This is a genomic window from Thermocrinis albus DSM 14484, assembly GCF_000025605.1.
Taxonomy (GTDB): Bacteria; Aquificota; Aquificia; order Aquificales; family Aquificaceae; genus Thermocrinis; species Thermocrinis albus.
In genome coordinates this window covers 726,992-838,759 of the sequence record NC_013894.1, presented here as the reverse complement: position 1 = coordinate 838,759, position 111,768 = coordinate 726,992, and the positions used below count along the sequence as shown (strand labels likewise).

The 111,768-nt window shown below is 47.9% G+C and carries 121 protein-coding genes and 7 tRNA genes (2 of these 128 only partly in view); 80 read left to right on the top strand and 48 right to left on the bottom strand.

Features of this window, described 5'->3' with window-relative positions; all coding sequences use genetic code 11:
- The 4 genes in view from thrB to THAL_RS04510 are tightly spaced (at most 13 nt apart) and all read right to left on the bottom strand, a layout consistent with a single transcriptional unit that may run on beyond the window.
- A protein-coding gene (gene thrB / locus THAL_RS04525; protein WP_012991929.1) for a homoserine kinase crosses the window boundary here: on the bottom strand, positions 1–9 show its 5' portion. 903 nt of this gene lie to the left of the window's left edge; the window shows 9 of its 912 coding nt (coding positions 1–9); its start codon is at positions 7–9; its stop codon lies off the left edge, out of view.
- Complete coding sequence (gene thyX, locus THAL_RS04520; RefSeq protein ID WP_012991928.1) at positions 6–932, bottom strand: FAD-dependent thymidylate synthase; 927 nt, start codon at positions 930–932, stop codon at positions 6–8. The genes thrB and thyX overlap by 4 nt, the downstream gene beginning before the upstream one ends.
- The gene (gatC, locus tag THAL_RS04515) at positions 929–1,207 is read right to left on the bottom strand and encodes an Asp-tRNA(Asn)/Glu-tRNA(Gln) amidotransferase subunit GatC (protein ID WP_012991927.1); all 279 of its coding nucleotides are present in this window, start codon (positions 1,205–1,207) and stop codon (positions 929–931) included. The genes thyX and gatC overlap by 4 nt, the downstream gene beginning before the upstream one ends.
- A gap of 13 nt (positions 1,208–1,220) precedes the next feature.
- Positions 1,221–1,793 carry a hypothetical protein gene (locus THAL_RS04510; RefSeq protein ID WP_012991926.1) on the bottom strand — a complete coding sequence of 191 codons (573 nt, stop codon included), beginning with the start codon at positions 1,791–1,793 and terminating at the stop codon, positions 1,221–1,223.
- 17 nt (positions 1,794–1,810) lie between these two features.
- Here THAL_RS04510 and cutA point away from each other — a divergent pair, with 17 nt between their 5' ends.
- On the top strand, positions 1,811–2,125 hold the full coding sequence (cutA, locus tag THAL_RS04505) for a divalent-cation tolerance protein CutA (protein ID WP_012991925.1): 315 nt from the start codon (positions 1,811–1,813) through the stop codon (positions 2,123–2,125).
- Here cutA and THAL_RS04500 read toward each other — a convergent pair.
- Positions 2,097–2,687: an anthranilate synthase component II gene (locus THAL_RS04500; protein WP_012991924.1), complete on the bottom strand. Its 591-nt coding sequence runs from the start codon at positions 2,685–2,687 to the stop codon at positions 2,097–2,099. The genes cutA and THAL_RS04500 overlap by 29 nt on opposite strands.
- A gap of 56 nt (positions 2,688–2,743) precedes the next feature.
- On the opposite strand from THAL_RS04500, the gene THAL_RS04495 reads away from it, so the two are divergent.
- Positions 2,744–3,307: a TetR/AcrR family transcriptional regulator gene (locus THAL_RS04495; protein ID WP_012991923.1), complete on the top strand. Its 564-nt coding sequence runs from the start codon at positions 2,744–2,746 to the stop codon at positions 3,305–3,307.
- Here the strand turns inward: THAL_RS04495 and THAL_RS04490 are convergent.
- Positions 3,294–4,139 carry a family 1 encapsulin nanocompartment shell protein gene (locus THAL_RS04490; RefSeq protein ID WP_012991922.1) on the bottom strand — a complete coding sequence of 282 codons (846 nt, stop codon included), beginning with the start codon at positions 4,137–4,139 and terminating at the stop codon, positions 3,294–3,296. The genes THAL_RS04495 and THAL_RS04490 overlap by 14 nt on opposite strands.
- A gap of 89 nt (positions 4,140–4,228) precedes the next feature.
- Between THAL_RS04490 and THAL_RS04485 the strand changes: the two genes are divergently transcribed.
- Both THAL_RS04485 and THAL_RS04480 read left to right on the top strand, forming a co-directional pair.
- Positions 4,229–4,747 (top strand): hypothetical protein, encoded by a 519-nt coding sequence (locus tag THAL_RS04485; RefSeq protein WP_245522229.1) that lies wholly within the window; start codon positions 4,229–4,231, stop codon positions 4,745–4,747.
- 6 nt (positions 4,748–4,753) lie between these two features.
- Positions 4,754–5,296, top strand: coding sequence for a gamma carbonic anhydrase family protein (locus tag THAL_RS04480; protein ID WP_012991920.1), 543 nt, complete (start codon positions 4,754–4,756; stop codon positions 5,294–5,296).
- Here the strand turns inward: THAL_RS04480 and THAL_RS04475 are convergent.
- A complete protein-coding gene (locus THAL_RS04475; RefSeq protein ID WP_041434090.1) occupies positions 5,258–6,097 on the bottom strand; it encodes a DMT family transporter in 840 nt (279 codons plus the stop codon). The genes THAL_RS04480 and THAL_RS04475 overlap by 39 nt on opposite strands.
- 19 nt (positions 6,098–6,116) lie before the next feature.
- Between THAL_RS04475 and THAL_RS04470 the strand changes: the two genes are divergently transcribed.
- From THAL_RS04470 to THAL_RS04440, 7 genes are all read left to right on the top strand, one after another.
- The gene (locus THAL_RS04470; RefSeq protein ID WP_012991918.1) at positions 6,117–7,238 is read left to right on the top strand and encodes a pyridoxal-phosphate-dependent aminotransferase family protein; all 1,122 of its coding nucleotides are present in this window, start codon (positions 6,117–6,119) and stop codon (positions 7,236–7,238) included.
- Positions 7,232–7,867, top strand: coding sequence for a phosphoserine phosphatase PspA (gene pspA, locus THAL_RS04465; protein ID WP_012991917.1), 636 nt, complete (start codon positions 7,232–7,234; stop codon positions 7,865–7,867). The genes THAL_RS04470 and pspA overlap by 7 nt, the downstream gene beginning before the upstream one ends.
- Positions 7,842–10,394, top strand: coding sequence for a tetratricopeptide repeat protein (locus tag THAL_RS04460; protein ID WP_012991916.1), 2,553 nt, complete (start codon positions 7,842–7,844; stop codon positions 10,392–10,394). The genes pspA and THAL_RS04460 overlap by 26 nt, the downstream gene beginning before the upstream one ends.
- Positions 10,366–10,992, top strand: coding sequence for a MotA/TolQ/ExbB proton channel family protein (locus THAL_RS04455; RefSeq protein ID WP_245522228.1), 627 nt, complete (start codon positions 10,366–10,368; stop codon positions 10,990–10,992). Before THAL_RS04460 ends, THAL_RS04455 begins: the two co-directional genes overlap by 29 nt.
- Positions 10,989–11,378: an ExbD/TolR family protein gene (locus tag THAL_RS04450; protein WP_012991914.1), complete on the top strand. Its 390-nt coding sequence runs from the start codon at positions 10,989–10,991 to the stop codon at positions 11,376–11,378. The genes THAL_RS04455 and THAL_RS04450 overlap by 4 nt, the downstream gene beginning before the upstream one ends.
- A 133-nt stretch (positions 11,379–11,511) precedes the next feature.
- Positions 11,512–12,093: a YdcF family protein gene (locus THAL_RS04445; protein WP_245522227.1), complete on the top strand. Its 582-nt coding sequence runs from the start codon at positions 11,512–11,514 to the stop codon at positions 12,091–12,093.
- Between the two features lie 6 nt (positions 12,094–12,099).
- Positions 12,100–12,966, top strand: coding sequence for a KaiC domain-containing protein (locus THAL_RS04440; protein ID WP_012991913.1), 867 nt, complete (start codon positions 12,100–12,102; stop codon positions 12,964–12,966).
- Here the strand turns inward: THAL_RS04440 and THAL_RS04435 are convergent.
- From THAL_RS04435 to THAL_RS04375, 13 genes are read right to left on the bottom strand one after another with little or no spacing between them, the layout of a single operon-like run.
- Positions 12,953–13,543: a 7-cyano-7-deazaguanine synthase gene (locus THAL_RS04435; protein ID WP_012991912.1), complete on the bottom strand. Its 591-nt coding sequence runs from the start codon at positions 13,541–13,543 to the stop codon at positions 12,953–12,955. The genes THAL_RS04440 and THAL_RS04435 overlap by 14 nt on opposite strands.
- Positions 13,540–13,752 (bottom strand): AtpZ/AtpI family protein, encoded by a 213-nt coding sequence (locus tag THAL_RS04430; protein ID WP_012991911.1) that lies wholly within the window; start codon positions 13,750–13,752, stop codon positions 13,540–13,542. Before THAL_RS04430 ends, THAL_RS04435 begins: the two co-directional genes overlap by 4 nt.
- Positions 13,753–13,771: 19 nt before the next feature.
- The gene (gene fmt, locus THAL_RS04425; protein ID WP_012991910.1) at positions 13,772–14,665 is read right to left on the bottom strand and encodes a methionyl-tRNA formyltransferase; all 894 of its coding nucleotides are present in this window, start codon (positions 14,663–14,665) and stop codon (positions 13,772–13,774) included.
- The gene (gene mraY, locus THAL_RS04420) at positions 14,662–15,741 is read right to left on the bottom strand and encodes a phospho-N-acetylmuramoyl-pentapeptide-transferase (protein WP_012991909.1); all 1,080 of its coding nucleotides are present in this window, start codon (positions 15,739–15,741) and stop codon (positions 14,662–14,664) included. Before mraY ends, fmt begins: the two co-directional genes overlap by 4 nt.
- A gap of 1 nt (position 15,742) precedes the next feature.
- On the bottom strand, positions 15,743–16,315 hold the full coding sequence (locus THAL_RS04415) for an RNA methyltransferase (protein ID WP_012991908.1): 573 nt from the start codon (positions 16,313–16,315) through the stop codon (positions 15,743–15,745).
- A gap of 7 nt (positions 16,316–16,322) precedes the next feature.
- The gene (locus THAL_RS04410) at positions 16,323–17,636 is read right to left on the bottom strand and encodes a sigma-54-dependent transcriptional regulator (RefSeq protein ID WP_012991907.1); all 1,314 of its coding nucleotides are present in this window, start codon (positions 17,634–17,636) and stop codon (positions 16,323–16,325) included.
- Positions 17,633–18,559, bottom strand: a complete 927-nt coding sequence (gene thiL / locus THAL_RS04405; RefSeq protein WP_012991906.1) for a thiamine-phosphate kinase — start codon at positions 18,557–18,559, stop codon at positions 17,633–17,635. Before thiL ends, THAL_RS04410 begins: the two co-directional genes overlap by 4 nt.
- Positions 18,556–18,798 (bottom strand): NIL domain-containing protein, encoded by a 243-nt coding sequence (locus tag THAL_RS04400; RefSeq protein ID WP_012991905.1) that lies wholly within the window; start codon positions 18,796–18,798, stop codon positions 18,556–18,558. The genes thiL and THAL_RS04400 overlap by 4 nt, the downstream gene beginning before the upstream one ends.
- A 7-nt stretch (positions 18,799–18,805) precedes the next feature.
- A complete protein-coding gene (locus THAL_RS04395) occupies positions 18,806–19,852 on the bottom strand; it encodes a geranylgeranyl reductase family protein (protein ID WP_012991904.1) in 1,047 nt (348 codons plus the stop codon).
- Positions 19,833–20,120: an HU family DNA-binding protein gene (locus THAL_RS04390; protein WP_012991903.1), complete on the bottom strand. Its 288-nt coding sequence runs from the start codon at positions 20,118–20,120 to the stop codon at positions 19,833–19,835. The genes THAL_RS04395 and THAL_RS04390 overlap by 20 nt, the downstream gene beginning before the upstream one ends.
- Positions 20,086–20,550 carry a lipopolysaccharide transport periplasmic protein LptA gene (gene lptA, locus THAL_RS04385; protein ID WP_245522226.1) on the bottom strand — a complete coding sequence of 155 codons (465 nt, stop codon included), beginning with the start codon at positions 20,548–20,550 and terminating at the stop codon, positions 20,086–20,088. Before lptA ends, THAL_RS04390 begins: the two co-directional genes overlap by 35 nt.
- On the bottom strand, positions 20,547–21,041 hold the full coding sequence (locus THAL_RS04380; RefSeq protein WP_041434089.1) for a hypothetical protein: 495 nt from the start codon (positions 21,039–21,041) through the stop codon (positions 20,547–20,549). Before THAL_RS04380 ends, lptA begins: the two co-directional genes overlap by 4 nt.
- Positions 21,029–21,544 carry a KdsC family phosphatase gene (locus THAL_RS04375; protein ID WP_012991900.1) on the bottom strand — a complete coding sequence of 172 codons (516 nt, stop codon included), beginning with the start codon at positions 21,542–21,544 and terminating at the stop codon, positions 21,029–21,031. Before THAL_RS04375 ends, THAL_RS04380 begins: the two co-directional genes overlap by 13 nt.
- A gap of 19 nt (positions 21,545–21,563) precedes the next feature.
- Here THAL_RS04375 and THAL_RS04370 point away from each other — a divergent pair, with 19 nt between their 5' ends.
- Complete coding sequence (locus tag THAL_RS04370) at positions 21,564–22,682, top strand: MFS transporter (protein ID WP_012991899.1); 1,119 nt, start codon at positions 21,564–21,566, stop codon at positions 22,680–22,682.
- Here the strand turns inward: THAL_RS04370 and THAL_RS04365 are convergent.
- Positions 22,655–22,987: a hypothetical protein gene (locus THAL_RS04365; protein ID WP_012991898.1), complete on the bottom strand. Its 333-nt coding sequence runs from the start codon at positions 22,985–22,987 to the stop codon at positions 22,655–22,657. The genes THAL_RS04370 and THAL_RS04365 overlap by 28 nt on opposite strands.
- Positions 22,988–23,020: 33 nt before the next feature.
- Here THAL_RS04365 and THAL_RS04360 point away from each other — a divergent pair.
- From THAL_RS04360 to THAL_RS04345, 4 genes are all read left to right on the top strand, one after another.
- Positions 23,021–23,093 (top strand) — tRNA-Val (locus THAL_RS04360).
- A gap of 121 nt (positions 23,094–23,214) precedes the next feature.
- Positions 23,215–23,631, top strand: coding sequence for a hypothetical protein (locus tag THAL_RS04355; RefSeq protein WP_012991897.1), 417 nt, complete (start codon positions 23,215–23,217; stop codon positions 23,629–23,631).
- A 107-nt stretch (positions 23,632–23,738) separates the two neighbouring features.
- The gene (locus THAL_RS04350; protein WP_012991896.1) at positions 23,739–23,951 is read left to right on the top strand and encodes a hypothetical protein; all 213 of its coding nucleotides are present in this window, start codon (positions 23,739–23,741) and stop codon (positions 23,949–23,951) included.
- The gene (locus THAL_RS04345) at positions 23,948–24,229 is read left to right on the top strand and encodes a hypothetical protein (RefSeq protein ID WP_012991895.1); all 282 of its coding nucleotides are present in this window, start codon (positions 23,948–23,950) and stop codon (positions 24,227–24,229) included. Before THAL_RS04350 ends, THAL_RS04345 begins: the two co-directional genes overlap by 4 nt.
- On the opposite strand, the gene THAL_RS04340 is transcribed toward THAL_RS04345, so the two are convergent.
- From THAL_RS04340 to THAL_RS04330, 3 genes are all read right to left on the bottom strand, one after another.
- Complete coding sequence (locus tag THAL_RS04340; RefSeq protein WP_012991894.1) at positions 24,226–24,822, bottom strand: hypothetical protein; 597 nt, start codon at positions 24,820–24,822, stop codon at positions 24,226–24,228. The two genes, THAL_RS04345 and THAL_RS04340, sit on opposite strands and share 4 nt — an antisense overlap.
- Complete coding sequence (locus tag THAL_RS04335) at positions 24,819–25,460, bottom strand: hypothetical protein (RefSeq protein WP_012991893.1); 642 nt, start codon at positions 25,458–25,460, stop codon at positions 24,819–24,821. Before THAL_RS04335 ends, THAL_RS04340 begins: the two co-directional genes overlap by 4 nt.
- Positions 25,461–25,869: 409 nt before the next feature.
- A complete protein-coding gene (locus THAL_RS04330; protein ID WP_012991892.1) occupies positions 25,870–27,246 on the bottom strand; it encodes a mannose-1-phosphate guanylyltransferase/mannose-6-phosphate isomerase in 1,377 nt (458 codons plus the stop codon).
- A gap of 33 nt (positions 27,247–27,279) precedes the next feature.
- On the opposite strand from THAL_RS04330, the gene dxs reads away from it, so the two are divergent.
- From dxs to THAL_RS04305, 5 genes are all read left to right on the top strand, one after another.
- Complete coding sequence (dxs, locus tag THAL_RS04325; protein WP_012991891.1) at positions 27,280–29,157, top strand: 1-deoxy-D-xylulose-5-phosphate synthase; 1,878 nt, start codon at positions 27,280–27,282, stop codon at positions 29,155–29,157.
- 12 nt (positions 29,158–29,169) lie between these two features.
- The gene (gene rnr, locus THAL_RS04320) at positions 29,170–31,272 is read left to right on the top strand and encodes a ribonuclease R (protein ID WP_012991890.1); all 2,103 of its coding nucleotides are present in this window, start codon (positions 29,170–29,172) and stop codon (positions 31,270–31,272) included.
- 15 nt (positions 31,273–31,287) lie between these two features.
- Positions 31,288–31,380, top strand: a tRNA-Ser gene (locus tag THAL_RS04315).
- Positions 31,381–31,387: 7 nt separating this feature from the next.
- Complete coding sequence (gene carA / locus THAL_RS04310; protein ID WP_012991889.1) at positions 31,388–32,509, top strand: glutamine-hydrolyzing carbamoyl-phosphate synthase small subunit; 1,122 nt, start codon at positions 31,388–31,390, stop codon at positions 32,507–32,509.
- 10 nt (positions 32,510–32,519) lie between these two features.
- Complete coding sequence (locus THAL_RS04305) at positions 32,520–34,163, top strand: peptidoglycan D,D-transpeptidase FtsI family protein (RefSeq protein ID WP_245522225.1); 1,644 nt, start codon at positions 32,520–32,522, stop codon at positions 34,161–34,163.
- Here THAL_RS04305 and bioD read toward each other — a convergent pair.
- Positions 34,137–34,790 carry a dethiobiotin synthase gene (gene bioD, locus THAL_RS04300; RefSeq protein ID WP_012991887.1) on the bottom strand — a complete coding sequence of 218 codons (654 nt, stop codon included), beginning with the start codon at positions 34,788–34,790 and terminating at the stop codon, positions 34,137–34,139. The genes THAL_RS04305 and bioD overlap by 27 nt on opposite strands.
- A 66-nt stretch (positions 34,791–34,856) precedes the next feature.
- On the opposite strand from bioD, the gene THAL_RS04295 reads away from it, so the two are divergent.
- A complete protein-coding gene (locus THAL_RS04295; RefSeq protein ID WP_012991886.1) occupies positions 34,857–35,261 on the top strand; it encodes a hypothetical protein in 405 nt (134 codons plus the stop codon).
- A gap of 124 nt (positions 35,262–35,385) precedes the next feature.
- The gene (locus THAL_RS04290; RefSeq protein ID WP_012991885.1) at positions 35,386–35,673 is read left to right on the top strand and encodes a 2Fe-2S iron-sulfur cluster-binding protein; all 288 of its coding nucleotides are present in this window, start codon (positions 35,386–35,388) and stop codon (positions 35,671–35,673) included.
- Between the two features lie 3 nt (positions 35,674–35,676).
- On the opposite strand, the gene THAL_RS04285 is transcribed toward THAL_RS04290, so the two are convergent.
- Positions 35,677–35,766 (bottom strand) — tRNA-Ser (locus tag THAL_RS04285).
- Positions 35,767–35,790: 24 nt separating this feature from the next.
- On the opposite strand from THAL_RS04285, the gene tilS reads away from it, so the two are divergent.
- The 4 genes from tilS to THAL_RS04265 all read left to right on the top strand — a co-directional run bounded on the left by tilS (position 35,791) and on the right by THAL_RS04265 (position 41,169).
- Positions 35,791–36,687: a tRNA lysidine(34) synthetase TilS gene (gene tilS / locus THAL_RS04280; protein WP_012991884.1), complete on the top strand. Its 897-nt coding sequence runs from the start codon at positions 35,791–35,793 to the stop codon at positions 36,685–36,687.
- Between the two features lie 122 nt (positions 36,688–36,809).
- Positions 36,810–38,672 (top strand): ATP-dependent zinc metalloprotease FtsH, encoded by a 1,863-nt coding sequence (ftsH, locus tag THAL_RS04275; protein ID WP_012991883.1) that lies wholly within the window; start codon positions 36,810–36,812, stop codon positions 38,670–38,672.
- A gap of 2 nt (positions 38,673–38,674) precedes the next feature.
- Positions 38,675–39,964 carry a 3-isopropylmalate dehydratase large subunit gene (gene leuC, locus THAL_RS04270; RefSeq protein ID WP_012991882.1) on the top strand — a complete coding sequence of 430 codons (1,290 nt, stop codon included), beginning with the start codon at positions 38,675–38,677 and terminating at the stop codon, positions 39,962–39,964.
- A complete protein-coding gene (locus tag THAL_RS04265; RefSeq protein ID WP_012991881.1) occupies positions 39,961–41,169 on the top strand; it encodes a molybdopterin molybdotransferase MoeA in 1,209 nt (402 codons plus the stop codon). Before leuC ends, THAL_RS04265 begins: the two co-directional genes overlap by 4 nt.
- A gap of 11 nt (positions 41,170–41,180) precedes the next feature.
- On the opposite strand, the gene THAL_RS04260 is transcribed toward THAL_RS04265, so the two are convergent.
- The gene (locus tag THAL_RS04260) at positions 41,181–42,530 is read right to left on the bottom strand and encodes an RNA-guided endonuclease InsQ/TnpB family protein (protein WP_012991880.1); all 1,350 of its coding nucleotides are present in this window, start codon (positions 42,528–42,530) and stop codon (positions 41,181–41,183) included.
- Positions 42,531–42,706: 176 nt separating this feature from the next.
- Here THAL_RS04260 and sreA point away from each other — a divergent pair, with 176 nt between their 5' ends.
- From sreA to sreC, 3 genes are all read left to right on the top strand, one after another.
- Positions 42,707–45,550, top strand: a complete 2,844-nt coding sequence (gene sreA / locus THAL_RS04255) for a sulfur reductase subunit SreA (protein WP_012991879.1) — start codon at positions 42,707–42,709, stop codon at positions 45,548–45,550.
- Positions 45,551–45,563: 13 nt separating this feature from the next.
- Positions 45,564–46,262 carry a sulfur reductase subunit SreB gene (sreB, locus tag THAL_RS04250; RefSeq protein ID WP_012991878.1) on the top strand — a complete coding sequence of 233 codons (699 nt, stop codon included), beginning with the start codon at positions 45,564–45,566 and terminating at the stop codon, positions 46,260–46,262.
- A 113-nt stretch (positions 46,263–46,375) separates the two neighbouring features.
- Positions 46,376–47,389, top strand: coding sequence for a DmsC/YnfH family molybdoenzyme membrane anchor subunit (gene sreC / locus THAL_RS04245; protein ID WP_012991877.1), 1,014 nt, complete (start codon positions 46,376–46,378; stop codon positions 47,387–47,389).
- On the opposite strand, the gene THAL_RS04240 is transcribed toward sreC, so the two are convergent.
- The gene (locus tag THAL_RS04240) at positions 47,380–47,634 is read right to left on the bottom strand and encodes a c-type cytochrome (RefSeq protein ID WP_012991876.1); all 255 of its coding nucleotides are present in this window, start codon (positions 47,632–47,634) and stop codon (positions 47,380–47,382) included. The two genes, sreC and THAL_RS04240, sit on opposite strands and share 10 nt — an antisense overlap.
- A gap of 18 nt (positions 47,635–47,652) precedes the next feature.
- On the opposite strand from THAL_RS04240, the gene THAL_RS04235 reads away from it, so the two are divergent.
- Positions 47,653–48,291 carry a septal ring lytic transglycosylase RlpA family protein gene (locus THAL_RS04235; RefSeq protein WP_012991875.1) on the top strand — a complete coding sequence of 213 codons (639 nt, stop codon included), beginning with the start codon at positions 47,653–47,655 and terminating at the stop codon, positions 48,289–48,291.
- A 15-nt stretch (positions 48,292–48,306) separates the two neighbouring features.
- Complete coding sequence (locus THAL_RS04230; RefSeq protein WP_012991874.1) at positions 48,307–48,603, top strand: hypothetical protein; 297 nt, start codon at positions 48,307–48,309, stop codon at positions 48,601–48,603.
- On the opposite strand, the gene THAL_RS04225 is transcribed toward THAL_RS04230, so the two are convergent.
- A complete protein-coding gene (locus THAL_RS04225; RefSeq protein ID WP_041434206.1) occupies positions 48,594–49,175 on the bottom strand; it encodes a UbiX family flavin prenyltransferase in 582 nt (193 codons plus the stop codon). The two genes, THAL_RS04230 and THAL_RS04225, sit on opposite strands and share 10 nt — an antisense overlap.
- Before the next feature lie 28 nt (positions 49,176–49,203).
- Here THAL_RS04225 and THAL_RS04220 point away from each other — a divergent pair, with 28 nt between their 5' ends.
- The gene (locus THAL_RS04220; protein ID WP_012991872.1) at positions 49,204–49,479 is read left to right on the top strand and encodes a twin-arginine translocase TatA/TatE family subunit; all 276 of its coding nucleotides are present in this window, start codon (positions 49,204–49,206) and stop codon (positions 49,477–49,479) included.
- Positions 49,412–50,158: a twin-arginine translocase subunit TatC gene (gene tatC, locus THAL_RS04215; RefSeq protein WP_486679326.1), complete on the top strand. Its 747-nt coding sequence runs from the start codon at positions 49,412–49,414 to the stop codon at positions 50,156–50,158. The genes THAL_RS04220 and tatC overlap by 68 nt, the downstream gene beginning before the upstream one ends.
- Here tatC and cysM read toward each other — a convergent pair.
- Positions 50,145–51,092: a cysteine synthase B gene (gene cysM, locus THAL_RS04210; RefSeq protein WP_012991870.1), complete on the bottom strand. Its 948-nt coding sequence runs from the start codon at positions 51,090–51,092 to the stop codon at positions 50,145–50,147. The genes tatC and cysM overlap by 14 nt on opposite strands.
- A gap of 47 nt (positions 51,093–51,139) precedes the next feature.
- Here cysM and THAL_RS04205 point away from each other — a divergent pair.
- A tRNA-Leu gene (locus tag THAL_RS04205) sits at positions 51,140–51,223 on the top strand.
- Positions 51,224–51,227: 4 nt separating this feature from the next.
- Here THAL_RS04205 and argJ read toward each other — a convergent pair.
- On the bottom strand, positions 51,228–52,364 hold the full coding sequence (argJ, locus tag THAL_RS04200; RefSeq protein ID WP_012991869.1) for a bifunctional glutamate N-acetyltransferase/amino-acid acetyltransferase ArgJ: 1,137 nt from the start codon (positions 52,362–52,364) through the stop codon (positions 51,228–51,230).
- 43 nt (positions 52,365–52,407) lie between these two features.
- Between argJ and lysA the strand changes: the two genes are divergently transcribed.
- From lysA to THAL_RS04175, 5 genes are read left to right on the top strand one after another with little or no spacing between them, the layout of a single operon-like run.
- Positions 52,408–53,658, top strand: a complete 1,251-nt coding sequence (gene lysA / locus THAL_RS04195; protein ID WP_012991868.1) for a diaminopimelate decarboxylase — start codon at positions 52,408–52,410, stop codon at positions 53,656–53,658.
- A gap of 11 nt (positions 53,659–53,669) precedes the next feature.
- Positions 53,670–54,212, top strand: a complete 543-nt coding sequence (locus tag THAL_RS04190) for a nucleotide exchange factor GrpE (RefSeq protein ID WP_012991867.1) — start codon at positions 53,670–53,672, stop codon at positions 54,210–54,212.
- Complete coding sequence (locus tag THAL_RS04185) at positions 54,209–54,826, top strand: type 1 periplasmic-binding domain-containing protein (protein ID WP_012991866.1); 618 nt, start codon at positions 54,209–54,211, stop codon at positions 54,824–54,826. The genes THAL_RS04190 and THAL_RS04185 overlap by 4 nt, the downstream gene beginning before the upstream one ends.
- Positions 54,823–55,023 (top strand): hypothetical protein, encoded by a 201-nt coding sequence (locus THAL_RS04180; RefSeq protein WP_012991865.1) that lies wholly within the window; start codon positions 54,823–54,825, stop codon positions 55,021–55,023. Before THAL_RS04185 ends, THAL_RS04180 begins: the two co-directional genes overlap by 4 nt.
- Entirely contained in the window at positions 55,024–56,079 is a 1,056-nt protein-coding gene (locus tag THAL_RS04175; RefSeq protein WP_012991864.1) for an LptF/LptG family permease, read from the top strand. It abuts the gene before it with no gap.
- Here THAL_RS04175 and tpiA read toward each other — a convergent pair.
- The 3 genes from tpiA to THAL_RS04160 are packed head-to-tail and all read right to left on the bottom strand — an operon-like array spanning position 56,008 to position 58,327.
- Positions 56,008–56,754, bottom strand: a complete 747-nt coding sequence (tpiA, locus tag THAL_RS04170; RefSeq protein WP_012991863.1) for a triose-phosphate isomerase — start codon at positions 56,752–56,754, stop codon at positions 56,008–56,010. The genes THAL_RS04175 and tpiA overlap by 72 nt on opposite strands.
- Positions 56,755–56,779: 25 nt before the next feature.
- Complete coding sequence (locus THAL_RS04165) at positions 56,780–57,049, bottom strand: hypothetical protein (protein ID WP_012991862.1); 270 nt, start codon at positions 57,047–57,049, stop codon at positions 56,780–56,782.
- Between the two features lie 12 nt (positions 57,050–57,061).
- Complete coding sequence (locus tag THAL_RS04160) at positions 57,062–58,327, bottom strand: molybdopterin-dependent oxidoreductase (RefSeq protein ID WP_012991861.1); 1,266 nt, start codon at positions 58,325–58,327, stop codon at positions 57,062–57,064.
- 140 nt (positions 58,328–58,467) lie between these two features.
- Between THAL_RS04160 and THAL_RS04155 the strand changes: the two genes are divergently transcribed.
- The 6 genes from THAL_RS04155 to THAL_RS04130 are packed head-to-tail and all read left to right on the top strand — an operon-like array spanning position 58,468 to position 62,121.
- Positions 58,468–58,929, top strand: a complete 462-nt coding sequence (locus THAL_RS04155; protein WP_012991860.1) for a hypothetical protein — start codon at positions 58,468–58,470, stop codon at positions 58,927–58,929.
- Positions 58,926–59,162 carry a tetratricopeptide repeat protein gene (locus tag THAL_RS04150; RefSeq protein ID WP_012991859.1) on the top strand — a complete coding sequence of 79 codons (237 nt, stop codon included), beginning with the start codon at positions 58,926–58,928 and terminating at the stop codon, positions 59,160–59,162. The genes THAL_RS04155 and THAL_RS04150 overlap by 4 nt, the downstream gene beginning before the upstream one ends.
- A 15-nt stretch (positions 59,163–59,177) precedes the next feature.
- The gene (glgA, locus tag THAL_RS04145; RefSeq protein ID WP_012991858.1) at positions 59,178–60,632 is read left to right on the top strand and encodes a glycogen synthase GlgA; all 1,455 of its coding nucleotides are present in this window, start codon (positions 59,178–59,180) and stop codon (positions 60,630–60,632) included.
- Entirely contained in the window at positions 60,622–61,098 is a 477-nt protein-coding gene (gene rfaE2 / locus THAL_RS04140) for a D-glycero-beta-D-manno-heptose 1-phosphate adenylyltransferase (protein ID WP_012991857.1), read from the top strand. The genes glgA and rfaE2 overlap by 11 nt, the downstream gene beginning before the upstream one ends.
- A complete protein-coding gene (locus THAL_RS04135; RefSeq protein ID WP_012991856.1) occupies positions 61,088–61,711 on the top strand; it encodes an EAL domain-containing protein in 624 nt (207 codons plus the stop codon). The genes rfaE2 and THAL_RS04135 overlap by 11 nt, the downstream gene beginning before the upstream one ends.
- Positions 61,708–62,121 (top strand): tetratricopeptide repeat protein, encoded by a 414-nt coding sequence (locus tag THAL_RS04130; RefSeq protein ID WP_041434086.1) that lies wholly within the window; start codon positions 61,708–61,710, stop codon positions 62,119–62,121. Before THAL_RS04135 ends, THAL_RS04130 begins: the two co-directional genes overlap by 4 nt.
- On the opposite strand, the gene ffh is transcribed toward THAL_RS04130, so the two are convergent.
- Positions 62,118–63,431 carry a signal recognition particle protein gene (ffh, locus tag THAL_RS04125; protein ID WP_012991854.1) on the bottom strand — a complete coding sequence of 438 codons (1,314 nt, stop codon included), beginning with the start codon at positions 63,429–63,431 and terminating at the stop codon, positions 62,118–62,120. The genes THAL_RS04130 and ffh overlap by 4 nt on opposite strands.
- 18 nt (positions 63,432–63,449) lie before the next feature.
- Between ffh and THAL_RS04120 the strand changes: the two genes are divergently transcribed.
- A complete protein-coding gene (locus THAL_RS04120; protein ID WP_012991853.1) occupies positions 63,450–64,547 on the top strand; it encodes an RNA ligase in 1,098 nt (365 codons plus the stop codon).
- On the opposite strand, the gene THAL_RS04115 is transcribed toward THAL_RS04120, so the two are convergent.
- The 4 genes from THAL_RS04115 to hisF are packed head-to-tail and all read right to left on the bottom strand — an operon-like array spanning position 64,544 to position 67,010.
- Complete coding sequence (locus THAL_RS04115) at positions 64,544–65,128, bottom strand: RNA ligase partner protein (RefSeq protein WP_012991852.1); 585 nt, start codon at positions 65,126–65,128, stop codon at positions 64,544–64,546. The two genes, THAL_RS04120 and THAL_RS04115, sit on opposite strands and share 4 nt — an antisense overlap.
- A 10-nt stretch (positions 65,129–65,138) precedes the next feature.
- Complete coding sequence (gene kdsB / locus THAL_RS04110) at positions 65,139–65,846, bottom strand: 3-deoxy-manno-octulosonate cytidylyltransferase (RefSeq protein WP_012991851.1); 708 nt, start codon at positions 65,844–65,846, stop codon at positions 65,139–65,141.
- Positions 65,843–66,253, bottom strand: a complete 411-nt coding sequence (locus tag THAL_RS04105; RefSeq protein ID WP_012991850.1) for an NUDIX domain-containing protein — start codon at positions 66,251–66,253, stop codon at positions 65,843–65,845. Before THAL_RS04105 ends, kdsB begins: the two co-directional genes overlap by 4 nt.
- On the bottom strand, positions 66,240–67,010 hold the full coding sequence (gene hisF, locus THAL_RS04100; protein ID WP_012991849.1) for an imidazole glycerol phosphate synthase subunit HisF: 771 nt from the start codon (positions 67,008–67,010) through the stop codon (positions 66,240–66,242). The genes THAL_RS04105 and hisF overlap by 14 nt, the downstream gene beginning before the upstream one ends.
- A gap of 21 nt (positions 67,011–67,031) precedes the next feature.
- Between hisF and THAL_RS04095 the strand changes: the two genes are divergently transcribed.
- A complete protein-coding gene (locus tag THAL_RS04095; RefSeq protein ID WP_148209095.1) occupies positions 67,032–68,234 on the top strand; it encodes a hypothetical protein in 1,203 nt (400 codons plus the stop codon).
- Here THAL_RS04095 and secD read toward each other — a convergent pair.
- From secD to THAL_RS04075, 4 genes are read right to left on the bottom strand one after another with little or no spacing between them, the layout of a single operon-like run.
- Positions 68,207–69,700, bottom strand: coding sequence for a protein translocase subunit SecD (gene secD, locus THAL_RS04090; RefSeq protein WP_012991847.1), 1,494 nt, complete (start codon positions 69,698–69,700; stop codon positions 68,207–68,209). The two genes, THAL_RS04095 and secD, sit on opposite strands and share 28 nt — an antisense overlap.
- Before the next feature lie 19 nt (positions 69,701–69,719).
- Entirely contained in the window at positions 69,720–71,114 is a 1,395-nt protein-coding gene (gene dnaB, locus THAL_RS04085) for a replicative DNA helicase (protein WP_012991846.1), read from the bottom strand.
- A 2-nt stretch (positions 71,115–71,116) separates the two neighbouring features.
- Entirely contained in the window at positions 71,117–71,500 is a 384-nt protein-coding gene (locus tag THAL_RS04080; RefSeq protein ID WP_012991845.1) for a RidA family protein, read from the bottom strand.
- Complete coding sequence (locus tag THAL_RS04075; RefSeq protein ID WP_012991844.1) at positions 71,497–72,246, bottom strand: YebC/PmpR family DNA-binding transcriptional regulator; 750 nt, start codon at positions 72,244–72,246, stop codon at positions 71,497–71,499. Before THAL_RS04075 ends, THAL_RS04080 begins: the two co-directional genes overlap by 4 nt.
- An 82-nt stretch (positions 72,247–72,328) precedes the next feature.
- Between THAL_RS04075 and THAL_RS04070 the strand changes: the two genes are divergently transcribed.
- Positions 72,329–73,618 carry an NAD(P)/FAD-dependent oxidoreductase gene (locus THAL_RS04070; protein ID WP_012991843.1) on the top strand — a complete coding sequence of 430 codons (1,290 nt, stop codon included), beginning with the start codon at positions 72,329–72,331 and terminating at the stop codon, positions 73,616–73,618.
- Here THAL_RS04070 and THAL_RS04065 read toward each other — a convergent pair.
- Together THAL_RS04065 and queC are read right to left on the bottom strand one after the other, a co-directional pair.
- The gene (locus tag THAL_RS04065) at positions 73,615–75,870 is read right to left on the bottom strand and encodes an endonuclease MutS2 (RefSeq protein WP_012991842.1); all 2,256 of its coding nucleotides are present in this window, start codon (positions 75,868–75,870) and stop codon (positions 73,615–73,617) included. The genes THAL_RS04070 and THAL_RS04065 overlap by 4 nt on opposite strands.
- The gene (gene queC, locus THAL_RS04060) at positions 75,867–76,511 is read right to left on the bottom strand and encodes a 7-cyano-7-deazaguanine synthase QueC (protein ID WP_012991841.1); all 645 of its coding nucleotides are present in this window, start codon (positions 76,509–76,511) and stop codon (positions 75,867–75,869) included. Before queC ends, THAL_RS04065 begins: the two co-directional genes overlap by 4 nt.
- A gap of 73 nt (positions 76,512–76,584) precedes the next feature.
- Here queC and THAL_RS04055 point away from each other — a divergent pair, with 73 nt between their 5' ends.
- The 17 genes from THAL_RS04055 to THAL_RS03975 all read left to right on the top strand — a co-directional run bounded on the left by THAL_RS04055 (position 76,585) and on the right by THAL_RS03975 (position 92,665).
- Positions 76,585–77,892, top strand: coding sequence for a TolC family protein (locus tag THAL_RS04055; RefSeq protein WP_012991840.1), 1,308 nt, complete (start codon positions 76,585–76,587; stop codon positions 77,890–77,892).
- The gene (locus THAL_RS04050; RefSeq protein WP_012991839.1) at positions 77,889–79,004 is read left to right on the top strand and encodes an efflux RND transporter periplasmic adaptor subunit; all 1,116 of its coding nucleotides are present in this window, start codon (positions 77,889–77,891) and stop codon (positions 79,002–79,004) included. Before THAL_RS04055 ends, THAL_RS04050 begins: the two co-directional genes overlap by 4 nt.
- Before the next feature lie 2 nt (positions 79,005–79,006).
- Positions 79,007–82,246 (top strand): efflux RND transporter permease subunit, encoded by a 3,240-nt coding sequence (locus THAL_RS04045; protein ID WP_012991838.1) that lies wholly within the window; start codon positions 79,007–79,009, stop codon positions 82,244–82,246.
- 1 nt (position 82,247) lies between these two features.
- Positions 82,248–82,727, top strand: a complete 480-nt coding sequence (locus THAL_RS04040; protein ID WP_012991837.1) for a thioredoxin family protein — start codon at positions 82,248–82,250, stop codon at positions 82,725–82,727.
- Positions 82,728–82,744: 17 nt separating this feature from the next.
- Positions 82,745–82,817 (top strand) — tRNA-Pro (locus THAL_RS04035).
- Between the two features lie 2 nt (positions 82,818–82,819).
- Positions 82,820–82,893: transfer RNA gene (locus tag THAL_RS04030), tRNA-Arg, on the top strand.
- Positions 82,894–82,907: 14 nt separating this feature from the next.
- Positions 82,908–83,651: a patatin-like phospholipase family protein gene (locus THAL_RS04025; RefSeq protein ID WP_012991836.1), complete on the top strand. Its 744-nt coding sequence runs from the start codon at positions 82,908–82,910 to the stop codon at positions 83,649–83,651.
- Positions 83,641–84,978 (top strand): MATE family efflux transporter, encoded by a 1,338-nt coding sequence (locus THAL_RS04020; protein ID WP_012991835.1) that lies wholly within the window; start codon positions 83,641–83,643, stop codon positions 84,976–84,978. The genes THAL_RS04025 and THAL_RS04020 overlap by 11 nt, the downstream gene beginning before the upstream one ends.
- A 65-nt stretch (positions 84,979–85,043) precedes the next feature.
- Positions 85,044–85,274 carry a 4Fe-4S dicluster-binding protein gene (locus THAL_RS04015; protein WP_012991834.1) on the top strand — a complete coding sequence of 77 codons (231 nt, stop codon included), beginning with the start codon at positions 85,044–85,046 and terminating at the stop codon, positions 85,272–85,274.
- Between the two features lie 13 nt (positions 85,275–85,287).
- Entirely contained in the window at positions 85,288–85,857 is a 570-nt protein-coding gene (locus THAL_RS04010) for a carbon monoxide dehydrogenase beta subunit family protein (protein WP_012991833.1), read from the top strand.
- Positions 85,858–85,896: 39 nt separating this feature from the next.
- The gene (locus THAL_RS04005) at positions 85,897–87,099 is read left to right on the top strand and encodes a transketolase C-terminal domain-containing protein (protein ID WP_012991832.1); all 1,203 of its coding nucleotides are present in this window, start codon (positions 85,897–85,899) and stop codon (positions 87,097–87,099) included.
- Between the two features lie 12 nt (positions 87,100–87,111).
- Positions 87,112–87,972 carry a thiamine pyrophosphate-dependent enzyme gene (locus tag THAL_RS04000; protein WP_012991831.1) on the top strand — a complete coding sequence of 287 codons (861 nt, stop codon included), beginning with the start codon at positions 87,112–87,114 and terminating at the stop codon, positions 87,970–87,972.
- Positions 87,969–88,682, top strand: a complete 714-nt coding sequence (locus THAL_RS03995; protein WP_012991830.1) for a 2-oxoacid:ferredoxin oxidoreductase subunit gamma family protein — start codon at positions 87,969–87,971, stop codon at positions 88,680–88,682. Before THAL_RS04000 ends, THAL_RS03995 begins: the two co-directional genes overlap by 4 nt.
- A gap of 49 nt (positions 88,683–88,731) precedes the next feature.
- Positions 88,732–90,069 (top strand): acetyl-CoA carboxylase biotin carboxylase subunit, encoded by a 1,338-nt coding sequence (gene accC / locus THAL_RS03990; RefSeq protein ID WP_012991829.1) that lies wholly within the window; start codon positions 88,732–88,734, stop codon positions 90,067–90,069.
- A complete protein-coding gene (locus tag THAL_RS03985) occupies positions 90,066–91,028 on the top strand; it encodes a DNA polymerase III subunit (protein WP_012991828.1) in 963 nt (320 codons plus the stop codon). The genes accC and THAL_RS03985 overlap by 4 nt, the downstream gene beginning before the upstream one ends.
- A complete protein-coding gene (locus THAL_RS03980) occupies positions 91,015–91,881 on the top strand; it encodes a PSP1 domain-containing protein (protein WP_012991827.1) in 867 nt (288 codons plus the stop codon). Before THAL_RS03985 ends, THAL_RS03980 begins: the two co-directional genes overlap by 14 nt.
- Positions 91,853–92,665, top strand: a complete 813-nt coding sequence (locus THAL_RS03975; RefSeq protein ID WP_012991826.1) for a radical SAM protein — start codon at positions 91,853–91,855, stop codon at positions 92,663–92,665. Before THAL_RS03980 ends, THAL_RS03975 begins: the two co-directional genes overlap by 29 nt.
- Here THAL_RS03975 and THAL_RS03970 read toward each other — a convergent pair.
- On the bottom strand, positions 92,648–93,049 hold the full coding sequence (locus THAL_RS03970) for a septal ring lytic transglycosylase RlpA family protein (RefSeq protein WP_012991825.1): 402 nt from the start codon (positions 93,047–93,049) through the stop codon (positions 92,648–92,650). The genes THAL_RS03975 and THAL_RS03970 overlap by 18 nt on opposite strands.
- 39 nt (positions 93,050–93,088) lie before the next feature.
- Between THAL_RS03970 and THAL_RS03965 the strand changes: the two genes are divergently transcribed.
- On the top strand, positions 93,089–94,549 hold the full coding sequence (locus THAL_RS03965) for a leucyl aminopeptidase (RefSeq protein WP_012991824.1): 1,461 nt from the start codon (positions 93,089–93,091) through the stop codon (positions 94,547–94,549).
- Entirely contained in the window at positions 94,546–95,832 is a 1,287-nt protein-coding gene (locus THAL_RS03960; protein ID WP_012991823.1) for an epoxyqueuosine reductase QueH, read from the top strand. The genes THAL_RS03965 and THAL_RS03960 overlap by 4 nt, the downstream gene beginning before the upstream one ends.
- Here THAL_RS03960 and mazG read toward each other — a convergent pair.
- Both mazG and acs read right to left on the bottom strand, forming a co-directional pair.
- Positions 95,756–96,514 (bottom strand): nucleoside triphosphate pyrophosphohydrolase, encoded by a 759-nt coding sequence (mazG, locus tag THAL_RS03955; RefSeq protein ID WP_012991822.1) that lies wholly within the window; start codon positions 96,512–96,514, stop codon positions 95,756–95,758. The two genes, THAL_RS03960 and mazG, sit on opposite strands and share 77 nt — an antisense overlap.
- Before the next feature lie 81 nt (positions 96,515–96,595).
- Positions 96,596–98,488: an acetate--CoA ligase gene (acs, locus tag THAL_RS03950; protein WP_012991821.1), complete on the bottom strand. Its 1,893-nt coding sequence runs from the start codon at positions 98,486–98,488 to the stop codon at positions 96,596–96,598.
- Positions 98,489–98,712: 224 nt separating this feature from the next.
- On the opposite strand from acs, the gene THAL_RS03945 reads away from it, so the two are divergent.
- From THAL_RS03945 to THAL_RS03885, 12 genes are all read left to right on the top strand, one after another.
- Entirely contained in the window at positions 98,713–99,018 is a 306-nt protein-coding gene (locus THAL_RS03945; protein ID WP_012991820.1) for a DUF485 domain-containing protein, read from the top strand.
- Positions 99,019–99,021: 3 nt separating this feature from the next.
- Complete coding sequence (gene actP, locus THAL_RS03940) at positions 99,022–100,548, top strand: cation/acetate symporter ActP (protein WP_012991819.1); 1,527 nt, start codon at positions 99,022–99,024, stop codon at positions 100,546–100,548.
- 15 nt (positions 100,549–100,563) lie between these two features.
- On the top strand, positions 100,564–102,411 hold the full coding sequence (locus THAL_RS03935; RefSeq protein WP_148209094.1) for a putative nucleotidyltransferase substrate binding domain-containing protein: 1,848 nt from the start codon (positions 100,564–100,566) through the stop codon (positions 102,409–102,411).
- A gap of 15 nt (positions 102,412–102,426) precedes the next feature.
- The gene (locus THAL_RS03930; RefSeq protein ID WP_012991817.1) at positions 102,427–102,819 is read left to right on the top strand and encodes an acyl-CoA thioesterase; all 393 of its coding nucleotides are present in this window, start codon (positions 102,427–102,429) and stop codon (positions 102,817–102,819) included.
- 11 nt (positions 102,820–102,830) lie between these two features.
- On the top strand, positions 102,831–104,009 hold the full coding sequence (locus THAL_RS03925) for a TolC family protein (protein ID WP_012991816.1): 1,179 nt from the start codon (positions 102,831–102,833) through the stop codon (positions 104,007–104,009).
- A gap of 1 nt (position 104,010) precedes the next feature.
- Positions 104,011–105,030, top strand: coding sequence for an efflux RND transporter periplasmic adaptor subunit (locus THAL_RS03920; RefSeq protein ID WP_012991815.1), 1,020 nt, complete (start codon positions 104,011–104,013; stop codon positions 105,028–105,030).
- Positions 105,027–108,050 carry an efflux RND transporter permease subunit gene (locus THAL_RS03915; protein WP_012991814.1) on the top strand — a complete coding sequence of 1,008 codons (3,024 nt, stop codon included), beginning with the start codon at positions 105,027–105,029 and terminating at the stop codon, positions 108,048–108,050. The genes THAL_RS03920 and THAL_RS03915 overlap by 4 nt, the downstream gene beginning before the upstream one ends.
- A gap of 37 nt (positions 108,051–108,087) precedes the next feature.
- Complete coding sequence (gene rpsO / locus THAL_RS03910; RefSeq protein ID WP_012991813.1) at positions 108,088–108,363, top strand: 30S ribosomal protein S15; 276 nt, start codon at positions 108,088–108,090, stop codon at positions 108,361–108,363.
- Positions 108,360–110,474 (top strand): polyribonucleotide nucleotidyltransferase, encoded by a 2,115-nt coding sequence (locus tag THAL_RS08305; protein WP_012991812.1) that lies wholly within the window; start codon positions 108,360–108,362, stop codon positions 110,472–110,474. The genes rpsO and THAL_RS08305 overlap by 4 nt, the downstream gene beginning before the upstream one ends.
- Positions 110,430–110,502: transfer RNA gene (locus tag THAL_RS03895), tRNA-Thr, on the top strand. The genes THAL_RS08305 and THAL_RS03895 overlap by 45 nt, the downstream gene beginning before the upstream one ends.
- 8 nt (positions 110,503–110,510) lie before the next feature.
- Positions 110,511–110,957 carry a dUTP diphosphatase gene (gene dut / locus THAL_RS03890; RefSeq protein WP_012991811.1) on the top strand — a complete coding sequence of 149 codons (447 nt, stop codon included), beginning with the start codon at positions 110,511–110,513 and terminating at the stop codon, positions 110,955–110,957.
- Positions 110,954–111,768 carry the 5' portion of a cation:proton antiporter gene (locus THAL_RS03885; protein ID WP_012991810.1) on the top strand. 376 nt of this gene lie beyond the right edge of the window, so only the first 815 of its 1,191 coding nucleotides appear in the window; the start codon lies at positions 110,954–110,956; its stop codon lies beyond the right edge, outside the window. The genes dut and THAL_RS03885 overlap by 4 nt, the downstream gene beginning before the upstream one ends.

Here is a 111,768-nt window from a genome sequence, read left to right as displayed (position 1 = left end):
CTTTATCACAGTCTCATCCTCCTGTCGGTTCCTCTGTAGCCTACCCTTTCTTTGATAATGGCAGCAAACTCCCTTATTTCCTTTTGGGCATGGGGACTATCCCTGAGACTGATGAAGTTGTCCAGCGATATACGGGGAACCGTCCAGTAGAAACGGGTTTTCATGGTTTGAGGTAAAACACCCCTCGCCAGCTCCTTGGCTACACCCTTCTCTATCATCTTGTTGTAAAGCTCAACGGTACCCTTCACTATCCTATCCCACTCCTTTAAGAAATGTGCCCACTCAGGCATAGGTATGTCCTCACTGGCCTGTTTGTTATCCTTGGCCTGAGGTCTCAGATACTTAGGTATGTAAAAGGAAGGCTCATAACTTACGTACCTTCTGGATACTTCGTTAAAACTCCCAAAACGGTGCCTCATCCACTGGCGCGCCACAAAGAGGGGACATTCTACCACAAAGGTGTAGTGATCCATACATGTTCCCAGTTCCAGTTTATCCACAAGCCCTATCCATCCCGATGATGTATCCTCCCTCCACATCACTTTTTGCTCATCCACCGTGTAACCTCTTACCTCTGTTCCCTCCACTATGCTGATGGTGGCAGGAAGTGAGGCTCTAAGACCCTCTTTTACTTCCTCCGGTATGAGTTCCCAGATGTTGATGGTGGTCCTGAGGTTCAGCCAAGTGTAACCCTCTGCGTAGTAAACGAGGCAGGTAGGAAGAGTAATCTTCTCCACCCACTGAAAGTATTCTTCTCTGCTGGATGGTAAAGCTATTATGACGTGTTCAAAGGGGCTTGCGTGTTTGTTCTGGTAAAGATACCTAAGTAGTTTTATGTCCCTCTCACGGTCCACCAGATCATCTTTGGCAAAGGATACTCTGGCTGCTCTCACTATACGGTGGTCTGATCCCATCAGGTGAAAGGGTGTCATTCCAGAATCTGAGGTACCACGAAAAAGCCGTTTTCCCTTTGAGGAGCGTTCATGAGAGCTTTCTCTTGGGAAAAACTCCTCCTCGGTTCGTCTTCCCTAAGGGGTGTACTGTTTTCGGTGAGGAGATATTGGTCCACATGAGATGTGTCTACCTCTTCCAACTGACGCACGAAGTTGATGATATCCAAAAGCTGTTTTCCGAGAAGTTCCCTTTCTTCTTCCTTCAGGCTCAGTTTGGCAAGGCTGGCCACCCTGTCCACAATATCCCGGTCCATACTTATCATTCTATCAGAAAAAGTGTTCTGTAAGTAACTGGTTTATTCTGTCGGAAAGTTCTTGTCTTATCTGTTTGCTTAACGCTATACGATGAAGGGTGTGGGTGTCGGCAGTAGCTAAACGCCTCACCACAGATGACAGTTCTTCTCCAAAGGCTTCTTCCTTAAAAAGGCCCATTATCTTCAGCACATCTAATTGAAATCTTATGTAGAAGGTGGAGGGGTTTTTGGGAAAGATGGTGAGGTATCTTTTGGCCAACTCAAAGAGGTTAGGATCATAGAATCTTATCCATCTGTATAGGAAGAACAGTATCTGATACATCCACATACACCTTTCGTAGCTCTGAAGTGACAGGTAAGAGTATGGCTCTACCTTTAGGATATCCACCAGCACCAGAAGGTTGCCTGATTGTCTGAAGTAAAGTCTTATCACATTAAAGGGTTCAAAGATGGGCATATAGCCCGTTTGAGGGAGGGTACCGTCCCTCACCAAGAGGGTAGAGATACCTGTAGTACCGTAAACCCTCACCAGAAGATCTTCCTCCACCGGTATTTTGTAAAGCACCAAAAAATCTCCCACACCCATGTGGTAAGATATTAAACATGTTGGGTTACTGTGTGGTACTCATAACGGTACCACCCGATAGAGCGGATCAGCTGGCCCATCTCATAGTGGAGAAAAAGCTGGGTGCGTGTGTTAACGTGGTTCCCGAGGTGAGATCTCTCTACTGGTGGAAGGGGAATATGGAGAAAGATAGGGAATCTCTCCTTGTGGTGAAAACGTCTTTCTCCCTTTTCCCTCAACTCCTCAAAGAAGTGAAGGAGAATCATCCCTACACCGTTCCGGAGATAATAGCTCTGCCCATAGTGGCTGGTAACCCGGACTATCTCAACTGGATAGACGAGTCTCTTCGGTGATCTTAAGGAAGTTCTTCAGAAGATCGAGGCCCGCCTCTGACATAACTGACTCAGGGTGGAACTGGACACCGAACACAGGATAATCTGTGTGCTGGATGGCCATAACCTCACCATCATCGGATCGTGCTGTTACCTTAAGAAAGGACGGAAGGCTATCCTCCGCTATCACCAATGAGTGGTAACGCACAGCCACAAAAGGATTGGGGAGGCCTTCCAGTATTCCCACACCCTCGTGGTATATGAGGGATGTTTTACCATGCATGAGTCTTTTTGCTCTCACTATGTTGGCACCGAAAGCGTAACCTATAGCCTGGTGTCCTAAACACACACCCAGTATGGGATACTTGGTATAGTAACTCTTTATTACCTCCACCGATATGCCGGCCTCTCTGGGTGTACAGGGACCAGGTGATATAACTATCGCGTCAGGTTCAAAAGAAGGGACATCTTCCACCTTTATCTGGTCGTTTCTCACCACGGTTACCTGTGCGCCCAGTATCTGAAGGTAGTTAACTAAGTTGTAGGTGAAAGAATCGTAGTTGTCTATCATGAGCACCTTCATGATACTAAAAGTCTAAATAGAGGATAGTTAGCTGTCAACAAGTATAATAATGGGTTATGCCTAGAAGATCCAGCACGCGCACCAGAATACTTGATGCATCTCTCAAGCTCTTTTCGGAGAAGGGAATAAAGGAAACTACCATGAGGGATATAGCCAGTGAGGTGGGTATTACTGAAGGGGCCATCTACAGGCATTTCACCAGCAAAGATCAGATAGTGAGGACCCTCTTTGCCTATTGTTCGGAACAGTTTTACCAGGTACTTTCGGAGGCTTATGAAAAAGGTGAAAACGTAAGACAACGTTTTCTTCTGGTGGCTCAGGCTTTTCTAAGATTCTCCTTTAACAACCCTGAAGCCTTTAGGTACATCAATCTCTTCCACTACTTTAGAGGAGAGGAGGTTACCGAATACACCCATCTTCCCAAAGACATCGTTCTAAAGGTTTTGGACGAAGCCATAGGAGAAGGTTTAATAAAAGTCCGGAGAGAGTACGCTTTGGCCGTCTTTGTAGGTACCTTAGAGAGAATCTTTCTACTGGTGGTATCTGGTATTATAGAGAAGGAGGAGGGGATGGAGGAGGAGATATCCCAGCTACTGTGGAGAGCCCTCACTTCCCTATAACTAGTATGGCGCCCGGTCTCTTTATTCTGGGTGCCAGTATTTCCATAACTCGGAAGTGGTGTATCATGTTGGTAGTCTCCACATAAGCTAGGCTTATGTCCATAGCTAGAGCTATGTCCATGTTCTGCGGCCCTGCGGACACCAAAATAGCCTTACCCTCAGGCACAATGGGTGTGTAAAAGACATCCGCTACCAGTTTCTTTATCTGTTCCAGCTCCAGTAGGCCCGTGTTGTGATAAACCCTGTTGAGTTTGAAATACTCCTTAGGATTTAGGAGAAGGTAGTAAGGTCCGAAGAAGCCGCTCTCCGACAGTTTGGATATACCCAACGACACATCGTTGAAGGCGTTACCCATAACATCCCAGTCACTCATGGACATACTCTGTCTGCCCTCCACCGTGAGGAGACCTTCTATACCTAATCTTTCGTTGCCGTGTATGATGAGGGTGTCTTCTGCTACTGCTGTGGCGAAGGCTGCGGCAGAAGCCGCCGATGTGTCTATAGGTAGTTGTAGCTGCCTGAAGTACTCCAGATCTCTCCAACTTATGGCGAAAGGTTTGTATATGGTGGGCAGTGGGATGTTTTTTCTCTTACCTACCCTCACAGGTTCACAGATCTGTGCCTCCTCACCTGGACTCACCTCACAGCTACCTGGTTCCACCCCTAAGAAGACATCGTAGGACACCATCTGGAGCCCTGCTCCCAGAGGACCTACCACCGGCATGAAGCGTCTGCATATGAGGGTCCTTTTGGCCACATCCCAGATAGCTTTTTCTAAGATCTCCCACTCCTCCTGAGTGAGGGGAGAGTTGTCTTTACCCAAAAATTCCATCCTTTTACCCCCTTTATCTAATTATAAGAAGTTGCACACTTCCTAACCACGGGATAATGTATGAAGGGAGAATGGATGTACCTGATGGATTGCGTATAAGAAGAGTACTGGAGGAAGTGTACACGCAGGTGAAAGACACCAATCTAGAGGATTGTGCTAAACTCAACTGCTTTCTGTGCGCTAAGGGCGGTGCAAAAAACTGTCAGAAACTCCACGAAGCTGTTGTACTTCTTCCCTATGAACTGGATGTGCTGTCCAGTTTGGGGGTGAGAGGTTTCCCTGAGATAGAGGTTTGTGGTATGAAAATAGGTTACGTACCTCCTCACACCGACTGTCCCTTCAACGTAGGAGGTTGGTGCGGTATACACGGCAGACATCCCATAGACTGTCGGAGCTTTCCTCTTGTACCTTCCATAAACGAAGCTGGAGATCTAGTCATATCTATAGCAGTGGGGTGTCCGGCGGTACCTACGTGGGAGTTTGTTAAGCTCTGGGTGGAGGTGTGGAAGAAACTGTGGGAGGTTGTACCTGAAAGTTGGTTCAGGTTCTACTCAGGGGTTCCCGGCAGCCCCACAAAGCCCGTCATTCTCATCAAAAGCTTAAAATAATGATCCATGCCCATAGTGAGACCTTACGGAGACAGAACACCCAAGATACACCCTACCGTCTTTCTGGCGGAGAACGCGGTGGTGATAGGTGATGTGGAGATAGGTGAGGACTCCAGTGTGTGGTACGGCGCTGTCATAAGGGGTGATGTGAACTGGATAAGGATAGGTAAGAGAACCAACATACAGGACAACACGGTGGTACACGTGACCCATCAGAGATACCCCACCTGGATAGGGGACTACGTGACGGTAGGACACTCGGTGATCCTTCACGGTTGTAAGATAGGTAACTATGTGCTGGTGGGTATGGGCGCTGTGGTAATGGACGGTGTAGAGGTAGAAGACTACGTGCTGATAGGAGCGGGTGCTCTCCTTACACCCCACAAAAAATTTCCCTCCGGTGTGCTGGTGGCCGGTGTGCCCGCGCGTGTGGTGAGAGACCTCCGTGAGGAAGAAGTGGAGATGATAAAGAACTCTGCAGAAAACTATGTGAGGTACAAAGAAGCCTACCTATCCTCCTACGCTCAGGGCCAGCAAGAGAGATCCTGATAGTATGAGAAGGGAGGAGGGAAGGACCCTCTCTATGGGTTCCCCGAAGAATATCCTCCCGTAGAGGACCGCTATGAGAAGAGAGGTTCTTTCTAAGGCCGCCACGTAAGAGGCAGGTATGTAAAGGTAGGCGTAAAGGTACAGCAGATCACCAGAGGCGAAGAGGAAACCCAGAAGGAAGATCACCGGGTTTCTCCAGACAGTCCTTGCAGAGAGGATGTTTCTCCTTACGAAGAACAGAGTAGCCAGGCTCATACAGAGAGAGTAGTACCATGCAAAGAAGAAAGGGTTGCTCTCGAGAACCACCATTTTCCCTAAGGTTACGTTAAAGCCGAAAAGGGCCGTGGAGATAAGCATATAGAGGCTTCCTATATTTTTTCTGAAAAAATCACCCACAGAAAAACCTGTGAGTATCAAACTCCCAGCCACCAAAAGACATACACCTACAAAACCGACGAAGGTTATGGTTTCTCCCAACACCAGGAAAGAAGATACGGCGGTGAAGAAAGGCATGAAGGAATAAAAAGTCATGGCTACGGAAAGAGGAGCATGTTTTAGACCCTTCATAAAGAAGATGCCTCCCAGGACCTCTATGGGAAGCCAGAGGAAAGTGTAAAGAAAGACGTTCTCCTTAAGATCCCAATAGAGGATTCCTAAGGGTGTCAGGATCAGAGTGGCCACCGGGAACCTTACCCAGAGGACCAGATACTCATCCCAACCTTTCTGTAGGAGCTTCTTGCTGATAAGGTCGTTGGTGGCCCAAAAGAGGGCAGACGCCAGTGCCATCAGGACTCCTATCATGGGTTAAAATAGTTTACCCATGAAAGAACGTCTCTTTACTCCTGGTCCTGTAGAGCTTCCTGACAGGGTGAGAACCGTCCTTCAGCAGCAGATAATACATCACAGAACAGAGGAGTTTCAACAAGCCTTCAGAGAAGTGAGAGATCTCTTTAAAAGACTTCTTGAGTCTCCTTCGGACAACTTTGTCTTCTTTGCCTCTTCAGGAACCGGTGCTATGGAGGCCTCTGTCCTCAACTTTTTCTCAGAAGGCGACAAGGTGTTGGTGGTGAACGGTGGTAAGTTCGGTGAAAGGTGGCTCCTTTTGGCACAACACTGGGGCCTTTCACCTATAGAGTACAAGGTGTCTTGGGGAGAGGCTGCTGATCCGGAGTATGTGAAGGACCTTCTGGAGCGGCATCCCGACTGCAGGGGTGTGCTCATCCAGATTTCGGAAACGTCTACGGGAGTTTACCATCCTGTAAAGGAAATAGGACAGTTATGTAAAGAAAGGGATGTGCTTCTGGTGGCGGACGGCATAACGGCCCTTGGTGTTTACCGTATAAATCCCGATGAGTGGAACATAGATGTTTTGGTAGGAGGATCCCAAAAGGCTCTCATGCTACCCCCGGGTCTCTCTATGCTGTGGTTCTCCGAGAGAGCTGCCGAAAGGCTGCGTAACAGAGCCTTTTACTTTGACATAAAGAGGGAGCTGTCCCAACAACAGAAGGGTCAAACCGCGTGGACACCGGCCATATCCCTCATACTGGCCCTCAGAGAAAGTCTCAGCATCCTGTTGGAAGAGGGTATGGAAAGGGTAGAGAGGCGCCACGCAGCCGTTGCAGAAGGGACACGCAGAGCTGCTCAAGTGATGGGTCTGGAACTTTTCGCTAAGAGGCCTGCCATATCGGTGACGGCCCTATACCACGAAAAGGCTGAGGAGATAAGGAAGAGTCTTCTGAGGTACGGTGTGAGGACAGCAGGTGGTCAGGATCATTGGAAGGGGAAACTGATACGGATATCCCACATGGGAGTAGATCCTAAAGATGGTCTTATGCTGGTGGGTCTTCTGGAGGTGGTCCTTTACAAGATGGGTTACTCTGTCCGTTTAGGAGAAGCTACTAAGGTCTACTCAGAGACCCTCATGGAGTACAGGGTATGGTGAAGCTCTTTGTGGTGCGTCACGCCGAAAGTACTTGGAATCCCGAAGGGCGTTATCAGGGCCTTCTGGATCCTGAGCTCTCACAGAGGGGTTTACAGCAGGCGCGTCTTCTGGCAGAGGCTTTGAGGAATGTACCCTTTGATGTCATATACTCCTCTCCCCTCAGAAGAACGTATCTGACCGCTTTGGAGATAGCAAAGGGAAGAGACGTGCATGTGGTGAAGGACGAAAGGATAAGGGAGATAGATCACGGCGTCTGGTCCGGTCTCACAGTAGAGGAGGTCAAAAGGAGGTTTCCGGAAACTTTCAGAATGTGGATGGAGGAACCCCACAGAACCAGCTTTGAAGGAGGTGAAAGTCTCACCGATGTCTACAGACGTGTGGCGGATTTCGTGGAGGAGATAAAGAGAAAGCACCAGCACCAAACGGTGGCCGTTGTTTCCCACACTGTCCCCATAAGGGCCATGTACTGTTACCTTCTGGGTGTAGATCTTTCTCGTTTTTGGAGCTTTGGGTGTGATAACGCCAGCTATTCGGTTATTCACTTGGAAGAAAACAGAAACGTGATCCAGAAACTCAACATAACTTGTCACTTAGGAGAGTATTATGTGGAGGCTCATAGCGCTCTTTAGTTTTCTGACGGGTATCTTCCTATGGGCCCAGATAAAGAAGGAGTTTGAGCTAAGTGTAGAGTTACGAGCTCAGCAGATAAGGGAAAAACCAAAGCTGGAACCCCCTCCTCTATTACCCATGGGGGAGGGAAAGGTACTGGATCTTAGCTCTCATCTCCTGGAGCCACCAAAAGAGCTGGAGCTGGCGGAGGTATCGCCTCTTAGGGATGACAGTGTGGGTTGTGGTAAACCTGCCGACATGGTAGCTTACAAAAGAGGTGTGGACTACTACCTTATGGGAAGGTGGGAGGATGCTAAGAGGGAACTGAGTAAGGTCATTTCCATGCCTTCTTCTTACAGGCCAATGGCCCTGTATCTTCTCGGTGTTATGAAGGTGAAAGAGGGAGATGATAACTCCGCCCTTGATTACTTCAAAGAGTCATGCACCTTTGGTCACATGTACAGGAAGCCTGCCTGTGAATCTTACTATGCCCTATCCTTCAGGAAGGAGGGAAAACCACCCGCCAACGACGATCCCTTCTGGAAGGTGGTTTACTCCATATCTGTCAAGGGTATAATCTCAACGCCTTCCTGTGAGAATGTTGTCTTCAAAAAATACTGCCACTACGTACAGCTTTTTGTAGCTGGACAGATGAGTAACCACTACCATGACAGTACAGCTCTCAGAAGGGGGGTTGTGCTCTTTTTCTCAGGAAAGTGGGATGAAGCCAAAAAGATCTTTCAGGCCTACTCCAAGCCCCTCAGACCTTACAGGGACATAGCTCTCTACTATCTGGGAGTGATAGCTTACAAAGAAAGGGATGTGTCCAAAGCTTTGGAATACGCAAGTGTTCTTGAAAGTATAAACACCAATCTTTCCAACGCTCTTTATGACCTTGTATCTTCCGAAGACTACTTTCTGGCTCGGATGGTTTACACATTGACCCACAACAGGAAGTACCTGGAAAAGGCAGGCATCATAGCCTACAACACGGGAAGATATCAGCTTGCCTACAGCAGCTTTATGGAGGCTGGAGACCTTGAGAAGGCTTCTTACAGTCTTATGAAGATGGGAGATTACGAAAAGGTTTACGACACTCTTCTAGAGCATCAAAGAGAGCTCGACGCTGACCAATACAAGTTGCTTTTGGAGGCTGCCTACTGGGCCGGTAAGCCCATGGAGCCTCTCCTAGAATACGCTGATAAAAAGTTCCCTCAGCTGGCCAGAGAGTACAGAGGTTGGGATCTTTTCCGCCAGAGAAGATGGAAAGAGTCCCTTCAGTATCTGGATGATCCCTACTACAGAGCCCTCGCCTACTTTAACATGAAGAACTACAAAGAGGTTATAACTACGCTGGAGAAAGATGATAGACTTCAAGCACGCCTCTTGAAGGCAGAAGCCTATCTGTTACTGGGAAACCCCGCTAAAGCCAGATCTTACCTTACACCTCAGACAGATAGGGAGCTTTACCTTTTAGGCCTCTCCTACTTTATGGAGGAAGACTACAACAAGGCGGTGGAGTTTTTCTCCCGTGTGCCAGAGAGCAGCCCGCTGAGGCCTCAGGCTCTTCTTAAGATGGGAGATGCCTTTTATAACATGGGTGATCTCTCTAAGGCTCAGGAGACCTACAGGAAGGTTATAGAAGAGTATCCCGATACTCCTTACGCAAGGCAGGCTACCCTGGCCCTTTTGGAAGCTAAGCCCACCAATATGAACATAGAGCAAGAAACGAAGCTGATAGAAGACTATCTCAAGAAAGATCCTGATTCTCCTACCGCTCAGCACCTTAAGTTACAACTGGCCAAGCTTTACATACAGCAGAACAGATTATCAGATGCGCAGAGGCTCCTCTTGGACTTGGTGGGAACCCCTGTAGAGAGCAGAGCGCTCCTCCTGCTGGCAGACATAGAACCCGACGTTAAAAAGAGGTTGGTTCTACTGTACAAAGTTTACAAGGAGGGGCCACCAACGGATGCTCAGCTAGCACGCCAAAAACTGATAGATACTTACCAAAAGCTGGGGGACAAGGACAGTGTGGCTGCCCTCTTGTCGGAAGGCTCCACCGAAGACAAAGCTAAGGCGGTTGGTATCTACGTAAGTATGAAAAACTGGGAAAAGGCTTTACCGTTAGCCAAGGAAGTTATAAGCTCAGGGTATCATAGTAAGGACTTTGACAGATCTCTGATGAATCTTTACCGTGCCAAAAAGGACCCTCAGATATTGGAGTTTCTCCTTCTGAGTCCGGATAAGGAAACAAGTGCCTGGGCTAAGTACACTAAAGCCAAAGAGTACGAGGAAGCAGGAGATTACAGGAAAGCCTTAGAACTCCTTGTAGACATATCCCTCCACTACAGAGGCACACAGGTTTATAATAAAGCGGTGATGGATGGTGTGGACATACTGATGAGGCTCGGCGCTCGTAAGGATGCTTCCTGTTTTCTCAACAGGGTAGATGAGTCTTCCCTCGGAAGGGATGAAAGGATCAAGGTGGAAAGGTGGAGGAGGGCTCTACCTCCTTGTGAGGAAAGTAAAGATGCCTCTCCTTGATCTACTCCAGAAAGGCGGGCTTGCCGTCTACGTGCTTCTCTTCCTATCGGTGATATCGTGGGCCATCGTTATAGAAAGGTTACTGAATCTTAGACCATCTATCTTCTTGTCGCGTTCCTTTAAAGATCTTAAGACATTGCTGGCGGGAGGGGATACCGAGGGTGCTATAAAACTCCTCTCTCTGGACTCTTCGGTAGCTTCTCGTATCCTACTCAGGATACTGGAAGACTATAGGACGGGAAGGATATCTAAGGAAGATCTCATGAGAGCCTTGCAGGAAGAGCTGGATCTTGTGATGCCAAAATTGGAGAAGAACATCCCTCTTCTTTCCGCCATAGCGAGTCTTGCTCCCCTCGTAGGGCTCTTCGGTACCATCACGGGACTCATAAAAGTCTTCTCCGCTTTTTCTATAGAGCAGGGGGAGCAGGCTCTAAGACTTCTCTCCTCAGGCATCGGAGAGGCTCTTGTTTCTGCAGCGGTGGGTCTTGCTGTGGCCATACCTGCCCTTTTCTTTTACTGGGTTTTCAGAATATTGGCCGGTAATATACTGGACAGGCTGGAAGAGGAACTGAGTCAGGTGCTGAGGGTCATCCCTTGAGGCGAAGATTCCGAGAGGAGGAGAGAGCCTACATAGATGTGGTGCCTCTGGTGGATACTCTTTTAGCGGTGTTTCTTTTTCTGGCTGTTTTGGCTTTTCAATCTCCCTTAAGCTTTCTGGCCGTTAAGCTTCCCTTTGCCAAAGAAGGTGAGAGCCAAAAGCAGAGAGCTGTTGTGGTTCAGGTGTATAAGGACGGAAGCTACCTTATGGATGGTAAGAGAGTGAGTCTGGAGGAGATAGACAAGCATCTGGCAGGTGGTGTGCAAACACTGGTTATAGAAGCTGATCAGGATACTCTCCATAAGTACGTGGTGGCTCTGATGGACATAGCCAAGAAGAACAAGGTGGAGAACGTTCTGATAGCTACCAGGAAACAGATGTTCTGATGTTTTTCCTGAAGAAGTTGGTGTCCTTTTGGGTACTGCCTCCGGGAATCTTCATCATCTCTTTTCTTGTTATGGCTGTTTTTCCGGAAAAAACAGAAAGCTCTACATCTTGGGGGTGAGCTCGGCATTAAGTATGTATCTCCTCTCTATAGAACCTGTAAAGGATCTCCTTTACAAACCCCTGGAGGAAGCTTATCCTGTGCCCGGAAGCTTTTCCGCCGATGTGATAGTGGTTTTGGGTGGTGGTGCCTACGGCAGTGGTGTCCTTAAGGAAGATTCGGTGAAGAGACTGCTCACCGCTTACTTACTTCAACGAAAGACAGGTCTACCCATGATCCTCTCCGGGGGAGCCAGTATAAGTAGCATGCCGGAGGCAGAAGCCATGAAGGCTCTCCTTACGGAACTTAAAGCGGACACACGCCGTGTTTATACGGAAACTGAGAGCAGGGATACAGAAGAGAACGCCCTTTATGTGAAAGAGATGTGCGACAGGTTAGGTTACAAAAAGATACTTTTGGTTACGTCGGCGTATCATATGAAACGTGCGGTAAGAGATTTCCAGAAACAAGGCCTGGAAGTCATACCGTATCCTACAGACTTTAAGAGAGAGACAAGATACAACCTTTACAGTCTTTTACCTAAGATGACCGTCTTGGCAGACAGTTACAAGGCACTTAGGGAATATTTAGCGTTGATAAGCGATGTGTTAAGATAAGTATCTATGATGGAAGAGAAGGAAAAACCACAGATAGTGGAGGAGAGTATCTGGATAGCCGGTGAGGCTATAAAAAAAGCACCACGTCTCCAAGGCGTACCTACGGGTGTGGAGGGTCTTGATGATCTTTTCTTTGTAGCTGAACTGGTAGACGGTAAGATTATCAAAAAACCTCTGGGAGGCATACCCGCTTACTCTGTCACCAACATAACAGGTGTGTCAGACACAGGTAAGTCCCTTATGGTGGAACAGTATGCGGTGATGCAGGCTAGCCGAGGAGAAGGAGTGGCCTTCATAACTGTTGAGTCTCCTGCACCTTTCGTAACGGTAGGTCTTAGGGAAAGGGCCAAAGCGATGGGTATAGACTGGGACTCTATTCAGGACAGGATAGTTCTCATAGACGCTGCCTCTCACGGGAGACTGAGGGAGAACCTACCTGATCTGTTTGCCACCCTTGCCTACGCCATAAAGACTTACAAAGTGCGCCACACCATAATAGACTCGGTAACAGGCCTTTACGAAGCTAAGGAGATGATGGCCAGAACTATAGTGAGGCAGCTCTTTAACTTTATGAAAAAGTGGTATCAGACAGCCCTCTTTGTCTCCCAAAAGAGGAGTGGCCACGAGGAGCTAACTGCTGAAGCAGCGGGAGGCTATGCGGTGAGCCACATAGTGGACTGTTCCATCGTTCTCTCAAAAGAGCTCATACTCACTCAAACCCAGGCAAGGATATACAAGAAACAGATAGGAGATGTGGTGAGACTCTTCCGTATAGACGGTTGTAGAATGTGCGGTCACGATACGAGAACCCACTTTATGGAGATAACGGAGTTGGGGTTGGTAAAGATAGGGCCACCCATCACAGGCGGCTGAGAGCTTCTTCCCTTTCCAAGCATTTCACACACTTACCACAGTGGAAAAATTTGTTCCCTTTCCGTATAGGTTTTATGCAGGAGAAGGTGAGGTGTAGGGGAACATGTGGTCCGTACAACTCCACTATCCTCCTTTTGTCCATACCAAAGAGGGGAGCTTCCAGTTTTATATCTTGTCCTGAACCTACCGAAAGAAGTTTTTCCACCTCCTTCAGGTAAGGAAGGTTATTGTCGGGAAAAGGATAAGCTCCAAGACTTCCTATGTTTATTTCATAAGCCTTTCTTCGCAGAGCGTATGTGGCAACGGAGGCCGCTAACCTGAGGTTTCTTAAAGGGATAAACAGCTCACCTTTCCTGGGTGGTACACCGTTCCCTCTGCACACACACAGAGGCATCAGGTTGGTGTACGACTCTTTAAAGTGATGCCACACTTTCTTGGCCCAGAAGAGTTCCGCATGTTCCCAGCTCATACCTTCTCTTACATAGACAGGATACACACAGACCCCTTCCTTCAGCTTTAAGTAAAGTAAGGTACTGCTCTCCACACCCCCACTGAAAAGAACTACTACTTTCTTCACCGAAGCTTCCTCATGTCCCGGTATGCGTTAACAAAACCTGATATAACTCCTATTAGGAAAAAGAACATAAGTCCGTAAGGTTGAGTTCTTACACCGAAAAGATCCTCCATTATCCACCTATCGAAAAGGTAACCCACCAAAAGACCTGCCAGCACACCTCCCACCAGGTTCGTACCAACAGTGAGAGCGAGAAAGTCTTTACCTTTCATAAATAAGCTAATATAAGCTTCACAGGAAGTTTTTCAGGGAGTATCCCTTCAGAAAGTCCTCACCCCTGACCCTTTTCCCTTTAGGTGTTATGAGCTCTTGTATCTCAACGGCGCCTTTTGAACAAGCAACCACTAATCTGTTTCGGGATAGTATCTCTCCAGGTTCACCTGTACCTTCCACCGGCCTTACTTTAAGGATACGTATCCTGTGTCCTTCTGGTGTTAAGGTGTAGGCGTTAGGGTAAAGGCCTCTCACACGGTCCTTTACACTCTCTGAGGTGGCCTTCCAACATATCCTGAATTCTTCCTTCTGTATGGGGGGAGCATAAGTAGGCTCTCCCTTCTGGGGTACAGGCTCTATCTCTCCCCGGAACCATCTTTGGAGAGTCTGCAGGAGAAGATCAGCACCTTTGTGAGATAACTTTTCCGAGAGGGTCTCCAGGTTGTCCTCCTCCTCTATACTGACGGTTTCTTGGGCCAGTATGTCTCCTGTGTCCATTCCTTCGTCCATCAGCATCACCGTGATGCCGGTGTTTTTTTCTCCCGCCATGAGGGCTCTTTGGATGGGTGCTGCTCCTCTGTACTTGGGAAGTAGTGAAGCGTGTAGGTTTACGCATCCGTAAGGTACCGCCGAAAGAATTTTGGAGGAGAGAATCTTGCCGTAGGCAACCACCACCACACACTGAGGTTTTAAACTCAGCACCACATCCTCCAGTTCCCTTGAGGTGGCAGGTTGGTATACCGGTAAGTGCCTTTCTAGGGCAAAGACTTTTGTGGGTGGAGGTTGTGGCCTCATACCCCTACCCGCAGGCCTATCTGGTTGGCAAACGACACCTATCAGTTCAAAGTGCCTGTAGATCTTTTCAAGGCTCGGGAGAGCAAACTTGGGTGTTCCCATAAAGAGGACTCTCATCGCAGTTTTAGAGTGGTGAGGGCTATAACACCCAGCAGGATGGATACGATCCACATACGCACCACTATCTTGGGTTCCGGCAGTCCGGAAAGTTCCAGGTGGTGGTGGAAGGGTGCCATGCGGAACAACCTTTTACCTTTTGTGAGTTTAAAGTAGGCCACCTGTAATATAACGCTGAGGGTCTCAAAGACCAGCACACCACCCGCTATGACCAGGACAAGCTCCGATTTGGCCACGAGGGCTATCACACCCAAGGCGGCACCTAAGGAGAGGGCACCCACGTCTCCCAAAAACAACTGAGCGGGATAGGCGTTGAACCACAGGAAACCTAGGCCGGCCCCCACTATGGCTAGGCAAAGTACAGCCAGATCACCGGCGTAAGGTACATAGGGTATGTTGAGATACTTGGATATACCCGCGTGACCTGTTGCGTAAGCTATCACACCCATGGTGGCAGCCGTAGTCATGACGGGACCTATAGCTAAGCCATCCAGCCCGTCTGTGAGATTGACCGCGTTGGAGGTAGCTACTATCACCAAGGTGGCGAAAGGTATGTACAGTAGACCCAGATCCAGATAAAGGTTCTTTAAGAAGGGAAAGTAAAGCTTGCTACCCACTTCCGTGAAATTGTAGAGTAAGAAAGCGGTTGTTAGAGCGGTTATGGTCTGTGCCGTGAACTTGCTCTTTGCCGATATACCCTTTTTGTTTTTAAGTTTCACAAAATCGTCCCAGAAGCCTATAGCACCAAAACTCACCATACAGAAGGCTATGATCCAGAAATACGCAAGATCCAGGCGCATTAGGAGAAAGGAAGTTATAAGAATACTGAGAAGTACCACCAGCCCACCCATGGTGGGTGTGTATCTCTTTACGGTATGCCCTTCCGGTGTGTATTGGCGCACATAACCCCTGAAGAGCCTCTGCAGAGCTTTCAGTTTCTTCACAAAGATAGGTGTCAGTACCAACACTATGAAGAAGGCCACAAGAAGAGCTAAGAAGGACCTGAAAGTGATGTACTTAAAGACGTTAAGGAAAGATACGTGATCTTTCAGGTAAAGTGCCAGGTGGTAAAGCATCTCAACACCTGTTTCTACTGAGAAGTCTGTCCAGTATTATGGCGGCCGCGTTCCTCACCGAGAGGTGATTCCAGTCTCCTGCACCGTAGATGGGTTCCAGAATGTAGTCAAAAGTGGCCATCAGGTCCGGTGGTATACCGTACCCTGTTCCAAAAACTATCAGAAAGTCCCTTTCCCTCTTTTCTATCTCTTCTCTCAGAAACTGATAACTGACAGTTTTGGGATAAGGGCGGGCATCCGTTCCCACCACCACAGGCTTGGTTCCCCTGTTCTTCTGTATGTCCTCTATGACTTCGTCGTAAGTGTAGAGGAGTTTTACCATACTCACCACCTCGTGACGGGTGGGGTTGGTTTTCCTTCCTTCTTCCGACAGCCAATAGTCTATCTGTTTCTGAATTATGTACCTCTGAGCATCTACAGGCTGGACTATATAAAAGGTGTTTATTTCGTAGGCTCTTGCAGGTCTCGCTATATCATGGAGGTCCATGGTGGTGAAGGAGGTTATGATGATCTTCCCGTCCTTTGCCATGGCAGGATAATGAAGTAGGGCTATGAAAACGTTGTGATTCTTCATGGTGTAACTATTTTAACTCTATACCATACTGTTTTATCTTCCTATAGAGGGTAGAAAGATCAAGACCTGTTATCTGGGCCACCTTCTTTATGTCGTACTGATTCTCCCTCAGCTTTTTGGTAAGGAAGAGTTTTTCAAACATCATCTTTGCCTTTTTAAAGTTCTGTTCCTGTAACAGACCCCTGTAATCCTCATCCTGCACATAGAGGAGAGCTTTTAGGTCTCTGGCGGTGATCCTTTCGCCTGTATGTAGTATGGCTATTCTCTCCATGAGGTTCTTAAGTTCCCTCACGTTACCCTTCCATGAATATCTCATGAGCTCTTCTTTGGCATCCTCCGAAAGAATCTTATCGGGTGCGAACTGTTTTAGAAAATACTCTGCCAGAAGGGGTACGTCCTCCACCCTCTCTCTCAGAGGAGGTAAATGTATCACCACTGTGGAAATTCTGTAGTAAAGATCCTGCCGGAAGCTTCCCTTTTCCACCTCCTGCAGAAGATCTTTGTTGGAGGCACTTATGATCCTAAAATCCGACTCTATCACCTGGTTGCTACCCAGTCGTGTGAACCTTTTGGTCTCTAAGACCCTGAGAAGCTTTGCTTGGGCCCTAAGGCTCATGTCTCCTATCTCATCGAGGAACAAGGTGCCTGAATGGGCCAGTTCCAGTTTTCCCAATTTCCTGGAAGATGCCGATGTGAAAGCACCTTTCTCGTAGCCGAACAACTCCGCCTCCAGAAGGTCGTCGGGTATAGAGGCGCAGTTGATATCCACGAAGGGTCCTCTCTGACGTTGAGACAGATAGTGTATACTTCTGGCCACCAGTTCCTTTCCGGTACCGGACTCGCCTGTTATAAGGACAGGCACGTCGGTGGGGGCTACCTTTCGGATAAGTTCCTTTATCTCCCTTATGGCCTTGCTGTTACCCACTATAGGAAGTTCTTTCTCTTGGATTGCCTCCGGAAAGCTCTCCACCGCTTTCTTGAGGGTCAGCAAAAGTCTCTCCAGGGAGAAGGGTTTTTCTATAAAGTCGAAGGCACCATCCTTTATGGCTCTCACCGCGTCCTGCACGTTTCCATGACCCGTTATAACCACTATCCTGGTACCTGGCAGTATCTCCAAAAGTTCCTTTATGTGATTGAGGCCGTTGGCATCGGGAAGCCACAGATCAAGAAGCACACAGTGAAAGTACTCCTCCTTTGCTCTCTGAAGGGCCTCCCCCATGGTACTTACCGTCTTTACAGCGTACCCTTCACTCTTAAGTAGGCGTTCCAGGGTATCCCTTATGCTTCTTTCGTCATCTACAACGAGAACCTTGGCCTTCATACTTCTCTAAGATGGTCAAATCCTGCAGGCGGTAGAGGCTCCTGTCCCAGATACACACCTTCACCTTCCTCTACCCAACCGATCAAAGTCATATCCAGAAAAGGGTTGTACCTGCTTTCGGGATGTGTAAAAAGCAACTGGTAATCTTCTCCACCATGTAAAGCGTACTGAAGGGGGTCTTTCCCGTGCTTCTGGCAGAAGGTACGTAACTCCCTGGAGATGGGTATGCGATCCGGATCAAGACGGAGTCTAACACCGCTACTTTTAGCCAGTCTGTTGGCATCAGTGGACAGTCCGTCGCTTATGTCCATACAAGCGTTTGCGTACTTGGAGATATGTCCTACGTAATCTATGCGCGCCGTAGGGCGCAGGTGTCTCTCTATAAGTAAAAGCTCAAACTCCTCATACTGTCTTTTTTCCATCAATAGTAGCTCAAGCCCCGCTTTGGCATCTCCCAGCGTCCCGCTTACGTATACACCGTCCTTTGGTTTTGCACCTCTTCTGGCTACGAAACGCTGAGTCTGTCCGAGAAGGAACACATCTATACCCAGCTTGTCGCTTTTGGTGATATTACCACCTACTACCGTGCAAGAGTAAAACTGGCAGGCTTTCTTTATACCTTCGTAAAGTTGGTCTACCACCGATACATCCACATCAGGCAAGGCTAAGGATACAAGAAGGAAGAGAGGTTTTCCACCGCAGGCCACCACGTCACTCACAGATGTGCTAACTGCTTTCCATCCTACCGCCGAGATAGGGAAACTTCTCAGAAAATGAACACCTTCCCGTAGGGCGTCGGTGGTCAAGAGTAAAGGAACCCCTCCCACTTCCACCAGGGCTGTGTCATCTCCTATATAGGTGGAGTCAAGGATACCCTTTATTCTCTCTACGAGAGCGTCTTCTCCAAGACCGCTTACCCTCATTCCGTAAAGATCTGTCCCTCCAAAGGTTGTACCTCTACACCCAGATTCTGAATGAACCGAATGGCTTCTTCTATCTGGCTTTCCTCTCCTTGAAGTTCCACCGTCAGGATACCTGTATCCTTGGTGACCTTAGCGGTTCTTATGTTCAGTACTACGTCAAATCTTTTGCACACCATACATATGACAGGCTCCTTTACCTTATCCTCCGGGTATATGAGCTGAAGCCTGACCAAGTTCATAGACTCATTATAGCACACGCCAGTACTCATCAAAGGCTATCCAGGTGATAGGTATGATCTTCTTAAGATCATCCCAGCTCTTCATGTGAAGTTTTCTTTTGATGGCAGCCCTGTTGATGGATGGACCAAAAACATCTTCCGCCTCTTCCTGAAACTCCTCCGGTTTTCCTTCTGCCAGAGCCTTGCCTGCCATACTGCCCGACATAACAGCGTTGGCTATTCCCCCACCTGTTATAGGGTGACAGAAGCCTCCTGCATCACCCACCAAGAGGACTTTTCCCCTCACCGGCCGGATAAGGCCATCCGCCGGTATCCATCCACCTGTTCTCTTCAGTACTTTTTCTTCCACCACTTTTTCCTTCAAAAGCTCCTTCAGGAAGGTTCTGAGAGCCTCCATCACGTTGATGCCGAAGGCAGGATCTAAACCTACACCTACGTTGGCCACACTTCCCTTGGGAAAGACCCAGCCGTATCCTCCCGGAATGTACTCTCTGAAGTATATGAGGAGATCTTTCAGAGGTACCCTGAGGGGGAGTGTCACCTGTGCGGTGGTGAGAAAGTGAGAGCATCCACCACCTGTCAGCTTAGCTACGCGGGATCTGGGACCATCTGCACCCACTACCATGTCTGCATCTACGGTGAATCTTCTGCGAGTGTCTATCTCTTCTACGAGGCACACACCGTCCTGAAAACCTAAAAAGATACACCTCAGAAACAGTTGCGCACCCTCTTTAACGGCTAGCTGGGCTATATGACTGTCAAACACCTCTCTGTTGAGTACATAACCGGGGGAGGACATCTCCACCACATCACCCCAAGGTGTGAAGTGAATCATCTTCTCCACTCTTTGGGCTATCGCCTTATCGGTGAAGAGTTGAGGAAAACTGTTAAAAAGCTGTGCAGGTACAAACTCAGCACACTGGACAGGAACTCCCACCGCTCTCTTGAAATCTACCAGAATGACTTTGGCACCTCTCTTGGAAAGCTCCCAGGCACATGTGGAACCTGCGGGACCAGCTCCTACCACCAGAACATCAGCCCTGATTTTCTCCATTGATCTTCCTTATCACGTGACGGGAAGGTTTAAAACGTACCGTGTAACTCTCCGCTACGTACATCTCCACACCTGTGCGTGGATTTTTTACAAACCTCCCCCTAATCTTTCCTATCCTAAAAACACCGAAGTTTCTAAGCTCCAGCTTCCTGTGTTGGATAAGTACCTCCACCATACTCTCCACAATGCCCCTCACCAGTTTTCTGGCATCTTCTCTGCTGACCTTAAGCTCTTCACTCACCCTTCTTATTAGGTTTTCCCTGTTCACCTTTTTCCTCCACGTAAAAGGTCCTTACCCTCTGTCCTTTACTTACCGCAACGGCTCTGTCTTCCTTCTTGTAATAAATTATCTCATCCGCCTCCACAAAGTTGGGTCCTTCCTCTACCCTGGCGTTTCCCGTGAGGGTGAGGATCTCCTTCTGAAAGTCGTAGGTGGCCCTGTTGGCTCTTGCTTTCCTTTTGCTGTCATGGTATCTTACGTTACCTTCTGCCTCAGCCCACTTGGCTTTCTTTTTCTCATCCAAGTATATGATCACCTTGTCCGCTGTGAGGACACCATCTCCCCTTACAAACTTCACATGACCCGTGTAGATGATCTTGTTACCTTCGTAAAGAAGAGAGTCTGCTTCTCCCAGTACCGCCTGTTGAGCCAAAGCCATACCAAAGAGGAGAAGTAGTAATAGCGAAAGCATCCTCATTGACCGAACACCTTAGGCTTCTTAATTATAACCCTCAGGGGTCTTAGCTGCACGTAGCATCCTTCTCCTTCCACCCTACGATCCTTCTCCGTTATAAGAACCTTCTTCTCTGTCTGCACCGTACCCTTTCTTAGATCAAAGACAGCCTCGGATCCTTCTATGACAAAGTCTTCTACCTTTACCACCAATCTACCTTCTGCCTTACCCTGACCTGTTTCTCTATCAAGAGTGACCTTTTCTGCTGTTATCTCTTCTTTCTGAGTGTACATACGAGCATCCAGTATGTTTATAACCCTTCCCTCAAGGTTCAGCGTATGTCCCTCCACAGTCCACTCAAGGCCGTTGTCTCCAAAAACCTTTATCTGTACTTTGGTAAGCTCACTCCTGGGGTCTGATTTACTTACAGAATGCTTCATAAGATGCTTTACGTAGCTTTCGGACCAGATGATGGCTGCCAGCATAAGGAGAGAAGTGAGGATTATTCTCCACAAAGGTAGTCCCTCAGCACTTCTTCCAAAACACCCTTCTGAGAGAGGATGAGCTCTATCACCTCCCTCACAGCTCCTCTTCCACCCTCCCTCTTGGTTTCGTAAAGGGCGAACTTCTTCACCAAAAGGGGGGCATCTTTCACAGCTACAGGAAAACCTACCTTTCTCAGCACCGGGATGTCTACGTAGTCATCACCTATGTAAGCCACCTCTTGCAGGGTGACTTGGTACTTCTCTACGATCTCATAAAGAGCTCTCAGCTTATCCTTTTGTCCCAGATGTATCTCCTCTATACCCAGTTCTTCCAGGCGCTTCCTCAAGGCATTGGACACTCTTCCCGATATGACACCGGTTATGATGCCAGCTTTCTGTGCCAGCTTTATGCTTAAGCCGTCTTTCACATCAAACACCTTTATCTCCTCCCCCCTCTCTGTGTAATAGAGCCTTCCGTCGGTAAGAACGCCATCTACATCCATAAGGAGGATACGGATGTGGCGCAGGTCCATAAAGTAAAATAATACTACCTTGAAACACAAGCTCCTCGCCTTTGCCCTTTACGATGCGGGTGAAACTTTCCTCTCCGCTCTTGTTTTCTCCACCCTTTATCCTCTTTATATCAGCCAAAGAGTTGATGTGAGCCTTTACTCTTTCCTTTACGGTCTTTCTTTTTTTATCTCCTTCTTCCTGGCCATCTACCTGGGTAAACTGGCTGACAGGTATGCTTTGCGCAAAAGGTTCTTTGTGCTCTTCACTTTTATGGTTTTCCTATGCGGCGTACTCCTCGGATTGTTTTGGGACAGTCTTGTTCTGACTCTCTCTCTATATATGCTTATGGTTATATCCCATCAACAAGCTTGGGTATTTTACAGCTCCATGCTGGTGGGTTTTGAAAAGATGGGCATAGCCTCCGGGTTCGGTGTAGCTTCGGGATACGTGGCATCCGCCTTTGCCCTTATTCTGGTAGCTCCTCACATGCGTGTACCTTACGCCTTTTGGCAGATTTCTTTGGTGTTTTTACTTCTTAGTGTGCCCTCTCTCCTATTGCTGACAGAACCAGGCCAGCGTGCTCACGTAAGGATAAGGGATCTTCTCTCCGACAAGAAATTTTTACTTCTGTGCGTCTCCATACTCTCCCTTACGGAAGTGGCCAACACGTTGGTGGCCATGATGGGTGTATACCTGAGAGAGGTCTACTCTATGCAAGAGGGGGAGATATATCGGGTGATAGGTCTCTCTGCTTTGGGTGGTGTACTGGGTGGACCTTTGTGGGGCAAGCTGGTGGATCTCTTAGGTGCTAAGCGTGTTTTTCCCGTTGGTTTCTTTCTGTGGCTTTTGTTCTTGGTGTTGTTGTACTTATCTAGCAGGGCTTATGTCCTTGCGGTGGGTCTGTGGGCTGGGCTGTCACTGGCACATCTGTGGACGTCGTCAAGAGTTTTACTGTTAGAAAACTTCCCCAAAGGAGAGTCTTCCGTGAGAATGTCCTTCCTTTCCCTCACCGAGAGGATAGCGTCCAGTGTGGGCCTCTGGGTATGGTCCGGGCTGCTGGTGATGACGGATCACAATTACAGGTTATCCGCGCTCCTTATGGTGGTGTTTCCCCTCCTAGGTTTCCTCCTCTATCTTATCTCCAGGCCTTCCAGATAGATCAACCAGCGAGCAGGCGAAAGAGAGCTGGAGCACCCCAAGGATGAAAGATCGTACACCTTGAAGGCCTTTGGATCAGAAGGTGTATGGACGAAGAAGAAAGTGGTAGCAGAAGGAATGTGCTTGTTGGACTCCTTCCATCCCTTTACGGTCCTTATAAGTTCCATCAGTTTTTCCTTAGTTTTCTCTAAACTGAGCCTTTCTCTCACACCTTCCTGAAGATCTTCGTAAATCCAGGTTTCTTCCTTCATCATCTCAACTATTTCCGCAACTCTGTCTTCGGAGGGTATACCATAAAAACGCATAGGTAATATTTTAGTGTATAATTTTCTCAAAGAAGGCGCGTAGCTCAGTAGGCAGAGCGCCGCCCTTACAAGGCGGAGGTCGGCGGTTCGAGTCCGCCCGTGCCTATTTACCTATGAAGGTAGATTTGTATCGCCAGTAGTTAAAGGAGTTTTAGGAGGTGCTATCAGTTGGGCAGTGGGAACATATATCAAGGAAAAGTTAGGAACTGGGCAGGAGGAGAAGTGAAATGAGAACTGCTATTTTGTTATTCTTGGTATTTTCACTCTTTTCACTTACAAATGCACAGGAGTTAGTATTAAATAATTGTGAATTGAAAATTATAGAAAATCAATATGGTTTATTTTTTCAAAACTCTTGTGAGGCTTATTTAGATGGTAAAAGAGTAGGTGGGTTAATTATACAAGAACACATGTCTCCTCCTCGTTATGGTATGGTAGGGGGATATTTACAAATAGGAAAAGGAAATATCATACATATAGCTAATATCTCTGCAGGAAAATACTTTGCTATATATGAACCTTACCGTAATGGACTTATAATAATAACCGAATGTGGTGCTTCCTATAGTAACTCAAGCAACTTAAAGGAAGTATTTAAGGCTATGTTAGATTGTTTAAAGGAGAAAGAAAAGCAACTCAACTAATCTTTTAAGGAGCAAGAAGAATTGTAAAAAGCAGTGAAGTCATCATCCTATCAGACAGAGTAATCCTGAACATCATCACAGAGAATCCTCATGAGCTTGCAGAGAAGATGAAGAGGTTTTTTGAGGAGAATGGGAATATCTTTCCACTTTCAGGTAGGACTTTGCTGATAACGGAGGAGGAAGGGATCGAGCTTGACAGGAACTTCTTCAAGATACTCTTTCAGATACCACTGCTGACCATTACCATAAGTGATGGGAATTGGGGTGTTGAGCTTGTAAGTATCCAAGCAAATCAGGAGGAGGTGTTTAATCTGATATGATAATCATCATTGAGCACGAGGACCATTTTGAGATAGGTTTTGAGGACTTCATGCCTCAGGGAGAGATAACTTTTTCAATAGCACCTCTTGGAGAGGACTACAGGATTTTGATCTTCAATGACAGACAGATCACACTTCCCTATCAGTTTCTGAAAGAGCTTTACAAAAAACCTCTCATAAAGCTATTCACATACACAAAACTTGAGAGTGGGATGATAGTGGGATATCCCATTGCAGAGATCGTAGTGGACAAAGATGCTGTGTGGAAGGTTCTTTAATCGTCGCGGTGGTATATGTTTTGTATGAGGGCACTATAGGCAGGGTCAAATACGCTCTTTCTAAATTTATCTTCCATAACATTTTCGTATACATAGCCTGTGCTAAGACTTTCTTGGAAGAAGTTGTATTGTAGTGTGTAGTCTCCCACCTTAAACAGCTTTTCAAACCTTTCTACTTTGCCCTTTATCTCTGGAAAGACTTCCCAGATTTTGTCAGGTTTTAGCTCCATGAAACCTTCGGCAGTGAGATAAAGTTTTGCAACCTCTTTCCCATCTTTCAGGATTTTTAGATAACCTATCGTTTCTGTATCTCGCTTTTTCCCCAATGCTACGTTATCTCCTACCTTGATAAAGGCTCTGTAGATTTTTCCCAGATACTTTCCGTTCTTGTATAGACCGGGAGAAGGGTCTGTATCGGCATAGATAACTGCCCACACAAATGCTACCACCAATCCTAATATAGTAGCAGTGTTGAGAGTTATATCGGCATAAAACATACTAAGCCCTATTGATATACTAAGCCCCATTACTACAACTGCAATTACACTTCTAAAGGCGCTTTTTTTCTTCACATCTATCTTCAATTGTTTCATTTCACTTCCCCCTGCTTCTTGGCTAAATACTGCTCTATCTTAGGTTTTATGTCATTGACAAATTCAGTTGCCACCTTCTCAGCCTTCTTTTTGCACTCTGTATGTTTCTGATACAGTTCCTCTTGGTTCATGCTCTCTATCCTCATAGGCATACACATCGCATATGTATATTCAAATCTAGCCCTATAGACAGCCTCTTTTACATCACTGTTTATCGTCCTTGCATAATCAAAAGCCTCATCCCAGCATTTCATAAAACCCTTTGACAATCCTAAAAACTTGTTATGGCAACTTCCATTGTGAAGAGTGTTATCAAATGTTTTTGCCCTCTGCCAGTGAGCATTGCCCCATCCAATACAATCTGAGTAGTCTTTCTTATCAGGTGGATTTTCCATCTCACAGTAAAAAGCTAAGGCTTTTATTGATGCTTGATGCATCGCATTAGCTATTGGAGACAACGCAATGCCAACAAGAGCACCAGCAACAGCACCACCTACAGCTCCCTTTGTGGTCATATCGGTTTGCTTTAAAGTCAGTCTCCCAGCATCTATGCTTTTCTGAGCCGTCTCCGCCACTAAAAAGCAGGAAGTTGGTAAAAAAGCACAGGATACCAGTAATCCCAGCTTCAAAACCCTCATGGTACTAATATTACTCAATATTCACCTCACTGTCAATATTAGTCGCAATTAATTGCAAATAATTGGTCTATAGAAAAACTTGCGGGCTAAAACCTCGTATCTGTGATGCGGGGATACAGCCAGCCCAGAAAGGGTTGACACAAAAACATTGCTGAATTAATTTAATGTTTAATGTATAGCTAATACCCCATCGCTCTCCTGGGTAGGAGAGTTCAACGGCTTTAAGGTGGGGTATAGGTGAAGTAGAAGAGCTAAAAGTAGCTCCGCTATACCACTGTACGGTGGTATAGGCAGGAGTAGGGGCGGTGTGAACCCGCCCGTGGTGGTAAGGGACACGTTAAGTGTCCAGACCCACCACGAAGCTCCGCATCTTTGATGCGGGGTAGTTCACAGAGAAACACTTAGAGCTTTACAGAACTATCTCTCTGACGTCGTCATCCCGCAGGTAGTTACCTGCCTGTACCTCTATGAGCTCGGCAATTATGTGTCCTTCGTTAATGATCTGGTAAGGAACAGCCTTCTTTACGTATACACTGTCACCTTCCGTTATGTAGTTCTGGGTGTCCTTGCTTCTGAAGAGGACAGTTCCCCTCAAAACGGTAAAGCTTCTGGCGCTGTGCATGTGTATGATGGGTCCTATGCTCCGACCGGGATGCACGTACAACTTCCTTATTCTGTAATCACTGCTTTCGTCCAGTAGAAGGGCCCTTCCCCAAGGATGATAGGTTTCCGGGTGTACTTCTGCCTCTCTTCTTCTGTCCTCTTTCAGTTTCTTTACCAGAGTCCTCACCTCTTGGGTCATATCCTTTCTGAGGATGAGAATGGCATCCCTCTCTTCTATAACAAGAAGATCCTTTATTCCCACACCGCATATGAGTCTACTTTTTCCGTAAAGGAGACAGTTTTCTGAATGAAGGGTGAGGGTGTCTCCCACCGTGGCGTTTCCTCTATCATCCTTAGGAAGTACCTCGTACAGCCCGGCAAAGGATCCTACATCACTCCAAAGCACGTCTAAGGGTATGACGGCGCCCTTTTTGAGTTTCTCCATTATCAAATAGTCGAAGGCTATCTCAGGAAGACGGTCATACTGCCTGAAAAATTCTGTGTATCCCTTCGAGGCGATCTGGTACATACTCTCATCCACGCTTCTGAGATTTTCCATAAGGGTCTCTGGAGAGAAGACAAAGTTTCCCGAGTTCCAAAGATATTCTCCACTTTCCAGGAAGGCTTTTGCTATTTCAGGCGAAGGTTTCTCCACAAACCTATCCATCCGGTAAGCTATCCTACCTTCCTCCTGTAGAAGTACATGGCCGTACTTTATGTAACCAAAGTTGGGGTCCGGGCCTTTGGGTGGTACACCGAAGGCCACCGTGTAACCTTCACTGGCCACCCGCACACCGAACCTCACCAACTCAAGAAATCTCTCTTCGGGATACACGTAGTGATCTGAAGCAAAAACCACCACAGGTTCTTTCTCCTTCAGATCAAGATGCTCCAAGGCGTAAAGGACAGACAGAATTATGGCGGGGCCTGTGTTGCGTCTTTTTGGCTCAAGGATTAAGGTGTAATCTCCATGAGGGTAAAGGTCGTTCTTAATGTGGTGGGTGTATTCTTCCACGCTCACCACCATTATGTCCCTCTCATAGGTGAGTTGACAGGCCCTCTCAAAAGTCTTTCTGAGAAGGGATTTTTCTCCATCTAGCTTAAGAAACTGTTTAGGATAGCGCTCTCTTGATAGAGGCCACAGTCTTGTGCCACTCCCACCCGCCAGTATTATCACTTTCATACTTCTTATTATAAAGGAATATCTTTTTTTCTTATGCTGGATAGGTACAGTTTACTCAAGGATTATAGAGGACCTTTGGACCTTAAGTACATGGATTACTCTCAGCTGGCACAGCTGGCTGATGAGGTAAGGGACTACATAATAGAGGTCACCGCAAAGAACGGAGGGCACGTAGCACCCGGCTTAGGTGTGGTGGAACTTACCATAGCCTTACTGAGGGTGTTTGATCCTCCCAAAGATGTTATAGTGTGGGATATAGGTCATCAGGCTTACCCTTGGAAGATCTTAACGGACAGAAAGGAACAGTTTCCCACTCTGAGACAGTACGGCGGTATATCGGGTTTCCTCAGGAGGGACGAAAGTCCTTACGACGCTTTCGGTGCTGGTCACAGCTCCACTTCTATATCCGCCGCTCTTGGTTTCAGAGTGGCCAAGGATCTTATGGAAAAGGAAGGCTATGTGGTGGCCGTCATCGGTGACGGCGCTATGACAGCGGGTATGGCCTTTGAAGCTCTCAACAACGCCGGTCATATAAGGCCCAACAAGTTTATAGTGATACTTAACGACAACGAGATGTCTATATCCCCCAACGTGGGCGCCATATCCACTTACCTAAGCAGGATCATAAGCGGTAGTTTTGTTCAAGAGACGAGACAGAAGATTAAGAAGCTTTTGGAACATTTAGGGACACCTGCTCTCAGGGTAGTTAAGCTCACCGAGGAGTTTCTTAAGGGTCTTATATCTCCCGGTGTTCTCTTTGAGGAACTGGGATTTAACTACATAGGTCCGGTTAACGGTCATGACCTTGTCTCCTTAGAAAGAACTTTGGAGAACGTGAAGGCTATAGAGGGTCCTGTACTGTTGCACGTGTATACCAAAAAGGGTAAGGGATACCATCCTGCCGAAAATGATCCCGTCACGTGGCACGGTGTTGCTCCCTACAAGCGTGAGTCGGGTGAGTTTGTAAAGAAACCATCTCCTCCTACATGGACATCGGTGTTCGGTAAGGCCATTGTAGAGCTGGCAGAGATGGATCCTAAGGTGGTGGTCATAACGCCCGCCATGAAGGAAGGGTCCGGACTTGTGGAGTTTGCCAAAAGATTTCCCCAAAGGTTCTTTGATGTGGGTATAGCAGAACAGCACGCCTGTACCTTTGCGGGAGGACTTGCAGCGGAGGGTATGAAACCTGTTGCCTGCTATTACTCCACCTTCTTACAACGTGCCTACGATCAGGTGATTCACGACATAGCTCTTCAGAAACTTCACGTAGTGTTTGCCATAGACAGAGCCGGTCTTGTAGGTGATGACGGACCCACCCATCACGGTGTGTTTGACCTGTCTTATCTGAGATGTGTTCCCAACATGGTGGTGTGTGCTCCTAAGGACGAGCAGGAGCTGAGGGATCTACTCTACACAGGTCTCCAGTACAACGGGCCTTTTGCTGTCAGATATCCCCGTGGACCTGCCTACGGCGTACCCACTGAAGGTTTCAGAAACATCCCCATAGGTAGTTGGGAGATACTGGTGGAAGGAGAGGACTGTGTGATACTGGCGGTAGGTTATACCGTCTATCAGGCTGTTAAGGCCTCTGAAGAGCTGAGGAAAGAAGGCGTAAGGGCTTGTGTGGTAAACGCACGCTTTGTGAAACCTATGGACCACACACTCCTTTTACAGCTGGCCAGACAGTATGACCTTTTTATCACCGTAGAGGATAACACGGTGGTGGGTGGTTTTGGATCGGGTGTTCTTGAGTTCTTTGCCCAACATGGTATAACTAAACGCGTGGTCCTTCTCGGTGTTCCCGATACCTTTGTGGAACATGGAAACCAGAACCTCCTGAGAGATCTGGTAGGTATATCTGCGGAAGGTATAAAGAGGGGAGTGCTTTCCGCCCTAAGGAGAGTGGTATAATCATAGCCACTCATGGAGAGCAGAAACCTAAAAGAAGAGGACATTCTAAAGGTCCTTAAGGACAGACCTCTTCACTTTGAGAAGATAGTAAGCTCTTTAGGTCTTTCTAAAAGTGAGAGGAAACAACTCAAGAAGATACTTAAAAAACTCAAACAGGAAGGCAAGATAACGGTGGAGAAGGGTAAGTATAAGCTGATGCAGGAAACCGTTGTGGTGGGTAAAGTGTTGGCTCACCCTTCTGGCTTCGGTTTTTTGGAGGTAGGTCAGGGTCAAAAGGACATATACATACCACCCTTTGAGATGCTGCGTCTCTTTCACGGTGATGTAGTCAGGGCAAAGGTGGTGGAGTACAAAGGAAAAAAGGAGATAAGGGTTTTAAAAGTCCTTGAGAGATCCAAAAAGTCCTTGGTGTGTAAGATAAAGAAGGAAGATGGTGTTTGCTATGCTCAGCCTCTGGACGAGAATGCCTTTCACCGTGTTCTCCTTCCTAAGGACAGTTGTAAGTCTCTTGAGGAGGACACGGTGGTGGTGGTGGACATAAAGAAGTACCCTACCCCCACATCTCCCCCTCAGGGGAAAATAAGGGAGGTCCTTGGGCATCCCCAGAAGGGAGGTGGTACCTTCATCATAGAGGTCCTCATCAGGAAGTACGATCTTCCTACTCAGTACCCACCGGAAGTGCTCAAAGAGGTAGAGGAGTTGGAGTTGGGTGTGGAAAAGGAGTTGGGAAAAAGGAGAGATCTAAGGCAGCAGGTGTGTTTTACCATAGATCCAGAGAGGGCAAGGGATTTTGACGACGCTGTAGCCATAGAGAGGACGCCTGAAGGTTACTACAGGCTATGGGTTCACATAGCGGATGTCTCTTACTACGTAAGAGAGGGTTCTGCTATAGACAGGGAAGCTTTCCGAAGAGGGTTCACCTTCTATCTTCCCGACAGAGCCATCCACATGCTTCCCGAAAAGCTATCAGCTGATCTGTGTAGTCTTAAACCTAACGAGGACAGACTGGCCTTCACCTGTGAGATGCTGTTTTCTCCGAAAGGAGATTTGATAAGTTATGACATTTACGAGAGCGTCATAAGAAGTAAGGCAAGGCTCACCTACGACGAGGCTCTGAGGCTCATAGTGGGAGATCCAGCCCTTGAGAACAAGTATCCTCATCTGACAGAACCTCTACGTACAATGGAGGATCTTTACCGTATCCTCTCAAGGAGAAGATGGGAGAGAGGAAGTATAGACTTTGATCTGCCTGAAACAGAACTTCTACTAAGTGAACAGGGAGAACCCATAGCCATTAACCCCTACGAGAGACACGTAGCTCACAGGATAATAGAACATTTCATGATAAGTGCCAACGAGACGGTGGCCCTTCACCTCCAGAACGCGGGATATCCGTGCCTCTACCGAGTTCACGAAAGACCCGATCCCAAAAAGGTGGAGAACCTCTTGGAGATACTGGCGGGTTTGGGCTACACGGTAAAGAAACCTTCCTTGGAACCTAAGTTCTTCCAGAAGATCATAGAGGACTTTGAGGGTAGACCTGAGGAGCATCTTGTGAGGTTTCTCACTTTAAGGGCTATGATGAGGGCTCATTACTCCCCCCATAACGTGGGCCACTTCGGTCTTGCCTCCCAACACTACACCCATTTCACATCTCCCATAAGAAGATACGCAGATCTGGTGGTTCACCGCCTTCTCAAGAAGGCTCTCAGAGGGGAGCCTGTGGACTACGAAAGAACGGTAGAGTATTTGGAGATGGTGGGAGAACATTTATCGCGACAGGAAGAGTTAGCTGATGATGTGGAGAGAGAAGCGGTGGACAAACTCAAAGTGAGGCTGATGAGGGCTCATCTGGGAGAGGAGTTTGATGGCCTCATCACCGGTGTTGTTTCCTTCGGACTCTTTGTGGAGCTGAGAGATTACCTGGTGGAAGGTTTGGTGAGTATAAGTACCATGGATGATGATCAGTATCTCTACGACGAGCAGGCACACCGCCTTGTGGGGGTACGTACCGGAAAGATCTTTAGGTTAGGTGATCTGGTTAGAGTTAAGATAGTAGGCGTGGACGAGGAGAGGGGTAAACTGAACTTGGTGTTGGTTCAGAAAAAGAGTTAAAATTATTTATTCAGAGGAGAGGTGGCCGAGTGGCCGAAGGCGCAGCACTGGAAATGCTGTGTACGGGTAACCCCCGTACCGCGGGTTCGAATCCCGCCCTCTCCGCCATAGGGATATGAAGAGAGCTATACTGGCGTTGGAGGATGGAACTTACTTCGTAGGATACTCCTTCGGTGCGGAAGGAGAAACCACGGGGGAGGTGGTTTTCAACACCTCTATGACGGGTTATCAGGAGGTGCTAACGGATCCCTCCTACCGTGGTCAGATAGTGGTGATGACCTACACCCAGATGGGTAACTACGGTATCAACGATGAAGATTTAGAGTCCGACAGGGTTCAGGTCAACGGTTTTGTGGTGAAGGAACTTTCGGGAGTATACTCCAACTGGAGGGCCAAAAAGAGCCTGGACCAGTATCTGAAGGAACACGGCGTGGTAGGTATATGGGGAATAGATACACGTGCCCTTGTTAAGAGGATAAGGGAGAGGGGAACTGTTAAGGGGGTGATCTCCAGCGTGGATCTGGATCCTAAGAGCCTGGTTCAGAAAGCTAAGTCCTCTAAGGACATATCGGAGCTCAATCTGGTGGAGGAGGTGGCATGCAAGGAAACCTATGTCTGGCGGGAGGGAGACTGGAGTTTAGGAAAAGGCTACAGTCAGGTAGACACAGAGGGACCCCTCATCGCGGTAGTGGATTTTGGTGTTAAGAGAAACATCTTGAGGAGACTCGTGTCAGAAGGTGCCCGTGTGGTGGTAATACCTCCCTATGACACCATCAAAAGGGTGAGAGAACTCAATCCTGACGGTGTGCTGCTCTCCAACGGTCCCGGAGATCCCCAGAGGGTGGTGGAAGGCATAAGGTTGGTGAGGACTTTTTTAGGTGAGATACCTATAATGGGTATATGTTTGGGACATCAGATCATAGGTCTAGCATTGGGTGGAAGGACCTACAAGCTTAAGTTTGGACATCACGGCAGTAACCATCCTGTCAAGGATCTGAGAACAGGCCGTATAGAGATAACCGCCCAGAATCATAACTTTGCCGTTGATCCCGACAGTTTGAAGGATGTGGAGATAACCCACATCAACCTCCTGGATGGCACGTTGGAAGGTTTCCGACACACAAAGGCTCCCGTCTACTGTGTTCAGTACCACCCCGAAGCTTCTCCGGGCCCCCATGACTCTTACAGTATCTTTAAAGAGTTCGTAGACATGGCCCGTCGTTATGTCACCCGCTAAGATCAAGCTAGTGACCTTCTTTCTCCTCTTAGGTTTTTCTGTAATACTGTTCCGTGCCGCCTACCTTCAGTTGATAGGAAGGTTAGATTATGTGGAGAGGATAGCGGAGAAGTTTCCCAAAACGGTGGTAGTGCGCATACCTGTTTACAGGGGTAGTATAAAGGACAGAGCCGGTAGAGATCTCGCCCTCAGTTATCCCACTATATCCATATACGCCTTTCCAAAGGTTGTGCGCAACAAAGAGGACCTTGCCAGAAGACTCTCCGCCATACTCAACGAAAAGGAAGATGTTCTTATAAGTAAGCTCAATGAAGATAAGAAGTTTGTGTGGCTAGCAAGGAACGTAGACAGGAGCTACAAAAACTACGTGAGAGAAGTTATAAAGGACACAGGAAACAGCCCCGCCGTAGGTATAGAGGAAGGCTTTACGCGCGTCTACCCTCACGGACATCTTGCCAGTAACCTCATGGGGTTTGTAGGTGGGGATGGAAGAGGTCTTGAGGGTCTGGAGTATGCTTTAGACAGCGTACTGTACTCAAAGCCCATAAAGAGAATCTTTGTAAGCGCCTCAAAGGGTTACACCCTTGCTTTGGACACAGATGACTCTCCCTTAAATCTGAAGACCAGCGACGTTTACACCACCCTGGATCTTGGTATCCAAGGGATAGCGGAGGACGTAAGAGACCAAATAGTGAAAGATTGGAATCCCCGAAGGGTGGCCATATTGGTGATGGATGTGCGTACGGGTGATATATTGGCTCTGGCCACTTATCCTTACTATGATCCTAACCACTACAGAGATTATCCCCCTCAGAGCAGACGCAACTACGCAGTTACTGATCTTTTTGAACCAGGCTCCGTCATGAAGCCTTTCTTTATAGGGACAGCCCTGGACAAAGGTTATATACCCTACAACTATACCTTGTACGCGGAAATGGGTAAAATGGAGATATTTGGTCGTATCGTGAGAGACGTCCATCCTTACGGTACGTTAACACTGGATCAGGTCCTTATCAAGTCTTCCAACATAGGTACCATAAAGGTAGCCAGGTTCCTGTCTAAGAAGGATGTTCAGGAACTTTTCCGGAAGCTTTACTTCTACGACGAGTTTCATGTTCTACCTGGAGAGGTAAGACCCCGTATACCGGACCTTCAGTATCCTGCCAACATTCTGTATGCCAGCATAGGACAAGGTATTGCTCTAAACCTCTTACATCTATGTGCTGCCTTTGGTGTGCTGGCCACGAACCAGTTGGTTAAACCCAGAATCCTCCTGACAAACGACCCTCCCCAGATTCTTACATCAGGAGTTTTCTCCGAAAGGACATTAAGATGGTTACAGAAGAACCTTATGAGGGTTGTGGAAGAGGGTACGGCTAAGCTGGCAAGATCCCAGTTCTTCACCATAGCAGGTAAAACGGGAACATCCCAAAAGTTCGACTTTGCTATAAGAAGGTACTCTCGTGAGAAAGTGGTAGCCTACTTTGTGGGTTATTTCCCCGCTACGAATCCTCTCTTCGTGGCAGGAATAATGGTGGATGAACCCAAGGGACCAAACCCTTATGGAGGTACCGCAGCAGCCCCATACTTTAAGGAATTAGTGGAAAGGGTGGCCTTCTTGAAAGGTCTAAAACCCGATAAGACTGGCCAGTGATCTTCTCAGGTGTGGTGGCAGTTCTCCACCTTCCGTGTAAGGTAGGCAGAGAGGCTTTATACCTGTGAGTTCTTCCACTATCTGGGGATTGGTCCTTTCAGATACATCCTTACCAGAGAACCCGTTCATGATAATTCCCAGCAGGTTTATTCCCTGAGTCTTCATGTAGAACCACGATAGATATGTGTGGTTTATGGTACCTAACCCGGCCCTTGCCACCAGTAAAACTGGAAGGTTCCATTCCTTTGCCAGTCTTGCGTAATCGTAGCCTTTCTTTATGGGAACTGCTATGCCACCTGCACCTTCCACTATCAGGAACTCGTACTTTTTTAGGAGGCTCTGCATATGTTGGTATAGTTCCTCCAGAGAAAAATCTCCACCTTCCTCCAGAAGAGCAGCGTAAGGTGACAAAGGTAGACGAAAACGTACAGGCACAGCCTCTTCCACTTCTTGCCCTGTCACACTACACACCATAGCTCCGTCAGAGGGAACGTCCCTTACGTCTGTCTCTATAGGCTTAAAGTATCCTACCTTCACACCCATTTCCCTGAGGGTGAGGGCGAGGTTGTAGGAGACAAAGGTTTTACCCACACCCGTGTCCGTTGCAGTTACAAAAACGGCGCGCATGTAGCGTAGACCTCCTTTAAAATATTTTAAAATATTCAAATTATTCTGGTTCTGGAGGGAAGAGCCATGGAACTCTGGGCCAGAGTAGACGGACAGAAGGTGAAGTTCCAAGGCTCCTTTAAAAAGGTTATGGAAGACCTTCTTTTGACAGGTAAAGGTAAGTCGGTTCAGCTCATGTCAGTTCACTCTTCCCAGAAAGAGCTCAGACGCTTCAAGCGTGAACTAAGACGGTGCAACAAAGACCTCCTTATGACAGCCCGTAGGATAGTAGAGTGGTACTACAGATCAGAGATGAGGAAGATAAGGCGTACCATAAAGGAACTCAGAAAAAGGACCCGTTATCTTTCAAAGGGTCAGATCTTTTACTGTAAAAACCTTCTGGAAAGGATAGAGAGGGAAGAAAAGAGACTAGCGGAGCTCGATAAAAGGTTGTGTGACTTAGTCACTGAACACCTCCCTGCGGGAACCTAAACTAAGAAGTGGTCAGCAAAGAGAAGGGTATTTAGAGCTGGGGAGAGGTTACGTCAGGATACTGAGGCTTCCAGATTGATAAAAGTCATTGGGTACAAGAAGACAGCTGGTTAAAATAAGAAGCATGGCTAAGGTGAAGATCAACGGCAAAGTTTTTGAAATACCACCAGGCGTTCGTTTCGGTGAACTTCATCATGAGATAGAAAAAGCCGGTGTGGAGTTTGGTTGTACCGACGGTCAGTGCGGTGTGTGCGTATGCACCGTCAAGAAAGGTCTCGAATGCCTTGCTGAGCCTTCAGAAACAGAAGAAGAAACCCTGTGGCGTATAGGGGAGTACGAAGAAAACAGGAGACTAACCTGCCAGCTCGTCATAGAAAAGGAAGATTGTGAGATAGAACTGGAAACAGACTGAAAACGGAGAGGGCGGGATTCGAACCCGCGGTAGGGCTGTTAACCCTACAACTGCTTAGCAAGCAGCCGCCTTCGGCCGCTCGGCCACCTCTCCAAGACTGTATATAAATATTATAACATGAGCCTCCTTAGGAAAGTGGTGTTCCTTCAAAGAAAACTTCAGCTTATACCCCCAGGATCCTCTCTTCTGGTGGCCTTCTCGGGGGGAGCCGATTCGGTGGCTCTCGTCTTAGCTCTTCTGGAGCTTAAGGGCTTCATAGGGTGGAAGAGGATTCTACTGATGCACGTCAATCATATGATAAGGGGGGGAGAGGCAGAGAGGGATGAGCTTTTTTGTAGGGAGTTTGCCCAAAGGCACCAGCTACCTCTTCTGGTAGAGAGGATTGATATCCCATCCATAGCAGAGAAGAAAAAGGAGAATCTGGAAAGTATAGCGCGGGAAGAGAGGTACAGGCTTCTGAGGGAGGTGAAAGATAGGGAGGGCCTTGATCTCATAGTGACCGCCCATCATCTTAACGATCTTGTAGAAACGGTACTACTTTGGCTGGTAAGAGGATGTGGTACCGAGGGTCTTATGGGATTCGATGAGAGAGAAGGCGATGTAGTAAGGCCACTGTTTCTGGTGAAGAAGGAGGAGATCGTTGCCTTCGTAAAGGGTAAGGGGGAGAGCTGGGTTGAGGACTCTACCAACATGGATGTTGGCTATGCCCGTAACAGGATAAGGCACAGGGTTATTCCTGAACTGAAGAAGATAAACCCTTCTTTTGAGGAAAACTTTCTGCGCTTACGCGCCCTTCTGAAGGATGAGGACAGTTATCTGAGAGAAAAAACGAAAGAAGCCTTAGCACTGGTTCAGCAGGAAGGCAGGAAGGCTTTTCTGAAACTGCACCCGGCTCTTCAGAGGCGTGTGGTTATGGAGATTTACGGAGTGAGAAACTTCCGTCTCGTAGAACAGATAATAAACAGCATCAAGAAAGGTGAGGAGTTGAAAACAGCACAGTACAGAATATCTTAAAAAACCGTGTGGGGTGTGGGTGTCCAAATGCCGCCTGCCGGGTTTGTGGACACCCGTACGTGGCGGGATACAAGTAGCCCGGCACCGAGGAAGGAATCATCTCCTCGGTATACAGGTAAAGTATGCAGTGGTTTAAGAACATCTTTGTTTGGTTGTTCATAATAGGGTTTATGGTTTTAGCCTTTAATATGTTTGAATCGGGAAGTAAATCCGGTGCTGTACGAACACCCATCAACACAGTTTTGCAACTTGCTGACGAAGGTAAGCTACGTGAGGTAAAGATAAGAGATAACACCTTGGTGGGTGTAACTACTGACGGCCAAAGGATAGAAACGGGTATACCCCCTGGTTCTGATCTCGTGGATCGCCTGATAGAGAAAGGTGTGAACGTAGAGGTTCAGACACAGGATCACGGTGGGTGGTGGATGACTTTTCTGGTCTCCTGGCTTCCTATCCTCGTCTTTATAGGCATATGGATCTACATGATGAGGCAGGTAAGTTCAGGTGGAGGAAACGCACGCGCCTTCAGTTTCGGCAAAAGCAGAGCCAAGATATACATAGACGAGAAACCTAAGGTGAAGCTGGAAGATGTGGCTGGTATGGATGAGGTGAAGGAGGAGGTAAAGGAGATAATAGAGTACCTAAGGGATCCTCTGCGCTTTCAACGCCTGGGAGGAAGACCTCCGAAAGGTGTTCTCCTGTACGGAGAGCCTGGTGTTGGTAAAACACTTCTGGCAAGAGCCATAGCAGGTGAGGCTCATGTTCCCTTCATATCTGTGTCAGGATCCGATTTTGTGGAGATGTTTGTGGGTGTAGGTGCTGCCCGTGTGAGGGATCTCTTTGAGACAGCCAAGAGACATGCACCCTGTATCATTTTCATAGATGAGATAGACGCGGTAGGCAGATCCCGGGGTGTCATCAACTTGGGAGGGGGACACGACGAGAGAGAACAGACCCTCAACCAGCTACTGGTGGAGATGGATGGTTTTGACACCTCAGACGGCATCATAGTGATAGCGGCCACCAACAGGCCCGACATACTAGATCCCGCCCTCCTTAGACCCGGAAGATTTGACAGGCAGATCTTTATACCCAGACCTGATGTGAGAGGAAGATACGAGATCCTCAAGGTGCATGCCAGGAACAAGAAGCTGGCACCCGATGTAGATCTGGAGGTGGTAGCTAGAGCTACACCTGGTTTCACCGGTGCAGATCTGGAAAACCTCCTTAACGAAGCTGCACTTCTGGCAGCCAGGAAAGGTAAAGAGTACATACAGATGGAGGACATAGAAGAGGCTATAGACAGGGTGACCATGGGCTTGGAACGCAAGGGTATGGTAATATCTTCCAAGGAGAAGGAGAAGATAGCTTATCACGAAGCAGGGCATGCCATCATGAGCCTTATGGTGCCTGGATCTGATGCTCTTCATAAGGTGTCCATCATACCAAGAGGGATGGCTTTAGGTGTAACCCAACAACTTCCCATAGATGACAAGCATATGTATGACAGGCAGGACCTTATGGGTAGACTCATGATCCTCATGGGAGGAAGGGCAGCGGAGGAGGTCTTTTACGGCAAAGAAGGTATTACCACAGGGGCAGAAAATGACCTTCAGAGGGCCACAGAGCTGGCTTACAGAATGGTCTCCATGTGGGGTATGAGTGATAGACTAGGACCTGTGGCCGTAAGGCGCGTGGCTAATCCTTTCCTAGGAGGTATGACCACTTCCATAGATATAAGTGAGGAACTGCGCAAGGAGATAGACGAAGAGGTCAGACGTCTCCTTTCCGAAGCTTACGAAGAAGCTAAGAGGATCATAGAGACTCACAGGGAACCCCTTAGGGCTGTGGTGAAGAAACTTTTAGAGAAAGAAACCATAACGTGCGAGGAGTTTGTGGAGGTCTTAAGATTGTACGATGTAGAAGTTAAAAACCAATGTAAGAAAGAAGAACACAAAACAGAAGAAAAAACTGTGGAGGTTTGAAGATGGGTATGACCATAACGGAGAAGATAATTGCAAAACATGCAGGCAAGAAAGAGGTATACCCAGGCGAGTTGGTCACCGCCAAGGTGGATCTGGTGATGGCCAACGATGTAACCGCACCTTTAGCTATAAAGGTGCTGGAAAAATACGGCATAGATAGAGTCTTTGATCCTGAAAGGATAGCTCTAGTGCTGTCTCACTTTGTACCTGCCAAGGACATAAAGTCTGCAGAACAGGCCAAGATAGTGAGGGAGTTTGTGAAAAAACACGGCATTAAGTGGTTCTTCCAGGAAGGTGAGGGTATAGAGCACGCCCTTCTTCCGGAGGAAGGTCTTGTGGTGCCTGGGGATCTTGTAGTAGGTGCTGACTCCCACACATGCACCTACGGTGCCTTAGGAGCCTTCTCCACAGGGATGGGATCCACCGACATAGCCTACGCTATCGCCACAGGAGAAACCTGGTTAAAGGTTCCGGAAAGTATGAAGTTCATATTTTACGGAAAGCCTAAGCGATGGGTAATGGGGAAGGACTTCATCCTCTACACCATAGGTCAGATAGGTGTGGATGGTGCCCTTTACAGAGCTATGGAGTTTGAAGGTGAGGCCATAAGAGCCCTTTCCATGGATCAGCGCTTCACCATTACCAACATGGCGGTGGAGGCAGGTGCCAAAAACGGTATCATTGCACCGGACGAAAAAACCATAGAGTACGTTTCTCAGAGAGCGAAGAAAGAGTGGGAGGTGTACACATCGGATCCAGATGCCCATTACGTGGAGATATACGAGTGGGATGCAGGTAAGATAGAACCTGTGGTGGCGTGGCCCTTCTTACCTTCCAACGTTCATCCTGTCACCGAGTCCACCCATATCACCATAGACCAAGCCTTTATAGGATCTTGTACTAATGGAAGACTGGAGGATCTCAGGATAGCAGCCGCTGTGCTGAAGGGTAAGAAGGTACACCCCTACGTCAGGTGTATAGTGATACCTGCTTCTAAGAAAGTTTACATGCAGGCTCTTAAGGAAGGTTTGATAGATATCTTCATGGAGGCCGGATGCGTAGTATCTGTTTCCACATGTGGTCCGTGTTTGGGTGGACACATGGGTATACTGGCCGAAGGAGAGAGATGCATATCCACCTCCAACAGAAACTTCCCCGGCAGGATGGGACACCCTAAGAGTGAAGCCTATCTGGCCAATCCTGCTGTGGTGGCTGCGAGCGCTGTTTTGGGAAGGATAGCGCATCCGGAAGAGGTGGTGAAAGCTTCTGAGCTGGAGGAGGTCTTAGCGTGATATCCTATCAAGAAGCTCTCCGTATCCTTCTGGAGAACACACAACCTCTGGGTACCGAAAGGGTCTTTCTGAAGGATGCGGTAGGAAGAGTTCTTGCATCCTCAGTGGTTTCTCCCGAAGACAGACCCTCTTTTGACAACTCCGCCATGGACGGTTACGCGGTGATAAGTGAGGATACGGAGGGTGCTTCAGAAGATAGTCCTGTACTCCTTAAACTGGTGGGGGAGGTGCCTGCAGGTGTATGGCCATCCTGTAAGGTGGAGAAAAAAACAGCTGTTAAGATCTTCACAGGAGCTCCACTCCCGGAGGGTGCAGACGCCGTCGTGCCTGTAGAGTACACGCAGGAGAAGGATGGCTATGTAGTGGTAAAGAAAAGGGTCCCTGCAGGTGCTAACGTGAGACGGAAGGGAGAAGAGTTTAGGAGAGGGGAGATTCTCTTAGAAGAGGGGACAACCCTAAGACATTACGAGATAGCCCTCTTGGCTTCCATAAACGTGGTTCAAGTGGAGGTCTACAGAAGGCCGAGGGTGGGGATTCTATCCACAGGTGATGAACTGGTGGATCTGGGAGAGGAGATAACCAGTCCGTCTCAGATAAGGACCTCTAACAACTACGGCCTGCTGGCCGGTGTGATCTTGGCAGGAGGGGAACCGCACCTGTTGGGTATAGTGGGTGATGAACCGGTAAAGCTAGGAAAACTCATGAAAAGTATAGAAGAGTATGATGTTTTTATAACTACAGGTGGTGTTTCGGTAGGTGAGAGGGATCTTGTGAAGGTTTTGGTAGAGGAGTACGGAGTGGATGTAAAGTTTCATAAGGTAAGGATAAAACCTGCAAAACCCGTCCTGTTTGGTTTGAAAGGTAAGACTCTCTTCTTTGGTCTACCCGGAAATCCCGTGTCCACCATGATAGCCTTTGATCTGTTGGTAAAACCTGCACTTTTAAAACTGCAGGGTGTAAGAAACCACGTGCCCCAGATTCAAAAGGCTACTCTCGTTAGGGATTTCTCCCGCAAAGATTCAGAAAGACTTGAGTTTGTGAGAGCCCGTGTATGGTGGGAGGGTGATACTTTTCTCTGTGACTATTCGCCAAAAACCCAGTCCCATATGCTTACCTCCTATGTGGGTATGAACGCTTACATGATAGTCCCGGAAGGCGTCAATACTCTCAGAGAAGGCGACAGGGTGGATGTGATACTTCTGTGAACTACCCCGCATCAAAGATGCGGAGCTTCGTGGTAGGTTTGAACGCTTAACGCGTTCCTTACCACCACGGGCGGGTTCACACCGCCCCTACTCCTGCCCATACCACAATACAGCGGTATAGCGGAGCTACTTCCCTTTAGCTTGTAAAATACCCTCAGCCTCACAGGTCTTCCCAAAGCGGTTTCAAGGTCAAACTTTCCGAGCTTCTTAAGATAGTTCCTCACAGCATTAACATCAGCATTCAAAAGTCCAAGAGAGGTTCTGAAAAGTCCTCTCTTTATCCTTCCTTCAGGGGTGTAGTTTTCTTTGCTAACTCCACAAAAGAGCGTGGAGTCTACCCCTGAAGTGTAGCTCTCATCTATGTAATCCACACTTATACCGTATTCCAGAGCTTTATACTCCAGATACTTTTTCACTTTACCGTGTGGAAGCAGGCTCCATATCTGGTCCGCCACCGAGTTCAGTTTGCTTTCTTTGTTCTTATTCTTCACCGCATCTCCTATGTAGATTTCTTTCACTCCGTGCTTGATTGCAAGCTCAAGTATCAGATTTGATACCGTATGAGCGTAGTATCTTAAAAGCCTCTTTATCTTCACCCAGAGCTTGCTTATCCTCTCCTCCACCCTGTGGTAGGGAAGTCCCTTGTTCTTGAGATTGTCTTTTAAGCTCTGAAGCTTTGCTATCTTCTTTAAATACTTCCTTAGCAGGCTTTTCAATCCTTTTCCGTCTATTATGTAAGGAGTCTTTATCCCTTCTATCCCCACCACCATGAAGTTTCCTGAGTTTGGGTCTATTACCATTACCTTGTTTCCTGAATACTCCCTGTTTTCTATTTTATGCTCGTAGATTATGTGAAGCTCATATCCAGTCCCTTTCGGAACAATCTGAATATTCTTCACGAGCTCCTCTCTCAGTTCAAGCCCTGTTTCTATCCAGAGGTATTTGACGTGTATATCGTGCTTTTCTCTGAGCCACCTTCTTAGCTCCTTAGAGAGACTGAGCCTCACTTTAGTGCCTATCACCTTAAAGCCTGTCCTGTCGTAAGTTAAGGTTCTGTGAGGATTTCTCTTTGACTTGAATTTTGGAGGTTTTATCTGAAACTCAAACCAGTTTTTGTAGGCTCTCACAAGCTCATCTAAGACTATCTGAGCTGTTCTTGACTGGAGGGCTTTGAGGTGGATTGAGGAGTTTAGCTTATTGTAGAGGTCAAACATATTAACCTTGGCGAGTTTGTTTTTGAGAAGGTAGAGAGCCTGGTTGTAGAGCTTGCCCGAGTGGTAGGTAAGATATCCGAGGACAATCCTGTACTCTTTGGGAAGGTCGTTTAAGGATATGGTGATACATCTTAGAGATTTTGGCATTCCTCAATATACCTCCTGATGATCTAAATCGTATCACAGATACGGGGTTTTAGCCCGCAAGTTTTTCTATAAGTATTTCTTATTCCTGCTATAAGATAGCGTTATAATCCTATAAGAAACTTAAAAGTATCCGTGCCAGTTGTGGATTTATCTTAAGTATCTGCAGGAGGTTTCCCATGGACATAGGAGGAAGCTTTTACGACAGAAAAGCTTACAGCACCTGCTACATGTGTGCTTGTAGATGCGGCATAGAAGTTTATGTAAGAAACGGAAAAGTTACCTACATAAAGGGCAACGATCTTCATCCTACCAACAGGGGCGTTCTGTGCGCCAAGGGGTCCTCTGGCATAATGAAGGAGTACAGTCCTGCCAGGTTGAGAAAACCTCTACTGAGGGTAGGTCCAAGAGGTTCCGGGCAGTTTAAGGAAATAGAGTGGGAGGAAGCTCTTGAGATAGCCACCAAGTGGTTGGAAGAAGCTCGCAGAAAGGGACCTCACCGAATAGCTTTCTTCACAGGAAGGGATCAGATGCAAGCCATCAACAGCTGGTTTGCAGGTCAACTGGGCACCATCAACTGGGCAGCACACGGAGGTTTCTGTTCGGTAAACATAGCAGCGTCAGGCCTTTACTCTATAGGTGGTTCCTTCTGGGAGTTTGGTGAGGCAGATTTTGAGAACACCAAGTACTTTATGCTGATAGGTGTAGCAGAGGACCACTCCTCCAATCCCTTCAAGTTGGGTATCCAAGAGATGAAGAGGAAGGGGGGCAAATTCGTAGTGGTCAACCCGGTAAGGTGGGGATACGGTGCTGTGGCAGACGAGTGGGTACCCATAAAACCCGGTACAGACGGTGCCTTTTTCTTGGGTATAATGCACGTGCTTTTTAAGTACAACCTCGTTAACTGGGAGTTTCTTAAGGAGTACACCAACGCTCCTTGGCTGGTAATCTGTGCTCCAGGTACTTCTGTAGATGGGTTGTTTTACAGAAATGCTGAAGGAAAACCTATGGTCTTTGACAGAAAATCTGGCACCTTCAAACCTGCAGACAGAATTGTTCCAGAGAACTTAGATCCTGCTTTTATAGGAGAGTTCGTTACGCCGGAAGGTCTAAAGGTAAGACCGGCCTTTGACATATTTGCAGAAAGACTGGTAAGAGACTACAGCCCTGAGAAAGTGGAGAAGATAACGGGTATACCTGCCAAGGATATAGAAAGGATAGCTAAGGAGATGGGAACAATAGCTCTGTATCATCCCATAGAGATACCTTGCGAATGGACCGACGTATGGGGTAGAAAACATACTAAGTTTGTGGGCAGACCTGTTTCCTTCCACATGATGAGGGGCGTAGCGTCCCACTCCAACGGATTCCAAACCGCCAGAACCGTTTTTCTCCTCATGATGATGTTGGGAGTGGTGGATGTTCCCGGAGGATTCCTCAACAAACCCCCCTATCCTAAGCACATAGAGGATCTTCCCAAGCCCTATAAAATAAACAGTCTGGATGACATCAAGTACGGCGATGTTTATCCAGGACCCCACCTTGGGTATCCTCAAAACCCCGACGATCTTTTGGTGGATGAAAAGGGAAACCCCCTTAGGATAGACTGGGCTTACAGTTGGTGGTTTCCCCTTGCCGCACACGGCTGCATACAGAACGTTATACCTGCAGCCTACCAGAAGAACCCTTACGAAATAGACGTGCTTATGATCTATATGGCCAACATGGCTTGGAACTCTTCCCAAAACATACCTTATATACTGGAGGCGCTCACCGCTACCGACCCATCAGGTAATTACGTTATACCTAAGATAATAACCATAGACGCCTTCTACAGCGAGCAGGTAGCTTACTCCGACCTTGTGCTTCCTGATGCCACATACCTGGAGCAGTGGTTTGCCCTCTCCCTTCTTGATAGACCTCCCTCCGCCGTGGACGGACCTGTGGATGCCATAAGACAGCCTATAGTGGATCCTAAGCAGATGGGATACGATGTAAAACCGTGGGGGGAGGTTATGGTGGAGTTAGGTTGGAGACTGAAACTACCTGGCTTTGTGAATCCAGATGGCTCGCGTAAGTACCAAGACTGGAAAGATTTTCTCATCAACTGGCAACCGAGACCGGGTGTAGGTGCTCTGGCAGGTTGGAGAGGTAAAAAGGGTGACAAGCATTTCGTAGGCGAGCCTAACCCCAACCAGTTAGAGATGTACGTCAAAAACAAAGGGTTCTTCTATTACCGTCTCCCTCTCAACATGCGCTTTTATAGACACGCCAACAAAGATTATCAGGAATGGGCAGTGAGTGTGGGTTTTCTCAAGAAAGTGGCTCCTATAATCTTCAACTTCTATCTGGAAACACTGCAGACCTTCCGTCTTGCAGGTATGGGACTATGGAACGGTAAGAACCAACCACCCAACGATCCTATACTGAGAGAGAGGCTGGTAAAGTACTTTGATCCCTTGCCCTTCTGGTATCCTCCCTTCGAAGAGGAGGTGTCGGGTGATCAGTATCCTCTCTACGCCTTCACCCAAAGACCTCAGTGGATGTATCACTCCTGGGATTCTCAGAACGCATGGCTAAGGCAGATATCTACCCGTAACTACCTTTACATGAATCCCAAGACCGCAGAGAAACTGGGTATAAAGCATCTGGACTGGGTATGGGTAGAGTCCAGGATAGGAAAGGTTAAGTGTCAGGTTTTCTTGACGGAAACCACAGAACCAAACTCTGTATGGACTTGGAACGCCATAGGTAAGATGCAGGGTACATGGGGTCTCAAACCTGAAGCAGAGGAGGGCCACGAAGGTTTTCTCCTCAACCACGTTATTCCCCACAGCATACGTATAGGAGGAAAGGAGATTTACTACGGTGATCCTATAACGGGACACTTGGCTTGGTTCGACACCAAGGTACGTGTCTACAAAGCGGAAGACCAGACACCCGAAACCTATCCCCAGTTTAAGGTGGAACCCTTGCCCTACATAAAGGAGAGGTGGGTGGAGGTCTTAAGGTACAAACCATGATGGAGGAGTAAAGATGGCACAGTTTGCTTTGGTGATAGACTTAAACACCTGTGTTGGTTGCCATGCTTGTGCCACCAACTGTAAGGAGTGGAACACCCAAGCATCCTTCGGTCCGCTGTCCGACTTTGATCCCTACGGAAGAGAGCCGGAGGGTGTTTGGTACAACAGGATAATGACCTACGAAATGGGAGAGTTTCCCAACACTCAGGTGTTTCACCTACCTAAATCCTGCCTTCACTGTCAGGATGCCCCATGTGTTCCCGTGTGTCCCACAGGAGCTAGTTACAAAAGGGAACAGGATGGTATAGTGCTGGTCAACTACGACGATTGTATAGGTTGTAAGTTGTGTTCGTGGTCCTGTCCTTACGGGTGTAGGGAGTTTGACGAAGCAGACAAAGTTATGAAGAAGTGCACCCTGTGTATAGACAGAATATACGACGAGTCCTTACCCCCCGAGCAAAGGAAACCTGCTTGTGTGCTCACATGCCCGGCACGTGCCAGGTTCTTTGGAGATATAGAGGATCCTAACAGTGAAGCCTACAGAATGATAAAGGAGAGGAATGGTTTCGTGTTGTTCCCCGATATGGGTACAAACCCTGCCAATCACTACCTACCGAGGACAGAAACCAAGATCCATATAGATGAGCACCTTCTTAGAGCTGACAACCCCCTCTTCTTGGAGGTAGTCAGGAGACATCATGTGGGACTTTGAAGTTAACGGGAGGGTGTCCAAATGGCGCCTGCCGGGTCTCTGGACACCCATAAAGGGCGCGTTACAAGTAGCCCGGCCCCAGACACCGAGATGTCTGGGTAAAAGAGACTGACATGCATCCACCCTTATCTCTGATATGGTTCTTCCTAACTGCCGGAACCTCCATAGGCCTTTTCACCTTCACTTACTTTATGGAGTTCCTCACCTTGTGGGGAAAGAACACAGCACTACCCAAACATATGGTGGTTTTCTCATCTTTGCTGTCTTTAGTTTTGATAGGTCTCGGTGCTGTAGGTGCCAGTTTTCACTTGGGACACAAACTGAGGGCTTGGAAAGCCATAAGAAGGTTCAGAACGTCCTGGCTATCTCGTGAGGCTGTCTTCAGCGGTGCTTACGGTTTGTCTCTCCTTATATTCCTTGCTTTGAGGTACTACGATGTAACGGGTTTTCTTTACCATGCGGTGGGAATACTTACCTTCCTACTGGGTTGGTTGGGGGCTTTCTCCACAGCCATGATATACGCCTCCAACAAGTTCGTTTTAGAGTGGAACACATCTCTCACAGTTCTTTACTTTCTGGACATGTACCTCATGCTGGGAAGCTCTGCTTTTCTTGCCATGACGTATCATTACGATCCTAGATGGGTGGGAACCTACGTGTTTTTGACCTTCCTTTTCGTGACTCTGGGACTTTTCTTTAGATTGGCCTTCAACATTCGCCAGGCCTTTCTAAAGAGACCCACCCTCAACGAGGCTCTGAACCTCCCCCACAACAGACCCATACGTGTCCTGGATACGGGTACCACCACCACCAATTACTGTACCGAGGAGTTTTATTACAGGAAAGGTAAAGAGCTGCTTCCTATAACCATACCCATAGCTTACATTCTCACCTTCGTGGTGCCTATCTTCTTACTTCTCTATGTATGGATAAGCGGGAAGAACCAGTACGCTTTCTACGCCGTCACTTTTGCTTCTTTGCTGGTTGGTAGCTTGCTAGAACGCTGGAGCTTCTTCGTGGAAGGCAACCATGTGCAGAACCTTTTCTACGGTCTGTATCCCGAAGAAGGTTATAAGTTGAGGAAAGGGTTCATGGAATGGAAGAAGACCAAGATAACCTATCGTTGACCTGCGAGCCACCTGCTGACGAGATCTATCTCCATGTCGGAGAGTCCCTTACCCCAAGGGCATCTCCTGGCAAGGGCCTTTACCTCCTCAGCCTTTCCTTTGTACTTTTCCATGAGATACCTAAGGGGTTTGCTGGAGTTCTCCGTATGACACCTCAGGCAGGCATTTTCAAAGATAACGCGTCCGTCTTCCTTAGAGTATGCTAACATAAAACTGAGCACCACTAAGATCCACACCCTTTCCATGCCTTTAAAATCTATGGTATGCTGTTGGGGGTGTTACTGACCTTTCTCATGCTGATATCCGCCTGCGCACCACCTCTGTCCACATCCTACCTTACAGCCAGCTGTCCCAACGTGGTGGAGACAAGAGGGTATTACTGTGATGGAGATAGAGCTTACACCAACCTGGTACCTTCCGGTAGCAGGGTGAGGATACGAAGCCTAGATACAGGTAAATCTATAACGATAGCTACCTACAGAAGAGATGGAACGGAGGGAGTATGTGTGCCGAGTAGATTCAAAAATCTCCTCGGTGAAGAACCTTTTAGGGCAAGACTAGAGTTGGAGCGCTGTGGTTTTGACGGTAAAACCATCTGTCCTGAGGTGATAAGGGGGCTTGCCAGTTGGTATGGTGACCCCTACCATGGTAGAGATACACCGTATGGTGTAAGATACGACATGGAAGGAATGTACGCCGCCAGCAGAGATTTGCCTCTCGGTAGTCTTCTCCGTGTTAAGAATTTGAAGAACGGTAGGGAAGTTACCGTAAAGGTGATAGACAGGGGACCACAGAGGCCGGGGCGAGTTTTAGATCTTTCCTATGGAGCGGCCAAAAGACTGGACATGCTGAGGGATGGGGTGGTGGAGGTAGAAGCGAAGGTCATAAGGTGTGGGGAATAGGTATATTATATCCTCATGGGGGACTTTACAAAGGCGGGAACCGACAGAGGTGATTTAGAGAAGGAGGTGGAGAACCTTCTTATCTCCTGCAAGATGATTTTGCGCATGTACACAGCCACTGTGGAAGATCTAACAAAGGAGGAACTGGAGAACGATCTTGCTGAGTACAAACTCCAGTGGGAGAAACATATCCTTCCCCTTGTGGATAGAGCCAAAAGGACAAAGCGGAAGGATGTGGTAAAGATGGCAGAAGAACTGCAAGAGACTTTTCAAAAACTCTTAACCCTTATAGAAGAGAAACTTCATTCCTGAGGTTCTCTCCATCTTCTGAATAGGTGGTGTTCTATCCTCAGGGCGTCCAGTATCTTGCCTACCACAAAGTCCACCATATCTTCAATACTCTTAGGTTTGTGATAAAAACCGGGACTTGCAGGCATGACAACGGCACCGGCTTTTACTACTCTCAGCATGTTTTCCAGATGTATCAGGGAGTAGGGCATCTCCCTCACCAAAAGCACCAGAGGGACTCTCTCCTTCAGGGCCACCTCACACACCCTATGTATCAGATTGTTGTTGATGCCTGCCGATATGCAGGCCAGAGTACTCATAGAGCAAGGTGCTATAATCACTCCCCTGTAGTGAATCAACCTTGATCCGCTGGCTACGGGATCAGTCAGATCCTTTTCCTTCACCCATCTTACCTGAGGGAACTTTTTGCGAAGATCTTCCCACGTGAGACCAAGCTCCTCTTTTATCACCAAAAGGCCTGAGGAGGAGATGATGAGATCAACGTCAAAACCAAGCTGGAGAAGCACCTCCGTAAGCCTTATACCGTATATAGATCCACTGGCACCCGTTATGCTCACCACCAACCTTTCTTGCATATTCATGAATATACCTATAATTAATAGCATGGACATTCCTCAACTGCTCCTTATCCTCCTCGTGGCCCTGTTGGTGTTGGGTCCGGAAAAGACCATAGAACTTGCAGGACAGCTGGGTGAACTTCTCAGAAAGATAAGGGAAACGTGGGATGAGTTAAGATATCAGCTTTACGTGGAGGAAATAAACAGGAAGATTATGCAAGAGGAGCAGGAAACAAACCAAGAGGTGAAGGAAGATGCAACAGGAACTTCCCAAGATGCCCCTCACGGAACATCTGAGGGAACTACGTCAAAGACTGATTAAATCTATACTGGCCTTCTTAGTAGGTACAGGCGTCGCTTTCTACTTTGCTCCCCAAGTTTTTGAGCTGTTAAAGCAACCGGTAGTCCGTTCTTACCCTCAGGTGCAACTTGTAACCCTTTCCCCCACCGAGCCTCTGTTTATCCTCATAAAAATATCCGTGGTGGTAGGCCTTATACTGGCCTCTCCCGTAATCCTTTACCAGATGTGGCGGTTTGTAGAACCAGCCCTGTACCCTGATGAGAAGAGGCTCGTCCTTCCCCTCAGTCTCTTCTCTTTTATCTTGCTGTTAATGGGGGGAGCCTTTGCCTATTTCCTAGTGCTTCCGGTAGCTCTCAAGTTCCTCATAGGTATAGGTTTCTCCCAACTACAGGCCACACCTTTCCTGTCTGTGGATCTTTACATGTCTTTCCTTCTTAAGATGATTCTTGGGTTTGGTGTTGCCTTCCAGCTACCCATAGTACTTTTCCTACTTCAGAGAGCGGGCATAATAACAGAGGAACATCTTAAGAAGTTCAGAAGATACTTTATTGTAATAGCTTTCGTGGTGGGAGCCCTCATAGCTCCCGATGTGGCCACGCAGGTACTTATGGCGGTGCCGCTTCTTGTCCTTTACGAGATATCCCTCCTTCTGGGTAAACTGGCCAGGAAGAAGGAGAAGAGTATAGTCACAGCTGATTGAAGGGAGCCGTAGTGAGGTATTTTTCACCACTGTCAGGAAAGATGACCACTATGACACCTTCTTCCAACTCTTTAGCCACCTGTAAGGCGGCCCAAAGAGCAGCACCACTGGACTGACCGGCGAGAATGCCTTCTTCCAAGGCCAGTCTACGTGTCATCTCATAGGCGTGTTCTGTCTCCACGAACACAGTTCTGTCGAGGAGGGTCTCGTCAAAGATACCAGGTTTTATAGAACTCTCCATATGTTTGAGGCCCTCTATCCCGTGAAAGGGATAGGCTGGCTGAACACCTATCAGCTGAACAGAAGGGTTAAAGACACGCAACCTCCTACCCGTTCCCATGATGGTTCCACCTGTACCTACACCCGCTACCAGATGCGTTACCCTACCACCCGTCTGATGCCATATCTCTATACCCGTTGAGTAAAAATGAGCTCTCCAGTTGGCGGGATTGTTGTACTGGTCCAGATAAACGTATCTATCAGGTTCCTTACTCACCTTTTCCCTCACGAAAAGGATAGCACCGTCAGTGCCTTCCAGAGGATCCGTCAGATAAAGTTTAGCTCCGTACGCCTTTATTATCTTCTTCCTCTCCTCGCTAACGTTGGCGGGCATGGCCAACTCCACAGGTATACCTAGAACGGCTCCCACCATAGCAAGGGCTATACCCGTGTTGCCTGAAGTGGCATCTATCACCACTTTTCCTTCCTTTATCAAACCTCTCCTGATAGCGTCCAGAAACATGGACAGTGCAGGTCTATCTTTAACAGAACCACCGGGGTTGAAGCCTTCCAGTTTGGCATATATCTCCACCTTAGGCGAAAGATCCTGAGGTACCACCTTCCTTATCCTCACGAGGGGTGTGTTTCCTACAAGGTGTAGAACGGAGTTTCTTACCTTTCTGTAAGGTTCGTCATGCTCTCCTAGAACCCACATGCAGTTTTCATATTATAAGGGAGGGTGGTATAATATTTATATAGGTAGCCGGAGTGGCGGAATTGGCAGACGCGCTGTCTTGAGGGGGCAGTGCCCGAAAGGGCGTGCGGGTTCGACTCCCGCCTCCGGCATTAATTAAGTGGTGTACTCAGAGTTTATCCTCACATACTCACAGGAAAGATCACAGGTGTAGTAGGTCCACGAACTTTTTCCTTCCCGAAGATCCACTATGATCTCTATCACACTGTTTTCCTCCATATACTTTCTGGCAGCCTCCACCGCTTTAGAGTGTACCTTTCCGTCGTAAAGGAGATGGTTACCTATGTAGACCCTGATACTGTTCTGATCAATAGGGAAGGGTGTAGAGCCTAACGCAGCCACTATCCTTCCCCAGTTGGGATCTCTGCCGTGTACCGCTGTCTTTACCAAAAGACTGGTGGCCACTTTCTCTGCCAGCATGCGGGCCTTCAGTTCTATGGAAGCGTTCTTCACCACCACCTTTATAACCTTGGTGGCTCCCTCTCCATCCTCCACTATCTTGGTGGCCAAACTGAGCGATACCTCCTCCACAGCTTTTCTTACTTTTTGTAGATCCTCGCGCACCACTCCCAAACTTATAAGGCCAAAACTGTCATTGGTACTGGTACATCCATCCACCGTTATAGAATTAAAGGTCCTATCGCACACCTCTCTGTGTAACTCATGGAGGACATCCTCCTCCAGCAGGGCGTTGGTAAAAAGGAAAGCTAACATGGTTCCCATCTGAGGATGTATCATACCGGCACCTTTGGCGAAACCGTAAACCTCCAACTTTCCATCTTTAACAAAGTCGTACTTGGGATATCTGTCGGTGGTGGATATGACCTCGCTGGCTCTCTTGAGATCCAGAGGCTCCAATAGCTTACAGGCATCCTCTATAGCCTGCAGTACTCTATCTATGGGCAGTGGTTTCCCTATAACGCCTGTGGAGAAGACCAGCACTTCCTCTGGATCTATATCCAAGAGGGCGGCCGCCTTTTCCGCCATCATCTCGGCATGGAGTACCGCCTCCGGACCTACACCACAGTTGGCGTTACCACTGTTGATAACAAGAGCCCTAACAGTCCCCCGTTTTCTAAAAACCTTTTCTGAATATATGACGCTACCGGATCTAAAATGGTTGGTGGTGAAAAGGAAAGAAGCATTGCAGCTTTGGGGTAGAAGCACGACCAGAATATCGGGTTTGTTACTACTTTTAAGTCCTGCCTTTCCTACGCCCATCAATGGTTCCATGCCTTAAATGATAACACAACCTTGCTTGTATAATAAATGAGCTATGGTGAAGGAATACAACCCTTACTTGGAGTATGTGAAGGACGAACTTTTCTTAGAAGGTGTTTCTCTGAGGGAACTGGCCGAAAAGTACGGCACGCCCCTCTACGTTTACAGCGCTTCCTACATAAGAGACAGGCTAAGGGAATACAGAGAATCCTTTCCAGGTGCTCTTATCTGCTACGCCGTAAAGGCCAACTTTAACCCTCACATCGTATCTCTCATGGCAGGTGAAGGCGCGGGTGCGGATATAGTCTCCGGTGGTGAGCTTTACGTGGCCCTTATGGCAGGTGTTAACCCGTCGCGTATAGTTTACGCAGGTGTAGGTAAAACGGTGAAGGAGTTGGTAGAAGCCATAAAGGCCGATATTCTAATGTTTAACGTAGAATCCCGTATGGAGTTGGAGATCCTCAACCAGTTAGGTGAACAGTTGGGTAAAAAGGTCAGGATATCTATAAGGGTAAACCCTCACGTGGATCCCAAAACACACCCCTACATAGCCACAGGTATGAAGAAAAGTAAGTTCGGTATAGACATAGACAGGGCGGAGGAGGAGTACAGGTACGCTCTAAGTATGAAAAACATACAGGTAGTAGGTGTTCACTGTCACATAGGTTCCCAGATACTGGACACATCCCCTTACGTAGAGGCGGTGAGTAAGGTAGTTGACCTCTACAGATCCTTGGAGGATCAGGGCATAGAGCTACAGTATTTAGACATAGGTGGAGGTTTAGGTATAAAGTACAAACCTGAAGACAGGGCTCTGACACCTATGGAACTGTCTTCGGCTCTCTCTCCTATCCTGCAGAAGGTAAAGGCCACTGTAGTTCTGGAACCTGGCAGATCATTAGTGGGCAACGCAGGTGTTCTTATCACCCAGGTGCAGTTTGTGAAGGATAAAGGAGAGAAGCATTTTGTTATCGTAGACGCAGGTATGAACGACCTCATAAGGCCTGCCATATACGACGCTTACCACCACATACTACCGGTGGTTAAAAGGGGAAGACCTAGCATAGTTACCGACGTTGTGGGACCAATATGCGAAACTGGTGACTTTTTAGCAAAAGACCGACAGCTGGAGGAAGTAGGTAGAGGCGATTATCTTGCGGTACTGTCGGCGGGGGCTTACGGCTTTGCCATGTCCTCTCACTATAACGTGAGGCCACGTGCATGCGAGGTGTTGGTAGACAGAGGATACGTGCGCGTCATACGTGAGAGGGAAGATTATCAGTACATACTATCCAAAAGCTCTTAAAATTATTAACTATGATGGAAGAAAAGATGGAGAAACAGCAAGAGGAACTGCAGGGGGAAATAAAGGAGGAAGAGAATAGACTCCAAGAGTTGGAAGATAAAGTGAGAAAACTGGAACAGATAGCGAGGGCTGTCAACGAAAGGTATATGAATCTGCAGCGTGAGTATGAGCTCCTCAAAGAACGTTATCGCAAAGATATGGAGGAGTTTGTTCGCTATGGTTACGATCGCTTTGCGCTGGATCTTTTGGAGGTGGTAGATAATCTTGAGAGGGCTCTTGAAACCCAGGTGCAGGATGTGGATGTTTTAAGACAGGGTGTACAGATGGTTTATCGCCAGCTTATGAACGTCCTTGAAAAATACGGTATAAAACCTATGGAGCTGGAAGGTTCTGTATTTGATCCTACGTTGGCGGAAGCTGTGGAGAAGGAGTTTAATCCCGACCTTCCCCCTTACACAATCCTCAGGGTGGTAAGGAAAGGGTACTTTCTACACGAGAGAGTGTTGAGGCCAGCGCGGGTGGTAGTTTCTTACTCAGAGGAGGAGATAACATGAGAAAAATCAAGGTATTTCTAACAGCGTTACTGATAACAGGACACATGACTTTGGCACAGCAGGAGAACACATATCTGGTACCGGAGAGGGTAAACCCGCGTATAGATACGGTGGTGCAGGTAGCCAAAGAACTGAAGGAACGAGGATACAACAGGATAGCGGTGGTATACATGGCCCAATCGGATCTGTGTGCTTTGACGGCGGCCTCTTTAGTGGCTTCCTTGAAAACCCTCGGTCTTCAGGCTTACTACCTTAAGGGTAACGATCCCCAGTTGGTACAGAAGATACGTCAACTCTCTCCTCAATGGATATACATAGCTTACTACGGTGAGAGGCCTCATCAGGAAGTGCAGTCAGCCCTCAATGAGGATCTGAAACGCTTGGCGGAGGGCATGGACAGAGCCAACATCATCGTACATCCCAGTACCCTCACCCTCGGTTTTCTACAAGGCACCCTGGTGGACGAAAAGGTGGCCCAGTTTTTGGAAAGATCCACTATAAAGGGGTTTTATATAGAGGATAAGAAGCCTGTTTTCTCCAGTGTGGTGGTCAAGGATCTGACCATATCCATACAACCCGAAAAGATGCCTGCTGTGAAAAAGCGTAAGAGATGAGTCAGAAGATAGCCTTTAAGGATTTTCACAGAAAGATGGTACCCTTCAAAGAACAGACTCTGGAGGACCTTATCAGGGATCAGGTCAACGAGTGGATAAGACTAAACAAGGTTAAAATCCTATCGGTGGAGACTCTGTGGGAGAGGAACTCTCACGTGAGTGTGGGGGTCAGGGTCTGGTATCTTCAAGAAGACTGAATGCTACAGAGATACATACTACGCTTGTATATAAAAGCCTTTGGTCTCTCCAGTGCTGTTCTTTTGGGAACAGGTGTTCTTTATCTTACCTTTGAAACGCTTTTAGTCTTCCGGCAGAAGAGCTTGGAGATTTTCTTTCAGTACATACTTCTGTCCCTACCTGTGGCCTTCTTGTATCTATCACCTATCGTAAGCTGGATAGCCCTCACTATGCTGATACGTTTCTTTATACAGAGGCAACTGGACAGGCTCATTGTGTCCTTCGGTGTACCTCCTATCCACCTGGTGAGGCCTGTGATCTTCTTCTCCCTTGTACTGAGTATATTACACATCTACATGTCTTTCCAGATATACCCATCCTTTCAGAGGAGTTTGTACACTATAGAAAAAGAGTACAAAAAGGGTAAAAAGGACACCCTCCTCATTAAGGATCAGTGGTTTGCCCTTAAGGATGGCGAAAAGGTGGTGTACTCTCACATAGGTTTAGCAGACGTATCTAAGGGAACGGCTTACGACGTGTTCCTGCTCTACACAAAGGAAGGTAGCATAGAGGCTACCCTCAGGGCATCTAAGGCTTTCTGGAAGGGAAACAGCCTTTTTATACCTGATGCCTATTACGAAGACTTGGAGAAAGGAGGTAAGTTTTATGGACCTATGGAAGTAAGTTTCCTTTCCTTGAGTAACATAAGGCCCTTGGCTTCCAAACTGGAACACATAACTTTCACAGAACTGATCAGCGTTTACGGTATGGCGGAAAGACTGGGTATAAACAGATATGCCTATCTGGCAGAGATACTAAGGCGCCTTCAGTTATCCCTTATGCCCTTGCTTATGGTCACGATAGTGGCCAGAGCTCTCCTTAAGAGGAGGAGTCTTGTGGAGGGATCCCTTTATGGAGGCTTTTCTCTGGCTCTCCACATGCTCTCTCTAAACCTTATAAAGATAACGGCAGAGGAGATAGGGGTAAACCCCCTTTGGGGCCTGTTACCCTCCTTCTTCCTGTTGATGATGGTTCTCAGAAGCCTGTATGATCTGGAAAAAGGATTCGGGGTCTAAACTGGCTGTACCCACCAAAAGACCATCTACGTCCGGCATCCTCAGAAAATCACCTGCGTTGGAAGTGTTCACGCTACCACCGTACAGTACTCTCACAGGTCCCACCAGATCCTTTATGAATCTGTGAACCAGCTGGGCATCCTCCGGTGTAGCGGGGTTACCTGTACCGATAGCCCAGACAGGTTCGTAAGCTATGTCTATTTTAGAAACAAAAGCATCCAACCCGCTTAGAGCCAGTTTTATCTGCGTCTCTATAACTTTAAAGGTCATCCCTGCCTCTCTGTCCTCCCACCTTTCACCTACACAGAGAATAGGTCTGAGACCCTCCTCCAAACAGGCCACGATTTTCTTGTGGATAATTTCATCAGACTCACCAAAGATCCAACGCCTTTCGGAATGCCCCACTATTACGTACTCCACACCTAGATCCTTGAGCATGACGGTAGATATCTCTCCCGTAAAGGCTCCCTTTTTTTCGGAATGGCAGTTCTGAGCACCCAGTTTTACGTTAGATCCTTCCAGCATTTGAGAGACTTTACAGAGAGATGTGAAGGGAGGGCAGAGGAGTATCTCTGTTTTGGTGACATCTTTCACCAAAGGTAAGAACTTACTTACGTACTCCTCCGCCTCCCGTTGTGTTTTGTTCATCTTCCAGTTGGCAGCTATCAACTTCATAAGTAAGAGATTTTAAACCATCTTGTCACCTACCCGTGTAGTACTTGTTGAGGTACTCTAGTATCTTTTTCTGGTCCTCGGGACTGACGGGCGCCTTAAAGACGTTCACCATCTTCTTAACGGTTGCCTCCCATCCTTGAGGTGTCAAAGGAGCCACCATCTCTATGTAATCCAAGCTGTGACATAAAACGCAGTTCTGCTCTACCAGCTTTCTCTCTTCAGGAGAACCCTTAAGGGTTTTGGCAGAAGCGTAGCCTGCCACAAGAGCGCATAGGATTATCAAGGATCTTTTCATGACACTACCTCCTCAAACGTAAAGGTTAAAGCTCTGTACCACGTTATGGTGATATCCCGCGGGGTTCCATATGAGTTCAAAGGTCTGGGTCTGACCCACTCTGTTGGTGGCTTTGGCCATAACGGTGTATACACCCCTCTTTTCCACCTTGAAGGTATGCTCCCAGTGGACCCAGGAGAACCTACCGTCAGATTTAGTTATGCGAGCCTCTCTCCACGTTCTGCCACCGTCTACAGACACCTCCACGGTTTTTATACCATAGCCACCGTCGTAAGCTATTCCCATGACTGTTATGTAATTTCCGGGTTTTGCGAAGTTTCTTATGTCCTTAATTTGAGTGTTGTCAAGTTCGTAAGGGTATAGGGTCTTCTTAGTGTTTTCGTTGACAAACTTCACCACCAACGAGTTAACCATAATCTCCGTTATGGGCATGTTGGGTGCAGATGGGTCCATATCCCAGGACTCCACCTGTGGGAACTTACCTTTAGGGATCCTGTAGGCGGTGTTGTACCAGAAGTTGGGAGGAAAGTCATAAACTACGTCTATGTCGGTGATGGCCTTTATCCAGTAAGTGGCCGTCCAACCGGGGACCACCAACCTAAGGGGATAACCGTTCTCTGGATGCATCTCCTCTCCGTTCATGAGAAAAGCTAAAAGTACGTTTTCGTCCATAGCTTTCCAAAGAGGAAGGGGCTTTTCAAACCTTGGTTGACCTTCCACCACGGGAGGGTTATAAGTGGAATAAACTACAATACCCTTTGCTTTTGGGTCTACGCCTACGTAATCCAAAAGGTCCTTGAGTCTTACACCCACCCACCGCGCGTTACCCATGGCACCGTAACGCCACTCCACACCGGGAACTCTCGGAACAAACAGCCCTCTCCTGTTTCCGGAACACTGACACAGAGCGGTGAGTTCATAGGTTCTAAAGTTCTTCTTTAGCTCATCTAAGGTTAAAGAAGCTTGTTTTTTGGCAGCTGGTCCCTTTATCTTCAGTGTATAGTCCTTGAAATCCTCTTTCCTCTCCGCATAGCCTGGTTGATGCCACCTTACGAAGAAGGCATCGTTGGGCGTGTAGAACTGTTCAAAGACGTACACAGGAGTTTCGTAGTTTCTGGGTCTTGACGTACGCACTATCAGAGGGTACCGAGGTGACTTAAGAGCCTGTGTGGTCCCCGTCACTATCTCCAGGATATCTTGGGAGAAGGCGGAGCGTGAGAGTAAGAGCCCACCCGTGGTCACCAAAAGACCACCTTTCAAAAAGCTTCTCCTGTCCATATTAGCACCTCCCTAGGATAAGTATATAATCTTCTTCTGGGGAAGCGTAATAAGAGTTTGTTATACAAGCTATAAGAAGGTGATGGAAAGCTATGGTTCTGATGTGTATGGTATGGGGAAAGGAGGAAGAGGGGGGCTTTATGCCTTACAAGCTCCTGTGGCTACTTGACAGTCCACATCCTCACTGGGTGGAAACCACCAAGGATAACCTAAAGCTGGACTTTAGGGAGAGCGGTTTCCGACAGTTTGTCTCTTTAAACTCCCGCTACATAATCACTGACGCTATGCTTATGTTCGGTCTTGAGTACTCTTTAAACCGAGAAGAACTGATAGAGGTTCTCAACCCTATACGCCTCATGGTAAAGGTGAAACCGGGCAGTTACCTAAGCATAAGTCACCACTTTCTGGGAGCTCCCTTTGAGGTGGAAGGTGACGATGTTCTGAAAGAGTTTCTGTTCTCTGCCAGAAAACTGCTTGAGAAAGGAGGCTTTTCCTTGGACGTGTTGGTGGTGTCCCATAATCCCTATCTGGAGGACTTGGTTCTGGAGAACCTAAACAGAATAGAGGGATTAAATTACAGATTCTACGGTGCAAGGCCATGAAGGGTTATAGAGGTGTGTTCAGCAAGATGGGTGAGAACCTCCTGGAAAGGTACGTGGAGGATCTGCTGAAGGAGTTGCAGGAGAAACCCAACGATGTGGATCTTATGATGAAGCTGGGTGTGGCATACGTTAGATTGAAAAAGATAGAAGAAGCCAGAAATATCTACAAAAAGCTTAAAGAATTGGATCCTCATAAGGCTAAAGAGCTTCTGGACATGATTTACGAGCTTTAATATAATTCTTTCTGGATGCGCATTGTGATGGTATCATCAGAAAGTGCACCCTATGTGAAAACAGGGGGATTGGGAGATGTGGTGCATTCCTTAGCGAAAGCTCTTGTGAAGTTAGGTAACCAAGTGTGGATCATCATGCCTTTCTACAAGAAGATAAAAGCCTCCCTTCAGAAGGTTAAAGAATCCCTCAGTATCACCTTCGATGGCTCTCCCAAAAAATTTGATCTTTACACCGACATTAAGGACGGAGTTACCTACTATTTTATAGGATACGATCCTTATTATAACCGTGACTACGTCTATGCGGATCCGCGAGGTTGCTACGAGGACAACCACCTGAGATTTGGTTTTTTAAGTTTAGCAGCTCTGGAGGTGGTAAGACAGCAGAAGATAGAATCTGATGTTTTTCACATACACGACTGGCACACATCTCTGTTGCCTCTTTACAAAAAGCTGTACTATCAGGAGCTGGAGAGGGTTCCCACAGTGCTCACCCTACATAACGCTATGCACCAAGGTATATTTGACAGCCATGTCCTGAACTCTCTCCACATACCCTGGGAGTTTTTTAGACCCTTTGACGGAATAGAGTTCTACGGAAAGGTGAACTTCCTAAAGGCAGGGATAGTGTACTGTGATGTTCTCACAACGGTGAGTCCCACCCATGCGGAGGAACTAAAAGAGTATGCCTTTGGACTGGAAGGTGTCATAAGACAGAAAAAGTACTTTGTGGGTATCCTTAACGGTATAGACTACGAGGTGTGGAATCCTGAAGAGGATCCTTATCTAAAGTGGCATTACGGTAAGAAAAACTTCAGGAAAGGCAAGAGAGCCAACAAGAAGGATATAAAGGATGTCTTTGGGTTGAACACCCCGCTGACAAGACCTCTGGTGGGTATGGTGTCAAGACTCACCGCTCAGAAAGGTTTTGATCTCCTTTTAAAAGCGACGGATGAGTTGGTAAAGGAAGGGTTCGATTTCATAGTGTTGGGTTCAGGAGAGGAGTATTACCAGAACAACTTGCTGGATCTTATGCGCAGACACCCCAATCACTTCAGGGTGCGTATAGATTACAGTGAGGAACTGGCCCACAGAATTTTTGCAGGAGCCGATATCCTGCTCATGCCTTCCCTCTTTGAGCCATGTGGAGTGTCACAGATGATAGCGATGCGGTACGGCACAGTACCGGTAGTGAGAGGCGTGGGAGGTCTTAGGGACACTGTAAAGGACGTGGTGGAAGATCCACAAACGGGCAACGGTTTTGTGTTTTACGATTTCTCTCCCAAAGAGATGGTATACGCTCTTTTGAGGGCACGAGCTATATACGACATGTCAGTGTGTGATGGTGATCTTACCTGGTTTGAGATAATAAAGAGGTGTATGAAGAAAGATTTTTCGTGGGAAAAAGGAGCAAGGGAGTACGAGAGGGTATACGCTACAGCCTTGATGGTGAGAAGATATGATAGTTAGTTTGGATGAACTCCAGAGAATTTTAGAGAGGGAGAGAAAAGGCAAGAGGGTAGTTTTCACCAACGGATGTTTCGACATACTACACGCAGGGCACGCGGACTATCTTGCTAAAGCGAAAGCCATGGGTGACATACTGGTGGTAGGTATTAACTCAGACGAATCTGTGAGGAGGATAAAGGGCGATAGGAGGCCTATAGTTCCCCAGGACATGAGGGCAAAGTTGGTAGACTCTCTTAAACCCGTTGACTATGTACTCATCTTCGAGGAAGACACTCCACTGAACCTAATAAAAGCCATTAAACCTGATGTTCTTGTAAAGGGAGAGGACTGGCCCTTAGAGGAGATAGTGGGTGCAGATATAGTGCTGTCGTACGGTGGAACGGTAGAGAGAATACCCTTTAGCTATACAGTTTCCACCACCCAGATAATAGAGAGGATTCTTCAGAGGTATAAGGATGGAGTCTAAAAAATTAAAAATCTTCGCCATTTTAGAACACGTAGTGGATATCAAGACGGGGGAGTTACACGGTTACCGTGTTCTTTCCAGACTGGTGAGCAAGGAAGAGGAGATAAGCTTTGAAGACATACCCAGTAAGGAGACAAAAGCTAACGCAGAAAAGAGCGTTCTTAACGCGGTGTGTAGAAGAGAGCCCGATAAACCTCTGTTTATAAACATGCCTTTCAGCTTATCCATAGAGGATCTGCCCATTTACGGGGTGAATCTCGTAGTATGCATACCTATAAGCCTAAGCCTTGTACAGATTAGTAAGACCATGTCCCTTTTAAAAGGACTTGGTCTTAAGGTGGCACTGGATGACTTTACCACTGTAGGATACCAGCTTAAAGAACTCAGATTGGGAAGTTTTGATTACGTCTTTGTGGACGATGAGTTTTACACCAACGCGGGTAGTAAAGAGATACAGAGGGTCGTTGCTTTTCTGAAAGGCTTTGGATCTAAGGTATGTTTCAAAAGGATAGATTCAACAAAAAAGCTGGAGATAGCACTACAGGCAGGAGCAGATTTAGGACACGGCTACTTCTTTGGTAGTGAAACATTTCAAGTAGGTGTGCTGGAATGAGGCTTTTGGTAATGCTACTTTTGGTGACATCCTGTGCCAAGATAGTGGTTTTAGAGGATCCTTTGAGTGTTTCTGAACATCTGGATCTAGGCTATCTTTATGAAAAACAAGGAAGCTTAGATTTAGCAGAGAAAGAGTATAAAAAAGCTCTGAAAAAAGATCCCAAAAACTTCTTGGCTCTCTTTAATTTAGGTAACGTGTACGCAAAAAAGGGAGACTACACTGTGGCGGAGAAGTTTTATAGAGAAGCTTTAGCTGTAAAAGAGGATCCGGATGTTCTCAACAACCTCGCCTATGTTCTGTACAAGCAAGGTAGGAGGGAGGAAGCCCTCATCTTCATAAAGAGAGCCCTTCAGATGAAGAACTCAGAGACCTACCGACAGACTTTGAGGGAGATAGAAGGTCATTAAAACTTAAAGGGAATGCGCGGTATACCGAGGGGTCCCTTTGCGTTCTTGAGTTTTCTGATAAGCTTACGGGCTTCTTCGTACTCCTTTAAGAGTTTGTTGACTTCGGACACCGTGGTACCACTCCCTCTGGCGATTCTTTGTTTCCTACTGAGGTTTATGATGGCAGGATTCTTGCGTTCCTCCTTGGTCATGGAGAGAATTATGGCCTCTTTTCTCTTGAGGAGTTTCTCATCCAACTTGAGATGTTTGGCATACTGACCCAAACCTGGTAACATACCAATTATTTTGTCCAAAGGTCCCATATTGAGAACAAACCTTATCTGTTTCAGCATGTCCTCTAGATCAAACTCTCCCTTCATGATCCTAACGGCCAGAGCCTGGGCTTCGTCTTCTGGAATCACCTGCTGGGCTCTCTCCACGAGACTCTGTATATCACCAAGACCCAGTATCCTCTGAGCCACCCTGTCAGGATAGAAGGGTTCTATGTCCTCTAACTTCTCACCCACACCCATGAACTTGATGGGAACACCCAGTGCCTCCCGTACTGACAGAGCAACACCACCTCTCGCATCACCGTCCATTTTGGTGAGAACAACCCCCGTGAGACCAACCGTCTCGTGGAAGGTTTTTGCAGCCCTTAGAGCCTCCTGACCCTGCATGGCATCAGCTACGTAGAGGATCTCAGAAGGGTTCACAGTCTCCTTTATCCTTCTGAGTTCCTCCATAAGTTCCTCGTCTATATGAAGGCGCCCTGCGGTATCAAGGAGTAGGTAATCTACACCTTCATCTTTTGCTCTTTTTACAGCTATCTGCGCTATCTTTACAGGGTCCTCCTCTCCCTCCGCAGAATAATATGGTACCTCTACACGCTCCGCCAGGCGCTGGAGCTGGAGTATAGCTGCCGGTCTCCTCACATCGGTAGATGTAAGGGCTACCTTGAACCCCTTACCTTTCAGATAGTAGGCCAGCTTTCCTACAGTGGTGGTCTTACCTGTTCCTTGGAGTCCCACAAAGAGGACGGTTCCCTTCTTGAGATCTTCCTTTGTCTCTCCCAGTATCTTAACTAGTTCTTCGTAGACGGTGAGAAGCACACTCTCTGCAGGAGAGAGGTTGTTCTTTAGATCCTCTGTGAGAGCCCTCTCGCGTATCCTCTTGAGGAAAGTTTTCACCACATCGTAGTCTACGTCCGCTTCCAGAAGAGCCATCCTTATGTCACGGAGTATGTCGTTGAGCTGTTTCTCCGTTAGTTTTCTGGTGTTTCTCAATCTTTCGAGAGCCTTACTGAACCTATCTGTGAGAAGTTCCAGCATGGTATTAAAATTATACCCGTGCTGAGCCCTGAACTGGTAAAGGAAGCCCTCAGAAAAAACAAAGTGAAGGGTGAAAACTACAGGGGTCTTGAGTACTTGCGTTTCACCGACGACTTTAAAGACATACCGAGAGGTACCATTCTTTTCAAGGAGAGCGTGATCTGGGGATACCCACACATAGGTAGGATATTTCAGTTGTCTTCGGGTCTAAGAGAACAGTTCAATGCTCCCTTCTTTGTAGAGGAGAAAGTGGATGGATACAACGTGCGTATCTTCTATCACGAAGGGCAAGTGTTGGCTGTTACGAGAGGCGGTTTTGTGTGCCCCTTCACCACAGATAGGGTAGAGGAATTTATAGATGCAGATTTCTTTAAGGAGAACCCTCACCTTGTACTGTGTGCAGAGGTGGCAGGTCCAGAGAACCCTTACGTAGATGAAAGTCCTCCCTACATACGTGAGGATATAAGGTTCTTCGTCTTTGACGTTATGGTAAAGGGAGAGCAGAGGTTCTTACCTTATAGGCAGAAGTTACAGCTCATAGAGAAGTATCGGCTTCCCTCTGTGGAAAGGTATGGTCTTTACGATGTTTCCAAAATCGGAGAGTTAAAAGCTCTTCTCAGAAGGCTGAATGAAGAGGGTCGTGAGGGTGTTGTTTTCAAGGAAGATTCGGAAAGGGACAAACGTGTCAAGTACATCACCAGCTATGCCAACCTGCAGGATATAAGGATCACCTCTCTCAATCTGATGGGTTTGCCTGCTGATTACTACACCAACCGGCTCCTGAGATTAGCTCTTTTTATGGAAGAGGAAGGACTTCAGCTGGAGGAAGACCTGCTAAAGGAACTAGGTTCCGCCTTTTTGGAGGGGATCTTTGAGGCTATAAGACAGTCCAAAGAGGAGGGGAGGGTTTACAGAACTTTCAGGTGCAGGTTCAGGAAGAAAGAGAGCGCTTTACTGTTTATGGAACAGATACAACATTCTTCCAGTCAGGTACAGATAATAGAGAGGGGCTTAAAACAGGAGGGATCTTACTGGATTTTGGAGTTTGACAGAGTCTATCTCAACATGACGGGGTTTTTGGGTCACGTGTTGGGGGGAGGTTCTGTCTTTGATTAAGGGCGTAGCTTGACGAGATTTTCCAAGATGTACCTGAAACTTTTGGGATCGATGAGCTTTATCCCCACCCTGTCTGCCCACCTACGTAAGCCCTCGTCCCCTGTGACCAGTATGCCATCCAGTTCGTAAGCCAGAAGAAGTACATCTACGTCCTCCTTACTGTCTATGATGCCGGTTCTGAGAGCTTCTCGGTACTTCTCCCTCAGGCGGTTGATGAGTTTTCCCACCTCTTCCTCCGTTAACCTACCTGCTTCCCGTGTGTGCTCCTCTGCTATCCTTAGGCCTTTGTTGATGCGAGAGCGCACGTCCTCTATGAACTCGTACAGAAATTCCGCAGGTACAGTTAGGTTGTACCTTCTGGGTGATCTTATTCTCACCACCAACTCAAAACGTGGCTTTAGATGACCCAGATCCACCATCTTACAGAGTTCATCGTAGATGGATGTAGGCATGAAAAAAGTAGCACCCGTGTGGGGTGCCAGACTCAAGAAATCCTCTATGGCACCCAACTGATCCTTCTCAAACTGGGAGTAGACGTCCGGGTTTGTAAAGACACTGGTATCCAGTACAAAGACCTCCATGGGGAGAAAATTATAGAGGATCCTTCAGTTTTTCCTCCACCAGCTTAACATCATCCCATGTGTCCACACCGTGGTAGTAGTTTTGGGTTATTAAAACTCCTATCTTTACTCCCTTTTCAAGAAGGCGCAGTTGCTCCAAGGACTCCAGTTTTTCCAGAGTAGTCTGTTTCCACGAAGTGAACTTTAGAAGGGTGTCCCTTCTGTAGGCGTATACCCCTACATGCTTGAGGGGATAAAAGGAAGAAGGATCCCACCTATGGGGAATAGGACTTCTTGAAAAGTAAAGGGCTTCTCCTTCTTGGGATACGACTACCTTCACCGCAGATGGATCATGATGAGCTTGTGGATCTGTCACGGCTAGTGTGGCCACTTCCCACCTTTCTAAGGCGGAGAACAATCTCTGTACATCCTCCTTGTAAACGAAGGGCTCGTCTCCCTGATAGTTGATAACTAGATCCAGATGGGTGTTTTTGACTACCCAAGCCACACGGTCGCTACCGGAAGGTAAAGAAGAGGGTGTAAATACTATCTCCACGGGAAGGTCCTCTACACACCGGGCTACTTCCTCACTATCGGTGGCGAGAAACACCATCTCTCCGGTAGCTAAACAACCTTCCACCACCCAACGTATGAGAGGTTTGTCCAAGATAGGTACGAGAGGCTTTTTAGGAAGACGGGTGGATCCGATACGGGCAGGTATCACTATAGCTCTGTTCATGATCTCAGAAAGTCCAACAGTATTTTCTTGTGGTCAAAGACTAACCTATCAAAAGGCAAACTCTCCAGAGGGAAGACACTTACACCCTTAGCATCGTCTCCCGCCTTTGGCTCACCCTCAGCATCCACAATAAACACCACCGACACCACATGGAAACGCGGGTCCCTATGAGGGTCCGAGTAAACACCCAAAAGCCTGACTATAGAACCCTCCAAGCCTGTTTCCTCTTTCACCTCTCGCAAACAAGCCTCTTCCACCCGTTCACCTACCTCTACGAAACCACCTGGTAGAGCAAAGCCTTTCGGCTCATACCTTCTCTCTATGAGAACAAGTCCCTTCAGATGATCCTTCTCCCACAACCTCACTACCGCATCCGTTGCCAAAAGAGGTGTTTCAGGCTTCCTCATAGTCGTATCTCACTGTTACTCCCCTTTCCTTCAGATACCTCTTAAGATCCGGAATAAGAACCTCACCAAAATGAAAGAGAGAGGCGGCAAGGGCTGCACTAACGTGGGTCATAGAAAAGACCTGGTAGAAGTGTTCCATTCTACCGGCGCCACCGGATGCTATAACGGGTATCTTGACCGCGTTGGCCACAGCTTTACACAGCTCTATATCGTATCCTCTCTTTGTACCGTCAGTATCCATAGAGGTAAGGAGTATCTCACCCGCTCCCAGCTCCTCCACCCTCCTAGCCCACTCCACCGCATCTATACCGGTGGGGGTTCTACCCCCGTGAATGTAAACCTCCCAGCTGTTTCCCTTTCTCTTGGCATCTATGGCTACCACCACACACTGAGAACCGAATCTCCTGGCAGCCTCATAGACCAGCTGAGGGTTTTTCACAGCCGCTGTGTTGATGGACACCTTATCGGCCCCCGCCGAGAGGAGAAGTCTTATATCCTCCAGGGTGGACACACCACCACCCACCGTGAAAGGCATAAAAACCGTCTGAGCCACCTCCCTCACTACCTCTATCATTGTTTTCCTGTTTTCGGCAGAGGCTGTTATATCCAAAAAAACCAACTCATCGGCACCCTGTCTCTCATACTCGGCAGCTATCTGTACAGGGTCACCTGCGTCTACCAAATTCTGAAAACGGACCCCCTTCACCACTCTACCTTTATCCACATCGAGACAAGGTATGATACGCTTTGCCAACATACGGTGTTATATTTTAAACCCATGATAAGGATCGTAGACATGCTCCTGTGGGGAGGGCAAAGAGAAACGATTCAGTTAACTAACGAAGAGTCTTTCTTTCAGATTCTCGAGGAATGTATTCTTTCTCAAAGAGAAATCCCTGAAGAAGAGTCACGGAAAAAGATAACATATCTACCTTTACCGCCGCCCCATCAGGTCAGTTATTTAGAGCTTCTCCCCTTCCAAACCCTTCAGGAGGCTTATCTTCCCAGCCAAGAGGAACATGATCCATCGGTTCCTTCACCTTTTCTATCAAAGGCATTAGAGATCTTCCCTTTTCAAAACCCTCAGGAGGAAGAGCATCGGGTGACATCTCTATCTCCATCACCAAAGACAAACCGCCAAGAAGTGGTTTTTCCTTTCCAGGATCTCAAAGAAGTTCCTTACCTGAGCCAGAAGGGACGTCATCCAATAACACCTTCCCCTCCACTCTCAGAGGCAAATCACCAGGAGACCTTTGTTCTCCAAGATCCTAAAAGATATCCCCCATCTTCTGAGGTAAACGCATTCCTCTCTTTTCCCAAGGATGGGTCAGAGATTACGGAAAACATCAAGGAAGCTGCCACCCCTTCTTTACCCCTCCAAGAGTCAAAAGAGGATGTGAGAAAGCATCGGGTGACATCTCTATCTCCATCACCAAAGGCAAACCACCAAGAAGTGGTTTTCCCTTTCCAAGATCTCAAAGAAGTTCCTTACCTGAGCCAGAAGGGACGCCATCCAATAACACCTTCCCCTCCACTCTCAGAGGCAAATCACCAAGAGACCTTTGTTCTCCAAGATTCTAAAAGATATCCCCCATCTTCTGAGGTAAACGCATTCCTCTCTCTTCCCAAGGATGGATCAGAGATTACGGAGAACGTTAAGGAAGCTACCTCCCCATCTTTGCCCCTCCAAGAATCAAAGATGGTGAAAACCATCAACGTGAGAATGGAGGATGTAGATCTGAAGATAAGATTTGTTAGGGATACTATAAGCGTGAGGGCAGATTTTGGGAGTAATAACCCATTACATATAAGAGAATTGGAATTGGGGAGATTGGTGAACAGTCTTGAGGGTCTCGGCTTTCGGGTAGAGCATATCAGTGTACGACACGCCGGTGGAAGTTTAGAGTTCAGACAGGACGAGAGAAGAAGAGATAGAGACAAAGACAAGGTACATTATATCTTGAAGAGTTTAAGTTTGTAGAGGACTTCCAAGAAGTACTTGGCAAAGTAAACGTTGGACACAAAAGAAGCTATGGTTCCTACGGTGAGGGTGGTGGCAAAACCCTTCACAGGGCCGCTGCCGAACTGGAACAGTATCAGGGAAGCCACCAGTAGGGTCACGTGGGTGTCCCACACGGTGTTCCAGGTCCTCCTGTAGCCCAGCTCTATAGCCTTTCTCACACTATTACCTAACCTGAGTTCTTCACGTACCCTCTCAAAGATAAGTACGTTGGAGTCCACCGCTATACCCATGTTGAGCACTATTCCAGCTATACCCGGCAATGTAAGAGTGGCACCTAAAAGACTCATAAGAGCAAAGAGCATGAGAGTATTGAGAAGTATGGAGAGGTTGGCGGTCACACCTGCCGTCTTATAACGCCCTACCAGAAGGAGTACCAGCAACAGAAAGCCTACTATACCTGACTTGAAACCCTGTTCCACAGCATCCTTTCCCAGATAAGGACCTACTACTGTTTCTTGGAGAAAGAGAACGTTGGTGGGAAGAGCACCTGCTCTGAGCACTATGGCCAGGTTTTGGGCCTCCTCTAAGGTAAAACCTCCCGATATCTGCCCCCTGTCCGATATCCTGCTACGTATGACGGGGGCCGATACCACCTTACCATCCAGCACTATGGCCAGTCTACGCCCTATGTTTTTCTCGGTGGCTTCCGCGAAAACCTTAGAACCCCTGTCGGTGAGCTCAAAGGTGACAGCGGGGCTTCCCATATCGTCGGTGCTGGTGTAAGCGGTCTTCAGGTCAGCTCCTGTTATAACAGGCTTTCTCTCTAAGAGGAACCACTCGTCACCCTTTAAGGAAGGTAATAGCTCCGTATCTTTGGTGAGTTCTGTGATCAGTTTCTCCTTGGGTCCTGTGTCCACCACCAGTTTTAGTTCCAAAAGAGCTGTTCTGCCTATTACCTTCTTGGCCCTCTCTATGTCGGTGACTCCGGGAAGTTCTACCAATATCCTGTTTTCTCCAAGGCGTGTTATCACTGGCTGAACAACCCCCAGTTCATCTATCCTCTTTCTGATGACGTCAAGCGTTTGTTCCAGTATGCCGAGCTGTAGTTTTTTTATTTCCTCCTCCTTCAGTTTCAGGTACAAACCTCCTCTTTCCTCGGTAAAAGTCTCAAAAGAGGGGAACTTTTCCTTTATGAGTTGCCCCACTTTTTGGGAGTCCTGAGGTTGTAGGAGTTCCACCTTTAGACCCTTTTCGGACGGAATCACATCCAACACCTGAATACCCTTATCTCTTAGCTGTGCGTACACTTCAGAGGAGTACCGTTCGTACTCCTGTCGTAGAGCATAGGCCAAGTCTGGTTCCAACACCATGGAAACACCGCCCTTCAGGTCAAGACCCAAGTTGGGAGGTCTGTAATAGAGAATGGCGAGACAAGACAGTACTATGACCAGCAGTAGTATGAGATTGGCGTAAAAACCCCTCATTTTACCAAAACTATTTTACTCAAAAATCCAGATCGTAATCTTCTTCCGAAAACTCCTCCTCCGGTTGGTAAGGTTCCACAGAGGTGGGAATGCCCGAAGCTATAGGTTTGAAAGCGGTGGTGTCCTTTATAAAAGCTACCTTCACTATACCTGTAGGACCTTGTCGCTGCTTGGCCACTATTATCTCTGCTATACCTTGCTCTTCGGGAGATGGGTTTTTCTTATAGTACTCAGGTCTATGTATGAAGAGGATAAGATCAGCATCCTGTTCTATCTGGCCAGACTCTCTTAGGTCGGCCAGCTGAGGTCTTTTGTCGGATCTATGTTCTACCTGTCTTGAAAGCTGTGCGAGAGCTATAACGGGAAGCTCTAACTCCTTAGCTAAGGCCTTCAGGTTCCTGGATATCTCTGCTACCTCCTCCTGACGGGAACTTCTCCTATGGGGAGGTCTCAGAAGCTGAAGGTAGTCTACGAAAACGGCCCCCACGTTCCTCTCTTTTTTAAGCTTTCTACTTCTTATACGCAGGTCCACCGTGGAGAGGTTAGGCGTGTCATCTATGATGATGTCTGCCTTTGCCAACTCTAATGCGGCAGCCATGAGCTTTCTATCCTCTTCCTCTCCCACAAAACCTTTTCTAAGGTTCTGAAGAGGAACGCCCGAGGTCATTGAGAGGAGTCTCAGTACCAACTGCTCTTTTGTCATCTCTAAGGAGTATATGACCACAGGAACTCTCTCCTCCACAGCTATATGAAGGGCTATGGAAAGCATAAAGCTGCTTTTGCCCATTCCCGGACGCGCCGCCACTATCACCAGATCGGAGGGATGGAAACCTGTGGTCATAAGGTCCAGTTCCATAAAGCCTGTAGGTAGTCCGGTTATTATTCTGTCCTCCCTCTTACGCCTGTTTATTATCTCCAGCACTTCCCTTACCACATCCTTGATATGAAAGTACTGAGTGGTGGTGTGCTTTTCCGATATTTCGTAAACGCGCTGGGTTATGGCCTCTACTATCCTGGCAAAGTCAGGCTCTTCCTTTATCTCCTTTATGGTGTTAAGGGATAGTTCTAAAAGCTGTCGCAAACCCGATTTCTCCTTTACTATTCTGACAGCTTCTTCTAAAAGGGCTCCCTCTGCTGCTTCTTCTGCCAACTGGTAAACCAGATCCATGCTCAAGCGCTCTAATAGACCCGCCTTCCTTAGGTACTCTCTCAGCACTATGTCGTCCCAGTCTTTTCCTTTCTCCTCCCAAATTTTGGAAAGAACGGAGAAGAGGAGTCTGTGATCTTCTACGTAAAAGTCCTCCTCCCTCAAACTTTCCAGCACTAAGGGTATACTCTCTGGATCCTTTATCATAGCACCCAGAATAGCCCTCTCCGCCGTGTCGTCGTGAGGATAGCTTAGATCTTCCAGCATCTTCAAAGTTTGATAGCTGTCACCTCTATCTCTACAAGGGCGTTGAGGGGGAGCTGCTCAACACCCACCGTAGTTCTCGCAGGCTTCACATCCACTTCTTTAAAAAACTCGGTGTATACCTCGTTAAACTCCCCAAAGAGGGATAAATCCCTTAGATAGACCACCACCCGCACAACATCCTGCTTTTGGTACCCACAGGAGACGAGTATACTCTCCACGTTCTTGAGAGCCTGCCTCACCTGCCCTCTGAAATCCTCCAGTAGTTTGCCGGTGGTGGGATCTATCCCTAACTGCCCGGACAGAAAGAGAAATGGCCCGGCCTTCACCGCCTGAGAGTAAGGACCTAAAGGTAAGGGAGCCAGATCCGTCCTGACTTCTTCTTTCATAGTACTTTCTGCATAATGTGTTCGGGAATGTCAAAGTTGGCTATAACCTCCTTAACGTCATCCAGCTCTTCGAGGGCTTCGAGAAGTTTGAAGAGTTTCTGGGCAGTTTCTGCATCCTCTATGGGAACAGTGGTGTTGGGTCTGTAGGTCACCTCAGCTCTCTGTATCTGCACAGAGGCTTTCTCCAGACTCTCCTTAACCGCGTAAAGATCCTCGGGACGGGTGTATACGGTGTAAAAGGCCTCACCCGTCTGTATATCTTCCGCACCAGCTTCTATGGCCTTCTCGTAGAGTTCATCCTCAGATATGGACTCTCTCGGAACCTCTATAATCCCTACCCTGTCAAACATAAAGGATACACAACCGGATGTACCTAAGTTTCCGCCGTGCTTACTGAGAACGTGCCTTATTTCTGCGGTGGTTCTGTTTCTGTTATCGGTGGTGGTTAGAATCATCAGAGCTACACCACCTGGCCCGTAGCCTTCGTAAAGGACCTCCTCGTAGTTCTCGCCTCCCAGTTCCCCTGACCCCTTCTTTATGGCTCTCTCTATAGTCTCCCATGGCATGTTAAACCTCTTGGCGTTTTCGATGGCACTGCGTAGCCGCGGGTTAGTCTCGGGATTTGGCCCCCCTTCCCTTACAGCCACCGTAATCTCTCTGATGAGTTTGTTAAATATCCTGCCTCTCTGAGCATCCACTTTAGCCTTCTTGTGTTTTATCTGGGCCCAGTGACTGTGTCCCGCCATAGGAGATATTATATATCTTTCTGAGGCTGAAGTATAATTTATAAACTTATAAACTCTGTAGTATATCACAAGGAGGTGCGCTATGAGTAAACACGTGGTCATACTGGGTGGTGGAATAGGTGGGATAGCCACCGCTTACAACCTCCGCCGTATGGATTCCAGCTTAAAGATAACCATAGTGTCAGGCAGGCCTTACTTTGGATTTACGCCTGCTTATCCTCACCTGGCTTTAGGTTGGAGAAAGTTTGAAGACATCACCATACCTCTGGCCAACCTTCTTCCCAAGTTCAACATAGATTATGTTCCCGAGAACGGAGAGTCAATAGATCCAGATAACAACAAGATAAGGACAACGTCAGGAAAGGAGATAGAGTACGATTATCTGGTTATAGCAACTGGTCCTAAGCTGGTGTTTGGTGCAGAAGGGCAAGAGCAGTACTCCACTTCTGTATGTACTGCGGAACACGCCCTAGAACTCCAGAAAAAACTGGAGGAGTTTTACGCAGATCCTGGTCCCGTGGTGGTGGGTGCTATACCAGGTGTGAGCTGTTTCGGCCCGGCCTACGAGTTTGCCTTCATGCTCCATCATGAACTGAAGAAGAGGGGTCTGCGCCATAGGGTACGTATAACTTACATAACCTCTGAACCTTACGTAGGACACTTAGGTCTCGGTGGTGTTGGGCCCTCCCGTAGGTTGATGGAAGATCTCTTTGCTGAGAGAAGCATAAACTGGATAGCCAACGTAAAGATAACCAAGGTGGAGCCCGACAAGGTAATATACGAAGATCTGGAAGGTAAACAGTATGAGGTTCCCTGCAAGCTCTCTATGCTCATGCCCAGGTTCATGGGACCTGAGGTGGTGGCCTCTGCAGGAGATAAAGTGGCGAATCCCGCCAACAAGATGGTGATTGTCAACAGATGCTTCCAGAACCCCACCTACAAGAACATATACGGAGTAGGTGTAGTTACCGCCATACCTCCTGTAGAACAGACACCAATACCGACGGGAGCTCCAAAAACAGGTATGATGATAGAACAGATGGCCCTTGCGGTGGCCAAGAACATTGTGAACGATATAAAGAACTCCGCCGATAGATACGCGCCCGAACTTTCCGCCGTATGTATAGCAGATATGGGAGGCGACGCAGCAGGCTTCTTCGCACACCCTGTCTTACCACCCAGAGCAACGGTCAAGCACAAAAAGGCTGTTTGGATGCACTGGTTCAAGTCCGCCTTTGAGAAGTACTTCCTGTGGAAGGTCAAAAGCGGTAACATCTCTCCCTTCTTTGAGGAGAAGGCACTGGAGCTATTACTGGGTGTGCACGGTGTAAGACTCTGCAAGGACTGCTCTGGTTCTCCTGGAACCTGCTAACCCTTCTCCAAATACACTATGGAAACTCCTCCACCCCCCTCGCGGGGGTATCCTTCTCTATGAAAAACCACCAAAGAAGATGAAGCTAAAAGTTCCTGTACCGTTTTCTTGAGCTGACCCGTACCGTGGATAACCTTCACCACCTTTACACCGGACCTTTTTGCCTCTTGAAGAAACATCTCCAATCGGTATAAGGCTTCCTCCACAGTGAGGCCAGTGAGATTTATCTCTCCTAGATCCCTCTTTACGTGAAAGATCACCGACTCTTGAGAGGGAGGTGGTGGTTCACCTCTCCTCACATCAGATGCTCTCACCCACGCCTTTATCCCGTTGATGACCACCTGTAGGCGATCTCCCTTCACCTCTATAACTCTACCCACGGATCCCATGAACTCCACCCAGTCACCTACCTTAAAGCTATCCTCCTTTACCTTCTGTCGGAGTTCTTCCGATTTCTCCTTCAGAAACTCCCTCACCCGCTGTCTTTCCTTTGCAGTCTTTATCAGTTCCCGATACTCTGCCTCCAGCTTTTTGAGGTACTCCATAGCTTCCTGCATGGCCTTTCTCTGTATCTCTTCCTTCTCTCTTTCCAACTGACTCAGAAGAACCTCCTGTTGAGCTCTAAGACGCTCCAGTTCCATCTTGGTATCCTCAAGTTCTTTGAGGCGTTTTTCGTACTCCCTTACATACTCTTCCAAATTTTCCCTAGCTTGCATGTAGCTTTCAAAACCTTCCGGTAGGTTCTGCTTGGCTCTGTCTATAACCTCCTGAGGTATGCCACACCTTAGAGCTATCTCCATGGCCATACTTCCACCTACCGCATCGTAGAGGATGCTGTACAGGGGCATAAGACTATCTTTGTCAAAGGCCACAGTGGCAGGTCTGTAGTAATCGGAACTCAACGCGTAAACCTTTATAGGTGTGTGGTGGGTGTTGGCAAAAACATAAGCTTTCCTACTTTTTAAGTACTCCAAAAGACCTATACCTATGGCGGACCCCTCCACAGGATCAGTACCGGCACCTAGTTCATCCAAAAGCACGAGGGTTCTTTCGTTAACCTTCGGTAAGAACTGGGCTATGTTAACCATATGACTTGAGAAGGTGGAGAGGTTCTGTTCTATGCTCTGTTCGTCACCTATATCGGTGAAGATGTTTTCAAAGATGGGAAGTTCACCCTCCTCTATGGGTATTGGTAAGGCACACTGGAACATGAGAGCACATAGCCCCAGCGTTTTCAATGCCACTGTCTTTCCACCTGTGTTGGGGCCTGTCAGCAGAAGACCTCTCCTTTCTTCCAACACTATATCTACCGGAAATACCTTCTCCTTAATGAAGGCTAAGATAGGGTGTCTTGCGCCCACCAGTCTTACCTTGCTTCCCAGTCTGGGAAACTTAGCCCCCACTTTGGTGGAAAATAAATACACAGCCTTCAGATAGTCTACCTTCATGAGAGTCCAGAAGGCTTCTAACAGCCTGTGGGCCTGCTCTCCTATATAGGAAGTTATCCTTCTCAGGACCCTTTTTACCTCCTCCTGTTCTTCGTCCTTTAAAACTACCAGCTGGTTGTTAAGATCCACAATGCTGTAAGGCTCCACGTAAGTGGTATAACCTGAGGCGGAACTTCCGTGTACTATACCCATTATCTTCTTAAGTTCTGTGGTTCTTACGGGAAGGACATATCTGCCGTTCCTTATGGTTATTATCTTATCGGTAAAAATTTTAGAAGCATCTTGTCTGGCAAGAAGATTCTCAAGGCGGTTCATAATCTCCTTCTCCACAGCTCTTATCTTCTGGCGAACGGTGGCCAGTTCGTGGCTGGCAGAGTCTTTTACAAAACCTCTCTGATCTATGTTGGAATCTATCACACTCTCCAGTTGAGAGAAAGTGTGAAGGCCCTTAAGGAGATTCTGAAGATGTTTAAACTGCTGAAGATGAGTGCCTATATGGCGTCTTACCTCTTTTACCAACTTTATCACCTTAAGGATAGCCAGAATCTCCTCTAAGCTTAGCACAGCGTCCTTGATGCTAGCCTTCTTGATACTCTCTTCTACATCTTCGAAAGGGTAGAGAGGTACCTTGTCCGCTATCTGCATAAACTCCTCTACAAGAGCTATCTCCTCCCTGAGCTTAACTTCGTCCCTGATAGGTTCTACGTTACTGAGATACTTCTCCGATACTTTGGATGTCAGATACTCTTTCAGAATACCGAGAAGTTTATCCCACTCTAAGTGTTTGAGATCTATCTCCCTCATAGGTCTCTCAGAGCTTCCTCCCTCTGTATACAGGTGGGGCACTCACCACAGGGAGGTTCGGTTCCTCTGTAACAGGAGTAGGTTTTCTCAAAGGGGACACCCAACTCTTTACCTAGAAGGGCTATCTGTCTTTTGGTCATACCTAAGAAGGGGGCAAACACGTGAACCCTCGTCTTTTTGGTGGCCGTTTGAACAGAAGCTGCGTTGATGGCAGCTTCTGCCGCCGTTATGAACTCAGGTCTACAGTCAGGATAAGGTGTGTCTAAGGCGTGAACACCTATACCTACGTGATCTATCTCAAGAGCGTCCGCAAAGGAGGAGGCTATAGCCAAGAAGACCAAGTTCCTCATAGGTACTGTGGTAATAGGTGGTGCATGGGTAGGATACTCTCCGGTAGGCACTTCCACCCTTGTATCAATAAGAGCTGAACCTTTTATGTAACGATAGGAAGGTACCTCCACCAGTATATGCTCTTTTACACCCGCCAACTGGGCAAGTATTTTGGCATACTTAAGCTCCACACTGTGCCTTTGGCCGTAGTCAAAAGATATGGCATACACCTCTTCAAACTCCCTTTTGGCCAACCATAGTAGCACCGCGCTGTCCATTCCTCCCGAGAGAAGAACCAATATACGTCGCATAGTATTTAAGTTTATACTGATGAAGCGGGAGATGTGGATTAAGGATATAATAATATTCTTATAGAGGGGTGCCATGAAGAGAGTTCTGTCTCTTTTGCTGGTGGTGAGCAGTACGTGGGCTACAGAGTATACGGCAAAGGACCTGGTAGAGATGGCTCTACAAAACAACAGAGAAATACGGGCTTCTCAGAGGGAAGTGGAAGCTTCGCGACTGGAGCTACGGGCAGCCAGAGGAGCTTATTTTCCACGCCTGAAACTGGAGGAAACCTACACGCGCACCGATCTTCCTGTATACGCCTTCATGATGAGATTACAGCAGGAGCGCTTAGGTCCTCAGGATCTGGCTAACATCAACAACCCACCCACCACCAGTAACTTTGAAACCAAGTTCACCTTGGAAATACCTATATGGTTGGGGGGTAAGGTGCAAGCAGGTGTAAGCCTGGCAGAGAAAAACTATAAGGCCAGTCTGTTGGAAAGCGAACGCCTGCGTCAGGACGTAGTTCTAAAAACCTACGAAGCTTACATAGATGCCTCTGTTGCTAAGGAGTCCATAAAGGTGGCTCAGCAAGCGGTGAAGGACGCGAAAGAACATGTGAGATTGGCCAAACAGATGAACCAGGTTGGTGTTGCACTCTTCTCCGATGTGCTGAGGGCACAGGTGTACCTTTCCTCCGCCCTTCAAAAGGAGGAGGAAGCGAAAAATGCCTACAAGGTGGCTAAAAAGGGTATAGAGCTGGTGGTAGGTAAGCCCTTAGGTGAGTTTGATGTCAAGGGTGTAGAAGGATGTCCTACAGTACAGATAGAGGATCTCAAAAAGGAGGCCCTTGTACGCAGGAAGGATTTAAAAGCTTTGGAAGAGAGGATAAACATGATGAGATCCATGTATTACTATGTTCTTTCCGACAACCTTCCGCAGATTTATGCCTTTGGCAGCTATATCCTCAGCTCTAAGGACAGACCTTTTGGTAGCGGTGGATCTGGATACCTGATAGGTGTGGGACTAAGCTGGACCTTTGATACAGGCCTGACTACCTTTCACAAGGCTCAATCTCAGTTAGAGAGAGAGAGATCCTTAAGGGAAAAACTCAAGCTGATGCAGGAGAAGGTGCTGTTTGATCTGGATAAAAACTATGCAGACTACGTAAACGCCCTTAACGCTTACACGTCCGCTCAGGACAGGGTTAAAGCCAGTGAGGAGGTAGTTAGGGTGATGGAAACACGCTACAGAAATGGTCTTGCCCGTATGGTGGATCTTCTGGATGCCCAGACAGAGCTGGACAAGGCTCGCTTTGATCTGGTGAAAGCTACCGGTGAGTGTAACAAAGCTTACGTTAGACTACTTCACACCGCAGGTGTTTTAGGGGAGGTTTTACCATGAAGATGTGGAAATGGCTCGGTTTTGCACTGGTTATGCTTCTCACCATTCTGTGGCTTGCCGGTGTGTTCTCACACCGACTGTCTTCCCAAGAGGTCAAAAAAGAGCAGAAGGTGGTAACGGGACTGAAGACAGAAACAGTTCAGATCTCTGACATTAGCTATGCCTCTTACACAGGTAACGTAGTGGCCAGTACCACCGCGGAAATATCCAGCCGTGTTATGGGTAGGGTACTGGCTGTCAACGTGAAGGAAGGGGACTGTGTGAAGGCAGGTACACTGCTGGTAAAGATAGATGCCTCCGATGTTGCTTCTCAAGTACAGGCATTAGATAGGCAGATAGAACAGGCAAAACAGGCTTACAAAGCAGCACAGGCTCAGTTAGATCTTGCCCAAAGGACCTACGAACGCTATCAAAAGCTCCTACAGGAAGGGGCTGTAACTCAGCAGGAGTTTGACCAAGTAAAGGCGCAGTACGATTCTGCCAAAGCACAGGTACAGCAAGCTCTGGCCGGTATAGAAGCTCTACGCTTCCAAAAGCAAAGTGTAGCTTCCAACTTCAGTTATACAGATCTCCGTGCTCCCTTTTCGGGATGTGTCAGCAACAAGAGGGTAGATGTGGGAGATATTGCTGCTCCGGGACAACCCCTCTTGACTTTGGAAAAGGCCCCCTATCAGGTGGAGGTATTCCTTCCTGAGAAGTACGTGGGTAATATTAAGGTGGGACAGACCCTGAAGGTTTATGTGGAAGCACTAGGTAAGGAGCTGGAGGGTAAGGTGGTGGAGCTTTCGTCAGCCCTGGATCCCATCACGAGAAGTTTTAAGGTAAAGCTAGACATACCCTACCAAGAAGGTCTCAGGAGTGGCATGTATGCCAAGGTACTCATTCCTGAAAAGGCCAACGTCATCTTAGTGCCTCAGAAGGCCATATACACGAAGGGTGACTTTACAGGTGTATGGGTTGTAAAACCTGACGGAACTCTACAGCTTAGGTTTGTGAGATTAGGTGAGAGGAGAGGAGACAAAGTGGAGGTACTATCGGGTCTCCAACAGGGTGAAAGAGTGGTGGTAGAAGGCATAGAGAAAGCTTGTGAAGGCTGCAAGCTAGGAGGATGAACATGTACGGTATTGCGGGAAGGCTGGCCAACTACTTTATAGACTCCAAGTTGACCCCCATACTGGTAATCGTTTCTCTTGCTCTCGGACTGTTTGCCATAGTTACCACACCTAAGGAAGAAGAACCTCAGATAGTAGTACCTATGATAGACATAATGATATCCTATCCCGGTGCCACCCCTGAGGAGATAGAAAAGAGGGTAGTCTTCCCGCTGGAGAAAAAACTTTGGGAACTTAAGGACATAGAGTACATATACTCCGCCTCCATGGAAGGGCAGGCCATAGTAACGGCTCGCTTCTATGTAGGCACGGATCCTGTAAAAGCGCTGGTGGATCTCAACACCAAAATGATGTCTGCCTTGGACCTTGCTCCACCTGGTGTGATACTACCTCCCCTCGTCAAGCCTAAGTCTATAGACGACGTTCCCATCCTCACCCTTACCCTATGGGGCAAAAACTACGACTGGTACAGTCTCAGGAGAGTGGCTGCTACCCTAGAGAACGAGATTAAAAAGGTTAGCAACGTGGCCGACGTGTTCATAGTAGGTGGAAGGCCACGGGAGATGCGTGTTATCTTAGATCCACAACGTCTTGAAGCCTACCGTATATCCCCCCTTTACGTAGCACAGGTGCTCAAAAGTGCCAATGCTCAGATGTTGAGCGGAGATCTCCTGCGTGCCGATAAGGTGTTTTTACTGAGGACAGGCAACTTTCTTCAGTCCAAAGAGGATGTAGAAAACATCATCCTAGGTATCTTTAACGGGAGGCCTCTGTATCTGAAGGATGTAGCCACCGTAGAGTATGGTCCTTCCGAAATAAAAGATTACGTACTGATAGGTTTTGGTCCTTCAGCGGAGGAAAAAGGTATAAAGGATGTAAAACCCGGTGAGCTTTATCCTGCTGTCACCTTAGCCATCTCCAAGCGGAAAGGTACCAACGCTGTAGATGTTGCCAACGAGGTCCTTAAGCTGGTAGATCACCTTAAGGGAAAGGTTATACCCTCTGATCTTAACGTGACGGTTACCCGTAACTACGGTGAGACCGCCAAAGAGAAAGCAGACGAGCTGTTGGAACACCTCTTTATAGCCACCTTCTCCGTCATACTTCTCATAGCTGTGGCCCTCGGTGTTAGAGAGGCGGTCGTGGTGGGAATAGCGGTACCCGTTACACTGGCCATCGCACTCTTCCTAAGCGAGATGTATGGTTTTACCCTCAACAGGGTTACCCTCTTTGCCCTCATATTCGCCATAGGTATACTGGTGGATGACGCTATAGTAGTGGTGGAGAACATTCACCGTTGGTTTGAGTTGAAACTGGCAAAAACACCCAGAGAGGCCATAGTGAGAGCTACAGATGAGGTAGGTAACCCTACCATACTGGCCACATTTACCGTGATCGCAGCTCTGATGCCTATGGCTTTCGTATCTGGTCTCATGGGTCCTTACATGAGGCCTATACCCATCAACGCTTCAGTGGCCATGTTCTTCTCCTTGCTGGTGGCCTTCATAATAACACCTTGGGCTTCTTACATGTTACTTTCCAAAGAGTTTGATAAAAAACACCACCAAGAAATTAACATAAAGGAAACCCTTTTTTGGAAGCTTTACGCCCGTCTGATGGTACCTCTTCTTACCAGTAAGAAAAAACGCTACGCCTTTTATGCCTTCACCTTGGGCCTTATGGGGCTCTCTGTAATGCTCCTTGTCACAAAAGTGGTGGTAGTGAAGATGCTCCCTTACGACAACAAGAGTGAGTTACAGATAGTGATGGATATGCCTGAAGGCACACCCAAAGAAAAAACATTGGAAGTGGCTAAAGCTATAGCCGACTACATAGCACGTCAGAACATAGTTACCGACTATGAGATATACGTAGGGACTTCATCACCCTTCAACTTCAACGGACTGGTGAGACATTACTACCTCCGACAAGCTCCCCACATGGCCGACATACAGGTAAATCTTGTGGACAAACATCATAGGAAAGAACAGTCCCACGACTTTGCTAAAAGAATAAGGCCTGTGGTACACCAGATAGCTCAGAAATACGGTGTCAAGTACGTTGCGGTGGTGGAAGTGCCACCCGGCCCTCCCGTACTGTCTCCTATAGTGGCCGAAGTCTACGGCCCAGATTTGAAAGTGCAAGAACAGGTAGCTCGCCAGATCCTAAAGATCTTCAAAGACTCACCCTCCATAACCGACGAAGGTATATATCTGGAAGATCCACACCCCATGATAACTCTTGTAGCCAAGGAAGACAAGCTGAAACAAGCAGGTATATCTAAGGAAGAGCTGGTACTTACCATGAGAGCCTTGATAGGGGGTTACCAAGCAGGTATAATCCAAAACACAGATACGGAGCACGTCCCCATAGTGATCAGGTTGGATGAAAAGTATAGAAATCCTGATATTCTCAAAACCCTTAAGATACCTACAAAGGATGGAAGGTTGGTGCCTCTGTCGGAGCTGGTGGATATCCAAGAAACTCCGGCACCTACCACCATATACCACAAGAACCTCAGAAGGGTGATCTACGTGATAGGTGATGTAGCAGGAAGGGAGGAGGCACCCTTCTACGGCATACTGGACGTAAGGGACAAGGTTCTCAGTATCCCCAATCCTTACGGAAAGATAGGAGAACTTTGGATGTCCCTGCCCCTTCTGGAAGACAGAGTTTACGTAAAGTGGGATGGAGAAATGCACATAACCCTGGAAGTGTTCAGGGATCTGGGTATAGCCTTTGCCGTTGCCCTCTTTGTAATGTATGTACTCATATTAGGCTGGTTCAAAGATTTTCGTATACCAGGTATCATAATGGCACCCATACCCCTCACCTTAGTAGGTATAATACCGGGACACCTAATACTGAACTCCTTCTTCACGGCTACATCCATGATAGGTTTTATCGCCCTCGCGGGAATAATAGTGCGTAACTCTATCCTATTGGTGGACTTTGCAGAGGAGAGGATAAAGGACGGTGTACCTCCTCACCTGGCAGTGGTGGAAGCTGGTGTGATAAGGACAAGACCCATACTCCTCACCGCCATAGCGGTTGTTGTGGGAGCCTTTGTGATCCTCTTTGACCCCATCTTCAACGGTCTTGCCATATCCCTCATATTCGGTACCATAGGCTCCACCACTCTAACTCTGGTACTTATCCCCGTTCTCTACTATGCCTCTAAGGTGAAAAAGCTCACTGTTTTGCCCTCCCCCGAAGAGGTGCAGAGGGATATACTTAAGTAACATGAGAAAATGGATACTGACCCTCATGCTGCTAGTGCTTACTGCTTGTTCCAAGAGAGAAACTGTAAGCTATCAGGAGAAGAACCTGGTTCCATCTTCTTCTTACGCGATGCTTATAGTGGAGAGCGAAAGCTGTATATACTGCAAGCAGTTAGATAAGGATTTAAAAACGGATCCCCTCCTCACCAAATCCTTACAAGGCATAGATGTGTTCAAGGTAACTGCGGAGAGTAACGCTCCTGTTGTTTACAAGCTGAGCGGTAAGGAGGGTAAAACTACGGAGGAGGATCTGGTAAGGGCGTTGGGAGTGAGAGCTTTCCCTTACATAGTCTTCTATAACAGAGAGGGGGATATTCTTCTTCAGCTGCCTGGGTATGTACCACCCAAGACTCTTGCATGCGTAGTGGAGTACATTAAGGAAGGTGAGTATAGAAAGACGGACGTTAATCGTTATCTGCGTCAGAGGAACTGTCTCTCGTAATATACTTTTTCGTCTTACGGGGTGTAGCGCAGGTGGAAGCGCGCCGGCTTCGGGAGCCGGAGGTCGCGGGTTCAAGTCCCGTCGCCCCGACAGTGCCCGTAGCTCAGCGGGAAAGAGCGTGGGTCTCCGAAGCCCAAGGTCGGGGGTTCGAATCCCCCCGGGCACGTTAAAGGAAAAACCATGGAAGTATATCTGATACTCTCGGGTGGTGCCATCAGGGGTGTTGCCCACATAGGCGTTCTGAAGGCTTTACAGGAACTAGGTTTTCGGATAAAAGGTGTGAGTGGTGTAAGTGCAGGGGCATTGGTGGGAGCTTACCACTGTGCAGGATACTCTCCTAAAGAGATGCTAAAACTGATAAAGGACAGAGAGTGGGTGAGTTACATACGTCCTCACATACCAAGGTACGGCCTCTTTTCCCTTAGGAAAGCGGAAGTTTTCTTAAGGAAAACCCTTGGGGTAGATACCTTTGAGGCTCTCTCCACACCCTTGGTGGTGTGTGCCCTTGATATAAACACAGGTAGTACCCTTTACTTCTCTTCGGGAGAACTCATACCTCCCCTTTTGGGAAGCTGCGCTTTACCCGGTATCTTCGAGCCTATGAGGTATCGCCACTACTATTTGGTGGACGGTGGTATCACCAACAACCTACCAGTAGAACCTTTTGTAGGAAAAGGTACACTGGTGGCTGTGGATGTAAACCCCCTGAAGTTCTCCGGAAAGCCCAGGAACGTGATACAGATTCTCTTAAGAAGTTTCTTTCTTTCGGTACGTTCCAACACCGACAAACGTAAAGAAGTGTGTCATATAGTGATAGAGCCAGATCTTCAGGGATACCCCCTTTACGATATAAGAAAAGTGGACGAGATATACATGCTGGGTTATACCAAAGCTATGGAGAAACTTAAGGATTATGCGAGCTGAGCTTTTGGTAGATCCTCAGGAAGGACGTAAGGAGGTCCTCAAAAAAATCCTACGCCTCTCTCTGCCTGTAGTGTTGTCCAATCTGCTGTACGTAGTAGAGACCACCTTCTCCATATTCTTGGTATCTGGTATATCTACAACAGCCGTGGCAGGTGTAGGATATGCGGCCAGTATGCTTTGGTTCGTGTACTCTCTCATGGCTCTTGCTTACACAGGCACATCAGTGCTGGTGGCCCAGAGGGTAGGAGCTGGTAAAGATCCATCACCACCCCTCCTGTGGGGTTTGGTGATATCCACCTTGGTAGCCTTCCCTCTTACCATCTGGGGAGCTAAGTGGGTGTCGCTTCTCATGAAACTCTTAGGAGCTTCACCTCAGGTAGCCCACGTTGCCCGCATCTATCTCGAACCTATATTCCTGTTGATATCGGTAGGCTTTGCCACCAACACCATCTATGCTGCTTACAACGGCTACGGCGATACTAAAACACCCTTAAGGGTAGCCCTCATTATGAACATAGTTAACATCACCCTCTCTTACCTTCTCATATACGGTAAGGCTGGGTTTCCATCCTTGGGAGTGGCCGGAGCAGGATGGGGGGTAGCTATCTCCGAGCTGGTGGGTTTGGCAGTTTACCTCTTTCTGTATGTAAGGTACAGAAAGCCTTTTCCCATAAGGTGGTGTTGGGACAAAAGCGTGCTCCTAAGTTTCCTTCGGATAGGTTTCCCCACAGCGGTGGAGCGTGCGGTGAGCAGTTTCTCCTTCAACGTCTTTGTGGGGATGTTAGCTCACTTAGGTGATAAAGTTCTCGCCGCTCACCAGATAGGTCTAAGGGTGGAGAGTCTATCCTTCATGTTGGGTTTTGGTTTCATGGTGGGTACCGTCACCATAGCAGGGCAAAACTGGGGAGCCAGAAACTACGCTGGTCTACACTACGCTGTTAGCACAACCGCTCATCTTACGGCTGGCCTTATGGCAACTGCAGGACTTTTTCTGGTGATCTTTTCCAAGATGCTGGCCGGTTTCTTCACTAAGGATGGAGAAGTTCTTAGGTTAGCGGTGTACTACCTTACTCTGGTTGCCTTCTCCCAACCACAGATGGCCTATGCTAGTGTTTACTCCGGTGCCCTTAAGGGAATGGGGAAAACCCACGTTCCTCTGTGGGTGAACCTGAGCTCTTTCTGGCTCTTCCGTATAATACCCTCTTACCTTCTGTTGCAGAAAGTCCCATCTCCTTTGGTACCCTGGTTCTTTATGAGCTTTGAGACCACCGCAAGGGCGCTTATCTTTTACCTCAGCTACAGAAGTATTATGAGAAAATATGCTTGACAGTTCAGGTTATCGTCATATCTTTATAACTCCCCTTTGAACTAACTTACGGAGGAGGCTGTGGAATGTACTATGTGGCGGAGGTGATAAACGACGAATGCAGTAAGTACAACTGCAAGCAGTGTACCCTATTTTGCCCTGAGCCCAACACCCTCATGTACACCGATGAGGAACATCACGCCTACGTGGTCCAAGAGAGGTGTAAGGGTTGCGCTCTGTGTGTTTACGTGTGTTCAGACCTCCTGAAGAGGAACGCCATCCACATGATTATGCCTGAAGTACACGCCAGTAAGTGAAAGGAGGTAAGATATGGCTACACTTGGACCATCCGGATTTTCACCTTATCCGGTAGCCGTTTATGAGGGTGTCCTTAACCCTCCGCCAGGAAAGGCCCTTATGTTCAACGAGATAGTGGATGAAGAGATAGCTATGCGAGAAGCGGCTAAGGCGATGCTCACACTTCCCAACGCCACCATATTCCCAGGTCCTCAGGTGTTGTACGCATGGAACGAAGAGGCAAAGCAGAAAGCCAAGTTGGTAAAGAAGATGGCTGAAGTCCTGAATGCCAAGATAATTCCCATGTATGATTATAGACCTAAGTATCCCAAAATAAACCCGGAGATAGAGATAAATCCCAACCATCCTAACCTCACCATATGGCACAACAAGATAAAAGCCTGTATATTTGTGGGTGTTCACTGTCACTATGCCAACGTGGCCCTCAAGATAATAAGAGCAGAAACAGACTGCTTTACCATAGCCATGTGTGGTATGGCGGGTCACGAGGACGCCATGATTACCTTAAGGGACCAGCATGTGGAAGAAATGGAGAAATTCATAAGGATAGCCCAAGAGGTAAGAAGAGAGTTAGGGAAGTGATGAGGAGTTATATTTAAAAACTACCAAGGAGGTGGTGTTATGCAAACAACAGAGCAGATCCAATACAACAGAGCAGGACAGAGGGTGGTATCACCCGACTATCTTCTCTTTGAAGCACCTAGAACAAAGCATTTTATGACGGGTTCCGAGGCGGTTAAGGAAGCCGTCAAAAGAGCCTCGGTGGACGCTTCCGTGTCTTATCCTATAACTCCTCAGTCGGAGGCGGCTCACCTTATCGGTGAACTGTGGGTGGAAGGCTACGTGGGTGTGTATTTCAGAGGTGAGTCAGAGTTCGGTGTCATGTCAGCCATAGCGGGATGCGCAATGGCAGGTGCACGTACCATAACCACCACTTCCGGACCGGGAACCCTGAGAGCTTTCGAAAACTTTCCCATGTGGGCTGGTACCAGAATACCTGTACAGTTGGTACTTATGGCCAGAGGTGTGAACTCTCCCCTTAGCATACAACCCGATAATCTGGAAGTAGGCTTTCTTCTAGATACAGGCTGCATGATATGGTATGCAGAAAACGCTCAGGACCTCTTTGACATGATCTTGGCAGGTTTCGTGGTGGCCGAACAGCCTGACGTTCACGTACCTCTCATAACGGTGGTGGATGGCTTCTTTGTATCCCACACCAGGGAAGCGGTTATGTTACCACCCGACGACATAGCTCTCCCACCCTATAACCCTTACAGAGCTCCCATGCCGGTGATAGACGCGGAGGTTCCTCCGGGTAGGTTCCTGAGGGACCCATTCGTTATGAAGTCCAACTACATATCCTATGCCACCCACGCCAGCTGGCAGTGGGAGGTAAGAGCTGCCATAGAGAGGTCCAGACCTTACGCCAAGCACTATCTGAGAGGGCTCATAGAGGAGTTCGGAGATCCTGAGGCTGATATCGTCTTTGTGGCCTGCGGTACGGCTGCAGCACAAGCAAAGGAAGCTGTCAGAATACTCCAGGACGAGGAAGGTATAAAAGCGAGGGTGGTAAAGCTCAAGACCATAAGACCTTTCCCCATAGAGGAGCTCAGACAAGCGGTTAAGAACGCCCGCTATATCTTCGTACCTGAGTTCAACGTGGTTGGCTGGTTGGAAAGAGAGGTAAGAAGATACCTTTACAAACATTCCGATGCGGAGATAATAGGTGCTCCAAGAGTGGCCGGTGGTATGACCATGCCTCCTGAGTTTGTGGTGAAGGAAGTGCTCAGATTTCTGGGTAAGGAAGTGATAATAAAGTAAGGAGGTAGTGGTATGTCTTTTAAAGTGTATGAGATAAACGAAGAGTTCTTGGATGTTATGCCCCAAGAGATAAAAGACCTGCAGTTTAAAGCTACGTGGGGCAACCCTAAGAGGGGTGTTATGGATCTTCCGTACGCCAAGGAGCTCATAGAAGAACACTCTCTCTGTGCGGGTTGTCCGGAATCTGCAGCTCTCCGTTACATACTGGCATCCTTACCAAATCCGGAGGACACCATCATAGTGAACTCTACTGGATGCACATCTCTGGTATTCCCCCACATAGCTCTCCACACGGTGCACTCCCTCTTTGGCAACCAAAACGCGGTAGCTTCCGGTATAAAGCGGGTGCTGGAGTGGAGGTTCCCTGACAAGGTCAAAGATGTGGTGGTACTGGCCGGTGACGGAGCTACCATAGACATAGGTCTTGACTGTACCCTTCAGTCCTTCTTCCGTCAAGAGAAGATCACCACCATATGTTTTGATAACGAGGTCTATGCCAATACAGGAGGTCAGGAGAGCGGTTCTACCGTGAAGGGCCACGTCTTTAAGATGGCGCCCAAAGGAAAGCAGTGGGACAAAGTGCCCATGTGGCAGTTGGCCATAGACTCAGGATGCCACTATGTGGCACGTCTCACCGTCTCTTCTCCCAAGAGGGTGGAACAGGTTATAAAGAAGGCCATCTACGTGGCCAGAGAGGTGGGACCCACCTATGTACACCTTTACACGCCCTGTATACTGGAGATAGGTCTCAACTCCGACGACGGTCTTGAGGAGATGAGAGCAAGGGATAAGGAGCGCTTTGCCTTCTTCGAGTACATGACACCTCAGGCGGAAGAGGTCATAAACAGGAAGAAAGAGGAGGGTCTGATATGATGAGGAAGCGTCTCAACATACGTATGCCAGCTTTGGGTGGACAGGGAGCGGTTACCGCAGCCCATATAATAGCCACGGCTGCTGATTACGAAGGTTACTACGCCGTTTCAAACCCTTTCTTTGGTGCTGAGAAAAGAATGGCACCTGCCGAAAGTTATGCCCGTATAGGGGTTGAGCCTATCTTTGACAGAGGTGAGGTGGTGTATCCCGACATCATAATGGTGTTCCACCCTCAGGTCATCACTATGGGCAAGTCTTACACCATGCCTTTCTACTCAGGAATAAAGAAGAACGGTCTTATTATCATAAACTCCGACGAGGATCTACTCACTGACGAAGATAAGGAGAGACTGCAGGCCTTAGATGTCAAGGTGCTGAACTTTAACGCCACCAAGTTTGCGATAGACATAGCGGGGACAGAGCTGGCTACCAACATGGCCATGATAGGTGCCCTCTTTGGAGCCATAGGAGTTGTTGGACTGGAGGCTATAGAGGAGGGTATAAAGTCCAGATTCCTCAAGAAGTTTGTAGCATCAGGTGGTACAGCTTCTCTGGACTCAGCGCTGGAGAGGAAGTTTAAAAAGAAACTGGAGCTTATAGAGAAGAACCTTAACACCGCCAAAGCTGCTTACGAACTAGCCAGAAGGTGGGCTCAAGAGCAAGGTCTTGAGCCATTCCTCCCACCACCTCCCAAAAAAGTCCTCGTTTGAACTTAAGGGGAAGCCTCAAGGCTTCCCTCTCCCTTTAAAATTATCCTTCATGGGCATACGATCCGTTCTCATAGCCAACAGAGGAGAGATAGCGGTAAGGGTCATAAGAGCGTGCAGGGAGTTGGGAATACACACCGTCAGCGTTTACTCGGAGGCGGACAAAGACTCCATGCACGTCAAACTTTCCCACAGAAGCATATGCATAGGTCCTCCGGAAGCTTCCAAAAGCTATCTGGACATACCTAGAATAATGTCCGCCTTAGAGGTGTCCGGTGCGGACGCTGTTCATCCAGGTTACGGATTCCTGTCGGAGAATCCCAAGTTTGCAGAAGTGGTAAATGCCAGCAAACGTGTTTTCATAGGACCTCCTCCCCACGTACTGGAGCTTATAGGGGATAAAGTGAAGGCAAGGGAGTTGGCCAAAAAGGTGGGTTTGCCTTTACTACCGGGCAGCGATGGGCCTGTAGACTTCAAAAAGGCGGTGGAGATAGCTAACAGTATAGGATACCCTGTGGTTATAAAGGCGGCGGGAGGAGGCGGTGGTAGGGGTATAAGAGTAGTTCACAACGAGAGGGAGTTGAGGGAGAAACTGCCATTAGCTATGCAAGAGGCCCAAGTAGCCTTCGGGGACAACAGGGTGTACATAGAGAAGTACCTCATAAATCCTAAGCACATAGAAGTACAGGTATTGGCAGATCGTTATGGCAATGTGGTGTGTTTAGGAGAAAGAGAGTGTTCCATACAGCGCAGGTACCAAAAACTGGTGGAGGAAGCACCTAGTGTCAGCATAACGGACCAACAACGTAAGATACTGGAGGAGGGTGTTACAGAGTTCTGTAAGGCACTGGGATACGTAGGGGCAGGTACAGTGGAGTTTTTAATGGACCAGGACGGCAACTTTTACTTTATGGAGATGAACGGGAGGATACAGGTGGAGCATCCTGTTACCGAGATGGTAACGGGCATAGACATCGTCAAGTGGCAGATAAAGATAGCGGAAGGAGAAAAACTGAAACTGGGTGAGGTGGAAAACAGGGGGTACGCCATAGAGTTTAGAATAAACGCGGAGGATCCCAACACCTTTATGCCTTCTCCCGGCACAGTGGAGACCCTTTATCTACCGGGAGGTCCTGGCATTAGGGTAGACACTCATGTTTACTGCGGTTATACAGTGCCACCCTATTACGATTCACTGCTTCTTAAGTTGGTGGTGTGGGGCAAGGACAGGGAAGAGGCTATCATGAGAGGAAGAAGGGCACTGGAAGAACTTGTCATAACAGGTAAGGGGCTCAAGACTAATGTGGAGTTTCATAAGAGGGTTGTTGCCACCAGAGAGTTCAGGGAAGGAAGACATCACGTGAGATTTGTGGAAGAACTCATGATATGAGGGAGAAACTACGCTCCTTTCTGGAGAAGATGTACAAGAGGGGAAGAGTTCCGTCAGCCATCATCTTCTACGGAAAGGAGGGTGTGGGTAAGGCTTATATGGCCTTTGAGTTGGCTAAGGCTCTACTGTGCCTGCGCAGATCATATCCTCCCTGTGGGGAGTGTGCCTCCTGCCATCTTATGGATGACTTCCTCAAAAAGGATGATGAGAGTAAGAAGGTTTATGGAGAGTCAGACTCAGGTAAGAAAGTTTACCTCTATCTGCAGGGAGATCATCCTGACTTTGTTTACCTTAAACCGGAAAAGGCGGAGATAAAGGTGGATCAGATAAGGGGTGTGAAGGATTTTACTCTTCTTACACCTGCTATGTCTCGTAAGAAAGTGGTCTTGGTGAAGCCAGCGGAAGCTATGAATGTTTACGCTCAGAACGCTTTTCTGAAGCTTTTGGAAGAACCACCTGCCGATACCCACTTCCTTCTTGTAACCCACAATCTCCAGAATATACTTCCTACCGTAAAGTCCAGGTGTTTTCTTCTGGAAGTACCTCCTTATACGCAGGAAGAACTGGCCACTTTGTCAGGTATAAAAGACCCTCTCCTTCTGTCTTTGGCGGATGGTAGCCTAGGTTACCTCAACTATCTTAAGGAAAGACCTGAGATCCTCCAGATGGCTCAGAAGATTCTGTCTGGAAACTTCATGGAGATTTACCAAGTGGCCCAAGAGATAGAAGAGATGGAGCTTCAGGACAAGGTTTCACTCCTACGTATTCTAGAAGCACTGATACACACGAAGAGTGTGGAAGAGAAGACCACTCGCTACAAGAACCTGATGGACACCATAGCTTTGGTGGCACAGAACTTGAGTAAAGGCCTTAACTTGCAGGTGTTTCTGTTTTACGTTGCCCTTCGCATTGACATTCAAAGGGGGCAAGAATACACTAATACCTATGAGATATCTTAAAGTAAAGTTTCCAGATACAGGGAAAGTAGCCCACGTAGAAGGTCTGAAGGAATATGGCTTCCGATACGGAGATATGTTGGTAGTACTCTCTGAGAAGGGTCAGGAGTTGGTAAAGGTTCTTGGGTATTCTAAGGAGGAAGCTCCTTCGGCGGTGCGTTTTGTAAGAAGAGCAGGGAGAGAAGATATGAGGAAGGCTGAGGAGAACGAAGCTAAGGCTCAGGAGGCCTATAAATTTTGCAGGAGTAAGATAAAGGAGTATGGTCTTGCCATGAAACTACTAAAAGCCTACATACCTCTAGATGGGTCCAGAGTTTTCTTCTACTACACGGCGGAACAGAGGGTGGATTTCAGACAGCTGGTTAGAGATCTTGCCCGTGTGTACCGTAAGAGGATAGAGATGAGGCAAGTGGGAGTCAGAGACGCTCTACAGATGATGGGATGGGTGGGCAACTGTGGTGAGGAGGTCTGTTGTAAGCGTTTTACAGAGAACTTTGAGTCAGTTTACCTTAGGGATATAGAGGAGCAGAACCTTCCCCTCTCACCCAACAAGTTTACAGGTCCGTGCGGCAGGCTTATGTGCTGTCTGGCCTATGAGAGGGATAACTACGCCGTGAGACAGATACTACCGGAGGTGGGTACCACCATATGCCTTCAGAACAGGGAGTACCAGATACTACACATAGATCCCCTCCACGACAGAATACAGCTGCTGGGAGATGAAAAGAAGGAAGACTTCAGGATAAGTCAACTTCTGCCTTTTGGTTACGAGAAAGCTTTAAAACACTGCAAGGAGTGTGGTTGCTGCAGGAGGAACGCGAAGGAAAATGAGACTTTTGCGGGAGTTCAGGAGTGAGCTCAACAGACTGTATCTCTTTCAGCTGGAGGACGGAAGCAGAATAGAGGCGGTTTTTTACAGGGGTGACACTCTCTGTGTGTCCACTCAGGTGGGATGTGCGGTGGGTTGTGCTTTCTGTCTTTCTGGGTCTGCGGGGCTTCTGCGTAATCTATCGGAGGATGAGATATACATGCAGTACTTCCTTCTCAAACCCTTCCTTCCTATAAGGAGGGTGGCCTTTGCGGGTATAGGCGAACCTCTCATGAACTACCGAAATGTCCTAGGTGCCTTTGAGAGATTTAAGAGGGAAGGTTTGGGAGTAACTTTCTATACTACCGGCCACCCTATTAAGCATCTTCCCTCCCTGCTGGATCTTCCTCACAGAGGTGTTACCATCTCTCTACACACTTTAGATCCGTCCTTAAGAAAAAAGCTACTACCTCATGCGGGAGATCTTGAAGAGCTCATAGCCCTACTGAAAGATTACAGTAAAAAGATCTCTAAAAGAAAAAAGGGAAAGATAAGCTTGGCTTATCTTCTTCTGAAAGGTGTAAACGACTCTCCGGAGGAGATAAAGGCTTTTGGAAGGTTAGTTAAAGAGCTGGGCTTTAGCGCCACCCTCCTCTACTACAACGACACCGGAATGGGGTTTCAGGCTGTTACACCAGAGGAGTACAGTAAGGCCTTCCTTCTTCTGAGAAGTATGGGGGTGAGGGTCACCCTCTCCACCCGTTATAGGAGAGATCCTTTAGGTGGTTGTGGTACTCTTACCATCAACAGAGATTCAGTAGGTGTTCAGTAGATCTCCTATGAGGTCATCGGTGTCGGTGTTATGGGAAACACACTTCAGCGGTATAATCTCAACAGGTGCTACACCGTGAGCCACCATACCTAGCTTATGGGCTGCGGACTTAGAAAGGTCCAGAATCCTACCCCCTTTCAAAGGACCACGATCGTTTATTCTCACCACCACCTCCTTCCCGTTATTCATGTTTCTTACCAACACGTAGGAGCCTATTGGAAACACTTTAGAGGCTGCCGTGTACTTATACTTGTTGAAGAGTTCGCCGCTGGCTGTCCTTCTACCGTGAAACTCCTTACCGTACCAAGAGGCTAACCCTTTTATGGGCTCACATTCATCCGCCAGCGCCATACTCAGTATTACCAGAAAGGCCATCCATTTCATGGCCCACCTCCTGTTTTTTCTGGATTATACTACATAGTTATGAGAGTGGAGATAGCGGAGAGAAATTTTAAAGATGTAGATACAGCTGTGGCCTTAGCCCTTTACGAAGATGACTGGTCATCCCTCAGTTTTCTGGAACATCTGGAAGATCAGGCCAAGAAGATCTTGGAAGTGGAGAAGTTCAAAGGAAAAGAAGACACAGTGGTAAAACTCCATCTTGTGGATGGACAGAAGGTGAGGATAGTGTACGTGGCGGGTTTAGGGAAAAAGGACAGGGTAGGTCAGGACGAGTGGCGCAGAGCCTTTGCTCTCTGTGTGAAGAGGGCTAAAAAGGACAAGGTGAGTGAGCTTTATATGTACGCTGGTGATAAGCCTTCCTATGAGGTATCCAAAGCGGTAACAGAGGGTGCTGTGCTGGGTAGCTACTCCTTTGACAAGTACAAAACCAAAAAGGAGGAAGATACATACGAAGGTATAAAGTTGATCTATCTCCACCAGGGTGATCCTGAGGGCGTGAGGATAGGTAATATACTGGCACAAGCTCAGAACTTTGCCCGTGATCTGGTTAACGAACCTGGTAATGTTATAAACCCTGTGACGTTGGCCGAGATAGCCAAAAAGTTGGCAGAGGAAAACGGTTTGGAGTGTCGTATATACGATGAAGAAGAGATAAAACAGATGGGTATGATGGCCCTGTGGAGTGTGGGCAAAGGGTCTGCAACACCACCACGCTTTATCCACATCATATACAGACCGGAGGGAGAACCTAAAGACAGGATAGCCATAGTGGGTAAAGGTCTCACCTTTGACAGTGGTGGACTCAACATCAAAACGGGTGATTACATGAGAACCATGAAGATGGATAAGTCAGGTGCCTGCGCCGTTTTAGGTATAATGAAGGCTCTTGCCCAACTGAAACCGCAGGTGGAAGTCCACGGCATAATAGGTGCTGCCGAAAACATGCCCAGTGGTACAGCCTACAGGCCCGATGACATAATAAGAGCTATGAACGGCAAAACTATAGAAATAGACAACACAGATGCGGAAGGAAGAGTTACATTGGCAGATGCTCTATCTTATGCCTCACGTCTCCGTCCCAGTAGGATAATAGACATGGCTACCCTGACCGGTGCATGTATGGTAGCCTTGGGAGAGTACACTGCCGGTCTTTTCACCAACGATGACGAATTCGGTGACGAGATACTAAAAGTGTCCAAAAGGACGGGTGAACGAATGTGGAAACTCCCCATGGATGATAAAAGATTGAGGGAAAAGATCAAGAAAGGAGAAGGTGATGTCCTCAACTCAGGTGGCCGGTACGGAGGTGCCATAACGGCGGCTATGTTTTTGGAAGAATTTGTGGATGAGGGTATCAAGTGGGTACATCTTGATATAGCAGGCCCGGCCTATACTAAAGAAGAGTATGGGTACTACGCTAAGGGTGGTACAGGATTCGGCGTCAGAACCTGCCTAGAGTACATTATGGAGAGGTACTCATGAAGATACTGGTACATATCTGCTGCGCACCGGACGCCATCTACTTTCTGAAAAGGTTACGGGAGGACAATCCATCCGCTGAGCTGGTGGGTTTTTTCTACGATCCCAACATCCATCCCTACGAAGAGTATCTGCTACGCCTCACGGAAACCAAAAGAGCATGTGAAGAGCTGGGCATACCCCTCTACGAGGGAGAGTACGATGTAGAAAACTGGATGATGGCTGTAAAGGGCTTGGAGAAGGAGCCAGAAAGAGGAGAAAGGTGCAAGGTGTGTTTTGATATGCGCCTTGTAAGGACGGCCGTCTTTGGGAAAGAGATAGGCGCTACCCACATGACCACCACCCTCCTCATGAGTCCTAAAAAGGACCTGAGGGTTCTCTCCTATGTGGGAACTAGAGTAGCCCAGCAGTACGGAATGCAGTTTCTGGCACCCGATTACAGGAAGGGTGGTGGAACACAGGAGATGTTCAGACTGTCCCGAGAGATGGAGTTTTACCACCAAGATTACTGCGGGTGTGTTTACGCCCTCTTTCAGCAGAAAAAGGGAGACGTGCAGTGGGACCTTGTATCTTTCGGCGGTAGAAGGCCGGGTAGTAAAGAGGAAACCCTCTTCATTAAGGAAGTAAGGCTTTTTGCAGAGACAAGGTCCTTACCCTGTAGAGAGTGGGAGTTCAGCTTTCTCAACTGGAGGGTTCTTCAGGGTTACATTAAGGTAGGGGAGGAGGTGATACCTTCCCTTGTGGTTCCCTTCTCAAGATCTGTAAAAGGAATCCTTAAAACGGAAGCTCAAGAAGAGAGGGGAAGGGTCATATTCTTCCAGAAAGGTGGTCTTAAGGTGATCCTTTCGGAGTCCCTCAAAGATGAACCTATCACCGTGTTGAAAGGTCTTACGGACCCGGCTTTTCGTGTTCCGTCTCAATGGAGAGAGAGGCTACTGACGGAGAGGGTGACGGTACAACTCACCACCGAGATTTTCAGTGACACTTCTAGGGTGCTGGTGGTGGGAGATCCGGAAGCTCAAGAGCTCATAGGTATACCCGCTGACACATTACAGGATAACAGAGGACCATACCTCTCATCCGTTCTAGAACTCATAGAGAAGAATCTACAGCTTGTGGTGGCGTCACGTGTTGCCTTTGTGCTACTGGGAGCTTACTCCCTTGGAGCTCCCTCCCTTCACTTTCTGCAAGAGAGGTTAGACAGAACAGTTAAGGTTCTTCCTTATGATCCATCTCTTTGGCCTCAAGCCACAGAAGATCCATCTCTTGCAGCGTCATACTCTTGAGGTCCTTACCCATCTGTTGGGCTCTTCTTTCCATGTATCTGAATCGGTTCTCAAACCTGTCGTTGGCTTTCTGTAAAGCAGTTTCCGCATCCAGTTTCAGAAACCTGGCCAGCTCTACTACAGCGGTGAGGACATCACCCAGTTCGTGCTCCATATTCTTTCTGTCGTTGTTCTGTATAGCTTGACGGAGTTCCTCCAGTTCTTCCTGAAGTTTGTCCCATACCTGCTGTATGTTCTCAAAATCAAACCCTACGAGACTGGCTCTGTCTTGCAGCTTTTGAGACCTCATGAGGGCAGGCATGCTACGCGGTACACCATCCATCACACTTTCCCTCTCCTTAAGCTTGTTCTCTTCCCAGTTTTTGAGAACCTCTTCCGCAGAAGCATCACCAAAGACGTGAGGGTGTCTCGCTATCAGCTTCCTGTTTAGATCCTCTATCACCTCCCATATATCAAAAGCCTTTCTCTCACTGGCTATCTGGGCGTGGAACACCACCTGCAGTAACAAGTCACCCAGTTCCTCCTTCATCTTGGCATCGTCCTTCAGCTGGATAGCGTCTACCAGCTCGTAAGTCTCCTCAAGGAGATACTTTATGAGGCTCTCGTGGGTCTGCTTTCTGTCCCACGGGCAGTCTCTCCTCAACCTCTCCACCGTTTTAAGCAGCTCTTCAAGAGGGCTCATAGGAAAATGATAATAGAACCATCCACCTTTTGATACTTTGGCCCGGCACAACGCCGGGCCTGTGATGTAAGGGTGATCCTTTTAGTCTTCCAGAGTGGATATGTCTCCCACAGGGAGACCCAACTCCTGAGCCTTGAGTACCCTTCTCATGATCTTTCCACTTCTTGTTTTTGGAAGTTTCTCCACAAACTCTATTTCGTCGGGAACCGCTATGGCACCTAGCACGTTCCTCACGTGCTGTTTGATCTCCTCAACGAGCTTTTCCGAAGGTTCGTAGCCCTTTTTGAGAATCACAAAGGCTTTTATGGATTCTCCTTTAATTTCGTGAGGCTTTCCGATAACTGCAGCCTCTGCCACGGCAGGATGGTCCACCAGTGCGCTCTCCACCTCCATGGTTCCGATCCTGTGCCCTGCCACGTTCAGAACGTCATCAGCCCTTCCCAGTATCATTATGTAGCCTTCTTCGTCATAAGAGGCGAGGTCACCCGTCAGGTAGTAGCCCGGTATGGTGTTCCAGTACTTTTCGTATCTTTCCGGTTCACCCCAGCAGGTTCTTAACATGGAAGGCCAGGGACTTTTTATCACCAAGTTACCCACCGTGTTGGGAGGAAGTTCCTTTCCGGAGCTGTCCACCACCGCGGCTTCTATGGTAAAGAAAGGTTTACCTGCCTTGCCGGGCTTTGCAGGATAAGATGGGACTGTGGTTATCATGTGAGCACCTGTTTCCGTCTGCCACCAAGTGTCCACGATCACGCATCTCTCTCTTCCTATATGTTTGTAGTACCAGTGCCATGCCTCAGGGTTTATGGGTTCTCCCACAGAACCAAGCACTCTGAGGGAAGAGAGATCATACTGGGCAGGCCACTGCTCACCGTATCTCATAAACATCCTTATGGCGGTAGGTGCTGTGTAAAAGATGTTGACGCGGTACTTTTCCACGTAACTCCACCATCTTCCTGGATCGGGATAGTCGGGTGCACCTTCCACTATGATGGATGTGGCACCGTTAGCTAAGGGACCGTAAACGATGTAAGAGTGGCCCGTTATCCAGCCTATGTCGGCGGTACACCAGTATACGTCATCTTCGTGAAGATCAAAAACCACCTTGGTGGTGTAGTAGGTACCCACCATGTAGCCCCCTGTGGTGTGAAGGACACCTTTGGGCTTTCCTGTAGTTCCAGAAGTGTAGAGGATAAAGAGGGGATCCTCTGCATCCATTACCTCCGGTTCACAATGGGGAGAGGCTCCCTTTACCAAGCTGTCAAAGCTTACAAAGAGGGAGCTTTCGCCGTTGAGAGCATCACCATCTCTGTCCCAGACTATCACCTTCTCCACAAAGGAAAGACCGTCTATAGCTCTATTGACGGTGGCCAGTAGATCTATCTTCTTACCCCTCCTTTTGGTGTAGGATGCCGTTATCACCACCTTGGCTTTGGCATCTTCTATCCTGAGGCGTAACGCTCCTTCACTGAAACCGGCAAACACCACACTGTGGATAGCACCTATTCTGGCACATGCCAGCATACATGCCACAGCCTCTATGCTGTTGGGCATGTATATGGAAACTCTGTCTCCTTTCTTTACACCTAAGGACTTAAGACCGTTGGCTATCCTGCTGACAAGTTCTAAAAGCTCTCCGTATGTGATCTTCCTTTCGTTGTTGTCTTCGTCCACCCATATGTAAGCTACCTTGTTTCTTCTCCCCTGAAGGACATGTCTATCAAGACAGTTGTAGCTTATGTTGGTCTTTGCTCCTACGAACCACTGAGCGTAAGGAAACTGCCAGTCTAGTACTTTGTCCCACTTTCTGAACCAATGGAGTTCTTCCGCCACCTTGGCCCAGAAACCTTCCCTGTCTTGTACCGACTGAGCGTAGAGACTTTCGTAATCTTTCACCCAAGCCCTCTCCACTATGTGGGCCGGCGGATAGTACTTCTCTTGCACCTTAAGAAGAACTTCATCTCTCTCCGCCATACTGTGACCTCCTTAACGTGTTTTGCAAAAATTATAACCTTCCGTCACATTTTTTCAATTTTTACCGGCCTATTTTCAAAAAGGTATGCTAAAAATCATACTATTTTGAAAAACCGAAATGCGTCTCCGGATATTTTTATATGCTTAAAAGCATAGGAACTTGACAAGTCTTCAAAACTATGTAAAATAGATCACACACTATTAAACCCACAGGAGGTATTACTATGAAACACGCGGATGCTGTCTTGAGAGACCAAGAATTTTTATCACTTAGGAGAAAAGTCTCCATTACGGTAGCTTTATTTACCATCATCATGCTGGTAGTGTACTACAGTTTCATCCTTCTGATAGCTTATGGCAAAGCTTTTCTGTCACAACCTATCCGGGAAGGAGCATCCACCACGGTGGGTATAGTGTTGGGGATAGGTGTGATAGTGTTCTCGTGGTTACTTACAGGTGCTTATGTTTTCTGGGCCAACAGAGAGTACGACACTGCGGTAAAAAAACTGAGAAATAAAGTGGGAGGTTGAGACATGGGTGGTATCAACACAGTAGCAGTTTTATTCTTCTTCTTGTTTGTGGCCATAACCCTCATCATCACCTACTGGGCCGCCAAGAGAACCAGGACAGCCAGTGAGTTTTACGCTGCAGGCAGAAGCATATCGGGTTTTCAGAATGGACTTGCTTTGGCAGGTGATTATATGAGTGCAGCCTCCTTCTTAGGTATAGCGGGTATGGTGGCCACAAAAGGTTTTGACGGTCTCATATACTCCATAGGTTTCTTAGTAGGCTGGCCCATAGTGATGTTCCTCATAGCGGAACCTCTAAGAAACTTGGGTAAGTACACCTTTGCAGACGTGGTAGCTTATAGACTCAGGTACACTCCTATAAAGACGGTATCAGCTTTAGGATCTTTAACGGTGGTCATTCTGTATCTCATAGCTCAGATGGTGGGTTCAGGAAACCTCATAAAGCTTCTCTTTGGTTTCCCCTACGAGCTTTCTGTCATCATCGTAGGGACCCTCATGGTGGTCTACGTCCTGTTTGGAGGTATGATAGCCACCACATGGGTCCAGATAATAAAAGCGGTTCTTCTCTTGGGAGGAGCTACTGTGTTGGCTCTCCTCACCTTGGCCCAGTTCGGGTTCAGTCCGGAAAGCATGTTCTCCGCTGTCAAAACCCAGTATGGAGAGAAGTTCCTCCAGCCAGGAGGTCTTGTGAAGGATCCTCTCGATGCCATCTCTCTCGGAACAGCCCTCATGTTTGGGACCGCCGGCCTTCCCCACATCCTCATGAGGTTCTATACTGTACCGGACGCACCTGAGGCCCGTAAATCCGTCTTTTACGCTACAGGATTCATAGGATACTTCTACATACTCACTTTCGTGATAGGGTTTGGTGCCCTCCTTCTAGTGGGTAAGGACCGTATACTGGCTGTGGACAAAGGTGGTAACATGGCTGCGCCACTGCTGGCTGAGGTTCTGGGAGGAAACCCCTTCTTAGGTTTCATAGCAGCGGTTGCCTTTGCCACCATACTGGCTGTGGTGGCTGGCCTCACACTGGCAGGTGCCTCTGCCCTCTCTCACGATCTGTATGTGGGTGTTCTAAAAAGAGGTAAGGCTACGGAAGATGAAGAGATAAAGGTGACTAAGATAGCTGTCCTCTTACTGGGTGTCGTGTCCATCCTCTTAGGTATAGCCTTCAAAGGACAGAACGTAGCCTTTTTGGTAGGACTGGCTTTTGCTATAGCGGCCAGTGCCAACTTCCCGGCCTTAGTCCTCTCCATCTACTGGAAGAGGTTCACCACAGCGGGAGCTGTTGCCAGTATACTCACAGGATTAACCCTATCGGTGGTTCTCATAGTACTCAGTAAAGCTGTCTGGGTGGATATTCTCAAAAACCCTGCGCCTGTATTCCCGTGGGGTAACCCTGCCCTCATCTCCATGCCTGCAGCCTTCTTGGTGGGTGTGTTGGTCTCTTTGCTCACCTCTGAGAAAGAAGCAGAAGAGAAGTACGAGGAGATGAAGGTACGTAAGCTATTGGGCTTAGGTGCCGAGTGACAGTACTGCGGGGCTTTGCCCCGCCTCTTTAAGATGTTGGACGCTGAAAGATTTCTGAAAGAACACGAACCCTTTCAGTTACTACCTCCTCAGGAGATAAAGAGAATCGTACACCACCTCCTTGTGCGCTTTTATCCTGAAGGAGAGATCATATTTGGACCTGGCTCCGGACCCCTCACCCACCTTCACATAGTGAGAAAAGGAACCGTGATACTTACAGAAGGAGAAAAACTCATAGACTTTCTCCATGAAGGAGATTGTTTTGGCTTTATATCCCTCATGACGGGAGACAGGCCCTCCTTCACCGCCAGAGCCTACGAAGACGCCCTCCTCTTTCTCCTACCCGATAGGATCTTCCACCAACTGAGACACACTTACCCTCAGTGGGACAGCTACTTTACCCGAAAGATACTCAAGAGGTTTGATACAAAATACAGGCAAGAGAGTAGTTGGGACAAACTCTTGGAAGTAAAGGTAAAAGATTTAGGAATCCGACCCGTTCCCATACTGGAGCCCAACACATCCCTGAAGGAAGCAGTGAGAGAGATGCTACTCTCAGGCCAAAGATGTGCTCTTACAAAGATACAGGATGAGTGGGGTATCCTCACGGAGAGAGATGTTATGAAAGCGGTGGAGGAAGAAACCGACATCCGCACACCTGTAGAAAAATTAGCCACTGTTCCTATCATAGGTGTAGAAGAAGACACCCCTCTCTTGGAAGCTCTCACCGTCATGACAAAGCACGGACTTAGCAAGTTGGTGGTTTTTAAAGAAGGTATACCTACAGGAGTGATAGAAGAGAGGGATATCCTCTACCATCAGGTGGAGAACTCTCCCCTCGTCTTCAAAGAAATAGAGAGGGCAGAGAGTCCAGAGGAACTTCACTTTATATTCCTCAGGATCACCGAAAGGGTGATAAACATGGCCACAGAAGGTGTGGATCCAGAGAAGGTGGGCCTATACATATCTCAACTCAACGACAGGATAATGAGAAGGAGCTTTCTCCTAACACTTAGGAGAATAGGTGAAGAACCACCCTCTGCCTTCTCTTTAGTGGTCTTAGGAAGTGAGGGAAGACAAGAGCAGACCCTAAAGACAGACCAAGATAACGCTCTCCTTTACAGGGTTGAAGCGGTACTTCACACAGATATTTCCCAATACTACGCTCTGTTGGGGGAAGAGTACATAAAGACTCTCATAAAGGTGGGTTTTCCTCCCTGTCAGGGAGATGTTATGATCTCACACCCAGACTGGAGAGGATCTTATCAAGAGTGGGAAAAAAGAATAAGACAGATGGCCAGCAGACCGGAACCTCAGAATGCGTTAAGGTTCTCCGTTCTCTTGGACATGAGACACGTGATGGGAGATGCCGAACTTACCGCATCTTTGAGAGATCTTATCTTTCGTGTGGCTAAGGACAACTATCCCCTTCTACGATCCATGGCACAGGAGAGCCTAAGATTCAAACCGCCCATCACTTTTTTCAAGAACCTGGTGGTGGAGAGTACCGGAGAACACAGAGGAGAGCTAGATATAAAGAAGGGTGGCATATTTCCTGTGGTGCAGGGGGTGAGAGTGCTCAGCCTTCTCCACGATGTGAGAGAACAGAACACCTACAGTAGAATCAGACAACTGGAAGATAGGGGAGCCCTCAGTAGGGAGTTGGCCACAGATCTACTGGAGGCCTACCGTTTTATGAACAGCCTCCGCCTCAGATCTCAGGCACTGAAGCTGAGGGAAGGAAAGAGAGCCGACAACTACATAAACCCCTCTTCCCTCAGTAAATGGGAGAGAAACCATCTCAAGGACGCCTTCAGGATAGTGGAGAAGTTTCAAGAGATCCTAGAGGGCAGATTCCCTTAAACTTTACTTAGAGGAATGTTTGTCTACAGGCGTAGAGTTCAGTTTTACGAGACAGACGCTCAGGGGGTGGTGCATCACTCCAACTACTTCAGGTACTTTGAGGAGGCAAGGGGAGAGTTTCTCCGAAAAATGGGTCTACCCTACTCCCAGCTGAGGGACCTAGGATATGAGGTGGTCCTTCTGGAAGCCTACTGTTCCTTTCGTAGACCCCTTCTCTATGACGAAGAGGTCCAGATACACACCCAACTGGTTCAGCTGGACAGGTACTTCTTCTCCTTCCACTACACCCTTTACGTGGAGGACGATCTTAGAGCCGAAGGAAGAACCAGGCACGCGATAGTACGAAACGGTAAACTCTCGTCCCTTCCACCCCAGCTAAAGGAACTTCTTAAGAAGATTGGCATATAATAATTATTCTCATGAAGAGGCTTTTACCCATCTTTCTGGGCTTCTTTCTGGCCTTGCAAGCTTATGCTATAGACCTTTCCACCGCCATAAAGATGACCCTGGATAACTATCCTTCCATAAGAGCTTTGGAAGCGGAAAGGATAGCTATAAGAGGAAGAAGTGAGTTATACAGATCTTTCCTGAACCCCAGCGTAGGGATCCTGTTGGGAAATTTTGGTAGTTCCAAAGAAAGATTTAGCAAAGCTCCCGTGTACAGTTTCAGTTACAGTCAACCTTTAGCGCTAGATCTGAGGGATTACTTCCGGAAGGTGGCCCAGTACCAGAACGTAGCCCTTGATTACAGGCTTCAGGCGGAGAGAAACAGACTTACCGGTGAGGTGATGGCCCTCTTTTACGAAGCTCTCTACCGAAAGGAGATGGTAAAACTGGCAGAAGAATCCCTTAAGATCTCTCAAGATATATACAACTTTGTAAAGAGACTGTATGAGCTTGGTGAGACTACTAAACTGGAATTTTTTAGGGCAGAGAGAGAACTTCTCCAGTCACAGAGAGAACTCCAGATGGCACGCTCCGAGTACCTCTCTTCTCTACAGATTCTTTCCCACTATGTGGGTGTAGAGGTAAAGGATGTGGAGGGAGATCTTTTCCAAACCGCCCGTTTCCCTTCCCTGGACATCAACCGTGTGCCGGTAGTTGCAGAGTACGACGCCTTACTGGAAGCTGTGAAGGCTCAGAGGAATCTAGAGATGAGACTAGCAAAGCCTATATGGAGCTTAGAGGTGGTGGGAGAGAAGGTGGGTGACACCACCTACGGTTACAGGGTAGGTGTGTCTTCCCCACTACCCGTTTTCTACAGACGTGAAGGTGAACTTCTGCAGCTACAAGCGAGAGAAGAAGCCCTCCGAAGAGAGAAAGAGCTGATATTACGGAGAATAGAACAGGAGTACAACGCATCTCGTATCCTCTACGAAAGCTATCTGAAACAGATAGACAACATAGAGAAGAAAGACCTACCTGTAGCTGAGGAGGAGTTAGCCCTGGCCCTCAAAAGTTACCGTCTCAAGGTGATAACCCTTCTGGAACTATCGGACGCCAAAAGAAGATATCTCCAGACAAAAAAGCAGAGACTGGATCTTTTCCTTGCTCTTCATAGAGAAGTGGCCAAGATAACATCTATAGGAGGAATGTGAAATGTTTTGGTTGTTGCTGCTACCTGTGATAGTCTTGGCGCAGGTGATAAAGGTAGACCCTTCCGTAGAGAAACAGTTGGGTATAACAACCCAGGTGGTGAAGATAACAGAGGAGGACGTGTATATAAACGCACCGGCTCGTGTGTCGGAATACACTCCTACAGTGGCACAGGTTTTCTCTCCTGCGGAAGGAGTGGTTAGAAAGCTGCTGGTGAAGGAAGGTGACAAAGTCAAAAAGGGACAGGTGCTTGCCTACATATACTCCCAGCGTGTGGCAGACCTCTTGGCTCAGCTGAGGATGGCTCAAGTGCGCCTGCGCACAGCACAGGACACCCTCAAGAGGGAGGAGATGTTGTACAGAGAGGAAGTCATTCCTTATGCCAGGTACTTTGCCGCAAAGGTGGAGTACGAAAGGGCCTTAGGTGAGGTAAAAGCTCTGCAGAGAGCGTTGGCATCTATGGGAGAGGTGTCCAACGACATGCTTGTGGTGAGAGCACCTATAAGCGGCGTAGTGGTGCATCAAGGAGTGGTGTTGGGCTCCTATACGGGGGTGCAGTCTGAGATGTTCCGTATCCAGTCCCAGGAGAAGCTGTGGGCCTATCTTTACCTCCCTCCTTACCAAGTGGACAAGGTAAAGGTGGGGCAGAAAGGCTTCCTGCTGTGGAGTGGTAAGAAGATATGGGGAACGGTGGACTATGTTTCCCGTGTTGTGGATACCAACACTAAGACGGTGCCGGTGAGACTTCTTCTTGACAACAGAGAAGGCCTCCTCAGGCCTGGTATCATGACAGAAGGTGGCCTGTTGATGGGTAAAGTTAAGGGGGTTTGGTTGCCTGCCAGCGCTGTTCAAAAGGTAAACAAGATGGACGTGGTTTTTGTGAAAACTTCCAAAGGGTTTGAAGTGTATCCGGTAAAGAAGATTATGGAAAGTAAAGACAAGGTTCTCGTAGAGGGTCTAAGGGAAGGTATGCAAGTGGCGGTAAGTGGTGTGATATTCCTCAAGACGAGGGCAGAACAATGAGGAAGATCCTTGAGTACAGACTATTGGTGATCATCGCTCTCTTCGTAAGTGTAGGTGTGGCAGTATACAGTATCCTGAGAATTCCCATAGAGGCCTTCCCCGATCCTACTCCCGTGCAGGTGACCGTCTACACAGAAACACCTGGCATGTCGGCAGAGGAAACAGAGGTACTGGTGACGAGAGTGGTGGAAACAAACCTCATGGGTTTAAAAAACGCAGAGTTGGTAAGGTCTGTGACACTGCCAGGGTTGTCCTACGTTACCGTGTACTTTAAGGAAGGAACAGATATACAGCTGGCAAGAAATTTAGTTGCCCAGAGGATACCCGTTATACAGTCCCAGATACCTCCCGGTCTTACCCCCCGCATGGGACCAAACACTTCCGGACTTGGTAACGTTATGTTCTACGCTCTTGTAGACACGGAAGGGAACCACTCTCTGGAAGATCTACGCCTTCTTCAAGAGTACAGGGTAAGACCCATCATCATGTCGGTTCCCGGTGTGGAGGAGATCTCCCAGTGGGGTCCGGAGAAAGCCTACCTGGTAAAACTTTTACCGGAACGCATGACCCTCTTTCAGGTAGACATAACGGATGTTATCAGATCCTTGGAGGAGTACAATCAGGTGGCGGGTGGTGGTTTTCTCGTTACTCCACAGGGTGATCTGGTGGTCAGAGGTCTTGGCCGTCTCAAAAGCGTAGAGGAGATAAGGAAGGTGCCTATATACAAAAAGGATGGATCTTTCGTAACCCTGGGAGATATAGCTCTGGTGGAGGAGGGAGAAGTACCCAACAGGAGGGGTGCCTTTACCCTCAACGGGGAAGAGGTACAAGGTAACATAGTCCTCAAGAGGGTACATACCAACACGGTAAAACTACTGACGGAGTTAGAAAAGGCGGTAAAACAAGCTCAAAGTGTTTTACCAGAAGGCGTCAAACTGGAGGTCCTTTACCAACAGGGCTACCTTATAGAGAAAGCCATCAAGATGATTGTCAAAGCTCTCGTAGAGGGTGTTATACTAGTGGCCTTAGCCATAACTATCTACATGTGGAACCCACGCACAGCCCTTTTAGTGTCCTTATCCATTCCTCTGACCCTCCTTTATGCCCTTACCGTCATGTACTTTACCGGTGTGACGGCAAACCTTATGACCTTAGGAGGCCTGGCCATAGGCTTGGGTCTGTTTGCTGACGCTAGCGTGGTGGTGGTGGAGAACATATACCGGCACCTTTCGGAAAAAGGGAGCAGAAAAAATATTTTCACCACAGTCCTTGTAGCCTCTCAGGAGATGTTCAGGCCTGTTTTCTTTGCCATCCTTACCATAGCGGTGGTGTTCTTACCTATATTCACTTTTGAATCGGTGGAAGGTAAGTATTACAAGCCTCTGGCTCTTTCCGTCATCTTTGCCCTCATTTCTTCCCTTGTGGTTGCTTTTGTGTTTATGCCTGTCCTCTCCTTCTACTTTTTAAAACCCGGAAGAGAACACTCCCCAGTTCTAGATAGGGCGGAAATCATCTACATGAAACTCTTTGAAAAAGCAATGCAACACAGAAAGCTGGTGATAGCTGCAGCCGGTATAGCTTTTGTGATGGCCTTACTTCTGCAAGCACGCATAGGCAGGGAGTTCGCACCACCCTTAGAGGAAGGTGCCCTCTTAGTAAAGAGCTTTTTAAATCCTAACGTATCGCTACAAGAGGCCAAAAGAGTGGCCAGTTTGGTGGAAACAACAGCCCTAAAGCTTCCGGAGGTAGAGAGAGCCTATTCCAACATAGGGAGAGCAGATGTGGGAGATCCAGAGGACGTAAGTTACATGGAGACCTTCATAATACTGAAGGATACAAAGGCAAGAGCACGGGTGGAAGAAAAACTACGTGAGGAATTGAAAAAAATACCGGGTGTGGAGTTCAGCTACACCCAACCTATACAGATGAGGATAGACGAACTTCTGTCGGGTGTTAAGGCACCTGTAGCTATAAAGGTTTTCGGAGATGACCTTTGGAAGATAAACCAGCTGGCGGGTCAGATTCAGAAGATAGTGGAGAGTACACCGGGCGCCGTGGATGCAGAAACGGAGGCACAGGCCGGAAAACTTCAGATGAGGATAGAACCCCGTTGGGACGTGCTCCAAAGGTACGATATAACCACAGCAGACATTATGAAGATTGTAGCCCATGTACTGGGAGGACAGTATATAGGTTATGTTCAGAAAGACACCCTTCTCTTCCCCATAGTACTTACTGTGGAACCTAAGGATGTTACCACCATACAGAACCTTCCGATATTTCTGAAGGATGGTACCACACTCCTTCTTAAGGACATAGCCAACATAACAGTCACAGAAGGTTTCCTGAAGATAAGAAGAGAGAACGGAATGCGCTATGCTCTCGTGCTGTCTGACGTAAAAGGAAGAGATTTGGGGAGCTTTGTCCAAGAACTCCAGGCAAGGATACAGAAAGAAGTGAAACTACCCGAAGGTTACAGGATAGTCTTTGCGGGGCAATGGGAGAACCAGCAGAGGGCTATGAAAAAGCTATCTGTAGCGGTACCTCTTGCCATAGCCCTTATATTCATTCTGCTGTATCTTAACTTTGGTTCTGTGAGATACTCCCTCATAGTGATGTTGAACGTACCCTTCGCCACTATAGGTGGTGTGGTGGCTCTTTATCTGTCAGGTTTTAACCTGTCAGTGCCTGCCGCGATAGGATTCATAGCGGTGTTCGGTATAGCCACCCTCAACGGTGTGGTACTGGTCTCTTATGTGAAAAACCTACTGGAAGAGGAAAAACTATCTCTTGAGGAGGCCATAAGAAGGGCGTGCCGTCTCCGACTCAGACCTATCCTGATAACAGCCACCGCTGCCTCCTTAGGTCTTGTGCCTATGCTTCTGAGTACTGATGTAGGGTCCGAGGTTCAAAAACCCCTCGCCGTGGTTGTGCTGGGAGGTATATTCACCTCCACTTCCCTCACTCTGCTAGTTCTCCCTTCGGTCCTCAGTTACTTCGCTCCCAAAACTCGTGTATAATTTCTTAGATAGATGACAGGTGGTAGGAGGTTTTGTGATGGCACTTCCTAAGGAAGTCAAAGAGAGGATTATTAAAGAGTTTGCCAGACATCAGCAGGACACAGGCTCCTCTGAGGTACAGATAGCGCTCCTTACCGAGAGGATAAATCGCCTTACGGAGCATCTTAAGAAACATAGGAAGGATCTTCACTCTCGTAGAGGGCTCATAGCTATGATTCACGCCAGGAGAAAGTTACTGGAGTACCTGAAGGAGAAAGATTATCAGAGATACCTACAGGTGGTCAACAAACTGGGTCTCAAGGTGAAAGGATGATAAGGGTAGAGGCCAAAGTAGGAGATTCAGATCCCATCATTATAGAGACAGGTCACTATGCTAAACAGGCAGACGGTGCCGTTGTGGTAAGGCAGGGTGACACGGCGGTTCTGGTCACCGCCGTTATGTCGGAGGAGCCTCAGACTAACGTAGATTTTGTACCCCTCACGGTGGATTACAGAGAACAGTCCTCCGCTTGGGGTAAGATTCCGGGAGGTTTTATAAAGAGGGAAGGAAAACCCACCGACAGGGAGATACTGGTATCAAGGGTTATAGACAGGCCTATAAGACCCCTGTTTCCCGAAGGTTTCTCTCACGATGTGGTGGTCACAGCTCTTACCTTGTCGGCAGATGATAAGTACGATCCAGATGTACTGGCCATAACAGGTGCTTCTGCCGCTCTCCATATATCACGTATACCTTTTGAGGGACCTATAGCGGGCGTGAGGATATGCCGTGTGGAAGGTAGACTGGTGGCAAATCCTACCTATGAGGAGAGACAGAAGGCCGATCTGGAGATAGTGATGGCCGGATCTAAGGATGCCATTGTGATGGTGGAGGGTGGAGCCAAAGAGGTGGACGAAGAGGTTTTAACGGAAGCCCTGTACTTCGGTTTGGAAGTTATACAGGATCTTCTGCGTGCACAAGAAGAGCTCAGAGACAAGATAGGACAACCTAAGGCATCTTTCCAGGGTCTTGACCTTCCCGAGGAGATCCAGAACCAGCTGGTGGAGTTTTGCAGCCCCAGAATAAAGGAGTCTTTCCAAATACAGGACAAGAGGGAAAGGAAAAGCTTTCAAAGTAAGGTACTGGAGGAGTTTCTACAAACATACCAGATACCTGAGGAACTAAAGTTTAGGGTATCCTATCAGTACAAAAAGCTGATCAGCAAGCTTATGAGGAAGATGGTACTGGAGGAAGGGAGGAGGATAGACGGAAGAGGTCCCAAAGACATAAGACCCATCACCATAGAACTGCATCCCTTCGAAAGGCCTCATGGCAGCGCCATATTTACGAGAGGACAAACTCAGGCTTTTGCTACAGTGACACTGGGAGCACCGGAAGAGGCCCAGATGGTGGAGAGCATATACGAAGGAGAGGTCTTCAAGAGGTTCATGCTTCACTACAACTTCCCTCCCTTCTCCACGGGAGAGGCAAGGTCGTGGGGTCCACCTCGCAGGAGAGAGATAGGACACGGTGCTTTGGCAGAGAGGGCTCTGGAACCCCTCATACCTCCGGAAGAAGAGTTTCCCTACATCATCAGGGTAGTATCCAATATACTGGAATCCAACGGTTCCACTTCCATGGCCACCGTGTGCGCCGCTTCCTTAGCCCTCTTTGATGCAGGTGTTCCCATGAAAAAGCATGCCGCAGGTATAGCTATGGGACTTATCATGGAAGGTGACAGGTACGTTATCCTCTCCGATATACTGGGTGATGAGGACCAACTGGGGGATATGGACTTTAAGGTGGCTGGTACCAAGGATGGTATAACCAGCGTACAGATGGACATAAAGGTGAAGGGTCTTAAGAAGGAGATAATGAGGGAGGCTCTTCAGCAGGCCAAGGAAGGGAGGCTGTACATACTACAGAAGATGTACGAAGCTATCCCCGAGCCCAGGCCTCAGGTGTCTCCTTACGCACCTGTGATCGAAATAATAACCATACCTGAAGATAAAGCTCTGGTGGTTATAGGACCAGGTGGTAGGAACGTGAGGGACTGGAGGGACAGACTGGGGGTGTCGGTGTGGGTGCACGAGGGTGGTAGGGTTTCCCTCACCAGCACCAACAGGGAGGCCCTCCAGCAGGTTAAAGAAGCGATACAAAACTTGGTGGCAGAAGTGGAGGTGGGTAAAGTGTACGAAGGTAAGGTAACGAGAGTGGAACCTTACGGAGTGTTTGTGGAAATACTGCCAGGGAAAGTGGGTCTTATGCACGTGAAGGATATGGAGGGTTTCGTGAAGGATGTTCGCAAAGCTTACAGCGTGGGAGATAAGGTGAAGGTAAAGGTGTACGAACTGGACGATTTAGGAAGACCTAAATTAACTAACGTAGGTATAGAGGGAGCCGGCGTAGCTCAGCAGGCAGAGCGAGGCACTCGTAATGCCTAGGTCGTGGGTTCAAGTCCCACCGCCGGCTTTCTGAGGATGAAGGTAAAGGTAAAGAAGCTACCTCACGCAGAGGACCTTCCTCTTCCCTTCTACGCAACTCCAGGATCCTCCTGTATGGATCTCTTGGCTGCTGTAGAAGGGAGCTTGGTGATAGAACCATTAAAGCGAGTACTTGTACCCACCGGGATAGCTATAGAGCTACCTGAAGGGTTAGAGGCCCAGGTACGTCCAAGAAGCGGTCTTGCCTTAAAGTACGGCATCACTGTTCTCAACGCACCCGGTACAATAGACAGCGATTACAGAGGAGAGATAAAGGTGATCCTCATAAATCTGGGAGAGGAGCCCTTTCTCCTCCAGAGAGGGGAGAGAATAGCTCAGCTTTGTTTCTGTAAAGTGGTGAAGATAGAGTGGGAGCCCACAGAAAACCTCTCTCCCTCAGAACGAGGTGAAGAAGGTTTTGGATCTACGGGAGGAAAGGTATGATGCATCATCTTCTGTTGGACCTTGCCCTAATACTGTTCTTAGCAAGGCTGATGGGTGATGTGTTGGCACGGTTCGGTCTACCCTCCGTACTGGGAGAGATACTGGTGGGTGTGCTTCTTGGACAGAGTGTTTTGGGATTAGTTCAGCCTCACGATCTTATCAGAGTACTGGCCGAGCTGGGAATAATTCTCCTTCTTTTTCAGGTGGGTCTTGAAGCTGACATCCACCAGCTTAGGAAGGTGGGTTTTCATGCCCTTCTGGTGGCTTCCTTGGGAGCCTTCACACCTCTACTGCTGGGGTATTGGGTAGGATACCATCTACTTGACATGAGTCACTTACAGTCTCTCTTTCTGGGAGGAACTCTTGCAGCCACCAGCATAGGCATTACCGTGAGAGCCCTCCAGGATCTGGGTATGATGAAAGAGCGCTTCGCTCAGATAGTGCTGGGAGCTGCCGTTTTGGATGACATTATGGGAGTCATTCTTTTAGCAGGGTTGTATGAACTGTCACGGAGCGGATCTTTGCAGACCAACACTTTACTTCTCATGATCCTTTACATAGCCACCTTCTTTGTTCTGTCGCCCTTGGCGGCACAGTTTATGGCCTTTTTCATAAGGGTCTTGTCCAGACTCCTCAGAACCATGGATTTTGTACCACCTGCTATACTTTCCTTAGTTTTCTTACTGGCTTATCTGGCCCACAGGGTAGGGTCTCCTGAGATACTGGGTTCCTTCACAGCAGGCCTTGCCCTCTCCAGGCGTTTCTTTCTACCCTTTGCCACCTTCCTAAGAACGGACGAGAAGATGGCCCA

Coding starts and splice junctions, on each gene's coding strand:
- lptA (WP_245522226.1), bottom strand. CDS start 20,550: ATGAGGATGCTTTCGCTATTACTACTTCTCCTCTTTGGTATGGCTTTG.
- rfaE2 (WP_012991857.1), top strand. CDS start 60,622: ATGATAGTTAGTTTGGATGAACTCCAGAGAATTTTAGAGAGGGAGAGA.
- THAL_RS04040 (WP_012991837.1), top strand. CDS start 82,248: ATGAGAAAATGGATACTGACCCTCATGCTGCTAGTGCTTACTGCTTGT.
- ffh (WP_012991854.1), bottom strand. CDS start 63,431: ATGCTGGAACTTCTCACAGATAGGTTCAGTAAGGCTCTCGAAAGATTG.
- secD (WP_012991847.1), bottom strand. CDS start 69,700: ATGAGGGGTTTTTACGCCAATCTCATACTACTGCTGGTCATAGTACTG.
- ftsH (WP_012991883.1), top strand. CDS start 36,810: ATGCAGTGGTTTAAGAACATCTTTGTTTGGTTGTTCATAATAGGGTTT.
- THAL_RS03930 (WP_012991817.1), top strand. CDS start 102,427: ATGTTTGTCTACAGGCGTAGAGTTCAGTTTTACGAGACAGACGCTCAG.
- rpsO (WP_012991813.1), top strand. CDS start 108,088: ATGGCACTTCCTAAGGAAGTCAAAGAGAGGATTATTAAAGAGTTTGCC.
- sreC (WP_012991877.1), top strand. CDS start 46,376: ATGCATCCACCCTTATCTCTGATATGGTTCTTCCTAACTGCCGGAACC.
- THAL_RS03965 (WP_012991824.1), top strand. CDS start 93,089: ATGAGAGTGGAGATAGCGGAGAGAAATTTTAAAGATGTAGATACAGCT.
- fmt (WP_012991910.1), bottom strand. CDS start 14,665: ATGAGAGTCCTCTTTATGGGAACACCCAAGTTTGCTCTCCCGAGCCTT.
- THAL_RS03945 (WP_012991820.1), top strand. CDS start 98,713: ATGAAACACGCGGATGCTGTCTTGAGAGACCAAGAATTTTTATCACTT.
- THAL_RS03925 (WP_012991816.1), top strand. CDS start 102,831: ATGAAGAGGCTTTTACCCATCTTTCTGGGCTTCTTTCTGGCCTTGCAA.
- cysM (WP_012991870.1), bottom strand. CDS start 51,092: ATGTGGGTTCTAGGAGAGCATGACGAACCTTACAGAAAGGTAAGAAAC.
- tpiA (WP_012991863.1), bottom strand. CDS start 56,754: ATGAAGTTGATAGCTGCCAACTGGAAGATGAACAAAACACAACGGGAG.
- THAL_RS04000 (WP_012991831.1), top strand. CDS start 87,112: ATGTCTTTTAAAGTGTATGAGATAAACGAAGAGTTCTTGGATGTTATG.
- carA (WP_012991889.1), top strand. CDS start 31,388: ATGAAGAGAGCTATACTGGCGTTGGAGGATGGAACTTACTTCGTAGGA.
- THAL_RS04045 (WP_012991838.1), top strand. CDS start 79,007: ATGTACGGTATTGCGGGAAGGCTGGCCAACTACTTTATAGACTCCAAG.
- THAL_RS04510 (WP_012991926.1), bottom strand. CDS start 1,793: ATGGGTGTGGGAGATTTTTTGGTGCTTTACAAAATACCGGTGGAGGAA.
- THAL_RS04135 (WP_012991856.1), top strand. CDS start 61,088: ATGGAGTCTAAAAAATTAAAAATCTTCGCCATTTTAGAACACGTAGTG.
- THAL_RS04375 (WP_012991900.1), bottom strand. CDS start 21,544: ATGGACCTGCGCCACATCCGTATCCTCCTTATGGATGTAGATGGCGTT.
- THAL_RS04095 (WP_148209095.1), top strand. CDS start 67,032: ATGATAAGGATCGTAGACATGCTCCTGTGGGGAGGGCAAAGAGAAACG.
- THAL_RS03980 (WP_012991827.1), top strand. CDS start 91,015: ATGAGATATCTTAAAGTAAAGTTTCCAGATACAGGGAAAGTAGCCCAC.
- THAL_RS04105 (WP_012991850.1), bottom strand. CDS start 66,253: ATGAGGAAGCCTGAAACACCTCTTTTGGCAACGGATGCGGTAGTGAGG.
- THAL_RS04335 (WP_012991893.1), bottom strand. CDS start 25,460: ATGAGGGTTTTGAAGCTGGGATTACTGGTATCCTGTGCTTTTTTACCA.
- THAL_RS04355 (WP_012991897.1), top strand. CDS start 23,215: ATGAGAACTGCTATTTTGTTATTCTTGGTATTTTCACTCTTTTCACTT.
- pspA (WP_012991917.1), top strand. CDS start 7,232: ATGGTGAAGCTCTTTGTGGTGCGTCACGCCGAAAGTACTTGGAATCCC.
- THAL_RS04075 (WP_012991844.1), bottom strand. CDS start 72,246: ATGGCGGGACACAGTCACTGGGCCCAGATAAAACACAAGAAGGCTAAA.
- dxs (WP_012991891.1), top strand. CDS start 27,280: ATGCTGGATAGGTACAGTTTACTCAAGGATTATAGAGGACCTTTGGAC.
- THAL_RS04345 (WP_012991895.1), top strand. CDS start 23,948: ATGATAATCATCATTGAGCACGAGGACCATTTTGAGATAGGTTTTGAG.
- sreA (WP_012991879.1), top strand. CDS start 42,707: ATGGACATAGGAGGAAGCTTTTACGACAGAAAAGCTTACAGCACCTGC.
- lysA (WP_012991868.1), top strand. CDS start 52,408: ATGGTGAAGGAATACAACCCTTACTTGGAGTATGTGAAGGACGAACTT.
- THAL_RS04330 (WP_012991892.1), bottom strand. CDS start 27,246: ATGAAAGTGATAATACTGGCGGGTGGGAGTGGCACAAGACTGTGGCCT.
- THAL_RS04015 (WP_012991834.1), top strand. CDS start 85,044: ATGTACTATGTGGCGGAGGTGATAAACGACGAATGCAGTAAGTACAAC.
- THAL_RS04500 (WP_012991924.1), bottom strand. CDS start 2,687: ATGAAGGTGCTCATGATAGACAACTACGATTCTTTCACCTACAACTTA.
- THAL_RS04490 (WP_012991922.1), bottom strand. CDS start 4,139: ATGGAATTTTTGGGTAAAGACAACTCTCCCCTCACTCAGGAGGAGTGG.
- THAL_RS04165 (WP_012991862.1), bottom strand. CDS start 57,049: ATGAAAAGATCCTTGATAATCCTATGCGCTCTTGTGGCAGGCTACGCT.
- THAL_RS04055 (WP_012991840.1), top strand. CDS start 76,585: ATGAAGAGAGTTCTGTCTCTTTTGCTGGTGGTGAGCAGTACGTGGGCT.
- THAL_RS04185 (WP_012991866.1), top strand. CDS start 54,209: ATGAGAAAAATCAAGGTATTTCTAACAGCGTTACTGATAACAGGACAC.
- THAL_RS04415 (WP_012991908.1), bottom strand. CDS start 16,315: ATGAAGAATCACAACGTTTTCATAGCCCTACTTCATTATCCTGCCATG.
- THAL_RS04235 (WP_012991875.1), top strand. CDS start 47,653: ATGCTGTTGGGGGTGTTACTGACCTTTCTCATGCTGATATCCGCCTGC.
- THAL_RS04220 (WP_012991872.1), top strand. CDS start 49,204: ATGGACATTCCTCAACTGCTCCTTATCCTCCTCGTGGCCCTGTTGGTG.
- THAL_RS04365 (WP_012991898.1), bottom strand. CDS start 22,987: ATGCGTTTTTATGGTATACCCTCCGAAGACAGAGTTGCGGAAATAGTT.
- THAL_RS03915 (WP_012991814.1), top strand. CDS start 105,027: ATGAGGAAGATCCTTGAGTACAGACTATTGGTGATCATCGCTCTCTTC.
- sreB (WP_012991878.1), top strand. CDS start 45,564: ATGGCACAGTTTGCTTTGGTGATAGACTTAAACACCTGTGTTGGTTGC.
- tilS (WP_012991884.1), top strand. CDS start 35,791: ATGAGCCTCCTTAGGAAAGTGGTGTTCCTTCAAAGAAAACTTCAGCTT.
- rnr (WP_012991890.1), top strand. CDS start 29,170: ATGGAGAGCAGAAACCTAAAAGAAGAGGACATTCTAAAGGTCCTTAAG.
- THAL_RS04470 (WP_012991918.1), top strand. CDS start 6,117: ATGAAAGAACGTCTCTTTACTCCTGGTCCTGTAGAGCTTCCTGACAGG.
- thiL (WP_012991906.1), bottom strand. CDS start 18,559: ATGAGGGTAAGCGGTCTTGGAGAAGACGCTCTCGTAGAGAGAATAAAG.
- THAL_RS04350 (WP_012991896.1), top strand. CDS start 23,739: ATGAAGAGGTTTTTTGAGGAGAATGGGAATATCTTTCCACTTTCAGGT.
- thyX (WP_012991928.1), bottom strand. CDS start 932: ATGACACCCTTTCACCTGATGGGATCAGACCACCGTATAGTGAGAGCA.
- THAL_RS04180 (WP_012991865.1), top strand. CDS start 54,823: ATGAGTCAGAAGATAGCCTTTAAGGATTTTCACAGAAAGATGGTACCC.
- THAL_RS03960 (WP_012991823.1), top strand. CDS start 94,546: ATGAAGATACTGGTACATATCTGCTGCGCACCGGACGCCATCTACTTT.
- THAL_RS04410 (WP_012991907.1), bottom strand. CDS start 17,636: ATGAAGGCCAAGGTTCTCGTTGTAGATGACGAAAGAAGCATAAGGGAT.
- actP (WP_012991819.1), top strand. CDS start 99,022: ATGGGTGGTATCAACACAGTAGCAGTTTTATTCTTCTTCTTGTTTGTG.
- THAL_RS04400 (WP_012991905.1), bottom strand. CDS start 18,798: ATGAACTTGGTCAGGCTTCAGCTCATATACCCGGAGGATAAGGTAAAG.
- THAL_RS04050 (WP_012991839.1), top strand. CDS start 77,889: ATGAAGATGTGGAAATGGCTCGGTTTTGCACTGGTTATGCTTCTCACC.
- THAL_RS03975 (WP_012991826.1), top strand. CDS start 91,853: ATGAGACTTTTGCGGGAGTTCAGGAGTGAGCTCAACAGACTGTATCTC.
- THAL_RS04190 (WP_012991867.1), top strand. CDS start 53,670: ATGATGGAAGAAAAGATGGAGAAACAGCAAGAGGAACTGCAGGGGGAA.
- THAL_RS04440 (WP_012991913.1), top strand. CDS start 12,100: ATGATGGAAGAGAAGGAAAAACCACAGATAGTGGAGGAGAGTATCTGG.
- bioD (WP_012991887.1), bottom strand. CDS start 34,790: ATGCGCGCCGTTTTTGTAACTGCAACGGACACGGGTGTGGGTAAAACC.
- THAL_RS04005 (WP_012991832.1), top strand. CDS start 85,897: ATGCAAACAACAGAGCAGATCCAATACAACAGAGCAGGACAGAGGGTG.
- THAL_RS04240 (WP_012991876.1), bottom strand. CDS start 47,634: ATGGAAAGGGTGTGGATCTTAGTGGTGCTCAGTTTTATGTTAGCATAC.
- THAL_RS04445 (WP_245522227.1), top strand. CDS start 11,512: ATGTATCTCCTCTCTATAGAACCTGTAAAGGATCTCCTTTACAAACCC.
- THAL_RS04150 (WP_012991859.1), top strand. CDS start 58,926: ATGAAGGGTTATAGAGGTGTGTTCAGCAAGATGGGTGAGAACCTCCTG.
- THAL_RS04495 (WP_012991923.1), top strand. CDS start 2,744: ATGCCTAGAAGATCCAGCACGCGCACCAGAATACTTGATGCATCTCTC.
- THAL_RS04225 (WP_041434206.1), bottom strand. CDS start 49,175: ATGCAAGAAAGGTTGGTGGTGAGCATAACGGGTGCCAGTGGATCTATA.
- THAL_RS04065 (WP_012991842.1), bottom strand. CDS start 75,870: ATGAGGGAGATAGATCTCAAACACTTAGAGTGGGATAAACTTCTCGGT.
- THAL_RS04290 (WP_012991885.1), top strand. CDS start 35,386: ATGGCTAAGGTGAAGATCAACGGCAAAGTTTTTGAAATACCACCAGGC.
- THAL_RS04395 (WP_012991904.1), bottom strand. CDS start 19,852: ATGGAGAAAATCAGGGCTGATGTTCTGGTGGTAGGAGCTGGTCCCGCA.
- THAL_RS04130 (WP_041434086.1), top strand. CDS start 61,708: ATGAGGCTTTTGGTAATGCTACTTTTGGTGACATCCTGTGCCAAGATA.
- THAL_RS04160 (WP_012991861.1), bottom strand. CDS start 58,327: ATGGACAGGAGAAGCTTTTTGAAAGGTGGTCTTTTGGTGACCACGGGT.
- THAL_RS04010 (WP_012991833.1), top strand. CDS start 85,288: ATGGCTACACTTGGACCATCCGGATTTTCACCTTATCCGGTAGCCGTT.
- hisF (WP_012991849.1), bottom strand. CDS start 67,010: ATGTTGGCAAAGCGTATCATACCTTGTCTCGATGTGGATAAAGGTAGA.
- THAL_RS08305 (WP_012991812.1), top strand. CDS start 108,360: ATGATAAGGGTAGAGGCCAAAGTAGGAGATTCAGATCCCATCATTATA.
- THAL_RS04475 (WP_041434090.1), bottom strand. CDS start 6,097: ATGATAGGAGTCCTGATGGCACTGGCGTCTGCCCTCTTTTGGGCCACC.
- leuC (WP_012991882.1), top strand. CDS start 38,675: ATGGGTATGACCATAACGGAGAAGATAATTGCAAAACATGCAGGCAAG.
- mraY (WP_012991909.1), bottom strand. CDS start 15,741: ATGCTTTACCACCTGGCACTTTACCTGAAAGATCACGTATCTTTCCTT.
- THAL_RS04430 (WP_012991911.1), bottom strand. CDS start 13,752: ATGAAAGGTAAAGACTTTCTCGCTCTCACTGTTGGTACGAACCTGGTG.
- THAL_RS04080 (WP_012991845.1), bottom strand. CDS start 71,500: ATGAAAGAAGAAGTCAGGACGGATCTGGCTCCCTTACCTTTAGGTCCT.
- tatC (WP_486679326.1), top strand. CDS start 49,412: ATGCAACAGGAACTTCCCAAGATGCCCCTCACGGAACATCTGAGGGAA.
- dnaB (WP_012991846.1), bottom strand. CDS start 71,114: ATGCTGGAAGATCTAAGCTATCCTCACGACGACACGGCGGAGAGGGCT.
- acs (WP_012991821.1), bottom strand. CDS start 98,488: ATGGCGGAGAGAGATGAAGTTCTTCTTAAGGTGCAAGAGAAGTACTAT.
- THAL_RS03920 (WP_012991815.1), top strand. CDS start 104,011: ATGTTTTGGTTGTTGCTGCTACCTGTGATAGTCTTGGCGCAGGTGATA.
- THAL_RS04460 (WP_012991916.1), top strand. CDS start 7,842: ATGTGGAGGCTCATAGCGCTCTTTAGTTTTCTGACGGGTATCTTCCTA.
- THAL_RS04175 (WP_012991864.1), top strand. CDS start 55,024: ATGCTACAGAGATACATACTACGCTTGTATATAAAAGCCTTTGGTCTC.
- cutA (WP_012991925.1), top strand. CDS start 1,811: ATGTTGGGTTACTGTGTGGTACTCATAACGGTACCACCCGATAGAGCG.
- THAL_RS04480 (WP_012991920.1), top strand. CDS start 4,754: ATGCCCATAGTGAGACCTTACGGAGACAGAACACCCAAGATACACCCT.
- THAL_RS04260 (WP_012991880.1), bottom strand. CDS start 42,530: ATGCCAAAATCTCTAAGATGTATCACCATATCCTTAAACGACCTTCCC.
- THAL_RS03995 (WP_012991830.1), top strand. CDS start 87,969: ATGATGAGGAAGCGTCTCAACATACGTATGCCAGCTTTGGGTGGACAG.
- kdsB (WP_012991851.1), bottom strand. CDS start 65,846: ATGAACAGAGCTATAGTGATACCTGCCCGTATCGGATCCACCCGTCTT.
- THAL_RS04070 (WP_012991843.1), top strand. CDS start 72,329: ATGAGTAAACACGTGGTCATACTGGGTGGTGGAATAGGTGGGATAGCC.
- THAL_RS04115 (WP_012991852.1), bottom strand. CDS start 65,128: ATGGAGGTCTTTGTACTGGATACCAGTGTCTTTACAAACCCGGACGTC.
- THAL_RS04340 (WP_012991894.1), bottom strand. CDS start 24,822: ATGAAACAATTGAAGATAGATGTGAAGAAAAAAAGCGCCTTTAGAAGT.
- THAL_RS04020 (WP_012991835.1), top strand. CDS start 83,641: ATGCGAGCTGAGCTTTTGGTAGATCCTCAGGAAGGACGTAAGGAGGTC.
- THAL_RS04230 (WP_012991874.1), top strand. CDS start 48,307: ATGGGGGACTTTACAAAGGCGGGAACCGACAGAGGTGATTTAGAGAAG.
- THAL_RS04155 (WP_012991860.1), top strand. CDS start 58,468: ATGCCTTACAAGCTCCTGTGGCTACTTGACAGTCCACATCCTCACTGG.
- THAL_RS03985 (WP_012991828.1), top strand. CDS start 90,066: ATGAGGGAGAAACTACGCTCCTTTCTGGAGAAGATGTACAAGAGGGGA.
- mazG (WP_012991822.1), bottom strand. CDS start 96,514: ATGAGCCCTCTTGAAGAGCTGCTTAAAACGGTGGAGAGGTTGAGGAGA.
- THAL_RS04025 (WP_012991836.1), top strand. CDS start 82,908: ATGGAAGTATATCTGATACTCTCGGGTGGTGCCATCAGGGGTGTTGCC.
- THAL_RS04295 (WP_012991886.1), top strand. CDS start 34,857: ATGGAACTCTGGGCCAGAGTAGACGGACAGAAGGTGAAGTTCCAAGGC.
- argJ (WP_012991869.1), bottom strand. CDS start 52,364: ATGGAACCATTGATGGGCGTAGGAAAGGCAGGACTTAAAAGTAGTAAC.
- dut (WP_012991811.1), top strand. CDS start 110,511: ATGAAGGTAAAGGTAAAGAAGCTACCTCACGCAGAGGACCTTCCTCTT.
- accC (WP_012991829.1), top strand. CDS start 88,732: ATGGGCATACGATCCGTTCTCATAGCCAACAGAGGAGAGATAGCGGTA.
- THAL_RS03970 (WP_012991825.1), bottom strand. CDS start 93,049: ATGAAATGGATGGCCTTTCTGGTAATACTGAGTATGGCGCTGGCGGAT.
- glgA (WP_012991858.1), top strand. CDS start 59,178: ATGCGCATTGTGATGGTATCATCAGAAAGTGCACCCTATGTGAAAACA.
- queC (WP_012991841.1), bottom strand. CDS start 76,511: ATGCGACGTATATTGGTTCTTCTCTCGGGAGGAATGGACAGCGCGGTG.
- gatC (WP_012991927.1), bottom strand. CDS start 1,207: ATGGACCGGGATATTGTGGACAGGGTGGCCAGCCTTGCCAAACTGAGC.